The sequence below is a fragment of the Salinibacterium sp. UTAS2018 genome (genome assembly GCF_004118935.1).
In the GTDB taxonomy this organism is placed as follows: Bacteria; Actinomycetota; Actinomycetes; order Actinomycetales; family Microbacteriaceae; genus Rhodoglobus.
In genome coordinates, this window is sequence record NZ_CP035375.1 from 2,405,223 (window position 1) to 2,516,218 (window position 110,996).

The 110,996-nt window shown below is 61.9% G+C and carries 116 protein-coding genes and 3 tRNA genes (2 of these 119 cut by a window edge); 66 read left to right on the forward strand and 53 right to left on the reverse strand.

The window, feature by feature from the left end; all coding sequences use genetic code 11:
• From ESZ53_RS11420 to ESZ53_RS11435, 4 genes are all read left to right on the forward strand, one after another.
• A protein-coding gene (locus ESZ53_RS11420; RefSeq protein ID WP_129072946.1) for an ROK family protein crosses the window boundary here: on the forward strand, positions 1 to 377 show its final stretch. It extends 820 nt beyond the left edge of the window; 377 of the gene's 1,197 nt are visible here — the last part of the coding sequence; its start codon lies beyond the left edge, outside the window; it ends in the stop codon at positions 375 to 377.
• Positions 378 to 486: 109 nt separating this feature from the next.
• A complete protein-coding gene (locus ESZ53_RS11425) occupies positions 487 to 939 on the forward strand; it encodes a PTS sugar transporter subunit IIA (protein WP_010205331.1) in 453 nt (150 codons plus the stop codon).
• 28 nt (positions 940 to 967) lie between these two features.
• Positions 968 to 1,243: a PTS sugar transporter subunit IIB gene (locus tag ESZ53_RS11430; protein ID WP_010205333.1), complete on the forward strand. Its 276-nt coding sequence runs from the start codon at positions 968 to 970 to the stop codon at positions 1,241 to 1,243.
• Between the two features lie 44 nt (positions 1,244 to 1,287).
• Positions 1,288 to 2,820: a PTS ascorbate transporter subunit IIC gene (locus ESZ53_RS11435; RefSeq protein WP_010205334.1), complete on the forward strand. Its 1,533-nt coding sequence runs from the start codon at positions 1,288 to 1,290 to the stop codon at positions 2,818 to 2,820.
• Between the two features lie 103 nt (positions 2,821 to 2,923).
• On the opposite strand, the gene ESZ53_RS11440 is transcribed toward ESZ53_RS11435, so the two are convergent.
• Positions 2,924 to 3,559: a pyridoxamine 5'-phosphate oxidase family protein gene (locus ESZ53_RS11440; RefSeq protein ID WP_168187238.1), complete on the reverse strand. Its 636-nt coding sequence runs from the start codon at positions 3,557 to 3,559 to the stop codon at positions 2,924 to 2,926.
• A gap of 94 nt (positions 3,560 to 3,653) precedes the next feature.
• Here ESZ53_RS11440 and ESZ53_RS11445 point away from each other — a divergent pair, with 94 nt between their 5' ends.
• Positions 3,654 to 3,851, forward strand: coding sequence for a helix-turn-helix transcriptional regulator (locus ESZ53_RS11445; RefSeq protein ID WP_010205337.1), 198 nt, complete (start codon positions 3,654 to 3,656; stop codon positions 3,849 to 3,851).
• A gap of 4 nt (positions 3,852 to 3,855) precedes the next feature.
• Entirely contained in the window at positions 3,856 to 4,236 is a 381-nt protein-coding gene (locus tag ESZ53_RS11450) for a hypothetical protein (protein ID WP_129072947.1), read from the forward strand.
• A gap of 81 nt (positions 4,237 to 4,317) precedes the next feature.
• Here ESZ53_RS11450 and ESZ53_RS11455 read toward each other — a convergent pair whose 3' ends face one another.
• The gene (locus tag ESZ53_RS11455; RefSeq protein WP_010205344.1) at positions 4,318 to 5,103 is read right to left on the reverse strand and encodes a winged helix-turn-helix domain-containing protein; all 786 of its coding nucleotides are present in this window, start codon (positions 5,101 to 5,103) and stop codon (positions 4,318 to 4,320) included.
• A gap of 346 nt (positions 5,104 to 5,449) precedes the next feature.
• On the reverse strand, positions 5,450 to 6,082 hold the full coding sequence (gene upp / locus ESZ53_RS11460; protein ID WP_129072948.1) for a uracil phosphoribosyltransferase: 633 nt from the start codon (positions 6,080 to 6,082) through the stop codon (positions 5,450 to 5,452).
• Positions 6,083 to 6,125: 43 nt separating this feature from the next.
• Here upp and ESZ53_RS11465 point away from each other — a divergent pair, with 43 nt between their 5' ends.
• Positions 6,126 to 6,578: a nucleoside deaminase gene (locus ESZ53_RS11465; RefSeq protein WP_371683534.1), complete on the forward strand. Its 453-nt coding sequence runs from the start codon at positions 6,126 to 6,128 to the stop codon at positions 6,576 to 6,578.
• A gap of 64 nt (positions 6,579 to 6,642) precedes the next feature.
• Here the strand turns inward: ESZ53_RS11465 and ESZ53_RS11470 are convergent, their stop codons facing one another.
• Both ESZ53_RS11470 and ESZ53_RS11475 read right to left on the reverse strand, forming a co-directional pair.
• A complete protein-coding gene (locus ESZ53_RS11470; RefSeq protein WP_129072949.1) occupies positions 6,643 to 7,026 on the reverse strand; it encodes a hypothetical protein in 384 nt (127 codons plus the stop codon).
• 17 nt (positions 7,027 to 7,043) lie between these two features.
• Entirely contained in the window at positions 7,044 to 8,006 is a 963-nt protein-coding gene (locus tag ESZ53_RS11475; protein WP_129072950.1) for a cation diffusion facilitator family transporter, read from the reverse strand.
• Positions 8,007 to 8,029: 23 nt separating this feature from the next.
• Here ESZ53_RS11475 and proC point away from each other — a divergent pair, with 23 nt between their 5' ends.
• On the forward strand, positions 8,030 to 8,857 hold the full coding sequence (gene proC / locus ESZ53_RS11480) for a pyrroline-5-carboxylate reductase (RefSeq protein ID WP_129072951.1): 828 nt from the start codon (positions 8,030 to 8,032) through the stop codon (positions 8,855 to 8,857).
• On the opposite strand, the gene ESZ53_RS11485 is transcribed toward proC, so the two are convergent.
• The 6 genes from ESZ53_RS11485 to ESZ53_RS11510 are packed head-to-tail and all read right to left on the reverse strand — an operon-like array spanning position 8,854 to position 15,365.
• A complete protein-coding gene (locus ESZ53_RS11485; protein WP_129072952.1) occupies positions 8,854 to 10,101 on the reverse strand; it encodes a sugar ABC transporter permease in 1,248 nt (415 codons plus the stop codon). The two genes, proC and ESZ53_RS11485, sit on opposite strands and share 4 nt — an antisense overlap.
• On the reverse strand, positions 10,098 to 10,922 hold the full coding sequence (locus tag ESZ53_RS11490) for an ATP-binding cassette domain-containing protein (protein ID WP_129072953.1): 825 nt from the start codon (positions 10,920 to 10,922) through the stop codon (positions 10,098 to 10,100). Before ESZ53_RS11490 ends, ESZ53_RS11485 begins: the two co-directional genes overlap by 4 nt.
• Positions 10,923 to 10,947: 25 nt before the next feature.
• Complete coding sequence (locus tag ESZ53_RS11495) at positions 10,948 to 12,024, reverse strand: sugar ABC transporter substrate-binding protein (RefSeq protein WP_129072954.1); 1,077 nt, start codon at positions 12,022 to 12,024, stop codon at positions 10,948 to 10,950.
• Positions 12,021 to 13,229 carry an ROK family transcriptional regulator gene (locus ESZ53_RS11500; RefSeq protein ID WP_129072955.1) on the reverse strand — a complete coding sequence of 403 codons (1,209 nt, stop codon included), beginning with the start codon at positions 13,227 to 13,229 and terminating at the stop codon, positions 12,021 to 12,023. The genes ESZ53_RS11495 and ESZ53_RS11500 overlap by 4 nt, the downstream gene beginning before the upstream one ends.
• Before the next feature lie 50 nt (positions 13,230 to 13,279).
• Entirely contained in the window at positions 13,280 to 13,951 is a 672-nt protein-coding gene (locus tag ESZ53_RS11505) for a TrkA family potassium uptake protein (protein WP_129072956.1), read from the reverse strand.
• Positions 13,944 to 15,365, reverse strand: coding sequence for a TrkH family potassium uptake protein (locus ESZ53_RS11510; protein ID WP_371683558.1), 1,422 nt, complete (start codon positions 15,363 to 15,365; stop codon positions 13,944 to 13,946). The genes ESZ53_RS11505 and ESZ53_RS11510 overlap by 8 nt, the downstream gene beginning before the upstream one ends.
• A gap of 82 nt (positions 15,366 to 15,447) precedes the next feature.
• Here ESZ53_RS11510 and ESZ53_RS11515 point away from each other — a divergent pair, with 82 nt between their 5' ends.
• The 3 genes from ESZ53_RS11515 (at position 15,448) to ESZ53_RS11525 (ending at position 16,530) form a co-directional block, all read left to right on the forward strand.
• Positions 15,448 to 15,930, forward strand: a complete 483-nt coding sequence (locus ESZ53_RS11515) for a helix-turn-helix transcriptional regulator (protein WP_129072958.1) — start codon at positions 15,448 to 15,450, stop codon at positions 15,928 to 15,930.
• Between the two features lie 168 nt (positions 15,931 to 16,098).
• Positions 16,099 to 16,293, forward strand: coding sequence for a helix-turn-helix domain-containing protein (locus ESZ53_RS11520; RefSeq protein ID WP_129072959.1), 195 nt, complete (start codon positions 16,099 to 16,101; stop codon positions 16,291 to 16,293).
• 138 nt (positions 16,294 to 16,431) lie between these two features.
• Positions 16,432 to 16,530, forward strand: a complete 99-nt coding sequence (locus ESZ53_RS11525; RefSeq protein ID WP_003792170.1) for a 30S ribosomal protein bS22 — start codon at positions 16,432 to 16,434, stop codon at positions 16,528 to 16,530.
• Positions 16,531 to 16,615: 85 nt separating this feature from the next.
• On the opposite strand, the gene ESZ53_RS11530 is transcribed toward ESZ53_RS11525, so the two are convergent.
• Complete coding sequence (locus tag ESZ53_RS11530) at positions 16,616 to 17,380, reverse strand: HAD family phosphatase (protein ID WP_129072960.1); 765 nt, start codon at positions 17,378 to 17,380, stop codon at positions 16,616 to 16,618.
• An 18-nt stretch (positions 17,381 to 17,398) separates the two neighbouring features.
• Between ESZ53_RS11530 and ESZ53_RS11535 the strand changes: the two genes are divergently transcribed.
• Both ESZ53_RS11535 and ESZ53_RS11540 read left to right on the forward strand, forming a co-directional pair.
• Positions 17,399 to 17,662, forward strand: coding sequence for a glutaredoxin family protein (locus tag ESZ53_RS11535; protein ID WP_129072961.1), 264 nt, complete (start codon positions 17,399 to 17,401; stop codon positions 17,660 to 17,662).
• Positions 17,659 to 17,958 (forward strand): Dabb family protein, encoded by a 300-nt coding sequence (locus ESZ53_RS11540; RefSeq protein WP_129072962.1) that lies wholly within the window; start codon positions 17,659 to 17,661, stop codon positions 17,956 to 17,958. Before ESZ53_RS11535 ends, ESZ53_RS11540 begins: the two co-directional genes overlap by 4 nt.
• 29 nt (positions 17,959 to 17,987) lie before the next feature.
• Here the strand turns inward: ESZ53_RS11540 and ESZ53_RS11545 are convergent, their stop codons facing one another.
• Together ESZ53_RS11545 and aspS are read right to left on the reverse strand one after the other, a co-directional pair.
• Positions 17,988 to 18,278, reverse strand: a complete 291-nt coding sequence (locus tag ESZ53_RS11545) for a hypothetical protein (RefSeq protein WP_129072963.1) — start codon at positions 18,276 to 18,278, stop codon at positions 17,988 to 17,990.
• 85 nt (positions 18,279 to 18,363) lie between these two features.
• Positions 18,364 to 19,692: an aspartate--tRNA(Asn) ligase gene (gene aspS / locus ESZ53_RS11550; RefSeq protein WP_129072964.1), complete on the reverse strand. Its 1,329-nt coding sequence runs from the start codon at positions 19,690 to 19,692 to the stop codon at positions 18,364 to 18,366.
• A 67-nt stretch (positions 19,693 to 19,759) separates the two neighbouring features.
• On the opposite strand from aspS, the gene ESZ53_RS11555 reads away from it, so the two are divergent.
• The 5 genes from ESZ53_RS11555 to ccsB all read left to right on the forward strand — a co-directional run bounded on the left by ESZ53_RS11555 (position 19,760) and on the right by ccsB (position 24,372).
• Positions 19,760 to 20,395, forward strand: coding sequence for a histidine phosphatase family protein (locus tag ESZ53_RS11555; protein WP_129072965.1), 636 nt, complete (start codon positions 19,760 to 19,762; stop codon positions 20,393 to 20,395).
• The gene (locus ESZ53_RS11560) at positions 20,392 to 20,982 is read left to right on the forward strand and encodes a TlpA disulfide reductase family protein (RefSeq protein ID WP_129072966.1); all 591 of its coding nucleotides are present in this window, start codon (positions 20,392 to 20,394) and stop codon (positions 20,980 to 20,982) included. Before ESZ53_RS11555 ends, ESZ53_RS11560 begins: the two co-directional genes overlap by 4 nt.
• Positions 20,983 to 21,726, forward strand: coding sequence for a cytochrome c biogenesis CcdA family protein (locus tag ESZ53_RS11565; RefSeq protein ID WP_129072967.1), 744 nt, complete (start codon positions 20,983 to 20,985; stop codon positions 21,724 to 21,726). It abuts the gene before it with no gap.
• A gap of 70 nt (positions 21,727 to 21,796) precedes the next feature.
• Positions 21,797 to 23,365 (forward strand): cytochrome c biogenesis protein ResB, encoded by a 1,569-nt coding sequence (locus tag ESZ53_RS11570; RefSeq protein ID WP_129073601.1) that lies wholly within the window; start codon positions 21,797 to 21,799, stop codon positions 23,363 to 23,365.
• A 2-nt stretch (positions 23,366 to 23,367) separates the two neighbouring features.
• A complete protein-coding gene (ccsB, locus tag ESZ53_RS11575; RefSeq protein ID WP_246837310.1) occupies positions 23,368 to 24,372 on the forward strand; it encodes a c-type cytochrome biogenesis protein CcsB in 1,005 nt (334 codons plus the stop codon).
• 205 nt (positions 24,373 to 24,577) lie between these two features.
• On the opposite strand, the gene ESZ53_RS11580 is transcribed toward ccsB, so the two are convergent.
• Together ESZ53_RS11580 and ESZ53_RS11585 are read right to left on the reverse strand one after the other, a co-directional pair.
• A complete protein-coding gene (locus tag ESZ53_RS11580; protein WP_129072968.1) occupies positions 24,578 to 25,195 on the reverse strand; it encodes a hypothetical protein in 618 nt (205 codons plus the stop codon).
• 65 nt (positions 25,196 to 25,260) lie between these two features.
• Positions 25,261 to 26,253 (reverse strand): o-succinylbenzoate synthase, encoded by a 993-nt coding sequence (locus tag ESZ53_RS11585; RefSeq protein WP_129072969.1) that lies wholly within the window; start codon positions 26,251 to 26,253, stop codon positions 25,261 to 25,263.
• A 42-nt stretch (positions 26,254 to 26,295) separates the two neighbouring features.
• Between ESZ53_RS11585 and ESZ53_RS11590 the strand changes: the two genes are divergently transcribed.
• From ESZ53_RS11590 to ESZ53_RS11605, 4 genes are all read left to right on the forward strand, one after another.
• A complete protein-coding gene (locus tag ESZ53_RS11590; RefSeq protein ID WP_129072970.1) occupies positions 26,296 to 26,721 on the forward strand; it encodes a 1,4-dihydroxy-6-naphthoate synthase in 426 nt (141 codons plus the stop codon).
• A gap of 125 nt (positions 26,722 to 26,846) precedes the next feature.
• On the forward strand, positions 26,847 to 27,818 hold the full coding sequence (locus ESZ53_RS11595; RefSeq protein WP_129072971.1) for a 1,4-dihydroxy-2-naphthoyl-CoA synthase: 972 nt from the start codon (positions 26,847 to 26,849) through the stop codon (positions 27,816 to 27,818).
• Positions 27,819 to 27,901: 83 nt separating this feature from the next.
• Positions 27,902 to 29,029 (forward strand): AMP-binding protein, encoded by a 1,128-nt coding sequence (locus tag ESZ53_RS11600; RefSeq protein WP_129072972.1) that lies wholly within the window; start codon positions 27,902 to 27,904, stop codon positions 29,027 to 29,029.
• Positions 29,030 to 29,038: 9 nt separating this feature from the next.
• Positions 29,039 to 30,073: a 1,4-dihydroxy-2-naphthoate polyprenyltransferase gene (locus ESZ53_RS11605; protein WP_129072973.1), complete on the forward strand. Its 1,035-nt coding sequence runs from the start codon at positions 29,039 to 29,041 to the stop codon at positions 30,071 to 30,073.
• Here the strand turns inward: ESZ53_RS11605 and ESZ53_RS11610 are convergent.
• The gene (locus ESZ53_RS11610) at positions 30,008 to 30,406 is read right to left on the reverse strand and encodes a DUF4229 domain-containing protein (RefSeq protein ID WP_129072974.1); all 399 of its coding nucleotides are present in this window, start codon (positions 30,404 to 30,406) and stop codon (positions 30,008 to 30,010) included. The genes ESZ53_RS11605 and ESZ53_RS11610 overlap by 66 nt on opposite strands.
• A 54-nt stretch (positions 30,407 to 30,460) precedes the next feature.
• Between ESZ53_RS11610 and ESZ53_RS11615 the strand changes: the two genes are divergently transcribed.
• From ESZ53_RS11615 to ESZ53_RS11625, 3 genes are all read left to right on the forward strand, one after another.
• Entirely contained in the window at positions 30,461 to 30,793 is a 333-nt protein-coding gene (locus ESZ53_RS11615) for a PLD nuclease N-terminal domain-containing protein (protein ID WP_129072975.1), read from the forward strand.
• Positions 30,774 to 32,489, forward strand: coding sequence for a 2-succinyl-5-enolpyruvyl-6-hydroxy-3-cyclohexene-1-carboxylic-acid synthase (gene menD / locus ESZ53_RS11620; protein WP_129072976.1), 1,716 nt, complete (start codon positions 30,774 to 30,776; stop codon positions 32,487 to 32,489). The genes ESZ53_RS11615 and menD overlap by 20 nt, the downstream gene beginning before the upstream one ends.
• Positions 32,490 to 32,559: 70 nt before the next feature.
• A complete protein-coding gene (locus ESZ53_RS11625; RefSeq protein ID WP_129072977.1) occupies positions 32,560 to 33,384 on the forward strand; it encodes a polyphosphate kinase 2 family protein in 825 nt (274 codons plus the stop codon).
• 15 nt (positions 33,385 to 33,399) lie between these two features.
• On the opposite strand, the gene ESZ53_RS11630 is transcribed toward ESZ53_RS11625, so the two are convergent.
• The gene (locus ESZ53_RS11630) at positions 33,400 to 34,653 is read right to left on the reverse strand and encodes an isochorismate synthase MenF (protein ID WP_129072978.1); all 1,254 of its coding nucleotides are present in this window, start codon (positions 34,651 to 34,653) and stop codon (positions 33,400 to 33,402) included.
• Between the two features lie 143 nt (positions 34,654 to 34,796).
• Between ESZ53_RS11630 and ubiE the strand changes: the two genes are divergently transcribed.
• From ubiE to ESZ53_RS11645, 3 genes are read left to right on the forward strand one after another with little or no spacing between them, the layout of a single operon-like run.
• Complete coding sequence (ubiE, locus tag ESZ53_RS11635) at positions 34,797 to 35,582, forward strand: bifunctional demethylmenaquinone methyltransferase/2-methoxy-6-polyprenyl-1,4-benzoquinol methylase UbiE (protein WP_129073602.1); 786 nt, start codon at positions 34,797 to 34,799, stop codon at positions 35,580 to 35,582.
• Positions 35,583 to 35,609: 27 nt separating this feature from the next.
• Positions 35,610 to 36,686 carry a polyprenyl synthetase family protein gene (locus tag ESZ53_RS11640; protein WP_129072979.1) on the forward strand — a complete coding sequence of 359 codons (1,077 nt, stop codon included), beginning with the start codon at positions 35,610 to 35,612 and terminating at the stop codon, positions 36,684 to 36,686.
• A 54-nt stretch (positions 36,687 to 36,740) separates the two neighbouring features.
• Entirely contained in the window at positions 36,741 to 38,099 is a 1,359-nt protein-coding gene (locus ESZ53_RS11645; RefSeq protein ID WP_129072980.1) for an FAD-dependent oxidoreductase, read from the forward strand.
• 13 nt (positions 38,100 to 38,112) lie between these two features.
• Here ESZ53_RS11645 and cls read toward each other — a convergent pair whose 3' ends face one another.
• From cls to ESZ53_RS11660, 3 genes are read right to left on the reverse strand one after another with little or no spacing between them, the layout of a single operon-like run.
• A complete protein-coding gene (gene cls, locus ESZ53_RS11650; RefSeq protein ID WP_129072981.1) occupies positions 38,113 to 39,588 on the reverse strand; it encodes a cardiolipin synthase in 1,476 nt (491 codons plus the stop codon).
• A gap of 59 nt (positions 39,589 to 39,647) precedes the next feature.
• The gene (locus ESZ53_RS11655; protein ID WP_129072982.1) at positions 39,648 to 40,847 is read right to left on the reverse strand and encodes a sodium:proton antiporter; all 1,200 of its coding nucleotides are present in this window, start codon (positions 40,845 to 40,847) and stop codon (positions 39,648 to 39,650) included.
• Positions 40,848 to 40,861: 14 nt separating this feature from the next.
• On the reverse strand, positions 40,862 to 41,350 hold the full coding sequence (locus ESZ53_RS11660) for a YajQ family cyclic di-GMP-binding protein (protein ID WP_129072983.1): 489 nt from the start codon (positions 41,348 to 41,350) through the stop codon (positions 40,862 to 40,864).
• A gap of 134 nt (positions 41,351 to 41,484) precedes the next feature.
• On the opposite strand from ESZ53_RS11660, the gene ESZ53_RS11665 reads away from it, so the two are divergent.
• Positions 41,485 to 41,569: transfer RNA gene (locus ESZ53_RS11665), tRNA-Tyr, on the forward strand.
• A gap of 55 nt (positions 41,570 to 41,624) precedes the next feature.
• Positions 41,625 to 42,758: an ion transporter gene (locus ESZ53_RS11670; protein ID WP_210403793.1), complete on the forward strand. Its 1,134-nt coding sequence runs from the start codon at positions 41,625 to 41,627 to the stop codon at positions 42,756 to 42,758.
• Positions 42,759 to 42,778: 20 nt separating this feature from the next.
• On the opposite strand, the gene ESZ53_RS11675 is transcribed toward ESZ53_RS11670, so the two are convergent.
• A complete protein-coding gene (locus ESZ53_RS11675; RefSeq protein WP_129072985.1) occupies positions 42,779 to 43,696 on the reverse strand; it encodes a family 16 glycosylhydrolase in 918 nt (305 codons plus the stop codon).
• A gap of 564 nt (positions 43,697 to 44,260) precedes the next feature.
• On the opposite strand from ESZ53_RS11675, the gene ESZ53_RS11680 reads away from it, so the two are divergent.
• The 11 genes from ESZ53_RS11680 to heR all read left to right on the forward strand — a co-directional run bounded on the left by ESZ53_RS11680 (position 44,261) and on the right by heR (position 54,421).
• Positions 44,261 to 45,901, forward strand: a complete 1,641-nt coding sequence (locus ESZ53_RS11680; protein ID WP_246837311.1) for a peptidoglycan DD-metalloendopeptidase family protein — start codon at positions 44,261 to 44,263, stop codon at positions 45,899 to 45,901.
• 99 nt (positions 45,902 to 46,000) lie between these two features.
• Positions 46,001 to 46,072: transfer RNA gene (locus ESZ53_RS11685), tRNA-Thr, on the forward strand.
• Positions 46,073 to 46,098: 26 nt separating this feature from the next.
• Positions 46,099 to 46,172 (forward strand) — tRNA-Met (locus ESZ53_RS11690).
• 317 nt (positions 46,173 to 46,489) lie between these two features.
• The gene (locus ESZ53_RS11695; protein ID WP_129072986.1) at positions 46,490 to 47,188 is read left to right on the forward strand and encodes a ThuA domain-containing protein; all 699 of its coding nucleotides are present in this window, start codon (positions 46,490 to 46,492) and stop codon (positions 47,186 to 47,188) included.
• Positions 47,189 to 47,258: 70 nt separating this feature from the next.
• Entirely contained in the window at positions 47,259 to 47,606 is a 348-nt protein-coding gene (locus ESZ53_RS11700) for a LysR family transcriptional regulator (protein ID WP_129072987.1), read from the forward strand.
• A gap of 135 nt (positions 47,607 to 47,741) precedes the next feature.
• Positions 47,742 to 48,305, forward strand: a complete 564-nt coding sequence (locus ESZ53_RS11705) for a GNAT family N-acetyltransferase (protein WP_129072988.1) — start codon at positions 47,742 to 47,744, stop codon at positions 48,303 to 48,305.
• 134 nt (positions 48,306 to 48,439) lie between these two features.
• Positions 48,440 to 49,468: a LacI family DNA-binding transcriptional regulator gene (locus ESZ53_RS11710; RefSeq protein WP_129072989.1), complete on the forward strand. Its 1,029-nt coding sequence runs from the start codon at positions 48,440 to 48,442 to the stop codon at positions 49,466 to 49,468.
• A gap of 127 nt (positions 49,469 to 49,595) precedes the next feature.
• Complete coding sequence (gene araB, locus ESZ53_RS11715) at positions 49,596 to 51,263, forward strand: ribulokinase (RefSeq protein ID WP_129072990.1); 1,668 nt, start codon at positions 49,596 to 49,598, stop codon at positions 51,261 to 51,263.
• Entirely contained in the window at positions 51,260 to 52,003 is a 744-nt protein-coding gene (locus ESZ53_RS11720; RefSeq protein WP_129072991.1) for an L-ribulose-5-phosphate 4-epimerase, read from the forward strand. Before araB ends, ESZ53_RS11720 begins: the two co-directional genes overlap by 4 nt.
• A complete protein-coding gene (gene araA, locus ESZ53_RS11725; protein ID WP_129072992.1) occupies positions 52,000 to 53,523 on the forward strand; it encodes an L-arabinose isomerase in 1,524 nt (507 codons plus the stop codon). Before ESZ53_RS11720 ends, araA begins: the two co-directional genes overlap by 4 nt.
• 94 nt (positions 53,524 to 53,617) lie before the next feature.
• Positions 53,618 to 54,421, forward strand: a complete 804-nt coding sequence (heR, locus tag ESZ53_RS11730; protein WP_129072993.1) for a heliorhodopsin HeR — start codon at positions 53,618 to 53,620, stop codon at positions 54,419 to 54,421.
• 123 nt (positions 54,422 to 54,544) lie between these two features.
• Here heR and ESZ53_RS11735 read toward each other — a convergent pair whose 3' ends face one another.
• Positions 54,545 to 55,549, reverse strand: coding sequence for an NADP-dependent oxidoreductase (locus tag ESZ53_RS11735; protein WP_129072994.1), 1,005 nt, complete (start codon positions 55,547 to 55,549; stop codon positions 54,545 to 54,547).
• A 51-nt stretch (positions 55,550 to 55,600) separates the two neighbouring features.
• The gene (locus ESZ53_RS11740) at positions 55,601 to 56,305 is read right to left on the reverse strand and encodes a type 1 glutamine amidotransferase domain-containing protein (RefSeq protein WP_129072995.1); all 705 of its coding nucleotides are present in this window, start codon (positions 56,303 to 56,305) and stop codon (positions 55,601 to 55,603) included.
• Positions 56,306 to 56,431: 126 nt separating this feature from the next.
• Between ESZ53_RS11740 and ESZ53_RS11745 the strand changes: the two genes are divergently transcribed.
• Complete coding sequence (locus ESZ53_RS11745; protein ID WP_129072996.1) at positions 56,432 to 57,037, forward strand: TetR/AcrR family transcriptional regulator; 606 nt, start codon at positions 56,432 to 56,434, stop codon at positions 57,035 to 57,037.
• 126 nt (positions 57,038 to 57,163) lie between these two features.
• Positions 57,164 to 57,883: a hypothetical protein gene (locus tag ESZ53_RS11750; protein WP_129072997.1), complete on the forward strand. Its 720-nt coding sequence runs from the start codon at positions 57,164 to 57,166 to the stop codon at positions 57,881 to 57,883.
• On the opposite strand, the gene ESZ53_RS11755 is transcribed toward ESZ53_RS11750, so the two are convergent.
• The 3 genes from ESZ53_RS11755 to ESZ53_RS11765 form a co-directional block, all read right to left on the reverse strand.
• Complete coding sequence (locus ESZ53_RS11755) at positions 57,867 to 58,811, reverse strand: ECF transporter S component (RefSeq protein WP_145963174.1); 945 nt, start codon at positions 58,809 to 58,811, stop codon at positions 57,867 to 57,869. The genes ESZ53_RS11750 and ESZ53_RS11755 overlap by 17 nt on opposite strands.
• A gap of 107 nt (positions 58,812 to 58,918) precedes the next feature.
• Positions 58,919 to 59,935, reverse strand: coding sequence for a LacI family DNA-binding transcriptional regulator (locus ESZ53_RS11760; protein ID WP_129072999.1), 1,017 nt, complete (start codon positions 59,933 to 59,935; stop codon positions 58,919 to 58,921).
• Positions 59,936 to 60,063: 128 nt separating this feature from the next.
• Entirely contained in the window at positions 60,064 to 61,752 is a 1,689-nt protein-coding gene (locus tag ESZ53_RS11765; protein WP_129073000.1) for a glycoside hydrolase family 13 protein, read from the reverse strand.
• A gap of 179 nt (positions 61,753 to 61,931) precedes the next feature.
• On the opposite strand from ESZ53_RS11765, the gene ESZ53_RS11770 reads away from it, so the two are divergent.
• The 4 genes from ESZ53_RS11770 to ESZ53_RS11785 all read left to right on the forward strand — a co-directional run bounded on the left by ESZ53_RS11770 (position 61,932) and on the right by ESZ53_RS11785 (position 67,846).
• Positions 61,932 to 63,164 carry a maltose ABC transporter substrate-binding protein gene (locus ESZ53_RS11770; RefSeq protein WP_129073001.1) on the forward strand — a complete coding sequence of 411 codons (1,233 nt, stop codon included), beginning with the start codon at positions 61,932 to 61,934 and terminating at the stop codon, positions 63,162 to 63,164.
• 98 nt (positions 63,165 to 63,262) lie between these two features.
• Entirely contained in the window at positions 63,263 to 64,876 is a 1,614-nt protein-coding gene (locus ESZ53_RS11775; RefSeq protein WP_129073002.1) for an ABC transporter permease subunit, read from the forward strand.
• Position 64,877: 1 nt separating this feature from the next.
• Positions 64,878 to 65,798 (forward strand): sugar ABC transporter permease, encoded by a 921-nt coding sequence (locus ESZ53_RS11780; RefSeq protein WP_129073003.1) that lies wholly within the window; start codon positions 64,878 to 64,880, stop codon positions 65,796 to 65,798.
• On the forward strand, positions 65,798 to 67,846 hold the full coding sequence (locus ESZ53_RS11785) for a glycoside hydrolase family 13 protein (protein ID WP_129073004.1): 2,049 nt from the start codon (positions 65,798 to 65,800) through the stop codon (positions 67,844 to 67,846). Before ESZ53_RS11780 ends, ESZ53_RS11785 begins: the two co-directional genes overlap by 1 nt.
• Before the next feature lie 23 nt (positions 67,847 to 67,869).
• On the opposite strand, the gene ESZ53_RS11790 is transcribed toward ESZ53_RS11785, so the two are convergent.
• The 5 genes from ESZ53_RS11790 to tdh form a co-directional block, all read right to left on the reverse strand.
• Entirely contained in the window at positions 67,870 to 68,832 is a 963-nt protein-coding gene (locus tag ESZ53_RS11790; RefSeq protein WP_129073005.1) for an NAD-dependent epimerase/dehydratase family protein, read from the reverse strand.
• Positions 68,833 to 68,905: 73 nt separating this feature from the next.
• Complete coding sequence (locus ESZ53_RS11795; RefSeq protein WP_129073006.1) at positions 68,906 to 69,934, reverse strand: NADPH:quinone reductase; 1,029 nt, start codon at positions 69,932 to 69,934, stop codon at positions 68,906 to 68,908.
• A 66-nt stretch (positions 69,935 to 70,000) separates the two neighbouring features.
• Entirely contained in the window at positions 70,001 to 70,777 is a 777-nt protein-coding gene (locus ESZ53_RS11800) for a GntR family transcriptional regulator (RefSeq protein WP_129073007.1), read from the reverse strand.
• 8 nt (positions 70,778 to 70,785) lie between these two features.
• Positions 70,786 to 71,967 (reverse strand): glycine C-acetyltransferase, encoded by a 1,182-nt coding sequence (locus ESZ53_RS11805; protein ID WP_129073008.1) that lies wholly within the window; start codon positions 71,965 to 71,967, stop codon positions 70,786 to 70,788.
• 51 nt (positions 71,968 to 72,018) lie between these two features.
• Entirely contained in the window at positions 72,019 to 73,044 is a 1,026-nt protein-coding gene (gene tdh, locus ESZ53_RS11810) for an L-threonine 3-dehydrogenase (RefSeq protein WP_129073009.1), read from the reverse strand.
• 158 nt (positions 73,045 to 73,202) lie between these two features.
• Between tdh and ESZ53_RS11815 the strand changes: the two genes are divergently transcribed.
• From ESZ53_RS11815 to ESZ53_RS11835, 5 genes are all read left to right on the forward strand, one after another.
• Positions 73,203 to 74,435, forward strand: coding sequence for an amidohydrolase family protein (locus ESZ53_RS11815; protein ID WP_168187239.1), 1,233 nt, complete (start codon positions 73,203 to 73,205; stop codon positions 74,433 to 74,435).
• Positions 74,436 to 74,588: 153 nt separating this feature from the next.
• Positions 74,589 to 76,175 (forward strand): ABC transporter substrate-binding protein, encoded by a 1,587-nt coding sequence (locus ESZ53_RS11820; protein WP_129073011.1) that lies wholly within the window; start codon positions 74,589 to 74,591, stop codon positions 76,173 to 76,175.
• Positions 76,176 to 76,216: 41 nt separating this feature from the next.
• Positions 76,217 to 77,212 carry an ABC transporter permease gene (locus tag ESZ53_RS11825; RefSeq protein ID WP_129073012.1) on the forward strand — a complete coding sequence of 332 codons (996 nt, stop codon included), beginning with the start codon at positions 76,217 to 76,219 and terminating at the stop codon, positions 77,210 to 77,212.
• Positions 77,209 to 78,006: an ABC transporter permease gene (locus tag ESZ53_RS11830; RefSeq protein ID WP_129073013.1), complete on the forward strand. Its 798-nt coding sequence runs from the start codon at positions 77,209 to 77,211 to the stop codon at positions 78,004 to 78,006. The genes ESZ53_RS11825 and ESZ53_RS11830 overlap by 4 nt, the downstream gene beginning before the upstream one ends.
• Positions 78,003 to 79,808 (forward strand): ABC transporter ATP-binding protein, encoded by a 1,806-nt coding sequence (locus ESZ53_RS11835; RefSeq protein WP_129073014.1) that lies wholly within the window; start codon positions 78,003 to 78,005, stop codon positions 79,806 to 79,808. The genes ESZ53_RS11830 and ESZ53_RS11835 overlap by 4 nt, the downstream gene beginning before the upstream one ends.
• Positions 79,809 to 79,879: 71 nt before the next feature.
• Here the strand turns inward: ESZ53_RS11835 and ESZ53_RS11840 are convergent, their stop codons facing one another.
• The 3 genes from ESZ53_RS11840 to ESZ53_RS11850 form a co-directional block, all read right to left on the reverse strand.
• On the reverse strand, positions 79,880 to 80,794 hold the full coding sequence (locus ESZ53_RS11840) for a cation diffusion facilitator family transporter (protein WP_129073015.1): 915 nt from the start codon (positions 80,792 to 80,794) through the stop codon (positions 79,880 to 79,882).
• 116 nt (positions 80,795 to 80,910) lie between these two features.
• Entirely contained in the window at positions 80,911 to 81,165 is a 255-nt protein-coding gene (locus ESZ53_RS11845) for a hypothetical protein (protein ID WP_129073016.1), read from the reverse strand.
• 158 nt (positions 81,166 to 81,323) lie between these two features.
• Positions 81,324 to 81,635 carry a PLDc N-terminal domain-containing protein gene (locus ESZ53_RS11850; RefSeq protein ID WP_129073017.1) on the reverse strand — a complete coding sequence of 104 codons (312 nt, stop codon included), beginning with the start codon at positions 81,633 to 81,635 and terminating at the stop codon, positions 81,324 to 81,326.
• Positions 81,636 to 81,926: 291 nt separating this feature from the next.
• Between ESZ53_RS11850 and ESZ53_RS11855 the strand changes: the two genes are divergently transcribed.
• Positions 81,927 to 82,976 carry a low specificity L-threonine aldolase gene (locus tag ESZ53_RS11855; protein ID WP_168187240.1) on the forward strand — a complete coding sequence of 350 codons (1,050 nt, stop codon included), beginning with the start codon at positions 81,927 to 81,929 and terminating at the stop codon, positions 82,974 to 82,976.
• Positions 82,977 to 83,039: 63 nt separating this feature from the next.
• Here ESZ53_RS11855 and ESZ53_RS11860 read toward each other — a convergent pair whose 3' ends face one another.
• Together ESZ53_RS11860 and ESZ53_RS11865 are read right to left on the reverse strand one after the other, a co-directional pair.
• The gene (locus ESZ53_RS11860) at positions 83,040 to 84,707 is read right to left on the reverse strand and encodes an MDR family MFS transporter (RefSeq protein ID WP_129073018.1); all 1,668 of its coding nucleotides are present in this window, start codon (positions 84,705 to 84,707) and stop codon (positions 83,040 to 83,042) included.
• On the reverse strand, positions 84,704 to 85,195 hold the full coding sequence (locus ESZ53_RS11865; protein ID WP_129073019.1) for a MarR family winged helix-turn-helix transcriptional regulator: 492 nt from the start codon (positions 85,193 to 85,195) through the stop codon (positions 84,704 to 84,706). Before ESZ53_RS11865 ends, ESZ53_RS11860 begins: the two co-directional genes overlap by 4 nt.
• A gap of 141 nt (positions 85,196 to 85,336) precedes the next feature.
• On the opposite strand from ESZ53_RS11865, the gene ESZ53_RS11870 reads away from it, so the two are divergent.
• Complete coding sequence (locus ESZ53_RS11870) at positions 85,337 to 85,795, forward strand: DUF1801 domain-containing protein (RefSeq protein ID WP_129073020.1); 459 nt, start codon at positions 85,337 to 85,339, stop codon at positions 85,793 to 85,795.
• Positions 85,796 to 85,819: 24 nt separating this feature from the next.
• A complete protein-coding gene (locus ESZ53_RS11875) occupies positions 85,820 to 86,305 on the forward strand; it encodes a GNAT family N-acetyltransferase (RefSeq protein ID WP_129073021.1) in 486 nt (161 codons plus the stop codon).
• Here the strand turns inward: ESZ53_RS11875 and ESZ53_RS11880 are convergent.
• The gene (locus tag ESZ53_RS11880; protein ID WP_129073022.1) at positions 86,302 to 86,772 is read right to left on the reverse strand and encodes an Lrp/AsnC family transcriptional regulator; all 471 of its coding nucleotides are present in this window, start codon (positions 86,770 to 86,772) and stop codon (positions 86,302 to 86,304) included. The two genes, ESZ53_RS11875 and ESZ53_RS11880, sit on opposite strands and share 4 nt — an antisense overlap.
• A 155-nt stretch (positions 86,773 to 86,927) precedes the next feature.
• Here ESZ53_RS11880 and ald point away from each other — a divergent pair, with 155 nt between their 5' ends.
• Entirely contained in the window at positions 86,928 to 88,016 is a 1,089-nt protein-coding gene (gene ald, locus ESZ53_RS11885) for an alanine dehydrogenase (protein WP_129073023.1), read from the forward strand.
• 42 nt (positions 88,017 to 88,058) lie between these two features.
• Here the strand turns inward: ald and ESZ53_RS11890 are convergent, their stop codons facing one another.
• Positions 88,059 to 88,829, reverse strand: a complete 771-nt coding sequence (locus tag ESZ53_RS11890) for a gamma-glutamyl-gamma-aminobutyrate hydrolase family protein (protein WP_129073024.1) — start codon at positions 88,827 to 88,829, stop codon at positions 88,059 to 88,061.
• Positions 88,830 to 89,113: 284 nt separating this feature from the next.
• Between ESZ53_RS11890 and ESZ53_RS11895 the strand changes: the two genes are divergently transcribed.
• Positions 89,114 to 89,416: a hypothetical protein gene (locus tag ESZ53_RS11895; RefSeq protein WP_129073025.1), complete on the forward strand. Its 303-nt coding sequence runs from the start codon at positions 89,114 to 89,116 to the stop codon at positions 89,414 to 89,416.
• A 133-nt stretch (positions 89,417 to 89,549) separates the two neighbouring features.
• Here the strand turns inward: ESZ53_RS11895 and ESZ53_RS11900 are convergent, their stop codons facing one another.
• Both ESZ53_RS11900 and ESZ53_RS11905 read right to left on the reverse strand, forming a co-directional pair.
• Positions 89,550 to 90,899: a hypothetical protein gene (locus ESZ53_RS11900; RefSeq protein WP_129073026.1), complete on the reverse strand. Its 1,350-nt coding sequence runs from the start codon at positions 90,897 to 90,899 to the stop codon at positions 89,550 to 89,552.
• On the reverse strand, positions 90,896 to 91,288 hold the full coding sequence (locus ESZ53_RS11905) for a PadR family transcriptional regulator (protein ID WP_129073027.1): 393 nt from the start codon (positions 91,286 to 91,288) through the stop codon (positions 90,896 to 90,898). The genes ESZ53_RS11900 and ESZ53_RS11905 overlap by 4 nt, the downstream gene beginning before the upstream one ends.
• A gap of 18 nt (positions 91,289 to 91,306) precedes the next feature.
• On the opposite strand from ESZ53_RS11905, the gene ESZ53_RS14370 reads away from it, so the two are divergent.
• Positions 91,307 to 91,453 (forward strand): hypothetical protein, encoded by a 147-nt coding sequence (locus ESZ53_RS14370; RefSeq protein WP_168187241.1) that lies wholly within the window; start codon positions 91,307 to 91,309, stop codon positions 91,451 to 91,453.
• A 15-nt stretch (positions 91,454 to 91,468) separates the two neighbouring features.
• Here ESZ53_RS14370 and ESZ53_RS11910 read toward each other — a convergent pair whose 3' ends face one another.
• A complete protein-coding gene (locus tag ESZ53_RS11910; protein ID WP_168187242.1) occupies positions 91,469 to 92,179 on the reverse strand; it encodes a GNAT family N-acetyltransferase in 711 nt (236 codons plus the stop codon).
• A 269-nt stretch (positions 92,180 to 92,448) separates the two neighbouring features.
• Between ESZ53_RS11910 and ESZ53_RS11915 the strand changes: the two genes are divergently transcribed.
• From ESZ53_RS11915 to ESZ53_RS11935, 5 genes are all read left to right on the forward strand, one after another.
• A complete protein-coding gene (locus tag ESZ53_RS11915; RefSeq protein ID WP_129073029.1) occupies positions 92,449 to 94,971 on the forward strand; it encodes an FAD-dependent oxidoreductase in 2,523 nt (840 codons plus the stop codon).
• A 44-nt stretch (positions 94,972 to 95,015) separates the two neighbouring features.
• On the forward strand, positions 95,016 to 95,663 hold the full coding sequence (locus tag ESZ53_RS11920; protein ID WP_246837312.1) for a class I SAM-dependent methyltransferase: 648 nt from the start codon (positions 95,016 to 95,018) through the stop codon (positions 95,661 to 95,663).
• A gap of 430 nt (positions 95,664 to 96,093) precedes the next feature.
• Complete coding sequence (locus tag ESZ53_RS11925) at positions 96,094 to 97,320, forward strand: S8 family serine peptidase (RefSeq protein WP_168187243.1); 1,227 nt, start codon at positions 96,094 to 96,096, stop codon at positions 97,318 to 97,320.
• A gap of 61 nt (positions 97,321 to 97,381) precedes the next feature.
• Positions 97,382 to 98,875: an amidase gene (locus ESZ53_RS11930; RefSeq protein WP_129073031.1), complete on the forward strand. Its 1,494-nt coding sequence runs from the start codon at positions 97,382 to 97,384 to the stop codon at positions 98,873 to 98,875.
• Between the two features lie 128 nt (positions 98,876 to 99,003).
• Entirely contained in the window at positions 99,004 to 99,768 is a 765-nt protein-coding gene (locus tag ESZ53_RS11935; protein ID WP_168187244.1) for a FadR/GntR family transcriptional regulator, read from the forward strand.
• Here the strand turns inward: ESZ53_RS11935 and ESZ53_RS11940 are convergent.
• The 9 genes from ESZ53_RS11940 to ESZ53_RS11980 all read right to left on the reverse strand — a co-directional run bounded on the left by ESZ53_RS11940 (position 99,765) and on the right by ESZ53_RS11980 (position 107,692).
• Complete coding sequence (locus ESZ53_RS11940; RefSeq protein WP_129073033.1) at positions 99,765 to 100,583, reverse strand: SDR family NAD(P)-dependent oxidoreductase; 819 nt, start codon at positions 100,581 to 100,583, stop codon at positions 99,765 to 99,767. The genes ESZ53_RS11935 and ESZ53_RS11940 overlap by 4 nt on opposite strands.
• A 72-nt stretch (positions 100,584 to 100,655) precedes the next feature.
• Positions 100,656 to 101,645, reverse strand: a complete 990-nt coding sequence (locus ESZ53_RS11945; protein ID WP_210403794.1) for an alpha-ketoacid dehydrogenase subunit beta — start codon at positions 101,643 to 101,645, stop codon at positions 100,656 to 100,658.
• Complete coding sequence (locus ESZ53_RS11950; RefSeq protein ID WP_129073034.1) at positions 101,642 to 102,625, reverse strand: thiamine pyrophosphate-dependent dehydrogenase E1 component subunit alpha; 984 nt, start codon at positions 102,623 to 102,625, stop codon at positions 101,642 to 101,644. The genes ESZ53_RS11945 and ESZ53_RS11950 overlap by 4 nt, the downstream gene beginning before the upstream one ends.
• Positions 102,626 to 102,634: 9 nt before the next feature.
• On the reverse strand, positions 102,635 to 102,862 hold the full coding sequence (locus ESZ53_RS11955; RefSeq protein ID WP_129073035.1) for a lipoyl domain-containing protein: 228 nt from the start codon (positions 102,860 to 102,862) through the stop codon (positions 102,635 to 102,637).
• A gap of 65 nt (positions 102,863 to 102,927) precedes the next feature.
• The gene (locus tag ESZ53_RS11960; protein WP_129073036.1) at positions 102,928 to 103,812 is read right to left on the reverse strand and encodes a PPC domain-containing DNA-binding protein; all 885 of its coding nucleotides are present in this window, start codon (positions 103,810 to 103,812) and stop codon (positions 102,928 to 102,930) included.
• 119 nt (positions 103,813 to 103,931) lie between these two features.
• Entirely contained in the window at positions 103,932 to 104,699 is a 768-nt protein-coding gene (locus ESZ53_RS11965) for an SDR family NAD(P)-dependent oxidoreductase (protein WP_168187245.1), read from the reverse strand.
• Between the two features lie 16 nt (positions 104,700 to 104,715).
• Positions 104,716 to 106,164, reverse strand: a complete 1,449-nt coding sequence (locus ESZ53_RS11970) for a TRAP transporter large permease (protein ID WP_129073037.1) — start codon at positions 106,162 to 106,164, stop codon at positions 104,716 to 104,718.
• A gap of 4 nt (positions 106,165 to 106,168) precedes the next feature.
• A complete protein-coding gene (locus tag ESZ53_RS11975; RefSeq protein ID WP_129073038.1) occupies positions 106,169 to 106,666 on the reverse strand; it encodes a TRAP transporter small permease in 498 nt (165 codons plus the stop codon).
• Between the two features lie 12 nt (positions 106,667 to 106,678).
• On the reverse strand, positions 106,679 to 107,692 hold the full coding sequence (locus ESZ53_RS11980; protein WP_129073039.1) for a DctP family TRAP transporter solute-binding subunit: 1,014 nt from the start codon (positions 107,690 to 107,692) through the stop codon (positions 106,679 to 106,681).
• Between the two features lie 578 nt (positions 107,693 to 108,270).
• Between ESZ53_RS11980 and ESZ53_RS11990 the strand changes: the two genes are divergently transcribed.
• From ESZ53_RS11990 to ESZ53_RS12000, 3 genes are read left to right on the forward strand one after another with little or no spacing between them, the layout of a single operon-like run.
• On the forward strand, positions 108,271 to 108,717 hold the full coding sequence (locus ESZ53_RS11990) for a MaoC family dehydratase N-terminal domain-containing protein (protein WP_210403795.1): 447 nt from the start codon (positions 108,271 to 108,273) through the stop codon (positions 108,715 to 108,717).
• Entirely contained in the window at positions 108,714 to 109,121 is a 408-nt protein-coding gene (locus tag ESZ53_RS11995) for a MaoC/PaaZ C-terminal domain-containing protein (RefSeq protein WP_129073040.1), read from the forward strand. The genes ESZ53_RS11990 and ESZ53_RS11995 overlap by 4 nt, the downstream gene beginning before the upstream one ends.
• A complete protein-coding gene (locus ESZ53_RS12000) occupies positions 109,118 to 110,251 on the forward strand; it encodes a UDP-N-acetylmuramate dehydrogenase (RefSeq protein WP_129073041.1) in 1,134 nt (377 codons plus the stop codon). Before ESZ53_RS11995 ends, ESZ53_RS12000 begins: the two co-directional genes overlap by 4 nt.
• 30 nt (positions 110,252 to 110,281) lie before the next feature.
• On the opposite strand, the gene ESZ53_RS12005 is transcribed toward ESZ53_RS12000, so the two are convergent.
• Complete coding sequence (locus ESZ53_RS12005; RefSeq protein WP_129073042.1) at positions 110,282 to 110,911, reverse strand: response regulator transcription factor; 630 nt, start codon at positions 110,909 to 110,911, stop codon at positions 110,282 to 110,284.
• A protein-coding gene (locus ESZ53_RS12010; RefSeq protein WP_129073043.1) for a sensor histidine kinase crosses the window boundary here: on the reverse strand, positions 110,908 to 110,996 show its final stretch. It continues 1,066 nt past the right edge of the window; only the last 89 of its 1,155 coding nucleotides appear in the window; its start codon lies off the right edge, out of view; the stop codon is at positions 110,908 to 110,910. The genes ESZ53_RS12005 and ESZ53_RS12010 overlap by 4 nt, the downstream gene beginning before the upstream one ends.

Sequence of the window (110,996 nt, forward strand, 5' to 3'; positions counted from 1 at the left end):
TGCGCACGAGTGCTGACATTGTGGAGCTGGCCTCCAGCGACCATCCGGGAGTTGCCCAAATTTTGGCACATGCTGGAAGCCAAATCGGTGAGGCGCTGCTCGACCCGGTCGCGTTGCTGAACCCTTCTGCTGTGGTCGTGGGCGGCAATATCGCGCACGCGGGAGCAATCTTCCTTGACCCCATCCGCGAGCGACTGCTGCAGGACGCTACCACCTTCTCTCGCCGTGATCTCGTGGTGATTCCCGCCAAGTTGGGGCATCAGGCAGGTGTCATTGGGGCGTCGCTTATTGCGCAGGACGCACTTTTCGAGCCGGATCGCATTAGCCGGTTGACCAGAGAAGACGATGCTTCTTTGGCGAAATACGGCGAGAAATAGCCACTTAGGGATATTCGTAGACATAAGTCCTGTTGGGGGACTAGGCTCACAAGCGCCCAGCGCGCTCATTAAGTGAGTGCGTGAACGACCGGTGAGAGAGCAGGATGCAGTGAGCGACACCTTGGCCGACGAACTCAGCGACGACGCGATCGTCTTGCACGCTGACGCGAGCGACTGGCGTTCCGCCGTTCGCATTGCCGGCGATGCCCTCGTCGCCACCGGTTCAACCACCGACGAATACACCGCCGAAATGATCCGCGCCGTCGAAGAACTCGGGCCATACATCGTTATCGCACCGTCAATCGCACTGGCACATTCGCGACCGTCGCCTGCCGTGCTTAAGACGGGACTCAGCTGGGTCAGTTTGGCGACTCCGGTCGAATTCGGCCACTCGGCTAACGACCCCGTTCGACTCATCGTCGGTCTCGCGGCCGTCGACCACGATTCACACCTCGCCACCATGTCGAATCTCGCCGGAGTGCTCAGCGGCGATCTCGACCGCCTCCTTGAGGCGACCTCCGCAGAACAACTCCGGGAAATCATCCGAGAGAACACGCAGTAAACCACTCTCGAAATCGAAAGGCAAAGACATGAAGATCGTTGCGGTCTGTGGAATGGGTATCGGTACCTCCGTGCTCCTCAAGATGAATGCAGAGAAAGTTCTTCGCACCCTCGGTGTCGACGCCGATGTCGAGGCTGCCGATATCGGTGTGGCTCGCGGTATGGCACGCGACGCACAGATCGTACTGACCTCGGAAGAGTTTGCCGACGAGATCGGCGAGGTTCCTGCGAACGTCATCATTATCGACAACTTCTTCGACCTCGAAGAGATCACAGCAAAGCTCAAGGCAGCGCTGCCCGAATAACGCTTCACCTTTTCGCCTAACCAACAAACTCAAGGGAGAACACAATGGAGTGGCTTGTTGTAGTCCTGAATTTCCTCGGACAACAGATCCTCAACGTTCCGGCCTATCTCGTCGGAATCATTACCGCAGTGGGGCTCATCGCTCTCAAGCGGCCAGCCGGAGCCGTTATCGGCGGTGGCCTTAAGGCCGCGCTCGGCTTCCTGATCTTGGGCGCCGGCGCCGGAGTTGTGGTTGGTTCGCTCAACCCACTCGGTGACCTGATCCTTCGGGTCACGGGAGCGCAGGGCGTCATCCCCACCAACGAGGTCATCACGGCCCTCGCCTCGGTTGAGTACGGTGCAACTAGCGCCTACGTTCTCACCCTTGGCTTCATCGTGATGCTCGCCCTTGCCCGGTTCACGCCGCTCAAGTACGTGTTCCTCACTGGCCACCACATGGTGTTCATGGCGCTGCTGCTCAGCGTTGTGCTCTCCGTTGGTTTCGGCCCCGACCTTAACTGGCTCGTCATCCTGATCGGCGCACTGCTGCTCGGCGTAATCATGGTCGTCATGCCGGCGTTCGCTCATCCGTGGACCAAGAAGATCACGGGTGACGACACCATCGCTATCGGCCACTTCGGTACCCTCGGCTACATTGCCGCCGGTGCTGCTGGTCAGGCAACCGGTCAGAAGAGCCACTCCACGGAGAAGATCAACTTCCCGCAGGGCCTCAAGTTCCTGCGTGACTCGATGGTCGCCACCGCAATCTCGATGGTGCTCATCTACCTGGTCTTCGCCGTCTGGGGCCTCATCGCCCTGCCGCAGCAAGAAGCGTTCGACGTCTTCGGATCAGCGGATGCCGGTGCCTACATCATGGCCGCATTTGCTCAAGCACTGCAGTTCGGTGTTGGTGTCGCGATCATCCTTTACGGTGTGCGCACGATCCTCGGCGAGCTTGTTCCTGCGTTCCAGGGAATCGCCGAAAAGGTTGTTCCTGGTGCCAAGCCGGCCCTCGACATCCCGCTGGTATTCCCCTTCGCCGCTAACGCTGTGCTGATCGGATTCCTCGCATCGTTCCTCGGTGGGCTCATCTCGCTCGCACTCCTGGCAACGTGGCTTGGCCCGGTCTTCGGCCTTGCACTGATCCTGCCCGGCATGGTTCCCCACTTCTTCACGGGAGGTGGTGCTGGCGTTTACGGCAACGCGACCGGTGGACGAATTGGTGCGGTAATCGGTGGTTTCGTCAACGGTGTTCTCATCACGATCCTGCCAGCGATCCTGCTGCTGGTGCTCGGCGAGCTTGGCTTCGCCAACAGCACCTTCGGCGATGCCGACTTCGGTTGGTTCGGAACCCTCATCGGTGTCAGCCTGCTGAGCGGCGTGCCGGCAGTGGGAGTGGTTCTGACCATTCTTATTGCGGTCGTGCTCGTTGTTGTGGCATCCATCTTCCAGATCCGTGTCGTCAACACGGGTTGGGTGCCGGGAGCCAAGCGTGATGCGTGGCTCGCTGTCGAGGCTGAGAAAGCTGAAGCAGAGAAGGCAGCTGAGAAAGCGGCGGCAAAGGCTGCTGCTGAGCCTGCTGCAGAAACAAAAGCTTAACCGCAGAGTCGAGCCATTCGGGTAGCTCGGCTGGGCGCCATTCCTTCGGGGGTGGCGCCCTTTTCTGTTGGCCGCCTATTTTCTGCAACTCGCCTGTTGTCGGTCAGCCGCGGTCGTGCAGCGCTCGAACCGACTCTGGTGCGTGGATGCCGGAGCGCAGGTCAGGCGCGTCAACGACGGTCGCAGCTCTTGTTCCCCATCGCACCTGTCCGGCCCACGCATCATCGGCGATATCGTCGTCGGTGTCTTCCGGCCAGCCATCGGAGACGCGGAGAGACCACTCGTCAATGGGAAGGGCGAGCACGAGTGTTGCTGCGAGCTCTTTCTTATTGTTCGGGCGAACTTCGCGCAGGCGCCCCGGGATCAACTTCTCGGTCAGTGCATCGAGCGCGGCGGACTTCTCGTCTCCGTGGAGTACCTGAAACGACCCGAACAGCACGGCGCTGCTATAGATCAGCGACGACTCAAATGCCGATCGGGCGACAACGATCCCGCCGAGCGAGGTGACGGACACTGCCGCTGGGACTCCGGAGACGAGGCGCATCCACCGCGAGCCGGTCGATCCGTGCACGATGAGCGAATCACCAAGCCGGGCAACTGCTGTTGGCAGTAGCCCTGGGCTGCCGTCGTCATTGACGTAGGCGACGTTCCCGACGATCTCCGAATCGAGCAGCGCGTCTAACGCTTCGCGCTCGTGTGACATCAGTTCGGGCATTCGGGTGGCGTTCGTTCTGCTCATTCGATCAGTGTGACAGGCAAGCCCGCGTAAGCCCAGAGGCGCATAATGACAAGCCCGCTTGACACCGGCCGGGTGTGTAAAGCATGCTTGTCACATGGAATCTGAGATTAGAGATAGGCGCCAGGCTGCTGGGCTTTCGCAGGCAGCTCTAGGCGAAGCGCTCGGCGTTTCTCGCCAGACCATAAATGCCATTGAGACAGGGCGTTACGACCCATCCCTGATTCTCGCTGTTCGGCTTGCCCGGTTCTTTGGGTCGACGATTGAGGAAGTGTTTCACATTGAAGACAATTAGTCGTTTGAAGATTTCAGCCATCAACGTGGTGTTGCTGGGCGTTCTCGTTGCCGCAGCAGTCGTCACAGGAGTCACCGGCAACTGGTTCGAAATGACCCTCCTGCTCCTCGCGGCGGTATTCATCTTCGCCAGTGCCGTGTACGCGCGAGGCCAGAAAGCCAGCGATGTCCTCCGGCTTAATGCGATCGAATACCGCGACGAACGCGACCGACTCCTCGCGAAGAGCGGGTTCGCCGTTGTTGGTATCGTCGCGCTCATTCTCGCGATCGCCGAGTTCATTCTCGCCGCAGTGTTTCAGGAACTGCTCGCTCTTGCCTCAGCGCAAGTACTTGTGCTGAGCGCGGTGTGGGGTATCGCCAATTCCGTTGCAGCCAAGCGCGGTTAGGCGCGGCTAAGCGACCGCCGTTCGCTCGTGCATCCGATTTCTCGAAAGACGCGCAGCGAGGCGAGCGGTTGCAGCTGCGCCCTAGATGAAGTCAGGGCTGGGCGTCGAGGCGAAGCGCACCGAGACATCCGGATGACGGTCGTAGCGGTAGCCGATGCCGCGAACCGTACGAACAACATCTTCGTACGCGCCAAGCTTGGAGCGCAGGCGACGGATGTGGACGTCGATGGTGCGCTCGTTGGGCGCTTCGTCGTCTTCGGCAGACCAGAGGGTCGAGATCAGCTGAGCCCGGTCGATGGTTTGTGATTCGCGCAGGATGAGGAACTGCAGCAACTCGAATTCTTTGTAGGTGAGAGCTGCGGGCTCGTCGTCGATGAGTACGCGCTTGCGGGAGAGGTCAACGACGACGCCGCTGGCTGGTTTCTCGACTGGCTCTTCGGCTTGGCGGTGCTTGGCAAGGGCTGAGGGGTCTTGAAGGGCGAGGCGGACAACATCCACATCGCGTCCTCCGGCACCTACTGGAGCGAGGGCGACGGCGGCGTGGGTTTCGGAGCCGGGCACGAGCTGCTGCGTGAGCAGTTTGAGCTGCTCAACAATGGCGCTCAGGTCGGTGCCAGCAGCTGCTGCCTTGAGTTCGTCGATGCCGACGTACAGCACAAAGCCGCGGGCTTCAGTTCCCTGAGGCACGGCGCGAAGGCGAGGCGCCTCGGCTGCGGGAACGGCGGGAGCCGTAACAGCAGCGGGGCGCGTGTCGCGCGCTGGCTGGACGGCAAGTGACAACTCACGAGCTACATGAGTTGGCGCAAGGGCGGGAGCCGCCGGAGCGAAAGAGGTGCGAGGGGTACGTTCGATGGTTGCAAGTGACATGGGTCCAGAAATCCTTGGAGAAGGGGTGAAGGGCCTCTGATGATGAGGGTGTGATCCTTCGGGAAAAAACAAATGTGACAAGTGAGATAGTCGCCGTTATGAGGACGAAAATCTGGGGGCGCTAATTCTGGTGAGAACGCCCGGCGCTGGTTGGCCGACTAGGCACACATTCGACAACACGAAGCTGCACTTACAAGCGCAGTGCCCGCCACCGCAGTGCTCGTAAGCATCGCGCTAGCGGTCCTGGAAGCCACGAGGGCGGTCAGGTCGCGAGTTTGTACAGTCATGGTTGCAATGATGTTTCATGCAGCGCGCCTCTGTCAAGTTGCGCGCGAAAATTGTGCGGCTAGACGAGTCCGTATAGTCGGTCGCCGGCGTCGCCGAGGCCGGGCACGATGTAGCCGTTTTCGTTGAGGCGTTCGTCGAGGGCGCCGAGCACGATCGTGACGTCGCGGCCTTCCATCGCTTTCTCAACAGCGGCGAGACCTTCAGGGGCTCCGAGAATACAGACGGCCGTGACATCCGTAGCACCACGGTCGAGGAGGTACTGGATAGCCGCGATGAGCGATCCACCGGTGGCCAGCATGGGGTCGAGCACGAAGCACTGGCGGTTCGACAGGTCGTCGGGCAGGCGCTCGGCGTAGGTGTCGGGTTGCAGGGTTTCTTCGTTGCGCACCATGCCCAAGAAGCCGACCTCAGCGGTCGGGACAAGCTTGACCATGCCCTCGAGCATTCCGAGCCCGGCACGCAATATGGGTACGACGAGAGGCTTGGGCGAGCTGATAGCGACCCCCATAGTCTTCGTGACCGGAGTCTCAATCTCGACCGCTTCGACCCGCACAGAGCGAGTGGCCTCATAGGCCAGCAGGGTCACCAGCTCTTCCGTCAGCGCCCGAAAAGTGGGGGCCGCGGTGTTCTTGTCGCGCAGCACGGTGAGCTTGTGCGTGATGAGCGGGTGGTCGGCAACGTGAACTCGCATAGGCTAAATCTACTTGAGGTCTGGACCGATAGGAGAACCGATCGTGACAAAGTTCGATCAGTGGATGACGCGGGCCATCGCCGAGGCGAAGCTCACGGCCGATTCTGTCGACGTTCCGGTCGCCGCTCTCGTCTTCGATCAGAACGACAATCTCGTCTCGATCGGGCGCAATGAGCGGGAGCTCACGGGCGACCCCACGGCGCACGCCGAGGTAGTGGCGATCCGGGCAGCGGCCGCGGCCACCGGTTCGTGGCGCCTCGACGAGATGACGCTCGTGGTCACTCTGGAGCCGTGCACGATGTGCGCTGGCGCAATTCTGCAGGCCCGCATCCCGCGTGTGGTGTTTGGGGCGTGGGACGAAAAAGCCGGCGCATCAGGCAGTGTGAATGATCTACTGCGTGACCGCCGGCTTCCGCACAAGGTCGAGGTGGTGGCGGGCATCCAAGAGGCTGAATGCGCTGCGCTGCTGACGGACTTCTTCGAAGCCCGACGCTAGCGCCCGACTGGTCGAACTAACCCCGCAACATTTGTCACGCGCGGGGCCAGCTCGCGGTGCGCGCCTAGTGCCAGAGCACCGCAACGAACACGTTGATGAGCGCGCCCATGCCCGCGAGGTGCAAGAACGGCAAGGTTGCTTTCTTCTCGCTCGTGCCGGCGGAGAGCGCCTTCGCCTGACGCGCACGCGCGACTAGGACTGCAACGAGCACAACGACAGCGAAGATCAGCTTCACGGCGATCTTGGCGTTGTTGACGTCTTCGTCGTTCATAGTCACGAGACCGACCAGGATGAGGCCAGTGACGAGCTGGGTAATGGCACCGATCAGCATGGTGCCGAGCTCGAAGCCTTCTTTGCGGCGCAGCTGAAGCGCAAAGGATCCGATAATCAGCGCAAGCCCCAGGATGTGCAGCGCGAGTACGGTGTGAATGATTGGTTCGAAGTCCATGATTTCGGGTGCTTTCTCTAGTCGTTACCCACGATGACGATAGTGTCAGTGGGCGGTGCAGCTTCGGGCGGGCGACGGTACACGTCAGGTTCGATGTAGATAACGCGGGCCATCGGCTCGGCTTCGCGGATTTCTTTCTCCACGCTATCGATGCTGGCAGCGACATCCACCAGGCGGGTCTGAGCGCCGAAGTCGACCTTGGCGGCGACCATGAGCTCTTCGGGGCCGAGGTAGAGCGTCTTCATGTGGATGAGCGAGCGCACGTCAGGGTGCGCGTTGATGGCGTCGCGGATGGTGTTGCGTTGCTTGACCGTGGCACCTTCACCCACAAGCAAGCTCTTGGTTTCGATGCCGAGGATGATCGCGACGATGATCAGCAGAACACCGATGGCGATTGTGCCGATGGCATCCCAGAGCGAGTCGCCCGTAATAATCGTCAGCCCAACGCCGAAGAGGGCGAGTACCAGACCGAGCAGGGCGGCAACGTCTTCGAGCAGCACGACGGGAAGCTCGGGCGCCTTGGCGTGACGCACGAACGCCACCCAACCTTGTTTACCGCGCACGAGGTTCGATTCCCGCACGGCAGTGCGCAGGGAGAAGCCTTCGAGCACGATCGCGATGAGCAGTACGGTGATAGGCAACCACGCTTGCTCAAGCGGGTGCGGATCTTGCAGCTTGCTCACACCCTCGTAAAGCGAGAACACGCCACCGACCGAGAACAGGATGATCGACACGACGAAGGCGTACACGTAGCGCTCGCGGCCGTAACCGAACGGATGCTCGGCATCCGCATGCTTCTTCGCCTTCCTGCCGCCGAGTAGCAGCAGCGCCTGGTTGCTCGTGTCTGCTACGGAGTGCACGCTCTCCGCGAGCATCGAGCTCGACCCCGAGATCAGAAAGGCAATGAATTTGGTGACAGCGATTCCGCCGTTCGCCACCATTGCCGCGATGATTGCTTTGGTCCCGCCTGACGCGCTCATACGATCGATTCTAGGATGTTCCCGTGACTACTTCTCTTCCTAGCATTGCAATTGTCGGCGCCGGATCAATGGGAGGTGCCATCCTGTCGGGTTTACTTGATCCCTCAGTGACCGTGAGCGGGGGCATCCGCGTCACGAATCGCACGGAAGCCAAGGCGGCTGCCGTGCGCTCAGAGGGCGTCGAATCGTTCGCCTTGGAGGACACTCCGGATGGCAATGCTCGCGCCGTCAAGGGCGCCAAGGTGGTCATGCTGGGCGTCAAACCCGCGATGATCCCCGACACCCTTGCCGACCTCAAGCCCTTCCTTGAGCCCGACGCGATTGTCATCAGCGTTGCTGCGGGCGTCACGACGGCCCGGATGGAAGCCATCGTCGACAACGTCGTGTTGCGGGCCATGCCCAACACTCCCGCGATCGTGGGCAAGGCCGTCACTGGCCTTAGCGCCGGATCGCGCGCCACCGATGAGGATCTCGCCATTGGCCGCGCTGTCTTCGAGACAGTGGGCACCGTTATCGAAACTCCCGAATCGCAGATTGATGCGCTCAGCACGATCTCCGGATCGGGCCCGGCCTACGTGTTCTTGATTCTCGAAGAGTTCGCGCGCACCGCCGAAGACATGGGGTTCACCCCCGAGCAGGCGCTGACCCTGGTGGCGGGAACGTTCGAAGGATCGCTCGCCCTGCTGGCGTCATCCGATAGCTCTCCGGCGCAACTGCGTAAGCAGGTTACAAGCCCCAAGGGAACGACCGAGCGTGCCGTGGAGCAGCTGCAGGCCGCCGATTTCAAGGCAATCTTCGACCGGGCTACCGCGGCGGCGCTGGCGCGCGCGAAGGAACTCGCTGCCGGCTAGAAGCGGCCGTGCAGGGCGCGAGAGCGTCGTGACATGGAGTCGATGATCACCGCGAGCAGCAGCACCGCTCCCGTGACCATGTAGCGCACCGACGAGTCGAGGCTCAGCAGTGTGAGGCCGCTCGAGATTGACTGAATCACCACAATGCCGAGCAGGGCAGACCAGGCACTTCCGCGACCGCCGAAGAGGCTTGCGCCGCCGATGACGGCTGCCGCGATGGCGGTGAGGTTGGTGTCGCCACCACCACTGCTCTGGTTCGCTGCAGCCAATCGCGATGCTGCCAAAATGCCGCCGAGTGCGGCGAGGGTCGCGCTGACCATAAATACCGAAATGTAGACCCGATCAACGCGGATGCCGGCACGCCGGGCTGCTTCAACGTTGCCGCCGACCGCATAGATCGAGCGCCCCCAGCGCGTGCGCTTGAGCGCGAAGTCGACCGCGACCACAAGCACGATGAAGAGCAAGAACATCAGGCCGATGCCGCGGTCGGTGTTGAGGTACCACGCGCCGAACAGCAGGGCGACGATCATGAGGGCGCCGCGCAGCAAAATCGCAGTGCGTGATTCGGGAAGGAGGCCAGCGCGGCTGCGGCGGTTGGCGTGGGAGAGGTGGGCGCCAACGTAGACGAGCGTCGCTACTCCGGCCAGCACGTACGAGAGCCAGGCGGGCAAGAACATCAGCTGGGCGAACTGCACGATCCATGAATCGAACGGGATGTTGATCGAGCCGAGCTTGCCGAGCACCCACAGTTGCAGGCCGAGTACTCCGAGGAGGCCGGCGAGAGTGATGACGAAACTCGGCACGCCGAAGCGCGTCAGCAAGAACCCGTAGAACAGCCCGAAGAGGGCGCCCGCAGCGAGGGCCGCAGCGATGGCGGCGATGAGCGGCCAGCCCAGTTGGGTGAAGGTGACGGCGAGAATCGCGGCGGCCAAGCCCGAGAGCGAACCGACCGAGAGGTCGATCTGGGCGAGCAATAGAACGAGCACTACACCGAGCGCGATCGTGCCGAGGGCAGCCGATTGCATCGCAAGGTTCACGAGGTTGGCGCTCGACAAGAAAGTGGGGTTCAGAATCTGGAAGATCGTCCAGATGAGGGCGAGGCCGACAACGACAGGAATTGCGCCAAGGTCGCCACCGCGTACCCGCGAGCGAAACGCTGCCCAGGATTCGGCGATGCCCGTGGCGGGCGGCAGGTCAACGGCCGGCGTGCTGTTGTTCGGGGTGCGGTTGTCAGAAGTGCTCATGAGCTGAGTCCCTCCTTGGCGCGCGTAAACGTCGCTCCGGTCATCCCGGCTCGGCGGCTCACGGCGTTGTCAGTAGCGCCCGTGATCGCCGCAATGATGTCTTCGTAGGTCACATCGGCGACGGCGAAGTCACCGTTGTTGCGACCGAGCCGCAACACAACAACGCGGTCGGCGACGGCCTGCACATCGGCCATGTTGTGGCTCACGAGAACTACCCCGTGACCGCGCTCGCGGAGATGTTCAATAAGGTTCAGCACCTCAGCGGTCTGCGCGACGCCCAGGGCGGCGGTGGGCTCATCCAACACCACAATCGAGGGGTTGCCGATGAGCGAGCGCGCAATGGCAACGGTCTGCCGCTGCCCGCCCGAGAGGCCCGCTACCGGAGTGCGCACCGACGGAATCTTGGCGGACAGCTGACGCAGCAGCGCCCAGGTCTGCTGTTCCATCTCGACTTCATCGAGCGCACTGCGGCCGAGTTCTCGCCCTAAGAACAGGTTGGAAACAACGTCAAGGTTGTCGCAGAGCGCTAAGTCTTGGAACACCGTGGCGATGCCGAGATCGCGGGCATCGGTCGGGTTCGTGAGCGCCACCTCATCGCCGCGATAAGCGATCGTGCCCGCGCTGGCCGGATGCACGCCCGCAAGTACCTTCACGAGCGTCGACTTTCCCGCACCGTTGTCGCCCACGATCGCTACGACCTCGCCGGGGTAAACGTCGAGCGACACCTCGCTCAGTGCGTTGATGGCGCCAAACTGCTTGCTGATTCCTCGCAGCGACAAGATCGGTTCATCGTCTGAAGGGGCAGGGGTGACCGCGGTCATACGATGCTCTCTTCCTCGGGGCTCATCATTGAATCCCCGCTGCCACGCACGCATCGGCGTACTCTTCGGTGCAAATCTGCTCGACCGTGTAGAGACCATCGGCAACGACGGTCTCCATAATGTTGTCGATCGTCACGATGACGGGCGTCAACAGCGTGGTCGGGATGCCGTCGGTCTCGGGGCTCTGCCCGATCAACTGTTCGCCGTCGAGCAGGGCGACCGCGTGTGTCGCCGCGATCTCGGCTTCGCGCTTGAAATCTTTGTAAATGGTCATGTATTGGTCGCCACTCACGATGCGCTGGATGGCCGTGAGCTCGGCATCCTGACCGGTGACGGGAGGTAGGGGGCTGACTCCGCCGGCTTTGAGCGCGGCGATCGCTCCGCCGGCGGTCGCATCGTTGGCGGCGTACACGCCTACAAGGCTGTCGCCGTACTGGGTGACTTGGCTCGCCATCCACTCTTGAGCTTTATCGGGGCTCCAGTCGGGGGTGTCGAACTCCTCAACCACTGTGAAGGCACTGCCGTCGATCACGTTGTGGGCGCCGCGCTTGAAGAGACGCGAGTTGTTGTCGGTGGCGGAGCCATTGATCATCACAATGTTGCCAGCGGAGAGCCCCTGATCGGCAAGACGCTCAACGAGCGCTTTGCCCTGAAGAGCGCCCACTTTCTCGTTGTCGAAAGAAATCCAGAAGGCAAGTTCGGGGCTGCCGATCAGACGGTCGTACGAAATCACGGGAACTTTGTAGGACTGTGCCGTCGCGACTATGGTCACTGCCGCAGATGAATCCACGGGGTCGAGCACAAGTACGCTGATGCCCTGGGCGAAAGCCGATTCGGCCTGTTGTTGTTGTTTGGCAGGGTCTTGGTCGGCGTTGGCGTAGATGACGTCGCACTCAGGGCACAGCTCGGCAACTTTGGCTTCAAAGAAGGGGCGATCGTAGGCCTCGTACCGCGCCGTCTTTGATTCGGGCAGCAGCAGAGCAATCGTGCGTGCGCCATCCGTGGCATTGCCCGGCATGATCAGAGAACAACCGCCCAGCGCGAGTACAACGAGCACGGCAGAAGCAATCACGCGCAGCAGGCGTGAACGGGTCGCGCTCATGAGGCGTCCGCGTCCGCTGGTTCTGTGGACAAGCCGGTGCCGGAGCCGATGGAGAGTTGGTCGATCGCAAACGCAATCGCGCCAAGCAATTCGCTGCGCGGCCCGAGCTGGCTCTGCACGAGATCGGCGGCCTGCCCCGAACCCACAATCACCGAGCGTTCCATTGCGTGCCGCATGGGGCCAAGCAAGAGCTCGCCAGCCTGCGAAAGCTCGCCGCCAACCGCAATACGTTCGGGGTCGAAGATGTTGCTGAGGTTGCCGGCCGCGATGCCGAGGTGACGACCCGCATCGGCAATGGCTCGAATGCAGGCGTCATCGCCGCCGATCGCCCGCACGATAACGTCGTGAAGCTTGAGGCCGCGGCGGCCCGTACGCACCGATTCGACGATGGCGCGGCCGCCGGCCAGGGTTTCGAGACATCCGCGATTTCCGCAGCGGCAGAGAGCACCGTCTTCATCGAGAACCATGTGCCCGAACTCGCCCGCGGCTCCGTGATGCCCGCGGAACACCGCGCCGTTCAGGATGAGGCCAGCGCCGATGCCATCATCGATGCTCACATAGAGCGAGTTTGGCTTGCCGCGCAAAGCACCCGAGCGGTACTCGGCCAGACCACCGAGGTTGGCATTGTTGTCGACGTACACGGGGCTATTGAGGCGGATGCTGAGCGATTCTGCAACGGGAACACCGTCCCAGCCGCGCATGATTCCGGTGCGCGAAATGATGCCGGTTGCGGCATTCATGGGCGCGGGCATAGCGAGCCCCACTGCCAGAATTTCGTCGTGCGTTGCGTCGACAGACTCGAGCATGTCGGTGATGAGCTGAGCGGCGCGATTCAGTTCATTGTCGGCGCGGTGGTCTTTCGCGAGCGGCATGTGATGTTCCGCAACGACAGTATGCGCGACATCCGAGAGCGCGACGCGCATATGACGCTCGGAGAAATGCACGCCGACCACAAGGCCGAGGGCGCGGGCGAGAGTGATCTGATGGGCGCGGCGACCGCTGCGAGTGCTCATGGTGGTCGCGAGCACACCCGCAATGACGAGCTCTTTGACGATGTTGGAGACTGTGGCGGGGGAGAGGCCGGTAACTCCGGCTAGTTCGATCTGCGTGAGGCCGCCATGATGCTTCACCGCGTCGATGATGCGAGCGCGGTTAGCTTCGCGGAGCGAAGTCTGCGACCCCGGGGTCGCCCGTTTTTTGCTCACGGAATCAAGATACAGGTAGCGAGAGGTCGCAGATCAGTCCACGAACGGGGCTACGTCGCGAGAGTCGCAAACTTTTCGATGTCTTCAGAATTTCCGCTGACGATGATGAGGTCGTGATTGGAGATCACGGTCTCGGGGGTCGCATAGGTGAATTCCTTGCCCGGAGACTTCACTCCGACCACGGTGATGCCGTACTTGCGACGCACTTGCGATTCGCTGAGCGGTATACCGCGAATGGGCTTCGGGGGATACATCTTCACGATGGCGAAGTCGTCATCGAACTCGATGAAGTCGATCATCCGACCCGACACCAAGTGGGCAACGCGCTCGCCGGCTTCAGCTTCGGGATAGATGACGTGGTTGGCGCCGATGCGGTTCAAGATCTTGCCGTGAGAACGGCTAATGGCCTTCGCCCAGATCTGCGGGATCTTGAGGTCAACGAGGTTGGCGGTGATGAGCACGCTCGCCTCGATGGAGGAGCCAACAGCGACGACGGCGATGGAGAAGTCTCCCGCGCCGATCTGCTGGAGGGCGTCAAGGCTGCGGGCGTCAGTCTGCACGGCGTGCGTGACGCGCTCCGACCACTTCTGAACAAGGCTGAGATCGGCATCGATGGCGAGAACCTCGCGGTCGAGGCGCTGAAGTTGACCGGCGGTAGCCGCGCCGAAGCGGCCGAGACCGATCACTAGGACCGGCGCATTGTGCGGAATCTTGTCAACCAACGATGGGCCTCTCTTCTGCTCTCGTGAACAATTGACGACGCTGGCTGGCTGCCAAGGCTGCCGCCAGAGTAACTGTTCCTACTCGCCCGGCCCACATCGTGGCAGCGAGGATGTACTTTCCGCCATCGGGCAGCGTCTCTGTCAACCCCGTAGAGAGACCACAGGTGGCGAAGGCCGAAATGACGTCGAAGAGCACCCTATCGAGTGGCTCCTTGGTGATTTGAAGAATAGCGACGGTGGAGATCGCGACAATCGTTGCTCCCCAGAGCGTCACGCTGACGGCCAGGCGAAGAACGTCAGTGGGGATGCGGCGCTCGAACGCGTGCATGTCGTTGTCACCGCGAGCCTCGGCAAGGGCCGCTAAGAACAGCACGGCCAAAGTGGTGACTTTGATGCCACCCGCCGTGGAAGCGGAGCCGCCGCCCACAAACATCAGCATGTCGAAGACGAGCAGAGTGGACCCGTTGAGTTCATTGATATCGATGGTGGAGAACCCACCCGAGCGCGTCATGGTCGATAAGAAGGTGGAGGTGAGAGGCCGAGAGATCAGGCTTTGTCCACCGATGGTGTTGGTGTTGTTCCACTCCAAGATGAGCACAGCGAGTGCCCCCAGAAAGATCAACAGCACCGTCGTGGTGAGGGTCAGGCGCGCGTGCACTGACAGGCGAGCGCCGTCCTTGAGGTTGCGGACCACGGCGAAGATCACCGGAAAGCCGAGGCTGCCGAGGAAGACGCCGGTACCGATTGCTCCGAGCATCCACGGGTCTTGAGCGAAGGCTTCCATGCCGCTGGCGGCTGGAACGAAGCCGGTGTTGGTGAAGGCGGATGCCGCGAAGTAGAAACCCTGCCAAATAGCGGGCCACACGTCGTAGCCCTCCACGAGCAGGCGCGGGGTGATGACGAGGGCGAGAACGATCTCGATGGCCAGTGCGCTGATGGCGACAGTCGCGAGGAGCCCGCCAATTTCGCCAAGTCGGATCGCTTGCGATTCAGACACGGGCCCGACATGGATCCGCGAGGGGTTCGAGTCACTGGCCGCGATGAGTCGTTGGCGTAGGCCGAGCCTGCGTGACACCACGAGGCCGAGCATGCTGGCGAGCGTGAGCACTCCGATTCCGCCAACCTGCAGACCGATCAGAATCGCGGTGTTGCCGAAAGCCGACCAGTGCGTTGCCATGTCGAGAGTGGTCAAGCCGGTAACGCAAATGGCGGAGACGGCCGTGAACAGAGCGTCTACGAGCGGAGTAGCTTGCCCGTCTCGCGCCGAAATGGGCAGAACTAGCAGGGTGGTCAGTACTACGACGAGAGCGGAGAAGATGGCGATCGCAAAGCGCGCAGGAGTAGCGGCAGCGAAACGATCGATCACATCGCGAATACGAGCGAAGAGGCTGCGTTCGCGAGGGTGCGCACGCATGGGTGCCCAAGAACTCATCTAATTATCTCCCCACGCACAGGAGGCCATGGTACTCCCCAGCAAGCCCCGGTAGCCTTATCTCATGGCCGACATCTTTGACGTAGTAGCCGATTCAACCCGGCGTAGCCTTTTGGCAGTGCTGCTGGAGCAGTACATCGCCTCCGAATCTCCCAGCGGCGAGCTCAGCGTGAGCGAGATTGTCGAGAAGCTCGATCTGAGCCAGCCGACAGTTTCCAAGCACCTCAAGGTGCTGCGCGATCACGGGTTGGTGTCGGTGCGCGAAGACGGCCAACACCGCTATTACCGCCTCGACTCGTCGCCTCTCGAAGCGGTCGAAGACTGGCTGATCCCGTTCTTGAGCGCAGACTTTCATGACGACTTCGACGATGAACTTCGCGAATCCACCGGCGCCTTTGCGGCGTGGTCGGGAGCGGATGTCGGAGACAACTTCGGTCGTCGCGTCGCCGAACGCACACACCAGGCGCGTTCAGCACTGCACGATGCCACAGAAGCCGCAAAGCAGCTCCCTGGCGCGGTTCGCTCTCGCATCTTTGGCAAGGATTAGACCGAAGGCGCGCCGTACTGGTGCGATCAGGGCTTTACAGCGAGTCACAGCAGCCTCTATTCTTACCGATTAGCACTCCAGTCACATTCTGGGTGCGTCGTGTAGTTATCGAGGGCACTGCGTAGTCGATTCACATCGCGCAGTAGCCAAACCAAAGGGGCTGGTCCGATGTCGCGGGATCTTTCTGAGATGCGCTTTCTTACCGTCGCCGAGGTGGCGGACATGATGCGTGTTTCGAACATGACCGTGTATCGACTCGTTCACTCTGGTGAGCTACCCGCCGTGCGCTTTGGCCGCTCATTCCGCATCCCGGAATCGGCCGTAGCGAGTGCTGTCGCACCCCCGATCTCTGAGGTCGGATAGCGCCAAAAGTTCGCTCAGGGTTGGTTCCCAGTTCAGTGAGACTTTAAAACCCGCCCGGTGCGGTAAACTCTTCCGGTATGTCTTTCCGCGGTTCTGAATCGGACCGGGTCGGTTCGTTCAGAAATCAGTGAGGTCCCTATGGGTTCAGTCATCAAGAAGCGTCGCAAGCGTATGGCAAAGAAGAAGCACCGCAAGCTGCTTCGTAAGACTCGCCACCAGCGTCGCAACAAGAAGTAACTAGTTCCAACGACTAGGTAGTCGTCGTTCTCGACGGCCACATCTCAACACCCGAACGTTCTTCTGAACGGTCGGGTGTTCGAGGTTAACGAGAGTTTTTTCGAACTCTTTTGGCTTGCCGCTTCACGCGTTTGCGTGCCTCTTTGAGGCCGGCGCGGTTGAGCGGCATGATTTGCCACCCCATTTTTTGGGCGTGATGGGTGAGCTTCTCATCCGCGTTCACGGCGACACGATTGCCGACGGCACTCAGCAGGGGGATGTCGTTGCTGGAGTCGGAATAGGCCCAGCACTCCGCGAGGTCGGCTCCGACGCGCTCAGCGAGCTCTGTGGCCACAGCAGCTTTTTCTGGACCATGAAGCACGTGGCCGTCGAGTTCTCCCGTGAGAACGCCGTCTTCGGCTCGTACCCGCGTTCCAAGAGCGCCGGTGAGCCCGAGGCGTTCGGCGATCACTTGAGCCACAAACTGCGGTGTCGCTGTAATCAGCCACACTTCGTGCCCCTTCGCGAGGTGCTCCTTCGCGAGATCAACCGTCTCTGGCCACAGGTTCGGCAGAATGTCCCGCTCGTAAATTGTTTCAGCGAGCTCTACGAGGGTCTGCATCGAGTGGCCGCCCACGATTTCGAGCGCTCGTTCGCGCGCGCTAAGCATGTGCTTATGGTTTTCGCCGACCGCGACGAACCGAAATTGATGCCAGGCGAAACGAGCAATATCGCGCCAGCCCACGATTCCCCGCCGCCACGCTTCCTTGCTGAGGTAGTAAGCGCTCGCGCCGCGCATCAGTGTGTTGTCCACGTCAAAGAAAGCCACAACCGCGTTATGGCTCGATAGGGGCGCCGTTACCTCGTGCATTCGCATTATTCTAGGACTGTGCCCACGAAACGTCTCACTTTAATTGGAAAACCGGGCTGTCACCTGTGTGACGATGCGCGCGAAACGATTAAGGCGGTCATCGCTGCGCTGCCGACGGAGCTCTCAGCCGAACTCACTGAACAGTCGATTCTGGATGACGAAGCTCTGCACGCCCGGTACTGGGACGAGATCCCCGTGGTGCTCATCAACAATCGTGTGCACACCATCTGGCGTGTCGAACCCGAGCGCCTGCGCTCCGCCCTTCTGGAGGAAACCGAATGATCCGTCACATCGTGATGTGGAAGCTCAACGCAGAGGATGCCGCCGGCCAGAAAGTGGCAGTGGAGGCCATGGCTGCCGCGCTCGAACCACTCGTCGGCCAGATCGAGGGCTTGGAATCGCTCACCGTGCGAGCGGATGCCGCAGCGGTCGCATCGAACTGGGACGTCATCCTCGTGTCAGACCATTCTTCGCCCGAAGCCTTGCTGTCGTACGGTACTCACCCGCTGCACGTGGAAGCGGGAGCTGTCGTGAAGGCGAACACTCGCGAGCGCGCCTGTATCGACTTCGAAATCTAGAGCCGCGCTCGCGCGCCGCGCCCTAGCGCCTACTTGTTGACTTCGATCGGCCCGGTCATATGATTCTTGATCGAGTCCCGTTCAGCGGCCAGCGACGCGAGCGTTCCGCTGTCGAGACCAGGCTGAAGCATGTCGTCGAACGGGTTTCCCATGCCACTCTTGGAGTGCACAACTTCGGCGTAGGCGGTTGCGGCCGCGGCCACTTTCGCGCTTGCTCGCTGCGCCTTCTTGAGGGAGACAGCTGAGCTGCCCACCACCTCGGCGTGCTTGTTGAGTGCCTTTTTTAGATCCTTGAGTGCAGCATCAATTTTCTTTGACATGACGTCATCCTGCCTTAGTGAGCTATGCGCTGGCTATGGGTTCGGTGTGTCGAACTGTGAGGCCCTCGCGAGCCCCACAGGGCGGCTACGGAGTGAGGCGGGTTGGTCCGCGGAACAGGTAGGTTGCTTCGCGCAAGTTCGGTAGTCCGAGCAGCAGCATCAGCACGCGACCGAGGCCCATGCCGAATCCACCGTGCGGCGGAACGCCGTAGCGGAAGAAGTCGAGGTAGAAGTCGAGCTCCTCCGGGTCCATGCCCTTGTCGCGAATCTGCGCCTCCAACACGTCAACGCGGTGCTCGCGCTGGGCGCCAGTGGAGATCTCGACGCCGTTGAACACGAGGTCGTAGCTGTTCGTGAGGCCTGCATCATCCGCGTGACGCATGTGGTAAAACGGGCGGATGCTGGCGGCGTAGTCGGTCAAGAACACGAAGTCGTGGTCGTATGTTTCTTTCACGTAGGCGGCGATCTGGCGCTCGCCCTCCGGGTCCATGTCGGCGTCGGCGCGGGGCACGGTGTAGCCACGGTCGCTGACGATTTGCTTAGCCTCAGCCAGCGGGATGCGGGGGAACGGGCGAGTCGGCACGGTCATTTCGATGCCGAACAGCTTCTCGATCTCGTCGCCGTGCTTGTCTTTGACCGCCTGGAAGCCAGCAACCATGAGCTCTTCGTGCAAGTTCATGACGTCTTCGTGGCTGGAAATCCAGCTGATCTCGCTGTCAACCATCGTGAACTCGGTGGCGTGACGCGACGTGAAGCTGGGGTCGGCACGGAAGCTCGGGGCGATCTCGAAGATCTTGCCGAAGCCAGCGGACTGAGCCATCTGCTTGAAGAATTGGGGGCTCTGCGCCAAGTACGCCTTGGTGTCGAAGTAGTCGACCTCGAACAGCTCAGCCTTCGACTCGCTCGCGCTGGCCATGAGCTTAGGGGTGTGAACCTCGATGAAGTCGTTCTCAACCCAGTAGGTGCGCCAGGCGTGCTCGAGCGTGGTCTGGATGCGGAAGATGAGGTTGTTGCGCGGCACGCGAAGGTCGAGGAAGCGCCAGTCCATGCGCTTGTCGACGCTGGTGTCTTCGGCAATCGGAGTCTCGGGAATCGCGGCTGCGGCGATCTCGATGTCGGCGAGCTTGATCTCCACGCCGCCAAGCTTCACGCGCTCGTCGTGCTTGAGCTCACCGGTTGCGGTGAGGAAGGTGCCCTGAGCGAGCCCCGAGATGATCTCGGCGAGGGGATCCTCGGCCGGGGTGCCGTCTTCGTTGAACGAGCGGGGGTGAACAAGCTGCACCGCACCCGACTCATCGCGCAGTACGACGAACTGCACCTTCTTTTGATCTCGAACAGTGTCGACCCACCCCGAAACGGAAGTCTCTCCATCGCTTGCGGCGGCCAAGTTCTTAATAAGGGTGCGTGTAGTCACAGCGCCGAGTTTACAAGGGATAACGCGAGAGAAAGTGCGGCAGGGCTGCCAACGTAGACTGAATACCGTGCCAGCAGACCTCATCCATCTCGTCCGCCATGGTGAAGTGCACAATCCCGACCGCATTCTCTATGGCCGTCTTCCCGGGTATCACCTCAGTGAACTCGGCCATCAGATGGCCGACCTCGCCGCTGCTAGCCTCGAACAACGGCCCCTCCGGGCGCTCTACGCGAGCCCGCTGCTGCGTGCCCAAGAGTCGGCGCACCCCTGGTCACAGCGCTCCGGACTCGCGGTGACGCCCGAAGAACGCATCATCGAGCCCCACAACTGGTTCGAGGGCGGTCGCTTGCAATTTCCTCAGGTGCTCGCGCAACCCAAGGCCTGGCCACACCTCATCAACCCATTCAAGCCCAGTTGGGGTGAGGCCTACGTCAGCATTGAAGCGCGGATGCTCGCCGCGATTGACGACGCGTGGGCCGCCGCCGATGGTGGCGAAGTTGTAATGGTGAGCCACCAATTGCCGATCGTGATGGTCGCTCGCTCCGTCAAAAAAATGCGCCTCGCGCACGACCCCCGCAACCGTCGCTGCACGCTGTCGAGCATCACGACGCTCGCTCGCGAGGGCGACCATTTCGTCGAGGTTGACTATCAGGAACCTGCGGGAGAATTGCTCGCAGCATCCATCGATTTAGGAGCAGTGTGAACCGCCGTCTCATCGCCATTGTTGTGGCGTTCGCCGCACTCGCCACGGTTTCGTGTTCCAGCCCGAACGAGTCTCTGGCCCAGCAGTACGAGAACGGTTCGGATGAGGGCTACATTTCGGGCGATGGTTCGACCGTCGAAATCCCGGCGAGCAACCGCGATGAACCCATCGCGTACGACGCCACGCTTGACACCGGCGAAACAGTCGCAAGCAGCGACTTCGCGGGCTCGGTTTACGTGGTCAACTTCTGGTATTCCAGTTGCCCGCCGTGCCGCCTCGAAGCTCCTGACCTTGCTGAACTGAGCGAGCAATACACCGAAGTGCCATTCCTCGGCGTCAACGTGGCAGATACCGCTGAGACTTCGCGTACTTTCGCCGACGAATTCAGCATTCCCTACGCCTCTGTTGTGGATGCCACGACCGCGGGCGTTCAACTCGCGTTCGCCGGCTCCGTGCCTCCCAACGCGGTGCCGACCACTCTCGTGGTCGACCGTGAAGGTAGAGTCGCCGCGCGCATCAGTGGTCTGGTGCGTGACCCGAGCATCCTCGCAGCGATGATCGATTCCGTCGTCGCCGAGGAACAGTAAGTGTCTAACCCTGTCGGCGAGCTCATCCTCGACGGCAACCTTCTTATCGCGATCCCGATCGCGCTTCTCGCGGGCCTCGTCTCGTTCGCATCGCCCTGTGTTCTGCCTCTCGTGCCGGGTTACCTCGGCTACATCGGTGGGTTCACGAGCGCAGAGGAGAAGGGCAGTACGAAGCGTCTTGTTCTCGGCGTTGGCCTGTTCATCCTCGGTTTCACGGTCGTGTTCGTCGCGTTCACGGTGCTGTTCGGCACGGCGGGCCTTCTGCTGCGACCGTGGCTCGACCTGATCACGCGCATCGCCGGTGCTCTCGTGATCGTGATGGGTGTCGTGTTCATCGGGCAGGTCACCTTCGCGCAGCGCACGATCAAACCCAAGTTCAAGGTCGCAACCGGCCTCGCTGGGGCGCCGCTATTGGGCGTGGTCTTCGCCCTCGGCTGGACCCCGTGCGTTGGCCCGACTCTTATCGCCGTCGGCAGCATGGTCTTGGATGGCGGCGATCCGGGCCGCGCCGCTATCGTCGGCATCGCCTACAGTCTCGGTCTCGGCATCCCGTTCCTCTTGGTGGCTCTCGGCCTCAACTGGGCGACCGGATCGGTGGCGTGGATGCGCCGCCACATCCGACTTATTAACCTGATTGGTGGAGCACTGCTCGTGCTGATCGGCGTACTCATGGTCACCGGCGTGTGGCGTGCAATCGTGACAAGTTTGGGGGCGGTGATCGGTGGTTTCGACACACTCCTCTGATTCGGCGAACGGCGACGCAGCCGGAGACAACTTCGTGCCTGAGGGCGACGCGACGCGTCCCAGCGACCACATGGATGCTCCGGCGCCCGCGCGGGACAGCAAGATTCAGCAGCCGCGGCTCGGCTTCGTTGGCTACGCGCGGTTCTTCTGGCGTCAGCTCACGAGTATGCGCACCGCGCTGTTCTTGCTGCTGCTTCTCGCGGTGGCGGCCATCCCCGGCTCGCTCGTTCCGCAGATCACGTCTGACCCCAACGGTGTCATCGCCTACCGCAACAACTATCCCGATACTGCCGCGGTGCTCGACTTCTTCCAAGTCTTCAACACCTACAGCTCGGTGTGGTTCTCGTCGATCTACCTGCTGCTCTTCATTTCCTTGATCGGCTGCGTGCTTCCGCGCACCAAGCATCACTTCGACGCGTTGCGCGCGAGCCCGCCCAAAACGCCGGCCCGCCTTTCGCGGTTGCAAGGCTTCACCACGCGCACGACCGAAGCGGATGTTGACAGCACCATCGACTCCGCGCGCCGCCTGCTGCGCTCGCAGCGTTATCGCACCGAGCTTTACGGAGACTCGGTCAGCGCCGAGCGTGGCTACCTGCGCGAAACCGGAAACCTCGTATTCCATGCCGCGCTCGTGGGCGTGCTCGTCACGGTTGGCCTTGGCGGGGGCTTCGGCTACACGGGTCAGCGCGTCATCGTTGAGGGTTATGCGTTCAGCAACTCTCTTGCCAGTTACGACTCGTTCAACCCGGGCCGCTTCTTCACGGATGATGCGCTCGATCCGTACACCGTCGCTCTCGACTCCTTCGAGCCGGTCTACGAGCAAACCAACCGCCAGGCCATTGGGCAAGCGATCGACTTCACCGCCAACGTCACCACGACTGTGCGCGGCGAGCAACCGCAGCAGTCGCAAATCAAGGTCAACGAACCCCTGAGTCTCAGCGGAACAAACCTGTACCTCCTCGGTAACGGCTACGCCCCCGTTCTCACCGTGCGCGACGCCGATGACAAGGTCGTGTGGTCGCAGCCAACGCCGTGCCTCCCGTTCGACGCCAACCTCGGCAGCACGTGCGTCATCAAGATTCCGGATGGCCTCAATCAGCAGATCGGAATGCTCGGCTTTCTCTATCCGACCACCGGCACGCTCGGTTCTGGCGCTCTCGCTTCGGTCTATCCCGACCTCATCTCGCCCACGCTCACGTTGGAGGTGTACGAGGGCGACCTCGGCCTCGACAATGGCCAGGGCGCTAATGCCTACGCGCTGAACACTGACTCCCTCGAGCAAGTCGCGGGGCGCAACTCTGAGGCCGAAACGCTGCGGTTGACGCCCGGTGACCGCCTCGAGCTGCCCAACGGTCTCGGCAGTGTCGAGTTGGCGAGCATCCCGCGCTTCGTGTCGCTGGATGTGCACCACGACCCCTCACAGCTGCCCGTGCTGATTTTCGCCATTCTCGTGATCAGCGGGCTCGTGACGAGTCTGTTCGTTCCGCGACGCCGCATGTGGGTCGCCGCGCGCGCTGATGGTGCGGGAACAACAACAATTGAGTACGCGGCACTGGCCCGCGGTGACGACCCCACGCTGGAGGCCGCCGTCACTGATTTCGCCGACAAACATTCCCAGCAACTGAGAGTTAGGGTGTAGTCGTGACTGAGACCTTCGTGTCGTATTCGCTGATTGCGGTTTATTCAGCGATGGCGATCTATACCTTCGCGTTCATTCTGTTCGCCGTCGACTTGGCGCGCCGCTCGGCAGAGTCGAGCGATGCGTCCGCAGCGAGTGCGACCGGCCTAGCTTCGGCATCCGCCCAGCAAGCTAGCGTGATGGCCCAGAGTTCCGCCGCTGGTGGTACAAGCACGCTCACTGCGACGGCTGGCCCTGACGCCGAGCCTCGCGCCCCGCGGTCTCCCATTTCGCTCAAGCTCGCCATGGCCATGACGGTTCTCGCGTGGGCGCTTCACGTCAGCGCTGTGATCTTCCGCGGTGTTGCGGCCGGCCGCGTGCCGTGGGCCAACATGTTCGAATTCACGCTCACCGCCACCGCCCTCATCGTCGGTGTCTTTCTCGCCGTTCAGTTCTGGCAAGATCTTCGCTTCCTCGGCTCGTTCATTACGGGCTTCGCGCTGCTCGCGCTCGGCATCGGAACGTCGAGTTTTTATGTGGATGTCGTACCCCTGCCGCCGGCGCTGCAGTCGGCCTGGTTGGTCATCCACGTCTTCGTCGCTAGCCTCAGCACCGGGTTCTTTGCTCTCGCCGCCGGGCTCTCCATCGTGCAGCTTATGCAGGCCCGTCGCGAGGCAGGCAAGGCGCTCAAGCTTCGCTTCCTCGACACTCTGCCCGCTGCTGACCGACTCGAAACCTTGGCCTACCGCCTCACAGTGGTCGGCTTCGTCATGTGGACCTTCACGCTTATCGCCGGCGCTGTCTGGGCTGAGCGCGCCTGGGGTCGCTACTGGGGTTGGGACACCAAGGAAGTCTGGACCTTCATCATCTGGACCTTGTATGCCGGGTATATTCACGCCCGAGCAACGCGCGGTTGGCGCGGCTCGCGTTCGGCGTGGCTGGCGATCGTCGGGTTCCTCGCCATCGTCTTCAACTTCACGATTGTGAACCTCTTCTTCAAAGGACTTCACGCCTACTCAGGCCTCTAATCACTCAAGCCTGTAACTACTCAGGCCTGTAATCACTCAGGCCTGTAAGCACCGGCCGCGGCGACCAGCCGTGCGATGAGGGATGCGTCTACCGACGGCATCCGACGCGGGGTGCCGGGCTAAAAAGAAACGCTGGGGCCGCACCGAGCGACACCCCAGCGCTTGCTTGGGGAGAGCCGACCATAGCGGCTCAGGGGTGACGAGTTTAGCTGGCCGGAGTCAGCTGCATGGCCACCGTCGGGTTGCCGTCGCCGGTCGCGAATTGAATGATCGGACCGTCGGCGCCGCACTCGTAGGGCGCCGAGTTGATCGGGGCGCTATTGATGAAGCCCTCGCTGAGATCGGTACCGTCAACGCTGATGCCGCCCACGGAGACCGTCACGGCAATATCGCTCTCTTCGTGAGAGGTCGTGATAGTCGTCTCGGTGGCTTCGTAGTCGCCACTGATCGCGCCGGTGATAGCTCCCACGCCTTCGCTGCCCGCCACTTCAAGAAGGATCGTGAAATCGGGCGTGTAGGTGTAGGTGGTGTCGCTAAATGAGAGCCCCGTTCCGCCCTCCACGCTGATGTCGAGCCCTTCGTTGGAACCGCTGACGGCGCTGTAGAAGCCCTGCATTTGGTCTTCAGCGATGTACCACTCGCCGATCAGGCACTCCGGGCCGCTGACCATCTCTTCTTCGGGCTCAGCAGGAGCTGCGGCATCCGTTTCAATGCTCGTGGTGTCGTCAGGTTCCGCTGCGGGCGGGGTGCACGCGGTGAGTACGCCCACGCTGAGCAGGCTTACGGCGGTTAGTGCTCGCAGGCGGCGCAGCTCAGTAGACATTGTTGCTCCTTGACGGCGATCACCCTCGGTAGCGATCGACGAATCTAGCCTACTGAGCGGCCTCGCTACTGCGGTGAGTAATTTTTACCTAGTTCATGACAGCGCGTCAGGCGGTCGAGCCACCACTGGGTGCGTTCCGGGCTGGCAGCCCATCGTGTCAGCAGCGCTTCGTCGGCCTCGACGCGGCGCACTTCAAGTTGGCCGTCACGAGCGCGCAGGGGAGCAGGGGTGACGTCGGCGGCGAGCAGGGATGCTGTGGCGAGCCCACAGTCGTAATCGAGCGGGTCGATCGCAGCCGCCAAGTGCGCCCCCATTGCAAGCCCCACCGAAGTCTCCAAGGCGCTCGAAACGACGACGGGAAGGCCAGCGTCATTCACGATCGCCAGGGCCCGAGAGATGCCACCCAGGGGCTGTGCCTTAATCACCAGCAGATCGGCGGCACCTGCGCGCGCCACTGCGAGCGGATCAGCGGCCTTGCGCACGCTCTCGTCTGCTGCGACCGGGATACCCATGTACTTGATGCGGGTGCGCAACTCGCCCAGCTCTTCCACCGTGGCACAGGGCTGTTCAACGTACTCGAGGTCGTATTCGGCGAAGGCATGAACGGCACGCTCCGCCTCATCCACGTTCCAGGCGCCGTTGGCGTCGACGCGAATGCGACCGGTCGGCCCCATCACGCGACGCACCTCGGCGACGCGAGCAACGTCATCCGCCAAGGTCTGACCGGGTTCGGCCACCTTTACTTTGGCGGTGCGGCAGCCGTGAAAGCGCTCGAGAACCGCCTCGACGAGGTCGGCAGGCACTGCGGGCACGGTGGCATTGACCCAGACATGATCGCGCACGAGGGGCGGCTGCTCGTTGTAGGCGTAGTCGATGGCAGCGAGTAGCCACGGCGTTGCTTCGACATCGTCGTACTCGACGAAGGGCGAAAACTCGCTCCACCCTTGCGGGCCGCGGAACAACAGCGCTTCACGTTGATCGATGCCACGAAAGCGTGACGTCATGGGCAGGGACACCACGTGAGCGGTGTCGAGAATTTCGTTCACTGAAGGGAACATGTTCCCAGTCTGACAAGTTCCACTGTCAGTTAGGGTAATTGCGTGACTAATCCGGGGGATATCGAGCGCGTAGCGACCAAGATCGTGCCGTATTACGTCGTCGGCGTTGTGGATGACGAAGAAACTGATGCGCCCGCCGACGGTGAATCAGAAGAGACCGTCGAACCGGAGGAGACTCCAGTGGCACGTCGCCCCCGGCCCCGCTGGGTCGGTTTCATCGCCGCAGCGCTCGGCGTTGCGACCCTCGTGCTCTTGATCATCGCCATGATCGTGTCTGCCGGCGGCGATTACCCCACGGGCACACTCCTCGCTCAAGTCACCATCGTGGTGTCGATTTCGGCGGCCGTCACTGCTGCGCTCTGCCTTGTCTTCGGCCTGCAACGTCGGTGGGCGGCATTCGGCCTTGCGGTCGCGATTCTTGCCAATCCGCTGGTTGTGCTGAACGTCTTCCGGTTCTTCGAGAGCTAAACGTCGGTTCTTCGCGAACCGAGTGTCGGTTCTTTGAGAACCGAAAGTCGGTTGGGGCGAACCGAAGCGCAGCATCCTCGGTTCGGCATCAGCCCGCGCTGCACGCGGGTGGATATGGTGGACCCATGGCGCCTGTTTCTGAAATTTTTGATGAGAAGTTGTGGCGATCAGTCGCCGGTTTTGACGATCTCACCGACATCACCTATCACCACGATGTGACGGGAACGATTGCGCGCATCGCGTTCGATCGCCCCGAAGTGCGTAACGCCTTTCGGCCGCACACCGTCGACGAGCTTTACCAAACCCTGGATGACGTGCGCCAGAACCCGCGCATCGGTGTCGTTCTCCTCACCGGCAACGGCCCGAGCGAGAAAGATGGCGGCTGGGCGTTCTGCTCCGGCGGCGACCAGCGCATCCGTGGCCGTGCAGGTTATGAGTACGAAGGCCAAGAGGGCGCGACGAACCCGACAGCCACTGCCGGGCTTACCGAAGCTGAGGTCGAGGCCGAAGCCGCTGCTGCCGCAGGAAAGCGTCGTGCCGCGGCTGGGCGCCTGCACATTCTTGAAGTACAGCGCCTCATCCGCTTTATGCCCAAGGTCGTTATTGCCGTGGTGCCCGGCTGGGCTGCCGGGGGAGGGCACTCACTACACGTGGTCTGTGACCTCACGATTGCCAGCGCCGAGCACGCCCGCTTCAAGCAGACGGATGTCGACGTCGGGTCGTTCGACGCCGGTTACGGCAGCGCCTACTTCGCTCGCCAGGTCGGCCAAAAGTTTGCCCGTGAAGTGTTCTTCCTTGCCCGCGAGTACGACGCGCAGCGTGCCCTCGACGCGGGAGCGATCAACGCCTCCGTGCCGCATGCCGAGCTCGAGGCCACCGCCTACGACTGGGCGACCACGATCATGACCAAGTCGCCGACCGCGATCCGCATGGTCAAGTTCGCCCTCAATGCCGTCGACGACGGACTGGTCGGCCAGCAGGTCTTTGCGGGCGAAGCCACCCGGCTGGCGTACGGCACTGACGAAGCCGTCGAAGGCCGGGACTCGTTCTTGCAGAAGCGTGAACCTGACTGGTCGCCCTTCCCGTGGCAGTACTGACGCCCTAAAAGGGTAGACGCCCCGGCGGTACTGAGGCTCCGCCGTTCTAACGTTCCGACAGTTCACCGCAGAGAGGTTTACCCGTGACCGCTGAAAACACTCCGACTCGAGAACTCTGGTCCGTCGACGCCCGTGACCCCCGCAAGGTGTGGGCGGCGCTGAAGCCGGCACTCGATGGTTCGGGGGCCGCGATTCTGCCGCACCCGGCCTCCCCCTCTGGCCTGCCAGAGACCGTTGCCGCGAACGTGGCTGTCGTCGTTGAAACGAGCGGATCGACGGGCCGACCCAAGCGCGTGATGCTCAGTGCGGCTGCGTTGAAGGCGAGTGCTGCGGCATCCGATGAACTTCTGGGCGGGCCGGGGCAATGGCTGCTGGCCGTTCCGGCGCACTACATCGCGGGCATCAATGTACTCGCCCGCTCGTATTTTGCGGGTACCGAGCCGGTCATGATGGCGCCTCAGGGGTTTACGGCCGATGCCTTCGTGGCGGCCGTGGCCGAGCTCACCGCCGAGCGCCGTTTCGTGTCTCTCGTACCCGTGCAGCTCGCGCGACTGCTTGAGTCAGAAGAGGCTGTCGCGGCCCTCGCCACGTTCACACGGATCTTGGTGGGTGGGCAATCGTCTCCGGGCGCCCTCCTCGCCGCAGCTCGCGCTCGCGGCCTCGCGGTCTCGACCACCTACGGGTCGAGTGAGACCAGTGGCGGCGCTGTATGGGATGGCACGCCATTGCCCGGGGTCAGCGTGCGACTTGTGGATGACCGCATCGAACTTTCGGGGCCGATGCTCGCCGAGGGCTACCTCGACGACCCACGTCGCAGCGCCTTCTCGTTTCGGCTGAGTGACGGCGTGCGGTGGTACCGCACCGACGATGTCGGCGACATTGTCGATGGAGTGCTGCGGGTTCGCGGCCGCGCCGACGACATGATTATTTCGGGCGGAGTGAAGGTTTCGCTCACCGAGGTGGAGACCGCTGTTCGCTCGCTTCCCGGCCAGAGCGCGGCTGTCGTGGTGGCCGCACCTCACCCGGAATGGGGCGAAGCCCCCGTCATGATCACGACCGTGGCGATTGAACTGGATGCGCTGCGAGAGACAATCGTCGCTCAACTGTCAGCGGCAGCGGCGCCCGCTCGCGTCATCCTCGTCAATGAGATTCCTATGCTTTCGACGGGAAAACCCGACAAACTCGCCTTAGCGTCAGTCGTGCTTAAGTAGAATCCCTCCGTGGCCTCTCCCAAACAGCAACGCATCGATCCGAAGACCGTCTCGCCGAAAGCGGGCTCGAAGTCGAGTCCACCCGCGGGTAAGAACAACGGCAAGAGCGCGAGTGGCCGCCCGGGTGGGCGTCCGCCGAAAGCACCCAAGATCGCCAAAGCGACGGCTCGCGATTGGATCAGCGGCGCTCGCATCCAGACGCTGCCGCTCGCTTTTGCCCCCGTGGCTCTGGGCACCGCCGCCGCGTTCGTGCTCCCGCACAACGTTGAAGGTGATGGCTGGCACTGGGTGCGTGCGCTGCTCTGCCTCGTGGTTGCTGTCTCGCTGCAGATCGGGGTGAACTTCGCCAACGACTATTCCGACGGAGTGCGCGGCACGGATGATCACCGCGTTGGTCCTCGTCGCCTCACCGCTTCTGGTGCCGCTCGCCCGCGCACCGTCATCACGGTCGCCTTCGTGTGGTTCGGCATCGCTGCCGTTGCCGGGCTCATCATTGTGGTGCGCAGCGAACATTGGTGGCTGCTGGCGGTCGGAGCGGCAGCGATCGTCGCCGCGTACTTCTACACCGGCGGTAAGCGCCCCTACGGCTACCTCGGCCTTGGTGAGGTTTTCGTCTTCATCTTCTTCGGCCTCGTCGCCACGGCGGGAACCACCTACGTGCTCGCGGATTCCGTGAACCTTGAGTCGTGGCTGGCCGCTGTCGCCGTGGGGCTGTTCGCGGTCGCGACGCTCATGGTCAACAACATCCGAGACATCGCTCAAGACAAGGTTGCGGGCAAGCGAACGCTGGCTGTGCGGATGGGTAACCTGCCGTCGCGCATCTTCTACGTCGTTGCGATGCTCGTACCGTTCGGCATTCTCGGCATCTACTCGCTGCTGTACTTCAACGCGTACCTGGTGTACTTCGTGCTTCTCGCTGCACTGCCCGCGTGTGTCATCGTGCTCACCGGTAAGACGCCGGCCGAGCTGATCTTGGCGCTAAAGCTGACGGGGCTCACTGCTCTGTTGTTCGGTATCGGTCTCGCTCTGGCGATCGCCTTCTAGCGAGGCAGCGCGCGGAAACGCGTCGGGGCGGGTCGCGCCCTCGGCGGTGGTTGCGGAGTCGGCAGCAGTCTCGGGGTCGGCAGCAGTCTCGAGGTCGGCCTCAGCGTCTTCAGCTTCGCGGTCGGGGTCGTGGCTTGGGCCTTCGCGGCGGGCGGCGAAGTCAAGAGCAACGGCATCCCGAAGTTTGCCGAAAAAGACATAAGAGATGGCGAAACCGAGCACTGTCGCAATAACGGCGGCGAGCCACGGCTCAGTGCCCGCAATCATGAGAACGGTGAACGCCGCAGCGAACACTCCGAGGCGGAGCAGCGAGTAGGCGATCCAAGGTTTCACGGCATCAGTCTAGGCTCGCATCCCGCGTGCAGCCTGCGAGCGTAGACTGGTGGCATGCCTCGCCTATTGGTCGTTCTCGCTTTCGCGCTTGTGGCGGTTGACGTGTTCTCCATCGTGGACGTGGTCCTTACTGATCGCAGCCGCGTGCGCGCTCTGCCGAAGTTTCTCTGGATTCTCGTGATCGTGCTCTTGCCTGTTATCGGCGTAGTGCTCTGGTTCATGCTCGGTAAGGCACGTAGTTCTAACTCGGGTCGCACGCGCACTGTTGCGCCCGACGACGACCCCGATTTCTTGCGCAACATGCGCGCCAAAGAAGAACAAGATGAGCGCATTCGCCGCCTCGAACAGGAACTAGCAGATCTCGACGATGACGATAAGACCAACTAACTCTCCCGCCACCAATTTCTCGGTAGCCCTTCTCGAAGAGTTCGTTCGTCTCGGCGTTCGAGACATTGTGGTGAGTCCGGGCTCGCGCTCGCAGGCGATCGCGCTTGCTGCTGCCGAGTTCGAGAAGCACGGCCTGCTGCGTTTGCGCGTGCGTATCGATGAGCGCGTCGGAGCCTTTTTGGCGCTCGGCCTCGCGGTTGAAACGAAGTCGCCGGTGCTGGTCGTCACAACCTCTGGCACCGCGGTGGCCAACCTTCACCCGGCCGTGCTCGAAGCGCATCACTCGGCTGTTCCGCTCATCATTATCAGTGCCGACCGCCCGGATTCCTTGCGCGGCATTGGCTCGAACCAGACCACCCAGCAGCCCGGCATTTTCGGCACCGCCGTACACCAGACCTGGGATGTCGAGGCGCCAACGGGTGCTGCCGGCGAGATGGATGCCGCAGCGCAACTGGCGCGCGATGCCGTCGCCGCGGTCAGCGGTCCCGTTCACCTCAACCTGTCTTTCGATGAGCCTCTGTCTGCGCCCTTCGAGTGGCAGCCCACCGAGGATGCCGTAGCCCCCGAACCGGCAGCTCACCGCGAGCCCGTGTTCCCCGATCTCTTTAGCGATCTCGACCCCGTGGTCGAGAACACCACGCACCAGTCACCCGGCGCTCCGACGACGCTCGCTCTCAGCCCATCTCCCGCCACGGTGGTGGTGGCGGGCACCGGCGCTGGCCCCCGCGCCGAGCAGGTCGCTCGCGAGCTGGGCGCACCGCTCATCGCCGAGGTCTCCAGCGGGGCCCACTTTGGGCCGAACCTCGTCGTGGCCTATCGCGAGCTGTTGAACGCGGCCAACTTTGGCGACCGCGTCGCGCGCGTGATCGTGTTCGGGCATCCCACGTTGAGCCGCGAGATTCCGGCACTCATCCAGCGTCGCGGCGTGGAAACCGTCGTGGTGCGGCATCCGTCGGCCGACGACTACAACCCCGGCCGCTGCGTGCGGCTCTTCGTCGATGAAGTGTCGGTCTCGGGCGAAGCCACCGACCGCGCCTGGTTGGGCCGCTGGGTCACCACGAGCCGTCAGCTGCTCGAAACCGCCAGCATCGCACCCGATATTGAGGCGGATGCCGGAACCCACGCCAAAGCTGAACTTGCGATCGTGCGCACTCCTGTCGACCGGCGGATGCTCGCCGACGCGGTCTGGCGCGCAACCTGGCCCCACGATCGCCTCGTGCTCGGAGCCTCACGCTTGATCCGCGAGGTCGACCGCGTTGTTCCCGGCAAGAAGATTTCGGTTCACGCCAACCGCGGACTCGCGGGCATCGATGGCACGATCTCGACGGGCCTCGGAATTGCTCTCGCGAGCCAGGCCGAGAAGGGCAACGAGGGGGTCACTCGCGTGCTCCTCGGTGACCTCGCGATCTTCCACGACGTCGGCGCTCTCATGTTCGGCGTGGGAGAACCTCGCCCGCGCATCCAAGTCATCGTTGGCAACGACGGTGGTGGCACCATTTTTGACGTTCTCGAGGTGGCAAGCCAGGCGGGCGAAAGCTTTGACCGCGTACTGCTCACTCAGCAGAGTGCCTCCATCGAAGCTCTCGCCACGGCCTACGGCTGGCGCTACCTTCGGGCGTCCACGCGAGGCGAGCTCGATCAGGCGCTGTCTGCTCACCCTGAACCCACCATCATCGAGGTCCCGCTCGGACGCTAACCGGCGGTTGCATTGTCGTACGTTGCTCCGCAGCGATAGCGCTAAGAGGCCTGCCGAGTAGCCTTGAGGCATGAGCACACTCACGCCTGTCACCGCCGACTTCGAGCTTGCGAGCATCGACCCGTCATCAACTCCTGAGTTCGATGGCGACAAGAAAGATGCCGAAAAGGCCCTCGAGAAGAACGGCGAAAAGCTCGCCGCGCTTCAAGAGCGACTCTTTGCCGAGAGTAAGTTCGGCGGCGAGCGTCGCGTTCTTCTCGTACTGCAGGCTATGGATACGGCGGGCAAGGGCGGCATCCTGCGTCACGTTATCGGCGGTGTAGACCCCCAGGGCGTGCAGATTCACGCGTTCAAGGCGCCCACCGACGAAGAGAAGTCGCATGACTTTCTCTGGCGCATTCGCAAAGAGCTGCCCGAGGCGGGGTTCATCGGTGTCTTCGACCGTTCGCACTACGAGGATGTTCTGATTCACCGCGTGCGCGGTTTCTCGACGCCGGAAACCGTCGAAGAGCGTTACGGCATCATCCAGAAGTTCGAAGAAGAGCTTGTGGCTAACGGAACGGTCATCATCAAGGTGATGCTGCACATCAGTGCCGATGAGCAAAAAGAGCGTCTGCAGGAGCGACTTGACCGGCCTGAAAAGCACTGGAAGTACAACCCCGGAGATGTGGATGAGCGCCTGCTCTGGGCCGAATACCAAGAGGCCTACGAGATTGCCCTGCGCCGCACGACAACCGAAAGTGCGCCCTGGTACGTGATTCCGGCCAACCACAAGTGGTACGCCCGCTGGGCTGTTCAGCAGCTTCTGCTTGATGCTCTCGAGGGAATCGACCCGCAGTGGCCGAGTGCTGATTACGACGTTGAGGCCGAAAAGGTGCGCCTCGCTAACAGCTAACGACGCAGAGGCTCGCTAGCCGAACGCTTCGACAATGGGGCGGAATTTGAGCTCCGTCTCCGCAAGCTCTTTTTTGGCGTCGGAGCCGGCCACAATTCCCGCGCCGGCGTAGGCGGTGATGCGCGCGCCGCTGACCTGGGCACAGCGCAACGCCACGGCCCATTCACCGTTGCCGTTGGCATCCACCCAGCCGACGGGCCCGGCGTAGCGGCCACGGTCGAAGCCCTCAAGTTCGTCAATGAGGCGGATGGCGTCGGGCGTTGGCGTGCCGGCAACGGCAGCCGTGGGGTGCAAGATTCCGATCAGGTCGAGCCCGCTGGAACGCTGGCTCAGTTGCCCCTCAATGTCAGTCGCGAGGTGCCACAGGTTGGGCAACTGCAGCGTGAATGGGGCGGATGCCGCGTTCAGTTCGCTGCAGAGTGGTGCGAGGGCATCCATCACGCTCGCGAGCGCGAGCGCATGTTCTTTCTGATCTTTGGGCGAGTTCATGAGCGTTCCGGCGGCTCGCCCGTCGGAGATGCGGTCGTCGCCGCGCGCGGCACTGCCCGCGAGCACGCGAGCGCTGACGGCGCCATTCTGCACGCGAACGAGCGTCTCGGGGCTCGAGCCGATGAGGCCGTCGACGGCGAACGTGAAGGTGTCCGGGTAGCGGCTGGCGAGTGCGGTGATGGGTAGGCGTAGATCGGCGTCGACCGAAAGTTCGGCGCTCTGATCGCGCGCGATCACGATTTTGGCTGCAGCCCCGCGCGATATTTCGCGCAGCGCGGCCTTCACCGTCTTGGTGAAGTTCTTGGTGCTCATCTCGCCGGGCAGGAAGTCGACGTGCACGAGATCGCCAGCGGGCTCGTGCGGGCCAGTGGGCAGGCCGTCTGAGGTGCCAGGCAATCCGTTTGTTTCTCCGACGGTGATGGTAGTGACCCACTGAATGCCATCGCGGCTGCCGACGACAACGCGCGGAACGATGAGAACGCTCACGGCATCGGAGGAGTCGGCGAACGCAAAGCTGCCAAGTGCCACGAGCCCGGTGCCTGCTCGCTTAACGCTGTCGTGCACAATCGCGGTGCGAGCCAGCTCTGCCCATGCCGCAGCGGCAGCAGTGAAGCGATCTGGGCCGCGGAACTCGAGGCGCAGAAGCTCGCCGATGCCCACGAGGCCTTCTCCATCGCGCACGAAGGCGAGGGGATGCTGCGGAGTGATCCAGTCGAGCAGGCGGTCAACCGACGCTGTGGGGCGCGTGACAACGCTGAGAATCTCGTGGGTGCTAGCCATCGCTCTGTCTCCGATTCTGCCCGTGAACGGACCGCTCTCTAGCCCCTTTGTGCCCCACAAGTATCAGAGTACCTGTCAGTTGCGGCGAAGAAAGTGAGCATCGGCTCTGAGCGCCCTAGACTAAAGGGGTGGGTAAGGCTGACATGAACAAGCGACCGGAAGACGTAGCCGGAATGTTCGACGGTGTCGCAAAACATTACGACCGTACGAACAACGTGCTCTCCGCGGGAAACGCCGTGCTCTGGCGGGCTGCCACGGTGCGTGCTGTAGCTCCGGCAGCGGGGGAGCGCATCCTCGATATCGCCGCGGGCACGGGCACAAGCTCGGCTGCTCTTCACCGTAATGGTGCGCGCGTTGTTGGTCTCGATTTCTCCACCGGCATGGTGGAGCAAGCGCGTAAGCGCCACAAGAAGATCGAGTTCATTCAGGGCGATGCTCAGCAGCTGCCCTTCGGCGATAACGAGTTCGACGCCGTCACGATCAGTTTTGGTCTGCGCAACATTAACGATCCCCGCGCTGCTCTCTCTGAGATGTACCGCGTGCTCAAGCCCGGTGGGCGTCTCGTCATTACTGAATTTTCGAAGCCTCCGGTCGCGATCGTTCGCGCCGGCTACTTCACCTACCTCAACCGCGTGATGCCGATCATCGCTGATCGCTCAAGCTCCAACCCCGAGGCGTACACCTACCTCGCGGAGTCGATTCGTGAGTGGCCTGATCAGGGCGAACTCAGCCAGTGGATCCGGGCTGCCGGCTTCACCCGCGTTGCGTACCGCAACCTCACCGCCGGCATCGTGGCGATGCACCGTGGGCACAAGCCCGCTGACGCCACCGTGCTCGCCTCGGTTGCCAAGCGCAAAGGCAATGCCACTCGTCCGATCAAGACGATCACCAAGGCAAAAACCAACTCAGACACCACACCGAAGCCGTAGCGCTTCGCAAAAGAAACCGGTTGATCAGTGAACCCGAGTGTTCCGCCTGCTCGTCGCAGCAACACCCTGAGCTCTTCGTTGGGGCTGGGAGAAAAGCTCTTTGCCTCGAGCGATGAGCGTCGTTTCGCGACGGCGATTGAAAAGGGCCTCGACGAGGTCGAAGCTGGCTTGCTTTCGCACATGGCCTTTGCCGATGAAATCGCGGATGCCACGAGCCGCTACCTGCTCGAAGCCGGTGGCAAACGCGTGCGGCCCGTACTCGCGCTGCTCACCGCTCAGCTCGGTGACGGCAACAACGCCGATGTGGTTATTGCCGCGCAAGCAATTGAGATCACGCACTTGGCCTCGCTCTACCATGACGACGTGATGGATGAGGCGCAATTGCGTCGCGGTGTCCCGAGCGCTCAAAATGTCTGGGGCAACTCGGTTGCGATCCTCACGGGCGACCTTCTTTTTGCGCGCGCGAGCAAGCTCGTTGCCGGGCTCGGCGAAGAAGCGCTTATGCTGCAGGCCAACACTTTTGAGCGGCTCTGCCTCGGACAATTGCACGAAACTCTCGGCCCGAAGCCGGACGAGAACCCCGTCGAGCATTACCTTCAGGTTTTGGCCGACAAGACGGGTTCGCTGATTGCGACCGCGGCAGAAATTGGAGTGATGTTCTCCAACGCCCCCGCCGAGTACACCAAGCCGGTTCGCGAGTTCGGTGAAAAAGTTGGGGTGGCGTTTCAGCTCATCGACGACGTCATTGACCTCTCAGCCGAGACCGGCAAGACCGGCAAGAAAGCCGGAACGGATCTGCGCAGTGGCGTTGCCACGTTGCCGCTCTTGTACCTGCGTGAACTTGCTCTCGTTGACAGCGACGCGGCCGAGCTGCTGACGCGCATCGAGCGCGACGTCAACGCCAACTTCTACGGCGAAGGCGACGAAGCAGCCATCGATGCTGCCGTTACCGAGCTGCGCGAACATGCCGTGACGAAGAAGACACTAGACGAAGCCCGCCGCTGGGGCCGCGAAGCTGTTGAAGCCCTCGCGCCGCTGCCCAATGGCCCCGTCAAGAAAGCTCTCACGCGTTTCGCTGAAGGCATCGTCGAACGCTCTAACTAGTACGCCCACTCGCCCGCGCCCCGGGCGCACCGAGATGAACGGAAAACACAACCGATGAGCAAGCTACGACTCGCCATTGTTGGTGCCGGCCCCGCCGGAATCTACGCCGCAGACATCCTGCTGAAGGCTGAACGCCAATTCGACGTCTCGATCGACCTCTTCGAGCAGCTTCCCGCGCCGTATGGTCTCGTACGTTACGGCGTTGCCCCCGATCATCCGCGTATCAAGGGCATCGTCAACGCCCTGCGAGACGTGCTCGACACCGGCAACATCCGCCTCTTCGGCAACGTGACGTACGGGCGCGACATCACGCTCGACGACCTCAAGAAGCACTACAACGCGGTCATCTTCTCGACCGGTTCAGTGCGGGATGCTCCGCTTCCGATCCCCGGCATCGACCTGCCCGGCAGCCACGGTGCCGCCGACTTCGTCAGCTGGTACGACGGCCACCCCGACTTTCCGCGCGAGTGGACTCTTGACGCGAAAGAGACCGCCGTCATCGGCAACGGAAACGTCGCGCTCGACGTCGCCAGAATGCTCGCTAAACATGCGGATGACCTGCTGCCGACCGAGATTCCCGCCAACGTCTACGAGGGCCTCAAATCGAGCCCTGTGACCGACGTGCACGTCTTCGGTCGTCGTGGCCCCATGCAGGTGAAGTTCACGCCTCTCGAGCTTCGCGAACTTGGCGAGCTTGACGACGTTGACCTGGTTGTCTACGAAGAAGACTTTGACTACGACGACGCCTCCAAGGCCGCCATCGAGTCGAACAAACAGATCATGGTTCTCGACCGCATCTTCACGAAGTGGCGCGGCCAAGAAAAGGGCACCGCATCACGTCGCCTGCACCTGCACTTCTACGCCGGCCCCGTCGAGGTGCTCGGTACTGATCGTGTTGAGGGCTTCCGTTATGAGCGCACCACGCCAGACGGCCAGGGCGGAGTCGTCGGCACCGGCGAGTTCCGCGAGGTCGAGGTGCAGAGCCTGTATCGCGCTGTTGGCTACTTCGGTTCGCCGCTCGACGGCATCCCGTTCGACGACCACCGCGGTGTCATTCCTAACCGCGAAGGTCAGGTCATCGACGACAACGACGAGCAGGTTCACGGCGTGTACGCGACCGGCTGGATCAAGCGCGGCCCCGTTGGCCTTATCGGCCACACCAAATCTGACGCGATGGAAACCATCAAGCACGTCATGAACGACCAGGCCAACTGGTGGAGCCCCGAGAACCCCGACGAACAGGCCATCGTCGACCTGCTGAAGAGCCGCGACGTGGAGTACACGAACCTGCAGGGGTGGCAGTCGCTGGATGCCCACGAGATCGCTCTTGGCGAGCCGGAAGGCCGTGCGCGTATCAAGCTCGTTGACCGCGACGAGATGATCGCGGCCTCCAAGAGCACCGACTCGGAATAGGGATAGACCGCCGCTACTGAACGGCGGCGGTGAGGCGCGCGAGGTTGTCGAGAACCTTTGAGCGTCGTGGGCGCTTCATCCACTCCTCAAGGGTGAGCTCGCGACTGACGGCCCGGTACTCCGATTCGAGCTCACGCATGTCGGCGATGAATTCGGCACCGCGCACCATCACGGAGATTTCTAGGTTGAGACTGAACGAGCGCATGTCCATGTTGCTCGAGCCGATGACGGCGACCTGGTCATCGATCGTGAAGTGCTTGGCGTGCAGCACGGTGGGTTCGGGGAAGAGCCAGATCTTTACGCCGGCTCGCAGGAGCGTCTCGTAGTAGCTGCGCTGGGCGTGATAGACCAGAGCCTGATCTGCGACCTCCGAGACGAAGAGTTGCACGTCGAGTCCGCTTTGAGCCGCGGTAGTGATGGCGTAGAGCATCGAGTCATCCGGCACAAAATACGGGCTGGTGATGATGACGCGTTGCTGAGCGGCGTAGAGCAGAGAGTTGAACAGCCGAAGGTTGTTCTCGCCCTCGAAACCGGGACCACTCGGTACGACTTGGGCGTCGAGACTCGCGCTGGAGTTGGTCGCCGGCGCGAGCGACCCCTCTCGGACGAGCAACTCGTCGGTTTCGCTGTACCAGTCGGTGATGAAAAGGGCGTTGATTCCGGCAACGATCGGGCCCTCGAAACGAACCATGAGGTCTTTCCACCGAAGCCCGCGCTTGAGGTTGGCGCGTTTGTTGTACGAGGAGTCGACCATGTTCTGCGATCCCGTAAAAGCGACGTTTCCGTCGATGATGAGGATCTTGCGGTGGTTACGCAGGTCGGGGCGCTGGAACTTCCACTTCAGCGGTTGAACCGGCAACATGACGTGCCAGTCGACACCGATTTTTTTCAAATGACGGATCGTGGCGAAATAGCCCGGTGACCGCAGAGACGCGATGTGGTCGAGGAGCACCCGCACCCTCACCCCGCGCTGCACTGCACGCTCGAGGGCATCGAAAAAGGGCCGTGTGGTGGAGTCAACGCTGAGAATGTAGAACTCGACGTGCACAAAACTGGAGGCGTTGTTGACCTCGGCGATCATGGCATCCAACGACTCTTCGTATTCTGAGTGCAGCGTCGCGGTGTTGCCGCCAACCAGAGGCATTGCACCAAGGGTGCGGTTGAGTTCGACGACAGGCTTGAGCCATGTGGGCCACGGTTCATCTTGTGCGACCTGATCCATGCCCTCAGTCGATTCGATGATGAACTGATTGATCTCAGCCTGCTTCTCGCGGCGACGCTTGGGGAGTTTGCGGCTGCCAAATATGAGGAACAGGATGATGCCGAAGTAGGGGATGAAGAAGATAGCGAGCAACCAGGCCATGGCGGTCTGCGGTCGGTGATTGCGCGGAACGTAGATGATCGAGAGCACTCGAATCATAAAGTCGATGACGACAAGAACAGCAGCGAGAACCGCTGTAAAACTGAAGTCAATGCTGCCCAAGTCCATGGGCGAAGTCTAGCGAGTTCACGAGCGATAAGAGCCGTGACGACCACGCTGGCGAACGACTACCAGCGTGGAGGCGGCCCCTGCCATGCCGGGGTCTCTTGGGCTTCGCTGAACGATCGAGCGACCACGACATCCGTGGAGGAATGAGCGATGATCGACAGCGCGATAGTGAGAGCCACAATGTGGAAGATGAGGTCGCCAGCGGGGATACCCGCGGAGACGACCACGAGAACGTATACGACCGAAGCGAAACCCTTCGGGCCGAACCACATCGCGGCGACCTGTTCTCGCATCGAGAGCCCGGAACCGAGGAACGAGACGTAGAGCGCGATAGGGCGCGCGGCGATGAGAGCGAGGATGGCGAAGGCCCAGCCGGTCCAGGCGATTTCGCCCAAAAACTTGAAGGACAGAAGCGCGCCGAAGATCATGAGCGCCAAAAGTTTGAGCAGCTCGGAGACGATTTCGCCGAACTCTTCGAAGGCCTCGCGCTCTTTCTGGCCCACCGTGGCGACGGTCACTCCGGCGGCAAATGCGGCGAGGAAGAGATTGGCGTGGGTGTAGCTCGACAGCGCGAATACGAGCAGGCCAATCGCGATCGGAACGATGGGCTCAAAGACTCCGGCTGCCGCGAAGAGCCGCGTATGAAGCGCCTTGATCACGATCCACGGCACTGCGATGCCGATAGCGGTACCGGCCAGCAGCTCAAGGCCCAGCTCGCCGAGATGCAGCTCTTCTGATCCTGAACTGACCGCTAAGAAGACCACCACGAACGGTAACGCCAAACCGTCGTTGACGCCTGACTCCACGTTGAGCAATTGGCGCAACCGCTCCGGAACTCGCTTGTTGCCCACGAGTGCCGCAGCAAAAACCGGGTCTGTTGGCGCCAAGATGGCGCCGATCAGCAGCGACTCCGCCCAGCCGAGGCCTAAGAGGAAGTGCGCGAGCACCGCAGTAATAGCAAGAGTGAGCGGTAAGCCCCACCCGAGCGCGCGACCAGGAAGACGCCAGGCCTTGCGTAAGTCAGCCCAGCCCATTTTCATGCCGTCGGTGAACAGTACGACGAAGAGAGCAATCTCGGCGATCGTTGAAACCTCGGTTGACGAGGAATCGAACTGCAGGATGCCCGTGGTCTCCGAGCCGATCACGAAACCGACCACCAAGAACAACACGGCGGCCGACAACACCGTGCGCCCCGCGAGAGCGGAGAACAAGACAGCGACCAATAGGGTCGCTGCAAAAATCAGCAGGAAGAGATCCATGCTGGGGGGAGTTGTTAGCGGAAGTTCACGAACTGGAGAGCGACTTCGATGTCTTTGCCCTTCAGCAGTGCCATCGTGGCCTGAAGGTCATCGCGGCTCTTGGACTGCACACGCAGCTCGTCGCCCTGAATCTGCGACTTCACGCCCTTCGGCGCCTCATCACGGATGATCTTAGAAATCTTTTTCGCGTCTTCAGAGGAGATGCCGTTCTTCAGGCTGATCTCGATGCGGTATTCCTTGCCGCTGGGGAAGGGCTCGCCGGCGTCGAGGCTGCGCAGCGAGATGCCACGCTTGATGAACTTGGCTTCAAGCACCTCGAGAACGGCTTTGACCCGCTCTTCGGCGCTCGCCTTAAGGAGGAGGCTCTCGCCGGTCCACTCGACCGAGGCGCCAACGCCCTTGAAGTCGTAGCGCTGAGCAAGCTCCTTTTGCGCCTGGTTGACGGCGTTTTCCGCCTCCATTTGGTCAACTTTGCTCACAATGTCAAACGAAGAATCAGCCATAATCCCATGTTACCCGGGCAGAGCCCAGAACTCCCACAGACGAGTTTCGGGGAAGTGGTCACGCGTGGCTCGGTTTCCTTGTATTCTGGTTCAGCGCGTTCGGTCAGATGAATACATGTGGCCGAAGGCGTCTTGGCGAGTTACCCAAGTGGCCAAAGGGATCTGACTGTAAATCAGACTGCATCGCATTCGAGGGTTCGAATCCCCCACTCGCCACCACTTATTCGAAAGGCCCTGTGCGCACAGCACGGGGCCTTTCGTGAATAATGGGCGCGTGAATCTAACCGCTTCTCCCGAGAGCCCATCGTTTCGTCGTCGACTAACCCAGTTTGTTGACTCATCACTCGTTCAGAACTTCGTTCTCGCCGTCATCGTGGTCAATGCCGTCATCATCGCTCTGATGACCGCGGCAGAAGAGGGCACGACGACCTACGAGGTTCTCCACTCTCTCGACTCGATTGCCCTCGTGGTCTTCGTCATTGAGCTCGTTCTCAAGCTTGTTGCCTACGGCCCCAAGCGTTTCTTCACCGATGGGTGGTCTGTTTTTGACCTCATCGTTGTGGGGATTGCGCTTGTGCCCAGTGCTGGACCACTTTCGGTTCTTCGTGCGCTCCGAGTGCTGCGTATTTTGAGAGTCATCAAGTTCATGCCGCAGGTGCGGATGGTTGTTGAGGCGCTCATCCGCTCGTTCCCGGGCATCGGTGCAATCGCCCTGCTGATGTCTCTCGTCTTCTTCGTGGCATCCGTTATGTCGACCGAACTCTTCGGCGATCAGTTTCCGGAGTGGTTCGGCAGCATCGGAAAGTCGACGTATTCGCTGTTTCAGATCATGACCCTCGAGAGTTGGTCGATGGGGATCGTGCGCCCGATCATGGAAGTGATGCCGTTGGCGTGGCTGTTCTTCGTGCCGTTCATCCTGATCGCCGCGTTCATCACCCTGAACCTGTTTATTGCCGTCATCGTGGACACGATGTCGTCGCTGCGCGTCGAGCGCGAAGAGGCAGATCACGCGGAACAGGAACGACTCGCTCCTTCAGTGCAGCTCGAACTGAGCGACGACGAGCAATCGCTGCTCTCCGTTGGGCTCAGTCGACTACTCGCGCCAGCAGCGGCCCAACCAGACCTGCTGCGGATGTGGGGCGTCGACACTGCCGACGCATTGCACGATGATATTCAGCGCCTTCAGATCGCCCTTGCCGCTGGCGGTGAGCACTCCCCGGCGGATTGGGCTCGCATTGTGTTCGCGGCAGACTTAGCGCTGATGCGGAGCCAACCCGGCGGTGCGACTAGCGACGAGCTGGCTTCGAGCGACGCGAAAGCCCTAGCGATCTCACGCTCCCTTCGGGCGCGACTCGATGCGCATGAGGGAATGTCCGCCGGCGCAGCCGTCGTCACCGTTGAGGCGTGATCTCTCCCGCGGTGAAAGCCTCAGGCTGAGAGTTCGTACGCCCGGATGTAATCGAGACGGTATTCCTGCGGCTGCGTGATGTCGTCGGAGAGGTCGCCTCCAAAGTCCCCTCCGACTGCAAGATTGACGAGGAGGAAGAAGGGCTGATCGAAGACCCAGGAGTTTGGTGCCACGTCAGCCGGCACAGCCTCGTGGTAGACGGTGCCATCGACTTCCCACACGATTCGCCCGGGGGACCACTCCACCGCGACCTCGTGCCACTCGTCGGCAACCGGGGTGCCGAGGCCGAGGACGCCACCGAACGACTGTTCGCCGGAATAACCGGGGCCATGAATCGTGCCGAAAATCTGGGTCGGTGAATTTCCCACGAACTCCATCACGTCGATCTCGCCCGCCTCTGGCCAATCGACCTCGGAGAGGTCTTCGCCGAGCATCCAGAACGCCGGCCACACACCGCCTGCTCCAGGAACCTGGATGCGCGCTTCCACCCGCCCGAACTCCACCGTCACCTTGTCGGCCGAGATGAGACGAGCCGAGGTGAAGGAGCACGGTCCGTACCAGCACGACTGGTCTGACGCGAGCGGATCGAGAGCCCGAGCGGTGATCACGAGATTGCCCGTTCCATCGAGCGCGGCATTCGCTACGCCCTCCGTGTAGAACTGCAACTCATTGTTGCCCCAGCCTTCGCCTCCGACCTCGTTAGTCCAGTTGTCGGGGTTGGGCGCCGAACCTGCCGGTCCATCAAACTCGTCACTCCACACTAGGGAGCGACCCGGTAGCTGGGGATCGGGCGGCGGCGACGCGAGGTCATTGGGCTCGTCACTTGCTACGGGTGGCCCGCTGGCAGAATCGCCAATCTGGGAAACCAGCAGCACGCTGAGAAGCAACGCGACGGCGAGCAGTGTGATGGCGAGCGGGGTGACTCGTTTTCTGTTCATCTTGCACCTTTAGTGGCGACCACATCCAGATCGAGCGACGTGTGTACCGGCCGGAGAGGCCGGGGCCCTGTTCTCCCCACCGAAGCGACCTCGAATGGAGTGCCATCGTACAGGCGCGGGCGGAACGTGGCGCGAGCGAACTGACCGGAGTTGAGGGTGAACCAGAGTCCACCTCAATAAACAGTCGCTGCCGGTTGCGCACGAAGTAGACCTCTCCGGAGCGCTCATCGCCACGGGATTCGCCTCCCTGCAGGGATTGCGCGTAGATGCGGCAAAAGAAAAGGACTTTATCCTCGCTGCGGAACCAGCCGTTGCCCAGAAACTTGAGGCAGTGTTGAAGCAGTTGCTAGCCTGAGTAGACCACTTTATAAAGGTCTGGCAACTAGACCACTTGCGCGCTAGCCTTTATGAATCTGTTACCCGCGCGCAACCCGTACGTGCGTGGGTCAATTACCCGAGTTTTGCATTCACACCTAGCAGGTGAATCGCGTGGAGGAGAAGAATGTCGCTGATGAGCGCGCATGCCCCAGTGGCCTTCTCTTCCCGCCACCACGAGCTCGTTCTATGAGCCGGGACGCCGCGCCCTCCCACAACCCGGGAACCGAAGCGAATCCGCCGCTGACGCGCAAAGAAATGCGCGAGCGTGAACGCGAAGCTCAACAATCAGCTAACCAGCGAAGCAGCGCGAAGCGCCCGGCGAAGACGCCAGTGGTTCCCGTGCTCGCTGATTTGTTCAGTCCGCACTCGCAGCCTGCTCCCGAAGAGCAGCAGCGGCAGCCCGCAGCAGTCGAACCGCGACCAGTAGTCGCTGTCGTTCTGCCCTCAGCTGTCGAGACGGCCCCCGAGAGTGTCGAATCTCAGGCGGCAGCGGCAGCGTCCGAGCCATTTGCGGTGGCGGTTCCGGAAATCGTGACAGCGACAGTGGATCGCCCCGTTTCGGTTGAGAGCGCGGTCGCATTGCCGAGCCGTCGTTCGATGCGCACCAAGGCTGCTGCTGTGGCCTCCGTGCCCGCAATTCCCACGCCGGCTTTTCCGGCGCCCGCCAGCAGCGTTGTCGTGAGCCCGGCGCCTGTCTCGGTCGCACCGCCGGTGGTGGCGCCTGGCGCGCCGACGGTATCTGAGCGACTGTTCACTGCTCCGATCTCTACCGTGCACGCCCCGGCCGCAGCGACAGCCGCCGTCGACCCAGCACCTTCCGAGCCTCAGAGCATTGGGGCTGACGCGCCTTTCGACATCTTTGGCTTGACGCCCAGCACGGTTACTTCGACATCCGACGCCTCCGTGGAGACTCTAGAGTCGAACGCGGCGCTCGCGGTGGCCCCGACAAGCCGCAAGCGTTCGCGGCCGGCCAAGGCAGCCCAGAGTGGTCGTGCACCGAAGCAGGCGACCGCGGCTACTGCACCTCGCTCACGCAAGGCGACAAACTCCGCGGTCAAATCGAAGCGTGTGTGGGTTTCCCGCAAGGCATTAGCGCCGAGCAACACCTCCGGTTCGAGCAGCAAGCGTTCGGCGTCGAAGGCGCTCTCATTTGTCGCGATGCTGTTCGCATTCCCGATTCTCGTCGGTGTCTCGGTGCCGTCAAACATATTCATGGATGCGGATTCAGCCACGATCGCCGCCGGCGCCCCGGTCGCTGACGTTGCGGCCCTCAGCGCGAACGCGCGTGCCAGCCAGTCCCTGGCGGTCTCCGACGATGTTGCGGGTGAGGTCGCTGCGCATGACGACATCAAGGTGATCTCGTACGCAGAAGTACTGGCGCTCAAATATGCCGGAATCGATTACGAGTACAGCGCGACGAGCGGCGATGTTCGCTGGCCGTTCCCCTACTCCGTACCGATCACCGATGGTTTCGGCGACCGCGTCGGTGGCTTCCACAAGGGAACTGACTTCGCGGCAGCATCCGGAACACCGATCTACGCGATCGCTGACGGCACCGTAGATCTCATTCAGGCGGACTGGTCGGGCTACGGATATCACGCCGTCATTAGCCACACGATCAACGGCCAGCAGGTCACGAGCCTCTACGCTCACATGATCACGGACTCCAGCCCCGTCGTCGTAGGGCAGCAAGTTAAGGCGGGTGACTTCCTCGGTCTCGTCGGCGAAACCGGCATCGCCTATGGTGCCCATCTGCACTTTGAAGTGCACCTCGATGACGTTCCCGTCGACCCCTACGCCTGGCTTACAGCAAATGCTGTTGACTAATCTTTGCCAACGGCCATTTTTGGGCCAAAAGCGTAAGGAGAGGCCCCCAGCGGGTGCTATTCTCTTACGGTGCCAATCGCGCGTTTAGCGCTTTTGTGTGCCCCCTTAGCTCATTGGTAGAGCACTTCCTTGGTAAGGAAGAGGTAATGGGTCCGATTCCCATAGGGGGCTCGCTCATCCGAATTTTTGGATGATGTGGCTGAGTAGCTCAGTTGGTGAGAGCGCACGACTCATAATCGTGAGGTCGCGGGTTCGAATCCCGCCTCAGCTACCGTTTGTTGTTCCCGGGATCTATGAGTCCCCTTGTTGTTTCCAGCGTTCGCTTCCGCGAGTTGTGACCGTCGCGCATCGCCTTCGCCTTCGCCTTCGCCTTCGCTCAGCGCCGGGCGGGTTCTTCGATGTCGGGCACCGCGAAAGCGAAAATACTTCTCTTATGATGGGTGGTGGCGCCACCACCACCACAGTTCCGGGCGTATTCGCGACAGTCGTGGGGGTAAAAATCGCCGTTGATCTTCATCACACCAACGTTCGGTCGCTCCGATTTGGGGTCGCTGGCGCTGACGACGCGCAGTTCCCAAGGAGTTTCCGATGAGCAACCCGAAGAATGCACTCGTGGTGCGCGGGGGATGGCCCGGGCATCACCCCGTCGCCACCACCGACGCATTCATCCCCTTCCTTGAATCGCAGGGATTTGCCGTGCGCGTCGAAGAATCGTCTGCGATCTACGCCGACGAAGCCGCGATGAGTGATATCGACCTCATCGTTCAGTGTGTGTCGATGGCGACAATCGAACGTGAAGAATTCGACGGATTAGATGCTGCTGTTCGGCGCGGAGTTGGGCTTGCCGGCTGGCACGGGGGAATCGTCGATTCGTATCGCAATACACCGGAGTATCCGCAACTTATTGGGGGATACTTCGCCACGCATCCGCCGAAGCCGCACCATGACCGCATGGGGGATGGCAGCGACTATATGGTTCCCCACCGCATAGAGGTCACTCCCGCGGGAAAGGAGCATCCCATCACCAGCGGTATCGGTGCGTTCGATCTCGACACTGAGCAGTATTGGGTGCTTACGGACAACTACAACACTGTGCTCGCTACGACGACGCATGCGAGTAAACCGGGAGATCCTTGGGGTTCGCCGGTGACATGCCCCGCGGTGTGGACGCGGCAGTGGGGCAAGGGGCGCGTGTTTGTCGCGACGCCAGGCCACGACCCCGACGTCTTGGCGATGTCGCCCGTGCGCACCATGGTCGAGCGGGGCCTGCTGTGGGCCAGCCGTTAGACGCCATTGGTAGGGGCCACGCGCTGCCCTCGCGAGAAATTGCGCACGCTCATCGCCTACGCTGAAGCCAATGGACCATTTGCTGCTCAAACAGTTTGTCGCCGCCGGGCACCAACTGCATTTCGCCCACGCGGCACGCTCGTTGGGGGTTCCGCGGTCGAACCTTGTTGCGGCGATCAGGTCACTCGAAGAGCAACTGGGTTACCCGCTGTTCGATACCTCCGCGACGACGACGCAGCTAACCCCTGAGGGCGAAGCGTTTCTGATCGACGCCGACCGTCAACTTGATAAGTCTGCGAAGGCCGCCGCCGCATCCGTGGCAAAGCCGGGCGGAAAAGCCAAAGCCTCGAAAGGTAAGGGGCGCGCGCCTTCGGTCAAAGGAAAGTCGAAGCCGGGCTTTCGACGCCAAGCGCGTTAGGCACCAGTGCCGGCGTAATTAACCTGCTTTTTACAAGGCTGGAATCTCAGGACCCCCACCGTGTCAGTGGCTCTGCCAAGCTTCAATGAACACGACGAGTAAGGCGCTCGCCGCACGCCCCGATTCGGCAGGTTCATGTCCACGGTTGATCGCAGAGCAACGCTCGAATCGCCCCTGCGGGTGCCGGTCATCCGGACCCCGCGCGTATCGCTTCGACCGCACCGGATGTCGGATGCTGCGCGATGGCACGAGATTCAGTCCAGCCCGCAGGTGAGTCAGTACACGGCGTGGCCGCAGCGCAGCCGCCGGTCCTCGCTGCGACAACTGACGCGTCGAACACGGCAGACTTCTATCCGTCGAGTGGACGACGTGCTGGCGCTGGCCATCGAATTCGAGGGTGAGCTGGTCGGAGAAATCAGCCTGCAGTTACGATCCTTGACCGCCTCAACTCGTTGCCTCGAAGTGAGTTGGATCGTGCATCCGCAATTCCAAGGTCAAGGAATCGCGTACGAAGCGATGCGGCCGCTTTTCGCCTACGTGCGGGCGAACATTGAAGCTCTGTTGTTGGTCGCCGTCGTACACCCGGAGAATGCGGCGTCAGTAAAGCTGGCGCACAAACTGAAGTTGCACCCGCTGCCGGGTACCGCCGATCGCACCGTTTTCGTGGGGCGGAATGGGCCGCTGGCAGCGTTGTTCTGACGGAGGAACGGCGCCGGCTGCAGGTGGCTTAGGCGTGCTTGAACACGTAGCGGGGCTGGTCGACGGTGCCGCACGGTTCGTGGCTGCGGGGCATAATGGGGGCAGCGCTCAGTGGTTGCGCGCGGATGGCGGTCATGGAATCAGGTAGCGGGGTGCAATCGGCGAAGCTTCGTGCTCCGAACATACGAGACGTCGCTCGCCGCGCTGGAGTGTCGTACCAGACGGTCTCGCGGGTGCTTAATGACAGCCCCAACATCCGCGATTCCACACGGGATCGTGTGCGCGAGGCCATAAATGAACTGGGCTACCGCCCCAATCAGGCGGCGCGCACTCTGGTCACCAGCCGCACGCGCACCATCGGTGTGCTCGCGCAGCAGTCGAGCCACTTCGGCCCGGCGACTACGATTCAGGCGATCGAGCTCGCAGCACGGGAGGCGAGTTATCGCCTCAGCATCACCAATGTTGCATCTAATGACCGCCACGCGATCAAGGCTGGCCTCGACTATTTGATGAGTCAGTCGGTCGAAGCGATCGTCTTCGTGACGCCGCAAGGGCGAGCGTTGGATGCGGTGCGCGAGTTGTCAGTCTCGGTGCCGTTCGTGGCGCTACACGCCAATCAAGTCGACCAGAGTCGGCACAGCATGTCGGTCGACCAGCAGGCGGGCGCTCGCCTCGCCACGCGACACCTGATCGATCTCGGTCACACCGAGATCATGCACTTGTCCGGGCCCCGGGACTGGCTCGAGGCAGAAGCGCGCGTGCAGGGATTTCTCGACGAAATTAATGAAGCCGGGCTCAAGGCGCGGGCGCCCGTTCTGGGCGACTGGAGTTCCAGCTTCGGGTATTACGCGGGCCTCGAACTGCTGCGATCGCGCGACTTCACGGCGCTGTTCGCCAGCAATGACCAAATGGCGTTGGGCTTCATGCACGCCTGTCGTGAGCTGGGGCTGAGTATCCCCGACGATATGAGCGTCGTGGGCTTCGATGACATCCCCGAAGCGGCCCACTTCTTTCCGCCGCTGACCACAGTGCGGCAGAACCTTCCGGAAATCGGCCGTCGCGCCATCTCCGTACTGTTGGCGGGCCTGCGCGGTGAAAATCCTGGTGACGACGGCATTGTTCTTCCGGAGTTAATCGTGCGCGAATCGACCGCGACGCTCTAGTCCGCGGCGTGGCTGTCGGATGATGATCTGCTGCCCTTGACGGATGTGACCGTTTCGCATGTAACATAGTGACCACAATGTGAACGGTCACATTCACTGAACTGCACCCTAGACAACGGAGTCCGACGTGAGTTTTTCCCCGAGCGACCAATTCGTGATTGGTGTCGACTTCGGCACGCTGTCGGGTCGTGCCGTCGTAGTCCGCGTTTCCGATGGAGCCGAACTCGGCGCGGGCGTTCATGACTACTCCCACGCGGTTATGGACTCCACCTTGGCCAGTTCAGGCCAAGCGCTGCCGCCGGAGTGGGCGCTGCAGGTGCCTTCAGACTATGTGGACGTACTCAAACATGCCGTTCCCGCGGCGCTCACAGCATCCGGCGTCGACCCAGCGCAGGTCATCGGAATTGCAACAGATTTCACCGCCTGCACCATGATCCCGACTCTGGCAGACGGTACTCCGCTCAATGAGCTTCTCGAGTTTGTGGACCGCCCCCACGCCTACGTCAAACTGTGGAAGCACCATGCCGCGCAGCCGCACGCTGACCGCATCAACGAGCTTGCGGCCGCACGGAATGAACCGTGGTTGTCTCGCTACGGTGGGCTCATCTCGAGCGAGTGGGAATTCGCTAAAGGACTGCAACTGCTCGAAGAGGATCCCGAACTGTACGAACTCATGGACCACTGGGTCGAAGCCGCCGACTGGATCGTCTGGCAGCTCTCCGGCCGCTACGTTCGTAACGCCTGCACCGCCGGGTATAAGGGCATCCTCCAGGACGGCGAGTACCCCAGTCGGGAATTCCTTGCCGCATTGAATCCCGCCTTCGCAAGCTTCGCTGATGACAAAGTGAGTCACGCTCTTGGCCAGTTAGGTGATGCTGCGGGCACGCTCACGGCGCAAGCAGCGTCTTGGACGGGACTGCCCGAGGGAATCGCCGTCGCTGTGGGAAACGTCGACGCGCACGTGACCGCTCCTGCTGCTGGGGCGACGCGACCGGGTCAGATGGTCGCGATTATGGGCACCTCCACGTGCCACGTCATGAACTCGGATGTTTTGACCGACGTTCCAGGGATGTGTGGAGTCGTCGAGGGCGGTATCGTCTCGGGCCTGTATGGCTACGAAGCAGGACAGTCGGGGGTGGGCGATATCTTCGCCTGGTACGTCGAGAATCAGGTGCCATCTCGCTACTTCGACGCCGCCGCTGAGGTTGGCGTGAGCATCCACGAACACCTCACCAGCCTGATCGCCGGTCAACCGGTTGGCGGCCACGGATTGGTAGCGCTCGACTGGCACGGCGGCAACCGCTCGGTGCTTGTCGACGCGGAGCTCAGCGGCGTAGTGTTTGGCGCCACCCTCGCGACCCGCGCCGAAGAGGTGTACCGCGCATTGTTCGAAGCGACGGCGTTCGGCACCCGCACGATTGTCGAAACCTTTAACGCACACGGCGTACCAGTGACCGATTTCATCGTCGCCGGAGGGCTGTTGCGCAACCCCGTGCTCATGCAAATCTACAGCGACGTGCTGCGAATGCCCATCTCCACGATCGCGAGTGAGCAAGGTCCGGCGCTCGGCTCCGCGATTCACGCAGCCGTGGCTGCCGGGGCCTACGACACCGTCGTGGCCGCGGGCGAAGCCATGGGCAAAGTTCAGAAGGCGACGTATGTGCCGGATGCGGCATCCGCTGACGCCTACGACGCACTTTTCGCAGAGTACCGCACTCTGCACGACTACTTTGGCCGCGGCGGCAATGATGTCATGCGCCGGCTCAAAAACATTCGTCGGGAGGCCCTCGCATGATCGCATACAGCCCAGAAGTTCAGGTCGCCATTGCGCGTATTCGCGATGAAGTTGCCGCACTTCACGCCGAACTTACCCGTTACGGTCTTGTCGTGTGGACCGGCGGTAACGTCTCAGCACGTGTGCCTGGAGCTGACCTGTTCGTGATCAAGCCGAGCGGGGTCTCGTACGACGACCTAGCGCCAGAGAACATGATTCTGTGCGATCTCGACGGTGCGGTGATCCGAGATACTCCGGGATCAGATCGTGCTCCCTCGAGCGACACAGCGGCCCACGCCTACATCTATCGCGCCATGCCCGAGGTCGGGGGAGTCGTGCACACCCACTCCACCTATGCCACCGCATGGGCGGCACGAGGCGAAGCTATCCCTTGCGTTATCACGGCGATGGCGGATGAATTCGGTGGTGAAATTCCTATCGGTCCTTTCGCGATAATCGGTGACGATTCGATCGGCCGCGGAGTTGTCGAGACGCTCACCGGCCACCGTTCGCGAGCTGTTCTGATGCAAAACCATGGCCCTTTCTCGATCGGTAAGAATGCTCGCGATGCTGTGAAGGCCGCAGCGATGGTCGAGGATGTCGCGCGCACCGTTCACATCGCGCGACAGGGCGGAGCTCTGGTGCCGATTGCTCAAAGCGCTATCGACTCGCTCTTCGACCGCTATCAGAACGTGTACGGACAAGCTCCCCAAGGAGCACTAGTCGACAGCACCTCCGACGGAAAGGCACCCTCACTGTGAGCAACCGCAGCATCACCCCCAACCTTGCGAGCTACGAAGTGTGGTTTCTCACGGGAAGCCAAGAGCTGTATGGCGAAGAGACTCTTCAGCAGGTCGCCGAGCAGAGCCGCGCTGTGGCCGATGCCTTGAGTGCCGCCGCGAACGTACCCGTTACGATCGTGTGGAAGCCGGTCTTGAAGGGCTCGGACGCCATCCGCCGCACCGCTCTTGAGATCAATGCTGCCGATAACGTGATTGGCGTTATCGCGTGGATGCATACCTTCAGCCCCGCCAAGATGTGGATCGCGGGCCTCGACGCGCTGCGCAAGCCGCTGCTGCACCTTCACACTCAAGCCAATGTCGAGCTACCCTGGGCCGATATTGATTTCGACTTCATGAACCTCAACCAAGCGGCGCACGGCGATCGCGAGTTTGGCTACATCCAGTCGCGTCTCGGCGTCGCGCGCAAAACCGTTGTGGGCCACGTCTCCAATCCGGCGGTGCTTGCCAGCATTGCGACCTGGTCGCGCGCCGCGGCAGGTTGGGCCGCCAGCCGTTCGCTCAAGCTCGCACGCTTCGGAGACAACATGCGTTTTGTCGCCGTAACGGAGGGTGACAAGACCGAGGCAGAATTGCGCTTCGGTGTGCAGGTCAACACCTGGGGCGTCAATGAACTCGCGGATGCCGTTGCTGCAGTAGCGGAAGCAGACATCGACGATCTCGTCGCGGAATACGAAGCGAGCTACGAGGTGGCGGCTGAACTGCGTGTTTCTGGCGAACGCCATCAGTCGCTGCGCGACGGTGCAGCGATCGAACTCGGTCTGCGCTCCTTCCTCGAAGCTGGCGGATTCTCGGCCTTCACCACTAGTTTCGAAGATCTTGGCCAGCTCAAGCAACTGCCCGGGCTCGCGGTACAGCGTTTGATGGCGGATGGTTATGGGTTCGGCGCCGAGGGCGATTGGAAAACTGCCATCCTCGTGCGCGTCGCCAATGTCATGGGCGCAGGGCTCCCCGGCGGCGCGAGCCTCATGGAGGACTACACCTATCACCTCACTCCGGGCGAAGAGAAAGTTCTCGGTGCTCACATGCTCGAAGTCAGTCCGAGTCTCACTACTTCCAAGCCGAGTCTCGAAATTCACCCGCTCGGAATCGGCGGCAAAGACGACCCCGTTCGTCTTGTATTCACGGCTGACAGTGGCCCCGCCGTGGTAGTTGCACTCAGCGACATGCGCGATCGTTTCCGTCTCGTCGCGAACGTCGTGGAAAACGTTCCGCTGGATGCCCCCATGCCGAACCTTCCGGTCGGTAGGGCCGTGTGGAAGCCTGCGCCCGACTTTGCAACCTCGGCGGCGGCCTGGCTGATTGCGGGCGCTGCACATCACACAGTGATGTCCACAGCGGTTGACATCGAGGTTTTCCGCGACTGGGCCGAAATGTCGGGAACGGAGCTTCTCGTCATTGATGAAAGCACGACGATCCGCGAGTTCCAGAAAGAAGTTCGCTGGAATGCGGCCTACTACCGGCTGGCACAGGGGCTGTAAGTCGACGTAGCTAAACCGATCTGGATAAGCACGATGCTTCGCCGCGCAGGGGCGTAGGTGCTAGCGTGACAACCACCGTCGAAGGGAATATCCCGTGTCAAAGAAGACCTATTCTCCGGAGCAGCAAGTTGATCGTCTGCGCATCTACAACATTGTGGCGGGCAGCCTGCATCTCCTGCAGGCCATCGGCTTTGCCATCGTTCTCACGATGCTCAGTACTCAAGTGCTGTTCGCCGTCACGGCGGACTACCTAGCGGGCCCTCCCGGAGCGCCGATACCGCCCGAGCGTGTGACCGTCTTCGAGATCAACATCGGGATCGGCGTCGTCGTCTTCCTCGCGCTGAGCGCGGTATTCCACTTTGCGGTGTCGAGCCCGTGGTTCTTTGGGCGCTACAAGACGGGCCTGCTGGAGAGCCGCAACTACTTCCGTTGGACCGAATACTCGCTCAGTTCATCCATCATGATCTGGCTGATTCTCGCGATCAATGGAGTGACGGATATCGCGGCACTCTTCGCAGTATTCACCGTGAACGCCGCCATGATTCTGTTCGGTGCGGTGCAAGAGAAGTACGAGAAGCCCGGATCGGGCGGGATGCTGCCCTTCATCTTCGGCTCGATGGTCGGTGTTGTGCCGTGGATTCTTATCCTCATCTACTTCTTGCGCCCCGGCAGCTCCAACGAAGCCGCTGCTCCCGGTTTTGTCGTCGGCATTGTGATCTCGCTCTTCCTGTTCTTCAACACCTTCGCCCTCAACCAGTGGTTGCAATACAAGCAAGTGGGCAAGTGGAAGAGCTACCTGCAGGGCGAACGCACCTACATCACGCTCAGCCTGGTCGCGAAGACCGCGCTCGCGTGGCAAGTGTTCTCCGGCGCGATCGTTCCGGCGCTCACCAGTTGACGACGTAGCGCGAACTCGCCATACCTCACAACAGAAATGCCCCGCAGCTGATGCTGCGGGGCATTTCTTTGCCGCACCGAAGTGCGGGGAGTGTGCGCCGTTCGGGTCGGCAGCCACACGGGACTAGATACGAACGAGCGCCTTGCCGATGTTGGCGCCGCTCATCATGCCGTTGAAAGCATCGAGAGCGTTATCAATGCCGTCGGTGATGGTTTCATCGAAGACGATCTTGCCTTCGCCGAGCCAGCCCTGCATTGCGGCGCCGAACTCGGGGGCGAGGTGGAAGTAGCTGCCCATCGTGAAGCCCTTGATGGTGAGACCACGGGTGACGATGTTGGAGCTGTTCTTGATGCCCTCATCCTTGCCGTTGATCAATGACATAACGCCGCAGACTGCTACGCGGCCGCCGTCCTTGAATGCACCGAGTGCTGCCGAGAGGTGCTCGCCACCCACGTTGTCGAAATAGACATCGATTCCGTCGGGTGCTGCGGCATCCAGCTGACCGGCGATGTCGCCGTTCTTGTAGTTGAAGGCGGCGTCGTAGCCGTACTTGCTTGTGAGGAGTGCGACCTTCTCGTCGGTGCCGGCGCTGCCGACAACGCGTGCTGCACCGAGGATGCGAGCGATTTGGCCCACCATCGTGCCGACTCCACCAGCGGCACCGGAAACGAAGACGGTGTCGCCCTCCTTGATGTGGGCGATCTGAGTGAGGCCGGTCCAGGCGGTGATTCCGGTGATGCCGAGAACGCTGAGGAACAGCGAGGGCGAGATACCGGGAACGTCGGGGAGCGCCGTGAACTGACCAGCGGGAGCCTGCGCGATGTCGCGCCAGCCGAGCTGGTGCTGCACGAGGGTGCCGACGGGCAGCGATGCATCCTTCGACTCGATGACTTCACCAACCGCAGCCCCGACCATTGTCTCGTTGAGGTTGAACGGTGCGATGTACGAGCGGCCCTCGTTCATGCGACCGCGCATGTACGGGTCAACCGAGAGGAACGTGTTGCGTACGCGAACGTCGCCGTCAGCGAGCTCGGGCAGGTCGACCTGAATCTTGACCACGTTCTCGGTGGTAGGTACGCCGGTGGGGCGTGAGGCGAGTTGCCATTGGGTGCTGGTGCTTGTTGTCATGAAAATCTCCTTGAGCTTATTGCCGAGTGAAAAGTGGGAAGTGTGCGGTCGTTAGGACTTGTCGGCGACGATGCGCTCGGCAACGGCGACGGATGATGCGGGGTTCTGACCGGTGTACAGCGAGCCATCAACGACCACGTAGGGCGCGAAGGGCTCCGGTGCCTTGGAGTAGTCGGCACCCAGTTCAACGAGACGGGTCTCGACGAGCCACTTGACCTTGTCGGCGAGGCCGGCGATCTCTTCTTCGCTGTTGGCGAAGCCGGTCATCTTGCGGCCCTTGAGAACCCATTCGCCGGTCGCCTTGTCGTTCGCGGCGAGCAGTGCAGCGGGGGCGTGGCAGAGGACACCGAGGGTGGTGTTCGACTTAACGGCCTCGACGATGAGCTGGCCGGAGTCGTCGTCGGTCGCGAGGTCTTCCATGGGGCCGTGGCCGCCGGGGTAGAAGATGACGTCATAGTCGCTGGCGTTGACGGCATCCAAGCGGAGGGGATTCTGGAGGATGCTCTGCATTGCGGCAATTCGAGCCTCGAAGTCAGCGAGGCGTTCGGCGGAACCGACACCACCCTCGCTGAGGCTGGAAGCGTCAAAAGTGGGGGCGACGCCGGCGGGGCTGGCGAGCTGAACCTTCCAGCCGGCCTCGGTGAAGATGCGGTACGGCTCGAGAAGCTCTTCTGCCCAGACACCCGTGGGGTGCTCTGAACCATCGGCGAGCGTCAAGTGTGATGCTGCGGACAAGACCATCAATACGTTTGTCATACGAACTCCTTACAAAGCTGGGTGGCTCGGTGACGAGCCAATTGATTGTTTACCAAACCAATTGGTTCGACAGTACGTCTGCGTGTAAGGTAAGTCAAACCAACCGGTTCGATTTGGAGGTGTTTGGTGGTTTCGACAGAAATGCCGCGTGATCAACTCCGTGGCCGCGAAACAAAACAGCGCGTGCTCGAGGCAGCAGCGGCTGAATTCGCCGAGTACGGCGTTGCTGGCGCGCGCATCAACCGCATCGCGGAAACCGCGAAAGCTAGCAAGGAACGTATTTATGCGTGGTTCGGCGACAAGGAAGCGCTGTTCGATCACGTGATGCAGTCCGGGCTCGATCGGCTCGCTCACGCGGTCCCGATCGATGCCGACCTCGTGGAATATGCGGTGCGACTGCACAACTACTTCGTCAACGACCCCTCCTTGGAACGCGTTGCGATGTGGGCGTGGTTGCACGATGCCGCCACCCTGGGCTCGTTTTCCGAGGGGCGCGTTGAGGGCTACCAGCACAAGCTCGACGTAATCGCCGATGCTCAAGAGCGTGGCGTCGTCGACGCGTCGTGGAAGCCTGAAGAGCTACTGGCGCTGCTTCTTTCCGTCGCGAGCAACTGGGAACGTGCTCCGGCAGAGCTGCGCTCCATCGGATGCGCTGAGTTTGCCGACAGCGAAAAGGCCCGTTGCGACTCCGTGCGCGAAGCCGCCCGCCGCCTCGTCGAACCCCGCTCTTAGAGCCGTGGCAACGGCATCCGCGGGTGTCCGGATTCGTTCGGGATCACCGAAATCGCACGGGGGCAGTGACCACAGGGGTTGTACTAGACGCTGACGATTAGACCCGTGAGTACCGACAGGGGCGGCATGAAACTACAAACCAGCGACGACAAACGAGCTATTTCCGCCATCCTCAGCGAAACGATGATGCAGGTGGATAGCCGGCTCGTTACCGCGTCGTGCGTGGCGCCCGACCTGGTCGTGACCATCGAAAGCACCGATGTCTCTCGCCTCCAGGGAATCAGCAAATTGGAGTTCGCGGCCGTCACCTCCGAACTGCGCCGGGCTCTCACGACCTATAACGCGGACCATGACGCGATCGCACTCGAGGTCGCTGAAAAAGCGCGACACCTGACAAATGAAGATCGTGGGCGGATGCTCGCCCAGAGCCTGCTCGTCATTCTCGCGGTGGGCGGATTCTTTGTTGTCCCGGGTGCCGTCGTTTTCTCGCTCCTCGTTCTTGTCGGAACGTTTATCGCGCGGTCGCTCTGGATTGCTCGGCTCGAAGAACGCGCCGAAGCGCTATCCGAAGCTTTCGAAGGTCCGGCGGCAGTGCTGCGGGAGAAGTTGGGCACGACTCCCGCTCAGGCGCGACAGGCGATGTGGTCGAGTGCGACAGGCCTCTGTGCGCGCGCTGACGCTCTCTACCTTGAGTCGCTCGAACCAGCGCAGCGAACGTTGGAACTTGCGACGCGTCATCAGGACGCGCAGCGCTGGGCCGATCAACGGTTCGCGCAGCACTTCGCCAGCGAGCAGTCGTCTGACGAAAGATCAGGGACCGCTGCGGGGCTCACCGTCGCGTGTTGAGCGGCCCATCTCTGCGCCGAATGATCTCGGAGAATCCGAGCCTGCCGAGCAAGTGAATGATGGCGAGCGCCGTGTAGCCGGTGATGAGTTTGTCGGCGAGTGAGATCGAGATGTTCACCGTGAACACCGAGGTCCAGAGGCCGTCGCCGATCGCCCTTAAGGTGGAAATGAAGTCGTCACCGGCGTGACCGGCGACCCCGCCAAAGACGAGCACCGTGATCGGAACAGCGGTGATCGTGCAGGCGAGAGCAACTAAGACATTGAGCAGCAAGAAACGTAGCCGGGTCTTATCGAGGTGCCAAAGTCGCACCCCGTAACCCCAGACGAGCGCCCCCACTACGTTGACGATCGCGTAGGCCAGCGTTGCGGGAACCGTGGAGAAAACTCCGACGACATTGGTTGAGAGCCCGACGAGAGCCCCATGCCAGGGCCCGAGCATGATCGCGACGACCGCGGTGCCGATCATGTCCAGAAAGATGGGCAGCTCAAACCGTGAGACCACGCTGCCGCCGAAGAGGTTGAGGCCGACAGCAGCAACCATCAGCACCACGACAATAGCGAGCCGTGAATCGTGATTCGGGGCCGGTGTTAGCGGAGCGTGGGCAGTCTGCGCTTTCATTGTCGTGCGAACGGCAAGACAGCGAGCCCGCCAGGCTTCAGCGTCGACGTCGTCGTGGCCGAGGGCGACGACAATTTCGGCCACGAGCTCGGCATTGATGCGAGTTCTTCCGGTGCGGAAGATGTCGAAGACTGTTGAACGGGCAACCCGCGCGGCGGCGGGGCTCATGCCGTTTTCTTGGCGACGATGCGCGATGCGCGAGGCAAGCTCGGAGTATGACACTTCTCCGGCGGCGATCCTCAGCCGTTGCAGATCATCCGCAATCTGGTCGAGGGAGTCGGCAGGCAACGACGAGCGATCGCTCTCCATGCTCACGTCTGCCCCCAGACTCTCGACGCCCGCACAAGGCCGGTTCGATTCCGATTGTGCCACAGCGAAACCAGAGAACAGTGCGAGGTAACCCGAACTGGGTGGGGCTACTGGGGTGGTCGACTTGTGCTCGAACGCACGACCAAGTCGTAGCCGATCGGCGTGTTTTCGGGGATCTCGGGATGCTTTCCCGGCACCAACAGATTCATCAGAATCTCGACCGCGTGCTCGCCCTGAGCCTGCGGGTATTGGGCAACGGTTGTGAGCCCAAAGAAATCGGAGAGCTCGTGGCCGTCGATTCCGATGATGGAAATGTCTCGCGGAACGACAAGACCGAGGTCGCGCGCGGCCAGAATGCAGCCGATCGCCATCTCGTCAGACGACGCAAAGATCGCCGTCGGCCGCTGGAGGGGATTACCCAGCAGCTGCTTGGCAGCGTGGTAGCCACCCTGGATGGTGAAATCGGCGGTCGCAAAAAACTCTGGTTGTGGTTCGATTCCGGCGGCGCGCAACGCCGCTTCGTAGCCACGGCGGCGATTCGTCGGAATGTGGAACTCGAGATCGTAGTCTTCCGAACCACCGATATGAGCGATCCGAGTATGCCCCAACGACAACAGGTGACTCGTTGCCAGATTCGACACCGCATCATCATCGAGAGTGAGGGTGCGCACGCCATCAATGGGACCACCCACTCCCACGACCGGCTTATCCAACGCTTGCAGCCGTTCGACCTCAGAGGGGGAAAGTTTCAACGAGACCGTGACGATCCCATCAATTCTCTTGCGCTGCAGAAAGACATCGAACACTGCTTCGCGCTCTTCAACGCTGCCCGCCAAGTTGTACAGCGTCACGTCGTAGCCGTGGCGCATCAGAGACTGCTGGGCGCCCTCGACCACCGAGGTGAAGAACCACCGGGCCAAATACGGCACCATGAGGCCAACATTTTTGGTGCGACCGGAGGCGAGGCTCGATGCGCTCGACGAGACGACGTAGTCAAGCGCGGCAGCGGCATCCGCCACCTTCTCGCGAGAGGCCGCCGAAACGGGGCCATTGCCGCTCAGGGCGCGCGAGACCGTGGCAGTCGAGACGCCAGCGCGACGGGCAACATCTTCGATGCTCGCCATCGGTAACCCCTCGTCGGATGCTTGTCGTAGTGCGCCACTGGGGCGAATGGATGCCGACCCACAGTCAGCATGCTGCTGCCGATTCTAGCGACCGGCATCCGCTCGCTGCTATTCGGTACGCCGGTGGACTAGCCGCGCAGCCACACCGTGGTGTCGGCGGGCAGCTGGTTCTCGCCGAGGGGACCGCTCGCCAGCAGCACCTCGCCGGCGGGCAAAGGCACAGCGCTGTCTCCCGTGTTGGCGTACACGCGAACGTCGCCGTTGCGGAGCGCAAGCACGGCGTCGGCGCCGCTGTCGAGCCACTCGAGTTCGCCGGTCGCCAACTCGTGGGCCCGGCGAAGGGCGAGAGCGTGGCGGTACAGCGAGAGCGTCGAGTTGTCGTCGTGGCGCTGCACATCGCGAGCGAGAGTCGCCCACTCTGCGGGCTGCGGCAACCACGCGGCATCCGAGGGGCCAAAGCCGTATGAGGGCGAATTGGCTTCCCACGGGATGGGCACGCGGCAGCCATCGCGGCCGTAACGCTCACCGTTGGTGCGGAACCACGTCGGGTCTTGGCGAGCCTCATCGGGCAGATCGATGACCTCGGGCAGGCCGAGTTCTTCACCCTGATAGAGGTAGGTGCTGCCGGGAAGCGCGAGCATGAGGGCGGTTGCCGCTCGCGCCCGGCTCAGGCCGAGCTCGGGGATGGGCAAGCCAGCAGACTTCGGGCCGATGCCGGCGCCCTGCGGATTCTCGGCGGTAAGGGCGAGACGCGACGCGTGACGCACAACATCGTGATTCGAGAGCACCCACGTGCTGGGCGCTTCGACGGCGGAGAAGGCGCTGATCGAGGCGTCGATTACGGCGCGCAACGGTGCAGCGGCCCACGGCGTTTCGAGGTACGGAAAATTGAAGGCCTGATGCATCTCGTCGGGGCGTACCCACTTGGCCATGTCGGTCAGCGGGTCTACCCAGGCTTCAGCGGCAAGAATGCGCTCGCCGTCGTAGCTGTTGAGAATCGTGCGCCATTCGCGGTAGATCTCGTGCACGCCGTCTTGCGCCCAGAACGGTGCGCGGGATGCCGCGGGGTCGGCAGCCGTTGCGTCGCCGCCCTCTGGAGTGCCTGCTCCGCCCATGCTGCCGCCCGCGAGCGGGGGAGTCCAGTCGGGAAGGCCCTCGGCTTTGATCATGCCGTGGGCGACATCAACGCGGAAGCCGTCGACGCCACGATCGAGCCAGAACCTAAGCACGTCTTCGAACTGGCGGCGCACCCAAGGATTGTGCCAGTTGAAGTCGGGTTGGGTGCTGTCGAAGAGGTGCAGGTACCACTGGCCAGGGGTGCCGTCGGGGTTCTCGGTGCGGGTCCACGCGCGACCGCCGAAGACTGACTCCCAATTATTGGGGGGCAACTCGCCATTCTGGCCAAGACCGTCCCGGAACATATAGCGATCGCGTTCGGCGCTACCGGGAGCGGCCGCCAGTGCTTCTTGGAACCAGCGGTGATCGCTCGAAGAATGATTGGGCACAAGATCGACGATCAGGCGCAGCCCGAGTTCGTGGGCGCGACTCGTCATCGAGTCGAAGTCGTCGAGGGTGCCGAAGAGGGGGTCGACGTCGCAGTAGTCGGCGACATCGTAGCCTGCATCGCGTTGCGGCGAGGTGTAAAAGGGCGAGAGCCACACGGCGTCGATGCCGAGTTCGGCAAGTTCAGGAAGCCGGTCGCGGATGCCGAGCAAGTCGCCCATGCCATCGCCGTTGGAGTCGGCGAAAGACCGCGGGTAGATCTGGTAAATCACTGCGGAGCGCCACCACTCGGTGCGCGGAAGAACGGAAGTCATGCCTGACACCGTATCGCTAATCGACGTAAAAACTAAGCGCTTGCATAAACCCGGCCCTCAATTTCTCGAGCAAATCGGCGACGGCCTGAAAACTCGCGCTTGCCCAATCGCCCTGATGCAAGGTATACATGGAAGCGCTTGCAGTTTGCAATGCTTTCACTGACGAAAGGCAGCCACCAATGAAGGTGACCAAGAGAGGACTGTGGGCCGTAGGCGCGCTCACTGTTACTGCATCCCTCGTTCTGACCGGATGCACAGCAGCATCCGATGACGCAGACAACGCCGCTGGTACCGGCGAAGCACTGACCGTCTGGGTCGATGCCGATCGCGCAGCCGTGCTGAAAGACGCCGCCGCTGACTTCACCGCCGAGACCGGCGTCGAGGTCAAGCTCGTTCAAAAAGAGTTCGGTGACATTCGCGACCAGTTCGTCGCCCAGGTACCCACCGGTAAGGGGCCTGACGTTGTCATTGGAGCCCACGACTGGCTCGGCACCTTTGTCACCAACGGCGTCGTTGCTCCCGTTGAACTCGGCGACAAAGCGGACGACTTCCAAGCTGTGGGCGTGACCGCCATGAGCTACGAAGGCCAGGTGTACGGCGTTCCCTACTCGATCGAGAACATCGCCCTCGTGCGCAACACTGCACTCGCGCCCAGCACGCCCGCGACCTTCGATGAGATGGTCACGATGGGTGAAGCTGCCGGCACTGAGTACCCGTTCCTCGTCGGCCTCGACCCCGAAGCCGCCGACCCGTACCACCTGTACCCGTTCCAGACCTCGTTCGGTGCGCCCGTCTTCGGCACCGATGCCGATGGAAGCTACGACTCGGACGCCCTCGAAATCGGCAACGCTGGTGGCGACGAGTTCGCTGCCTGGCTTGCCGAGCAGGGAGCTGCTGGAGTTCTCAACACGAACATCACCGGCGACCTCGCCAAAGAGAAGTTCGTGGCCGGCGAAGCACCCTTCTACCTGACCGGACCGTGGAACGTTCCCGCCGCCGTCGAAGCAGGCATCGACGTCGCGATCGACCCGATCCCCTCCGCTGGTGGAGAAGACGCTCAGCCGTTCGTGGGTGTTCAGGGCTTCTTCGTCAGTGCGAAGAGCGAGAATGCGCTCGCTGCGAACGAGTTCATCGTGAACTACATGGGCAGCGAAGAAGTGCAGACCGCTCTGTTCGAAGTGGGCGGACGAGCCCCCGCGCTCACCGCATCCTTCGACGCCGCCAGCGCCGACCCGATCGTTGCCGGCTTCGGCACCGTCGGTGAAAACGCTGTACCGATGCCCTCGATTCCTGCCATGGGAGCCGTGTGGGAGTTCTGGGGTGTAACCGAAGCCGCCATCATCAACGGTGGTGACCCCGCTTCGCTCTGGCAGAAGATGTCGGGCGACATTCAGACCGCTATCGCTGGATAGCGCACGGTGGCCGTCCGCCTGCAAGCGGGCGGCCACTTCCTTCCCCTTTTTCTTTCTCGCTCTTAGAGCGAACCGCACGTCTTCAACGGAGAACCCTCGTGACGACCTCCCCCCAGACTGACCCCGGCCCCCTGCGGCAGTCAGCCCGCGCCAAGCGGGCAACCAGAATCGCGGATGCCGCCTCCGGAGGCTGGAAAGTCGTCGCCGCGAAAATTCTGGGTCTCGGTGTCGTCGACGCGATCGCGATCTACGCGCTCTTCGTACTCGTGCGCAGCGAATCGTGGCTCGTCGCCGGGCTTGTCGTGTTTGTGACGTTGCTCGTCAACTGGATCTACTTCTCGCGTGGCAAGCTGCCCGCGAAGTACCTCGCACCAGGGCTCATTTTCCTCGCGATCTTCCAGATCTTTGTGCTGCTCTATTCGGGCTACATCGCGTTCACGAACTACGGCACCGGCCACAACTCCACGAAGGCTGACGCGGTCAACGCGTTGCTGCTCTCGTCGCAAAACCGGGTGGCCGATTCGCCCAGCTACAAGCTCACCGTTCTCGAGCAGCTCGGCGAGCTCTCCTTTCTCGTCACTGAGCCCGATGGCAGCGTGAGCATCGGTGGCAATGAGCGTCCGCTCGAAGACGTGTCGAACGCCCGAGTCGAAGGCGGCGTTGCTGTCGGCCTCGACGGTTACACGTCGCTGGGCTTCTCCGACATTCTCGGCAAGCAAACCCAGATTGCCGCGATCAGCGTTCCCCTCTCCGACGACCCCAACGACGGAATGCTGCGCACCCCCGACGGGTCGAGCGCCTTCCTCTACACGTCGTCGCTGGAGTATGACGAGGCCGCCGGTACGATGCGCGACACGAACTCTGGCACCGTGTACTCCGACATCGGAACGGGAGCGTTCACCTCGGATGCCGGCCAAGAGCTGCTGCCGGGGTGGAAAATCGATGTCGGCTTCGACAACTTCATTCGTGCGTTCAGTGAGGACTCCATCCGGGGCCCGCTGATTAGCGTCACGATCTGGACCTTCGCCTTCGCCTTCCTTTCGGTGTTCACCACCTTCGCGCTCGGCCTCTTCCTGGCGATCGTGTTCAACGACAAGCGGATGAAGAGCCGCAAGTATTACCGGATCATCATGATCTTGCCGTACGCCTTCCCCGGCTTTCTCTCGGCGCTGGTCTGGGCCGGCATGATGAATCAGGAGTTTGGTTTCATCAACGTGGTGCTGCTCGGCGGGGCCGAAGTTCCGTGGCTCACGAATGAGTGGCTAGCCAAGGGCTCGGTGCTGTTCGTGAACCTGTGGCTGGGCTTCCCGTACATGTTCTTGGTCACGACGGGCGCGCTGCAGGCGATCCCCGAAGAGCTCACCGAAGCCGCAACGGTGGATGGTGCCAAACCGTGGGCGATCTTCCGGTTCGTGAAACTGCCGCTGCTGCTCGTCTCGGTTGCCCCGCTGTTGATCTCGTCGTTCGCATTCAACTTCAACAACTTCAACCTCATCTACATGCTCACCAACGGTGGGCCACGCGATGTTTCTGCGGGGGTGAATGTGGGCGCCACGGACATCCTAATTTCGATGGTCTACAAGGTCGCCTTCGTGGGAGCCAACCGAGATTACGGTCTCGCGAGTGCCTTCGCGATCATCATCTTCCTTCTGGTGGCGGGTATTTCGATCATCAGTTTCCGTCGTACCAAGGCCCTTGAGGAGCTGAACTGAGATGACTGCAACAACTCAGGATGCGGATGCCGCAGTGCGCTCGCACGTCGCCGTCGGCCACCCGAAGCGGCCTTTCAAGCGCTACTTCCGCGAAACCGGCTGGCGCCACCTCATCGGAATCGTCATGTCGATCTTTGCGGCTTTCCCGCTGCTGTACGTGTTTAGCGCTTCGCTGAACCCGGGCGGCACTCTCGTGACGGCGAACTCGCTGTTCTCCAACTTCAGCTTTCAAAGCTACGTCGATCTCTTCAACCGCCCCCAGCAGCCGTACGCCGCGTGGTTTGGCAACACGCTGTTGATCGGCGGTATCTCGTCGCTCGGCACTGTGTTCCTCGGCGCGCTTGCGGCATATGCGTTTTCGCGCATGCGCTTCCTCGGTCGTAGGGTCGGGCTGCTGACGCTGCTGCTCGTGCAGATGTTTCCCCAGCTGCTCGCGGTCGTCGCGATCTTCTTGCTGCTCTCGGGCATTTCCGAAATCTTCCCGGCGATCGGGCTCAACAGCCAGATCGGCCTCATCATGGTCTACCTCGGCGGCGCACTCGGAGTGAACACCTACCTGATGTACGGGTTCTTCAATACGGTTCCGTCATCCATTGACGAAGCGGCGAAAATCGATGGCGCAGGCCATGCGCGCATCTTCTTCACGATCATCCTGCGCCTCGTTGCACCGATCTTGGCGGTCGTTGGTCTGCTGTCGTTCGTCGGCACCACCAGCGAGTTCGTGATTGCGAGCATCGTGCTCATCGATCCCGACAAGCAGACCCTCGCGGTTGGTCTCTACCAGTTCGTCTCTCAAGAGTTCTCGCGCAACTGGAGCATCTTCGCCGCCGGTGCCGTGCTCGCCGCCATCCCCGTAATGACCCTGTTCTTGTTCCTGCAGAAATACATCGTCGGCGGTCTCACGGCAGGAAGTGTGAAGTAATGGATGCCCTTCTCCCGCACCACGATGGCTCGGCCTTGCACGTCTCGACTCAGACGCCCGCGCTCGGCGACACCGTCACTCTGCGTCTTCGCGTGCCCGTTGGTTATGGCCCGCTGAAGGCAGTGCGGGTGCGCGAGAATCCCGATCACGAACCGCGCTGGACGGATGCCCGCCTCACCGGCACCGCCGCCGGCTGGGATTGGTGGCAGGCCGAAGTGGTTGTCGAGAACCCACGGCACGGCTATCGGTGGTTACTCGTGCACGAGGATGCTGCTGCCGCTGACGGTCCTGCCGCTGCCGGCGCTGCTGCGACGTCAGGCCAAGGCACCGCTGCTGGAACCACCGCGCCAGCGGGTCGCAGCAACGCTGGCCGCATCGAATGGCTCAACCAGAGCGGACTGCACTCGGTCGAAACACTCGACGCCGAAGACTTTGCCTTGCTCGCGACCCCGGCTGCACCGGAGTGGTTGGCGGAGACGGTGATGTACCAGGTGTTCCCCGATCGCTTTGCCCGCTCATCCGCCGCCGACTCTCATGACAAGCCCGAGTGGGCCATCGCCGCGCGCTGGGATGAGCCGGTTGACCCTGTGTTGCCCGGCCGCTCGAAGCAGTTTTACGGGGGAGACCTCGACGGCATCACCGAGCACCTCGATCACCTGACCGACCTCGGCGTGACCATGCTGTACCTGACGCCGATCTTTCCGGCGCGCTCGAATCATCGCTACGACGCGTCGAGCTTCGTGGATGTCGATGAGCTGTTGGGTGGACGCGAGGCGCTGATCCGTCTGGTGGGCGAGGCTCACGCTCGCGGCCTCAAGGTCATTGGCGATCTCACGACGAATCACTCGGGCGATGGGCACGAATGGTTCCAGGCCGCGCTCGGAAAGCCGGATGCCCCCGAGGGCGACTTCTACTACTTCACGAATGACGAGCACACCGAGTACGTGGGCTGGTTGGGTACGCCAAGCCTGCCGAAGTTCAACTGGAACTCGACCGAGCTGCGTCGCCGCTTCATTGAGGGCCCGGATTCGGTGGTTGCCCACTGGCTCAAGGAGCCCTACAACTTCGACGGTTGGCGCGTGGATGTCGCGAACATGACCGGCCGGATGGGTGCCGAGGACCTCAACGAGGAAGTGCGGCAGATCACGCGCCGCACGATGGAAGCCGTGAATCCGGACACGGTGCTGCTGGCCGAATCGACGAACGATGCCGCCAGCGATCTGCAGGGTGATGCCTGGCACGGCGCGATGACGTATCCGTCATTCACGCGCCCGGTGTGGGGGTGGCTCACCGAACCCGGAGACACCTCCCATGTGACCGCCGATGGCTCGATCGATCCGGAGGCGTGGTTCTTCGGGCAGCCCATCGGTGGCATCCCGAACTACAGCGCCCGCGACTTTGCGGAGATGACGGTACGGTTCACGGCGAGCATCCCATGGCGCATCCGGCTCGGCAATATGAACCCCCTCGACACTCACGACACCGCGCGGTTTCGCACGCATGCGCCCGCCGACAACGTTCCGCTCGCTCTCGCTCTCTCGGTAACGCTGCCCGGAGTGCCCGTCGTCTTCGCGGGTGACGAGTTCGGCCTCAGCGGCGACGACGGCGAAATGTCGCGCACGCCCATTCCGTGGGGAACCGAAACTGACCCCGCCGTGGCGCCCACGCTCGACGTCTATCGCCAGCTAATCGCCCTGCGGCGCGAGCTGCCCACGCTCTCGCACGGCGGTCTGCGCTGGTTGCACGTTGCGGATGACGCGCTCGTTTTCGTGCGCGAGGATGCCGACGCGACCGTTCTCGTTGTTGTCGCGCGCTCGCCATTGACGGTGACGCTGCCCGCAAACGCGCTCGGTGTCGAGTTGGCCGCTACGGCCGCCTCCGATGGAGCTGCCTCCGGGCACGCTTCAGGTGGGGCGGATGCCGCGAGCCCCGCGTTCCTCTCCGGCGATGCGACTCTGGCATCCGCCGCCGCCGGGCTCACGCTCTCCGCGGCCGCCCGCACCTGCGCGATCTGGATTCTGCCCGGCGTCGAGTACCCAGTCGATTAGTGAAGGCGAGAGGCGTTCTGAAATTAGTGGTCAGCGTTGAGCACCAGCGCTTCGTCGTGCGCGTTCAACCCTGAGGTGCGCGGGCGATCTCGGCCTCGCGCGAGTTCATCGTTCAGAGTGCGCGTAATAGTTTCGCGAAACGGCCGAAGCGTGCCGCCCGCGGCGCGATAGCGGGCGTTGTTCCGCTGCAGGAAGCCGGCGTCGGTCGCGGGAATCCAGAGGGGGAGTGAACGCGGTCCCGCCCAATAGCTGATCTCGTGGCCGGTGAGCCACTCGTCATCGCGCTGCTCGAAGCCCTCGGTGAAGCCCGCAATGCCAGCGGTGAGTTCGAGGAATTCTTCGAGCGGGAGCGCGTCTCCGACTGCATTGATCGTCCCGGTAATGCCCGCTCGCCCGGCATGCACGATCCATGCGGCAAGGTCGTCGACGTCGATCACTTGCACCCAGCGACCGGCAAAAGTGGGTGCTAATACTTCGCCACCGCGGTGGAGTCGTGCCGGCCAGTAGCCGAAGCGGTCGGTGGGATCACCGGGACCGACGATGAGTCCTGGGCGCGCGATGAGCACGCGCTCGCCACGATGGCGGGTGCTCGCTCTCTCGGCGGCGACCTTGGCGTGGGCGTAATCGTCCAGATCGACGGGCTCGACAACGGCAGCGCTTTCGTCGGCATCCGGCTGATCGTTAAGTTCGTAGACGGACACGGTCGAGACGAACGTCCAGTGCCCCGCACGTGAGCTCAGCGCCTGCAGCGCTGACTCCACTTGCTCGGGATCTCGCGACACCTCGATAACAGCATCCCAGTCACCCGTCACCTCGTCGTATGCTCCGGGGTGGGTGCGATCGGCGCGGATGAGGTGAGCGCCCTCGGGTACCGTGCCAGATTCTCCGCGTGCCAAGCACGTAACGTCAGCCCCGCCCTGAACGGCGGCCTGCGCGATCGCTCGGCCCAGCCATCCGGTTCCGCCAAGGACTAATACTCGTCGCATGGCTCCATGCAACAGTACTCGCCGCGACTCCGCCTCCCTGTTCGCTGGCGGCGGATGTTGAGCCCGGCGAGCTTTACGCGACCGTAACGTCGATCAGCACCTTGCCGACGGCTCCGCTCTCGACGAGAGCATGGGCATCCGCAGTTTGCTCGAGCGAGAAACGGTGCAGCGGCAGACCGGTCTCTTCGCCGATGCCGAGCGCGCCATCCTCGATCGCGATGTTAATCGTGTCGCCCGCGGCACGAATAGCGTCGATGCCGACGGTGTAGAGCAGCACGAATTGGTAGCGAACGTTGAGCGTGATGTTGCGGCGCACATCCAGAGTTAGCTCGGGGCTGTTGTTGGCGTAGATCGAGATCGAACCTCGGTTGCGGATGACCGCGAGGTTGAGGTCCGCGTTCTGGGAAGGGGCCACCTCAACAATCTGGTCGATACCCTCGGGAGCGATCGCGCGGATCTGCTCCACGATGTTGGCGTCGGTGTAGGTGAGCGCATGGTGGGCACCAGCCGCGGTGGCGAGGGCCGCTTTCGCTGGCCCACTTACGGTCGTGATGACGGTCGCGCCCGCCCAGCGCGCAAGCTGAATGGCGGCGTGACCCACGGCACCGGCTCCACCGGCAACGAGTACGATTTTGCCGCTGAGAGCGGTCGGATGCAGTTCGTCTGGTCCGTCTTCGGCAACCGTGAGGGCGCGGTAGGCCGTGATCGCGGGCACGCCTAGGCTCGCACCCTGATCGAAGCTCGCGCTCGCGGGCAGCGCAAAGACGCGCTCGGCAGGCAGCACAGCCTGCTCTTGGCTGGAGCCACTGTTCGACCGCTGGTAGGCAGCGAGGGCCAGCCACACGCGGTCGCCGACGCTGACATGCTGCACGTCAGAGCCGATCGCTTCCACGATGCCGGCACCGTCTTGCCCGGGAACTACCTCGTCAAACGGCAAGGCCTGAACGGATGCCGCACCGCGGCGCGACTTCCAATCGGTCGGGTTCACTCCGCTGACCACAATGCGCACGCGCACTTCGTCGGGCCCGGGTTCGGTCACGGGCCTCTCGACTAGCTGAAGTACGGAGGGGTCGCCGGTCTCGGTGTAAACAATTGCTTTCATACCAACTCCAACGTTGTCGTGATGCGGAACAATTCCCGGTCGCCCGACGCGGCAGCCCGAGAAAAGCTAGTGCCCGGGGATCGCACTCCACGGTGCCCGCATCGTGCGCACGAAGGAGTACATGACGAGCGTGGGGTGGTGGTGTTCGAGGGCGTAGAAGATGCGCTCGCCGCTGAGGGTGACGCCGATGGTCTCCCACATTTTGGCTTCGGTGCCCTTATCGAGCTGCAGCAGGTCGGCGTAGTTGTCGTCGAGGAGGGCAACGCCGGCGGTCACGATTTCCCACGCGATGCCTTCGCCCCAGAGGTTCTTGGCCGACTCGTAGACCGGGTCGGTGGGGTTGATCGGGTCGTGCTCGCCAGCGGGCAACGGAATCGTGTATTCGGCGACCATCGCGGCCTGGTCATCGGCGTACCAGCGCAGCACAATCTTCACGGCGCGGGTGGTGCTGAGCGGCGACAGCAGGGGAGCGAGATCGGCGGGAAGTTCGATCGTTTCGGCCGTCAGGATCTCGACCGAGGGCGTGTACCCCATGCGCGCGAGCACCTCACCGTAGGAAACGCTCGCTTCGAAGCGAGCACTCAAGCGCAGGGCGACCGGGTCGACGACGGTGGCGGCTCCCTGACTGCGAATCACAATCCCTTGACGCTCCAACTGCGCGAGCGCCACCCGAACCTGCGGGCGACTGCAGTTCAACCACTCGGCAAGCTTGAGCTCACCGGGCAGTAGAAAGTTGGAGTCGCGGGCCGCTTCACGCACATGGCGAAGCACGCCACTGAGAATTCGCTCGTCTTCGGTGAGCGATCCAGTAACGATGCGGCCTTCGGGGACCGTTATTTCCATGTGCGCTCCTATGCGGCGATCGACTCTCGGGCGGCCACAAAAGCCTCAACGCAACGGCTGATGTCCTCGCTTGAGTGTCCAGCCGACAACTGTACGCGAATACGAGCTTTGCCCAACGGCACGACAGGGAACGAGAAAGCGATCACGTAGACGCCGAGCGTGAGCAGGGCATCCGCCATGGCAACAGCTTCGTGCTCGTCGGCAAACATGACCGGAATGATCGGATGCTCGCCCGGCAGTAGCGTGAACCCGGCCTCGGCCATTCCGCTGCGGAACTGCTCTGCATTCGCCTTCAACTGGGCACGGCTCTTGGCTCCTTCGGCCACAAGATTGAGCGCTTCGATCGAGCCGGCAACCACCGAGGGGGCAACGGCATTCGAGAACAGGTACGGGCGGGCGCGCTGGCGCAGCAACTCCACAATCTCGGAGTGGGCGCTGATGTAGCCTCCGGATGCTCCGCCCAGGGCCTTGCCGAGCGTGCCCGAGATGATGTCGACACGGTCGGAGACGCCGCAGTGTTCGGGGGTTCCGGCTCCAGTCTCGCCGACGAATCCGACAGCGTGCGAGTCATCGACCATGACCATCGCGTCGTACTGTTCGGCCAGGTCGCAGATCGCTTCGAGCGGGGCGAGGTAGCCGTCCATCGAGAAGACACCGTCGGTGACGATGAGGCGGCGGCGGGCATCCTTCGCGGCAATCAACTGCGCTTCGAGGTCAGCCATGTCGCGGTTCTTGTAGCGGTAGCGCGCAGCCTTTGAGAGGCGGATGCCGTCGATGATCGAGGCATGGTTCAACTCATCCGAAATCACCGCATCCTCGGCACTCAGCAGCACCTCGAAGATGCCACCGTTCGCGTCGTAGCAGGAGGGGAACAGGATGGTCGCCTCCATGCTCAGTAGTGCAGAAAGCCGGTTCTCGAGCTCAACGTGCTGGGTTTGGGTGCCGCAGATAAAGCGCACGCTCGCCATCCCGAAGCCCCACTCGTCGAGGGCATCCTTCGCGGCAGCGACGAGGCGCGGGTGGTTGGCCAGACCGAGGTAGTTGTTGGCGCAGAAGTTGAGCACCGGCTTCCCGCCCGATTCAACGTGGGCAGCTTGCGCAGTGTCGAGTTGGCGTTCGGTCTTGTAGAGGCCAGCGGAGCGGATCTCGCTCAGGGTCTCGGTGAGTTGCTCGCGAACTGTTCCGTACATGGTGTTCTCCTAAAAAATGTGGGGTGGGGCCGGAAGCGAGAGCGACAGGCGCTACGACCAGTCGATGATGACCTTGCCGCCATTTCCGCGGCGTGCAGTCGCGAAGGCTTCTTCCCACTGTTCGGCGGGGAAGCGGTCGGTGACGACGGCGGAGACATCCAAACCGGTGTGCACCATGGCGTTCATGGCGTACCAGGTCTCGAACATTTCGCGACCGTAGATGCCCTTGATGGTGATCATGTGGGTCACGACGGTGGCCCAGTCGATGCCGATGGGTTCGGCGGGCAGGCCGAGCATCGCAATGCGACCGCCCTGGTTCATGTTGCTGATCATCTCGGGCAGGGCGGTGGGGTGACCGCTCATTTCGAGCCCGATGTCGAAGCCCTCTTTCATGCCGAGCAGCTCTTGGGCTTCAGCGATGCGCGTTGTCGACACGTTGATCGCGAGGTTCACGCCCATCTCGCGGGCGAGTTGCAGCCGCTGTTCGTTCACGTCGGTCATCACAATGTTGCGGGCGCCGATGTGACGCGCAACTTTGGCGGCCATGAGTCCGATCGGCCCAGCGCCGGTGATGAGCACGTCTTCGCCGACCATCGGGAACGACAGTGCGGTGTGCACGGCGTTGCCGAGGGGGTCAAAGATGGCGGCAAGTTCGGGGTCGATATCGGTGGGATGCGCCCAGACGTTCTGTTCGGGAATGACGACAAATTCGGCAAAGGCACCGTCGCGGTTTACACCAATGCTTGAAGTGAATTTGCAGAGATGGCGGCGGCCGGCACGGCAGTTGCGGCAATGGCCGCACACGACATGACCTTCGCCGGAGACGAGGGCGCCAACCTCGACCGAAGTGACTCCTTCGCCGAGCTCCACGACGTGCCCAGAGAATTCGTGGCCAGGAATGAGGGGAGCGTTGATGGCGCCGGCGGCCCAGGCATCCCACGACTCAATATGCAGGTCAGTGCCGCAAATTCCGGTGCGGGCAACCCTGATTTTTACCTCACCGCGACCAGGGGTCGGCTCGGGGCGTTCGGCCAATATGAGGCCTGGTCCGGCCTTGTCCTTATAGAGGGCTTTCATCGTTGATTCCTCTCAGGCGGCGCGACAGGGCGCGTGGTGTGCGCTTGTGGCGCACCTCATTCGACGTGTCCGCTGCTGTGTTTCAGGGTACCGCCACTTGTTTACAAGTGCGACTCTTCTGCTAGCGTCATACAAATCATAAGTTGAAGGAGCCATTCGTGACCGAAATATCCCAGCGCATCGAGGGAATATCGCTATGGGATGGTACGGCCGCGCACGGCATTGGTTCCCTCAGCTGGACAGGTGACCGGATCGACGCGGTAGAAACCGTGAACGACGCCACGGCCACCGACTCGGATGCCGCAACCACGGCATCCGAATACAGCGTGATTCCGGGCCTCATTGACACCCACGTTCACCTCGGCGGCTATGCCGGACCGGACAAGGTCGACTGGGTTTCGTGGCCGCTTCTGACGCCGTGGGAAGAGCAGGTCTTCCACATCGCGGCGAACGCCCACCAGGCAGCCCGCAACGGCGTGACCACGCTGCGCGATCTGGCCGGCGACGGACGTCAACTGGCCGTCAAGCGCGCCTTCGATCAGGGCATCCAGCAGGGGCCGCGCATTCTTGTGCACGGCCCCGTCGGTATGACGGCGGGCCACGGTGATCTCTTCATCCCGCCGCACTACTCGCACCGCACGCCCACCGCCGACAGCCCAGACGAGTGCCGCAAGCTCGTGCGCGAATACGCTCGCGCCGGTGTTGACGGCATCAAGATCTTCACGAGTGGCGGCGTTCTTTCGACCGGCGACAAGGTCGGCTGGCGTAACCAGACCACCGCCGAAATCGAGACAACCCTCGATGAAGCCCACGCTCTCGGCCTCAAGGTTGCCGCGCACAGTCACTCCACCGAGGGCAACCAGATTGCTCTGGATGCCGGAGTCGACTCCCTCGAACACGGCACTGGGATTACCGAAGAGCAATGGCCAACGCTGCTCGAGCGCAACATCTCGGTTGCTCCCACGCTCATGATCAACGACGTGATCGCGGAAGCTCGCATCCCTGTCTCGGCCGAAGCGCAAGAAAAAGCGCAGGCCGTTGTGCTCGAGCGCAACACCAACTTTGCTGCAGCAGGTCGCGCCGGGGTGCGCTTCGTGCTCGGCACCGATGCCAATGGCATCTTCGTGAAATTCGGCGATCAGATGGAAGAAGTGCGTCTGATGGCCGAGATGTTTGGATGGAGCGCCGAACGTGCGCTGCAGTCCGCGACCTCGGATGCCGCCGACGCGATCGGCCTGGCACACAAGGTAGGAACCCTCGCGACCGGATGGGGCGCTGACTTTGTCGTGCTCAAGGGTCGTCCGTGGGAAGACATCACTCAACTTCGAACCGAAAACATCGTCGCGGTTGTCTCGCGCGGTGTTGTCGTGTTCGGAGAACTCCCGCAGTAATCGCGTCACCAGCACCACCCGCGTTACCAGTACGACTACCTCCAGTAGTAAGTGCAGCACCAGTACCAGCACCACTCGCAGCATCCGCATCACATTCCGCAGTACCACCGCAACGCTCACCACGTTGCGTAGACAGCACTGAAAGGACCGAGTATGAACTCCCCGAAAAACCGAGTACTTCGCTGGGGCATTGCCCCGGTCGGAGCACTTGCCGCACTGGGCCTGTTGGCCTCTTGCGCGGCAGGGCCAGCCGCTTCGCCCAAGACGGATATCACGATGGCAGTCACGGGCGACCCCGTGTGCCTCGACCCTCAGCAGGTCACCCTCACCACCGCGCTCAACATTGGCCGCCAGGTTGTTGACTCGCTTATTGATCAGGATGCTGAAACCGGTGAACTCGTGCCGTGGCTCGCAGAGAGCTGGGAAACCAACGATGACCTCACCGAGTTCACTTTCGAACTGCGCGATGACGTCACCTTCAGCGATGAGACCGCACTGACGGCAGACACCGTGGTCAAGAACCTCGATGCTCTCTTCGAAATGGGTTCCACCGCATCCCTCGCTTCGCAGTACCTCGCCGGTTACGAAGGCAGCACCGCTGTTGACGAGAACACGGTGACCGTGAACTTCGAGTCGTCGAACGCCCAGTTCTTGCAGGGCGCAAGCACCATCACGCTCGGCCTCGTCTCTGACGCCACCACCGAACTCAGCGCTGAAGACCGCTGCCAGACTGTTGTCGGCACCGGCCCGTTCACGATCGACTCTTACGTGGCTAACGACTCCGTCGTGATCGCCAAGCGTGTCGGCTATGACTGGGCATCCGAACTTCGCGGCCACAGCGGTGAAGCACTCGTTGACACCGTCACGTTCCCGATCACGCCTGAGGCAGGCGTGCGCACCGGTGGACTCCAGACCGGCGAATTCGACATCATCCAGGACCTTCCTGCCGTAGACGAGACCCGCTTCGACACCGCGGACTACAACATCTACGCTCGCGGAAACCCCGGAATGCCCACGAGCCTCGTGCCCAACACCACACGTCCCGTCGTCAGCGACGAGATCGTGCGTAAGGCAATGCTGCTCGCCACCGACCGTGCCGAAATCACCGCACTCACTGGTTCGTCGCAGTCGCAGCCCGCATCGAGCGCACTCAGCTCCGCGACTCCCGGCTACAGCAGCCAGGAAGACGCGATGGCCTACGACCTCGATGCAGCCACCGCGTTGCTCGACGATAACGGTTGGGTAGTCGGTTCTGACGGCATCCGCGAGAAGGACGGCCAGCGTCTCACCATGAGCGTTACCGCCTTCTACGGCCAGGATGTTCTTGAGGCAACTCAGATTCAGCTCGCTAAGGCTGGCATCGACCTGCAGCTCAACATCGTGACCGCCGGCGACTTCTTCGGAGCCATCGCGACCGGTGACTACGACTTCTTGAGCGCCAGCCTCACGCGCACTGACCCCGACGTTTTGCGGGTCACGTTCTCGAAGGATGCCGTCTCGAAGTGGGCCATCATCGATGACGCTGAACTGGAGTCGCTCCTCACCGAGCAGGCCACTACGGCAGACACCACCGAGCGCACGGCACTCATCGCCGAAATTCAGGAGATGATTATTGACCGTGCGTACCTGATCCCGCTTCTCGAAGTTGCTCAGGTGCACGCCTCAACCGCTAACGTTTCTGGTCTGACCTTCGACTCGTCGTCGCGCCTGATCATGTACGACGTCAGCGTTTCGGAATAACTCTCACGGGGTGATGTGACCAGCATGAATGAGCTTCAGTCATGACACAGGTGAAAGCCTGGGCCAGCTACCTGCTGCCCAAAATCGGACAGTTCCTGTTCGTTGTCGTGGCTACCTACACGCTCGTTTTCGTGCTGGTCCACTTCCTGCCCGGTGACCCGTTGATCGCCGCCCTTGCAGCAAAGGGCGGCGCATCAACGGTCATCGATCCGGCCGAGCTCGACGCCCTGCGCGTGCAGTACGGGCTCGACGGAACACTCTGGCAGCAGTACTTCGGCCACCTCGTTGCGGCGGCTCAGGGAGACCTCGGTGTCTCCATCTCCACCGGAGTTCCCGTGACCGAGATGATCGCCCGGGCCTTCCCGTTCAGCGTGCAGATCGCCTCCCTCGCTCTGCTCTTCGGCGTGACATCCGCCGTTCTCATCACTTTCTTGGCCTACGCAGCACCGTGGCCGTGGCTGCGCCAACTGCTGCTGCAGATTCCGCCATTCGGGATCGCGGTGCCCGCCTTCTTGAGCGGTCTGCTGCTGATCAGCGTCTTCGCTTTCGCTCTCGGCTGGTTGCCCTCCGCCGGCGCTCGCAGCTTCGACGCGGCCATCCTGCCCGCGATCACGCTCGCCCTGCCCGTTGGCGCCCTCTTCTTCCAGGTCTTCTCGTCTGCCGTGCTCGAAGCCCAGAACAGTCCCTACGTCTTTACCGCCGTGGCCAAGGGTGTGCCGCCGCGCCGCATCTTTACGAAGCACCTGCTGCGCAACGCCCTGCTGCCCTCCATCACCATCCTCGGCTTGCTCATCGGCTACTTGGCAGGCGGAACCGCCGTCGTCGAAACCGTCTTCTCGCGCGACGGAATCGGCCGCATGACCGTTAATGCCGTGCTCGCTCGCGACATCAATGTCATCCAAGGCGTCGTGTTGGTGGTGGGCGCGATCTATGCGCTCGTCAACCTGCTCGTGGATGTCGCCTACGGCTTCATCGACCCGCGCACCAGAATCGGTGGCGGCGTTCCCTCGCGCGCTCGACTGGGGGCGAAGAAGTGACCAATCTGCGCAAGCCCGGCTTCATTCTCGGGCTCCTCATTATCGCGGTGGCGATCGTGGCCTCTCTGGCTCCCCAGCTGCTCGCGACTCACGATCCCTTCGAATCGGTCGCGACCGACCGCCTGCTGCCGCCGAGCGCTCAGTACCTGTTCGGCACCGACAACCTGGGCCGCGACCTCTACTCTCGCGTCATCTATGGAGCCGCTCTCTCGCTGCTCTCGGCATCCCTCGCCGTCGTCGTCGGCGTTGTTGTGGGTGCCGTTGTCGGGCTCATCTCGGGCTTCGCTGGCGGCCGCACTGACTTCATCGTCATGCGCTTCGTGGATGTGCTGATTGCCGTTCCCGGAGTTCTTCTCGCTCTGATCGTCGTCGCCAGCCTCGGCTTCGGGCCGGTTGCGCTCGCCCTCGGCGTTGGACTCGGAGCCGCCGGCAGCTTTGCTCGCGTCATGCGTTCGCAAGTGCTGCGCATCCGTAGCGAAGAGTACGTCGAAGCGGCGCGCACGCTTGGAGTTCGGGCGCCCGCGATTCTGGTGCAGCACGTTCTGCCGAACGCGGCCCGCCCCGTGATCGCGATGGCGGCGCTCGAGCTGGGCACGGCCATCCTCTCGGTCTCGGCCCTCACCTTCTTGGGCTTCGGTGCTCCGCCGCCCGCTCCCGAGTGGGGTGCGCTCGTCTCGGCCGGCCGCGACTACGTCGCAACCAACCCCGGCCTCAGTATCATTCCGGGTGCCGTAATTCTTGTGGTCGTGCTTGCCGTAAACCGGGTAGCGCGAGCGATCGGAGGCGACGAATGATCGAACATGGTTCTGGTGCGAGAGCAGAGTCTGGTGCGAACTCGGTTGCCGGCGACGGTGCCTCAGCTGACGACAATATTCTCGTCGTGCATGATCTGCACGTCTCGTACGCCACTCGCTCCGGCTCCGTGGCGGCGGTGCGCGGCATCAGCTTCGTCGTTCCGCGCGGCAAGATCGTCGCGATTGTCGGCGAATCGGGCTCGGGCAAAAGCACGACCTCGCAGGCGCTGATTCGGCGGCTGGCATCCGGTGGTCGCATCGACAGCGGCTCGATCGAGTTTGAAGGGCGCGATCTCGGCCCGATGTCGGAGCGCGAACTGCGCTCCATTCGCGGCGGTCGCATCGGCTTCGTGCCGCAAGACCCCAGCAAGTCGCTCAACCCGCTCATGCGCGTCGGCGACCAGATCGCCGAAGCCCTGCGACTGCACCTCAAGCTCGACAAGGCTGCCGCGGCTGCCGAAGCCGTGCGCATTCTTGACGAGGTCGGATTGCCCGATCCGGATGCTCGCGCCACCCAGTTTCCGCACGAACTCTCGGGCGGCATGCGCCAACGCGTGCTCATCGGAATCGCGTGGGCCTGCAATCCCCAACTCGTCATTGCGGACGAGCCGACGAGTGCCCTCGACGTGACCGTGCAACGCCACGTGCTCGACAACATCGACGAACTCGTGCGCCGCCACAACACCTCCGTCGTTCTCGTTACCCACGACCTTGCCGTCGCCGCCGACCGCGCCGACTACGTCGCCGTCATGAGCAATGGCGAAATTGTCGAGCAAGGTACGACCGAACAGGTGCTGTCGGCGCCCACCCACGAATACACGAAGAAACTCGTGGAATCCGCTCCGGGGTTGGCGAGCAGACGCCTCACCCCGTCGGTCACGGCTCTCGGCGAGCACCAGCAATCAAGCGCGGGAAAGCTCTTCGCCCACACCCGCCCGGCGCAGCCTGCGGGCCTGGCCGCGGCATCCGGAACGGCCACTGTCGCCGCCGACAGCGGGGCGGATGCCGCACCCGCTGACAACATTCTTGAGGTCTCGAACCTGGTCAAGACCTTCGCTCTCCGGCGCCAGGGTGAAGGCTCGCAAGTGTTGCGCGCCGTGGACGATGTCTCGTTCGTGGTTCCGCGAGGATCGACGTTCTCGATAGTGGGGGAGTCGGGCTCGGGCAAGACCACCACCGCTCGCATCGCGGCGCGCATTGCGTCGGCCGATTCAGGCACTGTGAGCTTCGACGGCACCGATGTCACTTCGCTCTCAGGCGAAGCCTTGCGCCAACTGCGCCGCCGCGTGCAGGTCGTTTACCAAAACCCGTTCGGTTCGCTCGACCCCAAGATGTCGATCGAGAAGATCATCGCCGAGCCGCTTCGCGCGTTCCGGGTGGGCGACCGCGCTCACCGCGCCGAGGTTGCTCGCGAGCTGCTCGAGCACGTGAGCCTCAGCCCGTCGCTCGCGCAGCGTCGCCCCACTGAGCTGTCGGGCGGTCAGCGCCAGCGCGTTGCCATCGCACGTTCGCTCGCCATCGGCCCCGAGTTGATCGTGCTCGACGAGCCGGTCTCTGCCCTGGATGTCTCGGTTCAAGAGCAAATTCTGCAACTGTTGGTCGATCTGCAGGTGCAGTTCGGGCTCAGCTACCTCTTTATCTCGCACGACCTCGGCGTTATCCGTCAGATCTCGGACCACATTGCCGTGATGCGCTTCGGAAAGGTGCTCGAAACGGGAACCGCCGCTGACGTGATGTCGAACCCGCAGCACGAGTACACGCGCGAACTACTCGAGGCGATTCCGGGCCAGCGCGCTCAGTAGCCGTGGTGCGGCACTGCTCAGAGGCGGCGTGCTGCTCAGTGGCGCTGTACTGCTCAGTGGTGCGACACTGCTCAGTGGTGGTGCACGTGCTCGTCGTCGACGTTGCTCTCGGGCTCGATCTGGAACGTTGAGTGTTCGATGCTGAGCTCGAAGTGTTCGGCGACGCACTTTTGCAGCGCGGGCAGCATCTCAGCGGCGTGCCCGTCACGGAAACACGCGTCGCCCACGATGACGTGAGCGGTGAGCACGGGCAGGTCTGAAGAGATGCGCGTGATGTGAAGGTCGTGCACGGCGGTGACATGATCCATCGCGAGGATGTGGGCGCGCACCGCTTCGGGGTCGATTCCCTTCGGGGTGGACTCCAGGAGCACGCCAACGCTGGCTTTCAGCAGGATGATGGTGCGGGGCACGATCAGCAGGGCGATCAGAATGCCGACAACGGCATCCGCTTGGTACCAGCCGAAGAGGGCGATCACGATCGCGCTGATGATGACGCCAACAGAGCCGAGGGCGTCGTTCACGACTTCGAGGAACGCGGCCTTCATGTTGAGGTTGGAGTTGCGCCCGCCGGTGAGCACGATCATGGCGGCGAGGTTGGCGACGAGCCCGATGATTCCGAAGATCAGCAATCCGGTGGGTTGAATCTCGGGCGGATCGAAGAGGCGGCGCACGCCTTCGACGAGAGCGTAGATGCCCACAGCAAAGAGCAGCGTCGATTGTGCCATCGCGCTCAACACTTCGGTGCGCTTGAGCCCCCACGAGTGTTTGCTGGTGGCGGGGCGCTGCATGAGCCCGGCGGCGATGAGAGCCATGAACAGGCCAGCAGAGTCCGTAAGCATGTGGGCGGTATCGACGAGCAGCGCGAGGCTGCCGGTAATTATCGCGCCGATGGCCTGAGCAATAACAACGCCGACGGTGATGATGAAGGCGATCAGTAGCCGATTGCGGTTATCGGTGCCCGCGGCGTGATCATGCCCGGCGCCCACTAGTGCACTCCTGTGGCGCGCGCAGAAGCGAATCGATGCATGGCGCTGATTCTAGTTGGCCTCGTTGCGTATTCGACTAGAACAGCTGAGCGATCGAGGACCTGGGCGGTGGTGGGTCAGCGGCCGGCGTTCGCCAGGGTGAATTGCCGCTGGTGGCGTGCTTTGGCCTTATCGAGGGTGGTGCAGGTGCCAAGCGGCTTGGCGCGGTGGTCGGTGATAAAGAATTCACCGGAAGAGCTTCGTTCGATCATGCCAGCGAATTCGCCAGCGGCATTGCCCACCCACAATCCCGCTTGGATGGTCGTCCAAGCGACGGTGGGTCGTGCTCGGTCTGTTGAACTTTCGGTCGGCCGGGGCGCGGCAATCGTCATAGTTTTTTACTCCTTCGAGTTCACACTATTGAAGACCTCAGACACTGCAGGAGGGCGACCCGCTGGTGTGCGGGTGGTGCTCACTACGATTCAACTCCTTAGGAGCGAGTCTGTCGAGGCCTCATTCGAGCAATTTAGTTGTTCCTTACATTCGTTGCTCAGGCGGGGGTGGACTGCTCGTGTGCGCGCTCATCATCGAGCATCTTGCGCCGGCCGATAAAGAACCAGCAGAGCGGGCCGGCAATGGTGACGACCAAGGAAATCCCTACCCACACGGCAAGTTCGATTGCCCGCAGCTTGTCACGATTGCGATAGAGGGATACGAGAGCAAGCACTGAGACTGCGAGCGACACGAGCCCCATAAGCACGAAGAATCCGATGTAGGCGAACCAAAAGACCATCATGAAGACGGCCGCGATCGCTGCGGCCCCATCGGGTCCGGTGTTGCCAATTGCTGCAAGAATGCTCATGTTTTAAGGGTACCGGTCACGAGCGTTGCGTCATAGCCCTAGAAAGGGCGTCGTGTCGTTGCGTTTGGCGCAAAAAAGCTGCCCGTACTGAGTGCAGCACCGGGGCCTCTATCCGGCGCCGCTCAGCGGGCGTTATCATCGACTAAGAGTGGCTCGGAGCAGTGCTGATCGTTGCCGAACACTCGACTGTTGCGCTTTCTGCGGTGGCGAAACGGTCTAGTAGCGCCCGGTGGCTCAAGGCCCGAAGGAGCATCGATTGGCATTCCCTATTTCTCGTTTCAGAAAGCTGCCATGACCCCGAACGATTCCATCCTGCGTGGCTACTTGAGTGACAACGCTGCCGGTGCGTCACCGCAGATTCTCGATGCCGTTGTTGCGGCATCCGCGGGCCCAGCGGCCCCCTACGGGAACGATGCGCTCACGGCTCAGATGCGCGCCAAGATGGCGGCCGCGTTCGAGTGCGAGCTTGATGTCTTTGCGGTCGGAACCGGATCGGCGGCGAATGGCATCGGGCTTGCGGCCCTGACGCGCCCGTGGGGCAGCATTCTCGCGCACCGCGATGCGCACATTCAGAACGATGAAGCCGGTGCCCCTGAGTTCTTTACTGACGGCTCCAAGATTGTGCTGCTCGGTGGTGAGCACTCCAAGATCGACCCCGACGAATTGCGCGTCGCGGTAAAGGCTGGCGTGGGCGATGTGCACAGCGTTCAGGCCTCCGTGCTCAGTATTACGCAGGTAACCGAGACGGGCAGCGTCTACACGATTGACGAATTGCGCGTGCTGACGAGCATTGCGCGCGAGGCCGGCCTGCGCATCCACATGGATGGTGCCCGCTTCGCCAACGCTCTCGTTGCCCTTGACGTGAGCCCGGCCGAAATGACGTGGAAGCTCGGCGTCGACATGCTTTCGTTCGGCGCCACCAAGAATGGTGCGCTGACGGCGGATGCGATTGTCTGCTTCGACCCGAGCCTCGCTACTGAACTGGCGTTCCGTCACAAGCGCGGCGGGCAGCTGACCTCCAAGATGCGTTTTCAGGCCGCCCAACTCGACGCCTATCTGACCGACGATTTGTGGTTCGATAATGCACGTCAGGCCAACGCTATGGCGGCTCGCCTGCGCGCGGGAATCGCGGATGTCGCGGGCGTGACTGTCACGAGTGAGCCCGGTAGCAACATCCTGTTCGCCGTCTTCCCCGATGAACTGACCACCGCACTCCACGACCGCGGTTTCGGTTTCTACGCCAACCGCTGGGAGCCTGGCGTCGTGCGAATCGTGGTGTCGTTCGCGCACCAGGCCGAAGACATCGACGCGTTCGTGGCGGCGATTCGCGAGCTCGCTTAGCGCTGAGCGTTGTGCTCGCTGAGCGCTAGGCACTGTGCTCGCGGCTAGCCGCCACGAGCTCGCTCAGTCTTGTGTGGTGGCGCTGGTGTCGGAGGGCCGTTCGTCGTTCTCGTTCTCCGCGGCTGATTCCGCTTCTGCGTCGGCGGTTTCGCCGGTAGCGTCCGCTTCGGCGGTGGGAGACATGCCGATCGTGGTGCGCAGCAGCGAGCCGCGTGCTACCGCGATCGCGATAACGGACGTTGCCGTCACGAACGCGGCGATCATGAAGACGGAACCAAAGGCATCCGCGTAGGCATGGTGGAACGCCGTCTGGATGACCTCGGGGAGTCCGGTGATGTCGAGGCTAGTTTCGCCTGAACCGTTCGAGAGGGCGCTGGGGTCAACGCCGATCTCGGCCAGATCGTCAACGATGTTGCTGCTCACGTGGTTGGTGAGCACCGCGCCGAGGATCGTCACGCCGACAGCGCCGCCGAGGGAGCGGAAGAAGGCGACGGCAGCAGAGACCGAGCCGACGTCTTTCACATCAACGGTGTTCTGCACGGCGAGCACGACGTTCTGCACGAGGCCACCGATGCCGATGCCCATGAGCACCATGTAGATCGAGACGGTCCAGTAAGGGGTGTCGTGGGTCACGGTGCCGAGGCCCGTGAGGCCGGCGAGAAGCAGGATGCTGCCGACCATCATGACGGGCTTCCAGCGACCGATGCGGCTCACGATGAGCCCACCGATCGTGGCGGAAAGTAGCTGCGAGATGATCATCGGAATGGTCATGAGGCCGGCCTGCGTGGGAGTGGCTCCCGTGCCGAGTTGGAAGTACTGCGTCAAGAAGATGCCGGAGCCGAACATGCCGACACCGATGCCCACGCTGGCGACGATCATCCAGATGGTGGTGGAGTTGCCGAGCAAGCGCAACGGAATCATGGGGACGGGAGCGCGCAGTTCAACCACAACGGCAAAGAAGCCGACGATGAGGAAGGCGGCGAGGAAGACGCCTGACTGCCACGAGATCCAGTCGTAGTCGTTACCCGCAAAGGTAACCCAGAGCATCGGAAGCGCTGCCGAAATGGAGACGAGTACCGCTCCAAGGTAGTCGAGTCGTGTTTTGCCGCGGGTGTTCGCGGGAAGGTGGAGCTTGAGCTGCAGCACGATGAGGGCGATGACGGCCAGCGGCAGGCTTACGAAGAAGCACCAACGCCATCCGAGCGAGTCGGTGATAATGCCACCGAGCAGCGGGCCGGAGACGGTAGCGACCGCCATGACGGCACCCATGTAGCCGGCGTAACGTCCGCGCTCTCGAGGCGCGATGATCGAGCCCATGATGGACTGCACGAGAGCGGTGAGGCCACCCATCGCGATGCCCTGCAGGGCACGGGCGATCATGAGAACGCCGATAGATCCGGCGAAACCGGCGGCGATGGAGCCGACCAAGAAGAAGACGATGGAGAGCTGGGTTAGCAGCTTCTTGTCGTAGAGGTCAGAGAGCTTGCCCCAGATCGGGGTCGTGATGGTCATCGCGAGCAGGCTCGAGGTGATGACCCAGGTGTACTGGCGCTGGGTTCCATCGAGCTCGGCAATGATCGTCGGCAGGGCGGTCGACACGATCGTGGTGGAGATCATGGCGGTGAAGAGCGCGGCGAGAAGGCCGGTCATCACCTGCAGAATTTCGCGGTGGGTGTAGGCGGCGCCGGGCTGATCGGGGGATGGCGTGGTGGCGCGGGTGGGTGCGGTCATTCGTTGTTCTCGTCTTCGTCTTCGTGTGTTTTTGTGTCGATAGGGGTATCGGTGGGCTGCAGAACCTCTGCAAGCCGGTCATTCAGAACAGCAAGCAGGGCGACGGCGCGCTCGGCTTCCTCGGGGGTCCAGTCGTCAAGAGCTGCAGCAAATTTGCGGATGATGCGGCTGTCGCCCTCGGCCAGTGCGGTGCGTCCCTGCTCGGTGATGGAGATGAGAACCGCACGGGCGTCAGCGGGGTCGGGGCGACGTTCGACGAGGGCATCGGCTTCGAGTGCTTCCACTGCGCGGGAGGCAACGGGAGCCGATACAACCAGTTGGTGGGCGAGTTCACCCAGGCGCGCATCGCCCTCGAGTAGATGTCGCAGAAAGCCGTACTTGGTTCCGGCGAGACTGCGCTCGCGGCTGCGCTGGGCAGACTTGCGGAAGGTGCGGCTGATCGTCACCATTCCCGTGAGGATGGCGGTGGCATCCGTGTTGTCTAACAAGTCTCGACTCCTTTAAGTACTTAGCGAGGGTAACTATATTGCTTACCTTAAGCAACTAACTGAGTGAATGCGTTTTTTGCGGTGGTCTCGCGTTCCCTGTTTCCCTATGTTGGTCGGGTGGATGGGGAGTAGCGTCGAGCAATGACCGAAATCGCGAGGACGATTGCAAAAGCTGGGGAAGGCGACAATCGTGCGGCGATGCCGCCCGAGGTCGCGGCGACCTTCGGCGACTACCCGGAACCAATGCGCAGCGAGCTACTCGCGCTTCGTGAGCTGGTTCTGGCTACGGCATCCGAAACCGAGGGCGTTGGCGCGATCACCGAAACGCTCAAGTGGGGTGAGCCCGCGTATCTCACCAAGGAGACGCGCAGCGGCAGCACGATTCGCATTGCGCCGACGAACGCGAAATCAGCGCACGACTACGCGATGTTCTTCATCTGCAGCACCAACCTCGTGAACGACTTTCGCGCCCAGTTCGGCGACACGTTCGCCTACGAGGGCGAGCGCGCGGTGCTGTTCACCGTCGGCGACACCGTGCCGGTCGATGAGTTGCGCGAGTGCGTGCGGCAGGCGCTGACCTATCATCTGGCGCGCAGCTAACTGCCACAATAAAAGGGGGTCCCGATGACCGAGTCCAATGACGCGTCGCCCTCAGTTAAAGCGTGGTTGCCGCCCGGCTGGCAGCATCCGACCCACGTCGCTCTGCCGACGGGCCACCACCTCCGCCCGATCCGCGCCTCCGATACCGAGCTCGATATGGAAGCGGTGATGGGGTCGCGGGAACGACTGTGGTCGATCTATGGCGAGGCCTGGGGTTGGCCGCCGGTGTCAATGACTGCCAAGCAGGATCGCGCCGATCTGCAGCGGCATGCCGACGAGATGGCAACTAACAAGTCGTTCAACTTCGCGCTCTTCGACGCGGACGAGACCAAGCTCATCGGCTGTGTCTACATTGACCCCGCCGAAACACCGGAGGCGGATGCGGAGATCTCGTGGTGGGTGCGTGACGAGTATGTCGGCACCGAACTTGAAGCCGCGCTCGATGGATTCGTGCCACTGAGGATCGCGCGCGATTGGCCGCTCAGCAGCCCGCGCTACGGCCTGCGCTAGGCGAAGTCCGTAGCAACCGCGTTGCGGTGATATTCGAAGATCATGCTCGTGTTGGTGGAGGCAACGCTGTGGCGGGCCGACAAGTGATCGACGACGAACAGTCGAACCTTTGACGAGTTCTCGACCGCGATGTGCACGAGAAAGTCATCCCCACCACCCACGAAGAACAGCTGAATCACTTCGGGCAGCCGACGAATTTCCTCCGTAAAGGCTTGGATGCTCTCTTGGCGCGCGCCCGGGCGCAGTGAGACTCCGATGATGGCTTGAAGGCCTCGGCCGAGCTTCTCGTGGTTCAGCGCGGCGTGGAATCCTGTGATGAGGCCGCGGTCGAAGAGTGACTTGATGCGAGTGTGGGCAGTGGATGCTGCGATACCCACGGTGCTGGCGACGGCCGCGTTGCTGATCCGGGCGTCCCGGGAGAGAAGCGCGAGGATTTTCGTGTCGATCGGGTCAAGTTCGTCAGTCACTCGAAGATCCTTCGGCTAGAGGAGCGAATAAACGTAATTCTGGCATGCAATCAAGCTGCAACGAACTAATTTCCGATCAAAATTCTGACTTTTCCACAAAAGACAGAATTTCTGACAGGGTTGAGCAACTCCACTCCGCTGCGAAAGGTAAGCCGATGCGCATTTCTGTACCTGCTGAAATCAAAAACAACGAAAATCGTGTCGCGATAACCCCGGCGGGTGTGGACACACTGGTGGCTGGCGGGCACACTGTCACCATTCAGGCTGGCGCCGGCATCGGTAGTGGTTTCACCGATGAGCTGTACGCGGCAGCAGGCGCACAGATCGTTGCTGACGCGGCCGAGGTGTGGGCATCCGCCGAGCTCGTCGTGAAGGTCAAAGAGCCGATCGCTTCGGAGTACGGCTACTTTCGCAAAGACCTCGTTCTCTTTACGTACTTGCACCTCGCCGCAGACCGCGCGCTGACCGAAGCGCTCGTCACGTCGGGAACGACGGCGGTTGCTTACGAGACCGTTCAGGGCGACGACCGTTCGCTTCCCCTTCTTGCCCCGATGAGCGAGGTCGCTGGTCGACTCTCGATCGTTGCTGGCGCCCACGCTTTGCTCAAGGCTGAGGGTGGCAGCGGCCAGCTGCTCGGCGGAGTTGCCGGAACCCCCAAGGCCAAGGTTGTTGTCATCGGTGGCGGTGTTGCCGGTGAGCACGCTGCCGCCAACGCGCTCGGTCTCGGCGCCAGCGTGACGATCATCGACATTTCGCTGCCGCGTCTCCGCGCGCTCGAAGTTCGCTTCAACGGTGAAGTTCAGACCCGCGTTTCGACGCGCTACGAAATCGCCGAGCAGCTGCTCGAGGCCGACCTCGTGATCGGTTCGGTGCTGATCCCCGGCGCTGCAGCACCCAAGCTCGTCACCGACGAAATGGTCGCGTCGATGAAGCCCGGTTCGGTGCTCGTCGACATTGCGGTCGACCAGGGCGGATGCTTCGAAGGCACCCACGCTACGACTTACGACGACCCCACTTTCACCGTGCACAACTCGCTGTACTACTGCGTCGCCAACATGCCCGGCGCTGTTCCGCGCACCTCGACCCGCGCGCTCAGCAATGCCACGTTGCCGTTTGTTGTCGCGATCGCGAACCACGGTTGGGATGCTGCCGCAGCCGCATCGCCGGCTCTTGCTCGCGGGTTGAATGTCGCCGGTGGCGAAATCGTCAACGAAGGCGTTCGCGCAGCAATGGCGGTTCGCTAGTAACTTTCGCTAGTTTCGGGGTGGGGTACGAGCCATCGTTCGCTAAACCGCGACCTCGCTCTGGCGTGCGTGAAACTCGCGCGCCTGCGCGGTGAGCCAGCCGAAGAGCAGTTCTCGGTCACGCTCGTTCGCCGCGCCGTCTTCCGGATGCCATTGCACCGCAATAAGGGGAGAGGTCGGGTCGGTGCTTTCCACCGCTTCGACCACGCCGTCGGCGGCACGACCAGTTGCGGTGAGACCGGCGCCCACGACATCCACCGCTTGGTGATGGCCAGAGCGGATCGTCATCGTGCCCTCGCCGTACAGCTCGGAGAGCTGCGAAGCCGGGTCGAGGGTCACGTCGTGATCGACCATGGCGTCGACTCCGCCGCCACTGTGCACGACCGCGCTCGGCTCGAGGTGTTGGACGAGCGTGCCACCCCGCGCCACGTTCACGATGTGCATCCCGCGGCAGATCGCGAGCACAGGCAGGCGACGTTCGGTGGCCTGGTTCACGAGCTCGATGTCGACGCGGTCAGTCGTGCGGTCGATGTTGTAAAGCTTCGGATGACGCTCGGCCGCCCCGTACTCGTCGGGGTCAACGTCACCACCGCCGAGCAGCACGACGCCGTCCGCCTGGCTGAGCGCAGCATCCACGTCCGCTTCGGTGAACCCATCAACACTGATGACGCGAGCACCCGTGGCTTCAATGGCCGATTTCATGAATGCTTCGAGCCCATGAATCAGCGCCGTGAGCTCCGGCTTTTCGTGTGCACCACCCGCGGAAGCCTTCGACAGAACGATGGTCGGAACGTACTCAGGGGTGGTCGTCATGGGCGAAATCCTCTTGCCGGTATTCGGTCGCTCAGACCGCTGCGTTCAGCCTAAATGACGAGGGGTTCTCTGGGGTGCAGCGCCGAGTGCAACGAGCCGCCAACGGAATCCGCGACGGCAAAATTGCCGTCGTAGATCTTGACGGCAATAAGACCGTCGATGGGGGCAGCCGTGGCAGCGCGAGGAGAAGTGAAAGTGCGGGGGTGTTTGGCAGCATGCTGCGCTGTGCATGAAATGATCTAGGCTCAGCTATTGAGTTTCACTGACGCGGCAAGGAGTGCAGCATGATGGAGCAGGATCGCGCGGCCGATCACCTTGAGGTTCGCATTGAGAAGCGTCGCGGTCATCCGGTGCGTCAGGCGGCGCTGTTTGCGGCCGAACTCGTCGGAAGTGTGCTGATGGGCGACGCCAGCCCGAGAGGGCCAGGGACCGACCTCGTCGTGGTGCGCCGCTCGACCGGTGCGGAGATCATCCGCACTTCTGTAGATTCTGTCGAAGAAGCAGATCAGCTGCTGCGGGTGGTGCGGCGGGATCTCGAGGAGAAGTCGGTGCACGAATTCACTGCCGAATGGCACGACGTTTCTTAGCTAGGCCCATGAATTCTAGGGATCGAGTTCTTAGCACAGCGTTCATTCGGAGTGCGCGCAGCGCATCCATTCCGCTGGAGGATGCCATGAGCATGCTTCGCGCTGACTGGGATTCGGCAGCGCGAATCTTGCCCTAGCTGGCGTTGACGGGCGCGAGATCGGGCGCCAGACGGGCCGAGCGCGGCCGCCGAGCCATCATCACAGCGAGCACGATGGCGACCACCGGCGAGATGAACGTGGCCATCATTATTCCCTGCATGCCTATAGTCGTGCCGATCGCCGCACCAATGCCCACCACGAGCAATGTTTGAAGCCACCAGCGCCGCGGCAGCAGGGGGATCAAGAGAATCCCGCCCGCGAGCCCGGTCGCGATGCCGGCGAAAACGAGCAGGGTCCACCCGGCGGGGGCGTCATCGTGCAACGTGTAACTGAGCGCCACCAAGAGGAGGGCTCCGATCAACGCGGCCGCGGCTCCCACAATCGGCAGTCCGACGCGCGCGTAGAGCGCGACTGCGCTCGCGGCGACGGTGATTGTCGATGCTACTGATCCGAAGAGGATCCCGATCCGCATGGTGTCAGTCGCATCGAGAGCGCCGATGCCCCACAGGCTTCCGGTGAGCGCGAAGGCGACGCAGCCGAGCCCGATGATCGCGGATGCTGCGGCCACGACCGCAAGCTGGCGGCGGCGGCCGGGGGAGAGCGGTCTGCGCGCGGCACGTTGATTCGGTCGAATTCGCTCGGTGCGCTGAGTCGAACGGATCCGCCGGCTTGCAATAAAGAGTGCCAAGCCTGACATCAGTACTGCTCCGGACGGAAGTATGCCCATGAGGCCGAGAGCGAGCGCGCCGGCGGCGGCGATGCCAACCCCGAAGGTCCACACTACGGCGCCCGATCCTGCGTGACGCAGTGCTGCCAGAGTAAAGGGAAGGAGGGCAAGGATTCCGAAGATCCACGCGAGACCGGAGAATGCTAACGAAGCGCTGCCGAACCATGACAGGCCGGTTCCGGCATCCGCTTCGTCGAATCCGACACTCCAAGACGCTGCCATGAGCGCGCCGAAGGCCCAGGCGGGAACGGCGGCGGCTGCCGCGAAGAGAGCCTGCTCGGCGGGGATGATTCCTGTGCGCAACAGCAGGGCTCCGGCGGCGAGTGAGGCGGCAAGAGCGCCTCCGTACTGGGTGCCGAATGTGAGTGCGAGCGACCAGGGTGATGAGTCGAAACTGCCGGTCCACAATGCCCCGATGGGCACCGTGCTGAGGGCGAGGGCAAGTCCGGCGACCACTGCGATGGCGGCGGGAGTCGCGCGTTCGACGAGACCGTGAGCGCGGATCGACCACGCTTCGCGGAGTGAGGGCAGGGTGCGGTCGTGGGCATCCGCTGCCTGCTCGAGAGTGTCGAGCATCAGCTGGCCATTGGCGCGCCGCCACGCTGCGGGGTACCACCGCAGTAGTCGTTGGTAGCGACTGCGGCGACGTGCGGTCATGCTGGAACCGCCGCGCTCGGGGTGGGGGAGAACACTGTGCCTGGCCTAGTCGCGGGGCGCGCTGCTGCCGGGCGAGCGGGGGTGGCTTGTGCCGCGATCCGCGCTTGGGCAACGGCCGCGCGTTGAGCGAGGCGCTCGGCTTCGGCCTCCAGCTGGGCTCGACCATCGTCGGTGATCTCGTAGTAGCGACGGGCGCGGCCGTCGACGATCTCGTCGCCGGTGACCCGAACGTGAGACTGGCGTTCGAGTCTTTCAAGCGACGCGTAGAGGGTCGTCACTCGTAGTTTCATCGCGCCGTCGCTGAGCTCGGCCACCTCATTCAGGATGGCGTAGCCGTGGCGCGCTCCGGCCGAGAGGGCGGTGAGAATCCAAAACGAAGTTTCAGTCATATTGGCAATATACCCATAGTGGGAATGTTGGTCAAGGGCTGGGTCGGAGTGATGAAGCATTTCGTTGTAGTCGTGCAAGGAATGGAAGAACTCAGCCCATCGGCAGCAGATAACGTGCGCACGATGGCGCTGTGCGACAGGATTCTGGCCGCGATCGCTTCCTGACGCGAGTGACTCAATTCAGTCGTTGAGCGGCACGACATCCCACTCGCCGAACAGCGTGAAGCCGGCCGCGAGAGCGACGGCCGACGACCCGTCATTGTCGAGCTGGCAGCGATACTGCGGTTCATAGCCGTCCGCGAGAGCACGCGCGCTGATCGCACGAACGGTCTGGGTCGCGAAGCCGCGACCACGGTATCCCGGCAGCGTGATGATGCCGAGGTCGGCCAGCTGCGAGCCGCGCCACGGATACATGCTCGAGGCAGCCACGAGCCGATCATCCGCAAAGGTGCCATAGACGAGCCAGTGATCGAGTTCCACAAATGCTTCGTCAAGTTCGCTGTCGGGGATCGCCGCCGTGAACTTCTCGAATTCTGCGGCATCCGCCTCGGTCAGCTGGCGGGTTGTCTTAGGTGTGACCTCAGCGCGCAGGGCGTCCTGTGCCTGCCGCGGGAGGTAGAAGAGTCGATCGGCACCGTTGAGAGCAACTCCGGCCGCGTCGAGTTCAGAGCTCAACTGTTCGCTGCTGATTCGTTGCCCGTCGGTGAAATCGAGGCGCTCGGCGAACGACGTCACCAGGCTGACGATGCTCGGCCCGACGGCAACATCCAGCAGGGTGACGGCAGTGTTGGTGGGCAACGATTCGGCGACCCGAACCACGTAGAGGGCGTCGAAGGCGGGCTCGCGCTCATACGTAGGCAACCAGTAGTCGAAGACGATCGGTGAATACATTCGAACCCTCTCGGATGCCGGTGCGAGACTGCAGCGATGCCTCAGAGGCATCGCCCCAACGGCAGAGTGGCAGACTAGCAAACCGGCCTATGGATGCCGCAATCCGGCTTCGGAAAATCGAGCAGTATTCACTCTCGAACAGTGCCTCCCGACAGGCCACAACACTCCCGCACGGAGGGGCCTACAGGAGTAGCGTGGGATATATAGCGGTGCATCGATGGACTGTGAAAAGCACAGCTCAGAGGTCGCCGCAGAAGGCATGGCATCCCATGAAGTTGGTCGTTGTTGGAGGAGTTGCTGGAGGCGCATCTGTCGCAGCCCGCGCGCGCAGGCTCGACGAAAGTGCAGACATTGTCGTGCTGGAGCGCGGCCATCATGTTTCCTTCGCGAACTGCGGTTTGCCGTACCACATCGGTGAAGTGATCACCGAGAGAGACCGGTTGCTGCTGCAGACGCCCGAGAGCCTGCGCGAGTCTCTCAACATTGAGGTACGGATCGCCCATGAGGTCACCGCGATCGACCGCGTGGCTAAGACCGTCTCGGTGCGTGAAGTCGATACCGGGCGTGAATATGTCGAGAGTTACGACAACCTCGCCCTGTGCACCGGTGCGGAAGCCATCCGTCCGCCACTGCCCGGCATCGACCTTCCCGCGGTGCATGTCCTCCGTCGCATCGGCGACATGGATGCCATCAAAGCAGAACTCGATGCCGACCTCGAGAAGGCGGCAAGTGGCGCGCGCGGGCCGGTGCGTTGCGTCGTGATCGGTGCCGGCTACATCGGCCTTGAGATGGCCGAAAACCTGAAGCACCGTGGTGCGCTCGTGGATGTCGTAGAACTGAGCGACCAAATTCTTCCCCCTCTCGACCATGAGATGTCGGTTCCCGTCGAGCACCATCTACGCAGCCGCGGGATCTCCCTCCACCTCTCGACGGGGGCAGCCGCTTTCGCGCCGCGCACCGGTGGCGGTGTGACGGTGGAGCTCACGAATTCGACGACTCTCGAAGCGGATCTCGTCATTCTCTCGGTCGGAGTCCGCCCGAGCGTTGGACTTGCGAAGGACGCCGGTCTCGACCTGGGCGAGCATGGCGGTCTCGCCGTCGATACCCACATGCGCACCTCTGACCCCCACATTTGGGCGGCGGGTGACTCGGTCGAAACCCCGAATGCGGTGTTGCCGGGTTCCTGGCTCGCGCCGCTGGCAGGGCCCGCTAACCGCGAAGCCCGCGTTGCTGCGGAAAACATCTGTGGGCGCGACACCGAGTACAAGTCCACGCAGGGCACCTCGATTGTGAAGATCTTCGAGATGGTCGCGGGTGGCACCGGCGCGACCGAACGTCAGTTGCTGGCAGCGGGCGTCACGTATCGGGCCGTGCACGTGCATCCATCCGGCCACGCTGGTTACTACCCGGGCACCGCGATGATGCACATCAAGCTGCTCTTCACGCCCGACTCGGGAAAGGTGCTCGGCGCTCAAGTCACTGGTTTTGATGGCGTCGATAAGCGTCTCGATGTCTTCGCTACCGCGCTGCGTGCCGGGCTCACGGTCTGGGATCTCGAAGAACTCGAGCTCGCCTACGCTCCGCCGTTCGGCTCAGCCAAGGACCCGGTCAACATGGCCGGCTTCGTCGCCAGCAACGTCCTGCTCGGCGATCTGAATCTCTGGTACGCGCAGGACTACCCACACGCCACCGACGGTGCGCGCATTATTGACGTGCGCACGCCAGAAGAGTTCTCCATCTTCCACCTGCCCGGCGCCGAGAACGTGCCGCTTGCGACCCTCCGCACTGACACGGGCGACTGGGACCGCTCGCGCGGCCTGCGCCTCTACTGCTCGGTCGGTTTTCGCAGCTATCTCGCGTATCGCATCCTCGTGCAGCTGGGATTCACGGATGTCGCCACGCTGTCGGGCGGTTCCGAAACGTTCCGCGCGTGGCATGAGGTCGAGCCAGACACCGACGGACCAATCGAACCAGAAACCTCGTACGCCGAAGCGGCTGAAACCCTCAACTCGGCACGGGTTGCTGCTCATGTCGCAAATGGCACGGGCGTCTCGGTGAACCTCGACTGCACGGGCCTCGCCTGCCCTGGGCCCATCATGAAGCTCGCAACGGAAATGAAGGGGCTCAACGTCGGCGACGAGATCGTGGTGCACGTCTCTGATCCCGGCTTCGCGAGCGATGCCCCCGCGTGGGTGCGCCGCAACGGCCACGAATTGTTGGCTATCGAACCGGAGGGGCCCGGCTACGTCGCCACCATCCGCAAGGCTGGCCCGGAAGCGCTCGCACTCGTGGGTGGGGGTGCGATGGTTACTGCCCCCGCAAAACCCAAGGTGTCGTTTGTGGTGTTCTCGGGCGACCTCGACAAGGTGATCGCGGCCTTCATCATCGCTAACGGGGCGATCTCGATGGGTGAAGAAGTCTCCATGTTCTTCACCTTCTGGGGTCTGAACGCGCTTCGCCAACAGAAGCCGCCGAAGCGTCAGCGTAAGGCGATGGACAAGCTCTTCGCCGGCATGATGCCCGCCGGCGCCGATAAGCTCACGCTCTCCCAGATGCACATGATGGGGGCGGGCACCGCGATGATCAAGAAGACGATGAAGAAGAACGGCGTGCACTCCCTGCCCGAGCTCATGGAGTCCGCGATGGCGGGTGGCGCTCGCATCATCGGCTGCACCATGACGATGGATCTGCTCGGCATCGCCGAATCCGACCTCATCGATGGTGTCGAGCTCGGTGGTGTCGCCACCTTCCTTGGCGAGGCAGCTGAATCCACGACGACGCTGTTCATCTAACACCGTGCTGACTCTCGGCTTGCTCTCACTCGCGGGTTCTCCTCGTGAGTGAGGGCGGCTGGCGCGAGCGGTTCTTTCGCCGCGGCTTCGTTTCCTTGTCGCCGACGATGGATGCCCGGGGCGGCGACGCTCATCGTTCCGCGCTGTTTCGCGCCATCTCCGGCACCGTGGTCGAGGTCGGTGCCGGAACCGGCACGACCTTTCAGCACTACGGTTCGGCGGTGGATTCTGTTCACGCCGTCGAACCGGATGCCGAATTGCGGTCACTCGCTGAAGCGGCAGCGCTGAAGGTGAGTGTTCCGATCACCGTCAGCGACGGCACCGCCGAAGAGATCCCCGTCGCCACCAATAGCTGCGATTGGGTTGTGTGCAGCCTGGTGCTCTGCACGGTCCCCGATCAGCAGGCGGCGCTCGCCGAATTCACGCGCGTGCTGAAGCCGGGCGGCCACCTCGCGTTTTATGAGCATGTTCGCTCGAGCAATCGGATCGTGGCGACCGTAGAAGATCTCCTCACTCCGGCGTGGGCCGCGATAGCCGGCGGATGCCGCCCCAACCGTGACACTCTCGCCGCGATCGAGACCGCGGGCTTCGAAATCGACACCGTGGACCGGTTCGGATTCTCGCCGCATCCGGTGTCACCGCGGGTCGCGCACATTTCAGGCACTGCGCACGTGCCGTCGGCCATCGGTTGATCTCTGGAGTCGCCAGAGGGACCGCACTACGGTTCGTCTACCGAACGGGTTTTTCGATGGACTGGCTGTTCACTGGGCTTATCCACCTTGTGCTTGCGCTGTGCTCGGTTAGCCTCGGAAGCCGCTGCGGATGCCCGGCGTGGTTGCGCAACCAGTATCCGCAATAGACTGAAACATATCGAAGCAAGTTCGGCTCACTTTGTTGCCAGCGGGATGGCGAGGCTCAGGCCTCTTCCGGCCTGCAAAGTGCACGTGAGACGTGCTGACGTTGTTCATATTTTCCGCCCCAGACAGGAGCCACTCTCATGATGACAACAGGCAAGGGCGCAGCCTGCGACGCCGACCAGAATCGCAAGTTCCAATGAGCCGGGCAACGGCTATTGCCTTTCGGTGCACCGCAATTGCTGCGGTTTCATTCGTCGCCGTTGGGATGTTAAGCCTTCCGGCGAGCGCCTCCATCGTCGATGATGGCGAGTGGTACATAAGCGGCTATGAGATCCCGGAGTTGCACGACCAGGGCATCGACGGCTCGGGTGTGACCATCGCGGTGTTCGACGATGCGATCAATACCGAAGTCCCCGCTTTGCAAGACGCGAGCGTAGAGGTCATGCCTGATTCTCTGTGCGCGGATAGCGACGGAAACCTTCAACCGGTGGACACGGACGACCTGGATCTTGCCTCCCACGGCACCAACAACGTGCTCAAGATTTCAGGCACCGGCAAAGGCTATTCGGGTCAAGACGGCATCACGGGCGTCGCGCCCGGCGCTACCGTGCTGTTCTACGGATTAGGTATGCCCATCGAGGATCCCTGTTTCGCCCCCGGTGACGGAGCAGTCACCTACGTGGACGCGGTGGTGCCGCCTGCCATTGTGGACGCGGTAGACCGCGGCGCCCGCATTCTTTCGTTCTCGAACTCACTCGGGGGTAGCCCGCAGTTAGACGAGGCACTCACCTACGCCATCCGCAACCAGGTAATTGTGCTGGCGGCCACGCCGAATGATTCCACTGTCCTCGGCAGCGAAGCGCTAAACCTTTTTAACGGAGTAATGGGAGTGGGGTCTTTTGACCGCGATGGCGTGGCGGGCCTCGACTCCAATGGCGATCCGAATAGATCAACGTATATTGACGTGGTCGCACCGGGTCAGGACGTCGCGCTTCAGGGCGCAGACGGCAAATGGAACCGCCAGCGCATCGGAAGCGGCACGTCGTACGCGACACCCATCACAGCAGGCAACCTGGCCCTCGCCATGCAGAAGTTCCCCGACGTCACCGGCAACCAGATTCTGCAGCTGTTGCTCCACAACACGGATGTGGATGCCCCGCACGAGATTTATTTCGACTCTACGTTCCTTCATGGTTACGGCAGCGTCGACACGATCAACCTGCTGGCAGGTGACCCGTCGCTATATCCCGACACCAACCCGCTGCTCGAAGAAGATGGCATTCCCTCGCCGGCCGAACTGACCGTCGCTGCGTCGCCCTCACCGAGCGCTAGCCCAACAACCACACCGCCAGCGTCCGGTGCAACGTCAGAGTCAGGATCATCGGCCCTAGCCGGATGGGTCTGGCCCCTGATCATCGTCGCTGTGGCATTCTTCATCGTGGTCGGCATCTTCGTCACCCTCGTCATAGTTAGACGCAACCGACGAAAATAGTCGGTAGCACGCCAGAAATTAGTCCAGAACCAGCACCCTGAGGGTGTGGAAGGATTCAGGCATGACCATCAGCACTCCTTCCCAGATTCCCGATTTATCAGCGACGGAGATGGCGCGGCTTATTCGTGACGGGGAGCTGTCGGCGCGGGATGCCGTGCGGGCGCATTTTGATCAGATTGATCTGATCAACCCGTCAATCAATGCCATCATCCTGCAGGATCGCGAAGGGGCATTTCGTCGTGCGGCGCGCGCAGACGAACTGACCGCATCCGGTGCCAAACTGCCTCCGCTGCATGGTGTGCCGATGACGCACAAGGACACCAACAATACGAAGGGGATGCGAACCACTCAAGGCTCGGTTGCTCTGAAAGATTTTGTGCCCGACGAAGATGACCTGATTATTGCGAGGCTCACGCAGGGCGGGGTAATCAGCACGGGAAAGTCGAATGTTCCCGAGTTCGCGGCGGGGGCGCACACTTTCAATGATCTCCTTGGCACAACAACGAACCCATATGATCCGACGCTGAGCGCGGGCGGCAGCAGTGGGGGAGTCGCCGCGGCGCTTGCCGCACGCATCCAGAACCTCGGCGACGGTTCGGACATCGGTGGTTCGTTGCGGATACCGGCATCCTTCTGCAATGTTGTTGGCTTGCGCCCATCGCGCGGTCGTATCCCTCACGTCGGCCTAAATTCGTGGTCCTGGCTTGGCCGAACCGGACCAATGGCGCGCGAGGTCAGTGACATTGCTCTGGCAATGAGCGTGCTGGCTGGCCCTGACTCTCGGGCTCCGCTCTCAATTCACGAAGACGGACAACTGTTTACCCAACCGCTGCACCGTGATCTTCGCGGGTTGCGCATTGGATGGTCGCGAGACTTTGGGTTGGGCGTTCCTGTGGAACCAGAAGTGATTGCCGTGCTGGAACGGGCAATGGCGGTGTTCGAGCATTTGGGAGCGATCGTCGAAGAAGCCGAGCCGGATCTCAGCGACGCTGACGAAGTCTTCAGCACCACGCGAGCGTTCGACTTTGCCATGCTCTTGAGCGACTTTGTCGAAGAGCACCGCGATCTCGTCAAGCCAGAGTTGCAGTGGAATGTCGAGCTCGGCGCCTCCCTGACCGCCGCTGATCTCACGTCAGTCGCTCTCGCTCGAACGCGCTTGGAACGCAAAATATCCACCTTCCACGAACGCTTCGATGTCTTCGCCTCGCCAACAGCTCAGCTCGTGCCGTTCGATGCCACCCAGCGCTTTCCGACCTCCATCAACGATGTCTCCTTCGACAACTACCTCGGCTGGCTACGGTCAGTGACTCTGATGTCTGCTGCGGATGTTCCGGCGCTATCGGCGCCAGCAGGATTCAGCGAAGCGGGGCTCCCGATTGGGCTCCAGCTCACGATGCCGCACGGTAAAGATTTCGAGCTTCTGCAAGTGGCGTTCGCGTTTGAACAAGCGACTCAGTATGCGCGAACGCTTCCGGCGGTGCTCACTTCGCAATCTGTGGCAAAAAAGGGAATACGCTTCCAAGAGTCGCTAGAGGTCGGTACCTCGTCCCGCTAGCTTTGAGCTGGTGAGCGGTAAGTTAGCTTGCCGCTTCATCCTGACGTCGAGGATCGGCGTATGATCTTAAGTGGTTGGTGTTACCAGTCGAAATAGTGGTCCGATGGTGGGCAGAGAGGATGAGCCGGATGAGCGGGCAGCCTCTCGAAACTGAACCATCGGATTTTTCGCAACACCGTTTCCTGACCAACTTGCTCGAGGACAAGGCTCTCGGCGAACTCGTCACTCTGCTGCTGGCCAAAGAACCCGGCCAGCAAATTCCGAGTGAACGTGAGCTCGCAGAGACGTTGGGCATTAGCAGAACCGCCTTGCGCGACCGCATCAGCCGACTGGTCGCGCTGGGCATTCTTCAGCGTCGTGAGCGTGAGGGCACGTTTCTCACGGGCATCCAACCTGACAGCATCAGCGACACGCTGATCCTCAGCCTTATGTCGTCGCAGCTCACGATTGACTCGTTGATTTCGGTTCGCTTTGCACTCGAACGTCATGCCGGCATGGTGGCGTGCGATCTGCGTGACGAGCAAGCGTTGGAAGACCTAGCGAAGGCCGTCCAGCGCATGCGCGATTCCGACGACGGTCGCGAACTCTTTGAGGCAGACAACGACTTTCACCGCGCCCTTTTTAGAGCATCCGGATCAGAGGGCCTCATCTTCTTCTCGCAAATGTTGCACTCAGTTCTGCGGGGCACCGTGCGCTATATCGCCCTCGAACACGACAGGGAAATGCTGCGCAAGGTGCACGGAGACGTGCTTGAGGCCGTGCAGAATCAAGACCGTGAGGCCGCTGCGGCAGCGATCGATAGTCACTTTGCGTGGCTAGAAACCCTCAGGGCGAGCGATACCGGTGGCGCTACTGAGGGCTGGCTTCCGAAGGCGATGGACCCGCGAGACTAAATGCTAGGCGCAGACTGCTGGCTGAGCCCGCCGTCAACCGGCAAACAGACACCATTCACATACTTGGCCTCGTCAGAAGCGAGGAAGAGTGACGCGTAGGCAACATCGAAACAGTCGCCCATTTTTCCCGTGGGAGAAAGCGCATTTCGTGCCTCCACCATTTCTTCGACCGAATTAAAGTTGCCGCTGATTTGCTTGTACATCATCGGAGATTCGATGTAGCCGGGAGCGACGCAGTTTGCGCGGATGCCGTTGCGTGCATATTGAAGGGCAAGGTTGGTCGTGAACTGGATCATCGCCCCCTTGGTCGCCGAGTAGCTGGGGTAGTTGTAGCCGATGTAGCGCATGCCGCCGATGGATGAGACGTTCACTATCGAACCTGATCCCTGTTCCAACATGTGGGGTAGTACGAATTTGCACGTGAGGAATGCGCTCGTGAGGTTGATCCTCATCACGAATTCCCACTCGTCGAGGCTCATCTCGATCGGGCCGCCCATGCGGGCAATTCCTACATTGTTATGGAGAATGTCAATGCGACCGTAGTGTGCGATGACCTGCTCAACTACTGAGGCGACAGACTCTTCGGAGGTGACATCCCCAACGAATCCAGTTCCTTCGAAAGGAACGCCTGCAATGTCGCACTCAGCTTGCAGACGAGCGATCCCACTCGTGACGGCTTCTTCGTTGACGTCAACAATGACGACCTTCGCGCCGGCTTGAGCGTAGACGATGCTCGTAGCGAGGCCGTTGTTGATTTCGCCACCTGCTGAGCCGCCGCCAAAAACGAGAGCTACTTTATTGCTGAGTCGAGCCATGACAGTCACACTTTCTTGGTCGTGCAGGGAGGGGCATCCCGGGGGGATGCCCCTCCCTAATGGTTAAACGAGTTATGCGAGGGTGCGTCGCACTGCAGCGACGATCTTGTCGACCGTGGGGATAACCGCAGCCTCAAGTTCTTCGCTATAGGGAATCGGGGTTCGTGCAGCACCGAGTCGAACTGGCGCGGCATCGAGCTTGTCCCACGAGTTCTCGACGACTTCTGCCACGAACTCTGCGCCCCAGCCGTAGTCCCGCACAGCTTCGTGGCCAACCACGAGGTGTCGGGTCTTAGCTACCGATGCGTAAACCGTGTCCATGTCGAACGGGAATAGGGTCCGGGGGTCGATGACCTCGGCGCTAATCCCATCAGCCTCAAGGATTTCGGCTGCCACGAGTGCACGGGCAAGAATCTGCTGGGTAGCAACGATTGTTACGTCGGTTCCGACCCGCGCAATACGCGCCTGTCCGAACGGAAGCGGCTCGAAGTCGACGAGTCCCTTGTCGTAATACTGATTCTTGTGCTCGAGGAAGATCGTGGGGTTGTTGGTTGTGACCGCGTGACGGAGCAGCCCGTAGGCGTCTCCTGGCGTGCCTGGTACAACAACCTCAAGACCGGGGATGTGAGCAAAAAGGGTCTCGAGCGACTGCGAGTGCTGAGCAGCCTTGCCGATACCGGAACCACCGTTTGTGCGAATCACCAGCGGGACATCGAACTGTCCACCAAACATGTACCGCGATTTTGCGGCCTGATTGATGATGCCGTCGAAGCCGAGAAAGCTGAAGTCCGAATACATGATCTCGAGAATGGGTCGCGTGCCACGTGCTGCAGCTGCCGTCACGGCAGAGATCAACACTTCCTCGCTGATCGGTGTGTCCATTACGCGATTCTTGCCATAAACGTCAGCAAGCTTGCGGGTGACTCCGTAGATGCCACCACCGGTTCCCCAAGTCGTAATGTCCTCACCGAGGACGAACGATTCTGGGGTGTCGGCGAGGATGTCGTGCAGTGCGGCGTTGAGGGCACGCCATGTGCTCATGCTCTTGGGTGTTTTACTCATCGCGAGACCTCTTCCTTGTCATATACATCCGTGAACGCGGTCGAAACGTCCGGGAATGGCGATTTGCGAGCAAAGTCTTCTGCTGCTTGCACTTCGCTGGTGAGTTCGGCTTGCATTGCTGTCCAGCGTGCGTCGTCGAGAGCACCTGCCTCGATGAGGTTGGATGCCAGGAAGGCAATCGGATCTTTGTCGTGCCACTGCTTTACTTCGTCGGCATCCCGATAAATCTCGGTGTCGCCGGCCATGTGTCCGAGGTAACGGTAGGTGTCGGCAACGATCAGCGTTGGGCCGTCTCCCGCCCGTGCCTTGTCGACAGCTTCGCGAGCGGCAAGGTAGACGTCGCGCATGTCCATGCCGTTTACGGCGACTGATTTCACGCCATACGCTTCGCCACGCTTGGTGAAGTCTGGCTGAGCCACCATTTCTTCGATGGATGCCGACTGCGCATAGTGGTTGTTTTCCAGCACGAAGATGACCGGAAGATTCCAGATCGCTGCGAGGTTGAAGGCTTCCGCGAGTACACCCTGGTTCGAGGCACCGTCGCCGAAGTAGGCGACCGCGACGCTTCCGTCTCCGCTGACCTTGGCGGCCAATGCCGAACCGGTCGCGATGCCGATTCCGGCGCCCACGATTCCGTTTGTGCCGAGCACGCCGATTTCCTTGACGCCGATGTGCATCGAGCCGCCTTTGCCGCCGCAGTATCCGTCGGCGCGGCCGAGGATCTCTGCCATGGTGCGGCCGAAGTCGGCGCCTTTAGCGAGGGTGTGCGCGTGACCGCGGTGGTTGCTGGCAACAGCATCTCCGGTTTCGAGAGCCAGTGAGACTCCAACCGCGACAGCTTCCATGCCCACCGAGGGGTGCGTCGAACCACGGATGAGTCCCTCTTCGGAGAGCAGCGGCATCCGGCGTTCGAACTCGCGGATTTTTGCCATGAGGCGCAATCCGGTGATTCCTTGTTTTTCGTTATCAAAGTCAGGCATGAGCCGCTCCTATTCGATAGTGGCGATGACGTCGTCAACAGAGACAACGTCGCCAACTTCAACCTTGAAAGTGATGACGCCCGCTGCGGGAGCCTCGAAGTCGTTGACCAGTTTCGAGGTCTCGACCTGGGCGATGGGGGCGCCCTTCGCTACGGTTGCTCCGTCGGCCACTAGCCATTCCACGAGGTCTGCTTCGTCTTCTTCGCCGAGAAAGTCTTTTCCGAGTGTTACGTCCATGAGTGCTCCTTGTGTGTGTGGTTAAACAGGTGAGTTATGCAGTGAGTGGTTAAACAGGTGAGTGGTTATGAGATTTTCTGGATGACGAGTTCGAACGTCACGGCGACGGCGTTCTCGCCCGGTACGAGTTCTCCGGCATGAACGACACCGTGACGATCTACGAGGGTGCAACTGATCGTCGTTTCGTAGTGACCATCGACGAGTGTTACGCCACCGGTGATTGAGATCACCTCGGTACCGGGACCATCAACGTGCTTAACGCCTCCGTTGACACGGTCATAAAAAGTGCCACCGACGAGGCTGCCAAGCCCGCCACGCAGCACGGCCGATGTGAAGCCGTTCTCGCGGCACACTGTCTCGATGGCCGCGGTCAGCTCTTCATTGGGGCGGATTCTCGCGACAACCGTTTCGAGGTAGCCGGTCGCATCTGTCTGGTTGAGCATGGGGTCCCTCTCATCGATGGATGGCGTGAATACGGGCATCCGTGTTTCTGGATCGTCGGCGCTGGTCCACCGTGCGCCGTAAATTCCGTAGATGGCGGCGCGCGGCGCGGGATCGCCAGAGACCGTCTCTGGCCACAGGTGGCCGCCGAGTAGTTGCTGCGTCTCATCGATCCACAGACAGTGGCTGTGGATGTACGGCTTGCTGTCCCGTAGGCCAACAGTGACGGCGCCATAGACCAGTTCGGCTCGCGCTACAGTGCGCGGCTCAGAGAAGCTCATAGCTCGTTCGGAATCCGCACCGGCGGGGATGCAATAGTCGACCGGGTTATAGCTCCCGGAGAAGAGCTCTACGTAACCACTGTCGGTACCCATCTCGCGCAGCTTCTCGGTCAGTTCTTCGAGAACATTTCGCCCGGGAGTCAGGGTGGTGAGCACTCCGCGCGAGCGGGTGGGAACTGAGATGATGCGAGGGCCTAGCGCTTCGCCGTGGTGCTTGAGTACTTTCATTGATGCCGCCTTGTCAGCTTGTGGCTTCGGTGTCTCCGTTTCCTGGGTGAGGACAGGGGACACTCTTTGGTAATACCAGCAGTTGTCCTGCTGGTTTCCGTGACTTTTTAGTTGTGTGATTAGCCGATTGCAGTTCCGCCGTCGACCTTCAGGGTGTCCCCTGTGACGAAGCCGGAGTGAGGTGATGCAAGGAAGGCAACCGCCGTAGCAATGTCTTCAGAGGTGCCCATGCGTTTTATCGCGTGGGTGTCGAGTGAGTAATTCATGTTCTCGGTCATCGGGGTAGCTATCGGCCCAGGGGCAACTGTGTTGCTCGTAATTCCGTACACCCCAACCTCTTTGGCTACCCACTTCGTGAAGGCGATTATTCCGCCCTTAGAAGCGGCGTAGGCCGGGCCGGATCGGCTCGCTCCGTCACCAGTGGCGAAAGGGCCGCCCATGATCCCGGAGATCGAGCTGATGTTGATAATTCGACCAAATCCCTGTTGTTTCATAAAGGGGTAGATTGCGGCCTGAGTGAAGAGGAAGGTGCCGCGCAGGTTCGTTGCGATGTCACACTCCCACGTTTCGTCATCCATCGACTCGAGATCAATGCGGCCGCACGTGCCAGCATTGTTGACCAGAATGTCGAGCGACCCGAACTCTTCAACAACAGCATTAACGCACGCTCGAACTTGCGCTCGGTCTCGAACGTCCACAATGGAGCTCGCAATCCGAACCGTGCCATCAACGGCAGCGGAGATCTCTTCCACTGCCTCGGCCCCGTCGATCACATCGACCAGCATCACGTGTGAGCCGCGTTCGGCGAGCGTCTGCGCAATCGCTCGACCAATACCGCGGGCGGCACCAGTGACGAGGCTTACGCGACCTTCTAGATCTTTGATCATCTGTCGTGGCCTCTCGTTACAGACCCATGAGGTCAGGTAGACCGGTGCTGAGCACCGGTATGAACGTCAGCAGCATGAGAACAGTCAGGCTCGCGACCAAGAAAGGCCAGATACCCTTCACGGCTTCACCGAACGGAACCTGCGCGATTCCGGCGGCAACGAAGAGGTCGATGCCCACCGGTGGTGTGACAAGCCCGATTGCCAGGTTGATTGTCATGACGACACCAATGGTGGTGATGTCCATTCCGAGTTCCAGCATGACCGGAACGAACAGCGGGATAAAGAGATAGAACGCGGAGACAGCATCGAGGAACATTCCCGCGATGAGCAACATGATGTTGATCAACAGGATGATGATCACCACATTGTCTGTGAGGGAAAGCAGTGCGTCTGTTACCTGGCTGGCGATCTGATTACGCGTGATCACGTAGGCGAAAATTGTTGCCGCCGAGATGATCAACATAATGCGGCCCGCTTGGATGCCAGCGGTGGTGAACACTCGGAAGATCCCGCTGAAGTTGAGCTTTCGGGTAACAAAAATCCCAACCAAGAGGGCATAGACAGAGGCAACAGCGGCGGATTCCGTGGGCGTGAAGATTCCGCCGTAGATTCCACCCAGGATGATAACGGGAACGAGAAGGCCCGGAATGGCCCGAACGAACGCACGACCGATGACCGGCCACGATGCTCGCGTTCGGCGTTGCCCCACCTGTACATCGTCGGGATCAACATCAGCGGTCATGAGTACCGTTGGATTGGCCGTCGTGTAGGTAGTGGCGCCCGTTGCGGTGAGCAAGAGCTTCTTGTTCTTGCGTCCGAGAGCTTTATCGATGTGGTTCTTGGCGTTTGCTTTCGCCATTTCTGTCTCGACGGGGAGAAGGCGCGCCACGATGTAGAACGCGATCGCCATGAGAATTCCGGGCACGATACCCGCGAGGAAAAGACGCCCGATCGAGATGCGTTCGTAGTCACTCGCCACCACGGCGAAGACGATGAACGCGATGCTGGGAGGAATGACGATTCCCATTTCGCCTGCGCTGGCAACCAACGCTGCTGCGTGACGTTTCTTGTAGCCGTGCTTCGCGAGCGCCGGAATCAAGATCGCTCCGAGCGCCGCCACGGTGGCGGGGCCCGAGCCCGAAATGGCCGAGAACAAGAGTGCCGCGAGGATGGTGGTGAGTGCGAGCCCACCCTTTTGGTGCCCCACCATCGCGTCGGCAAGTTCGATGAGCCTGCCTGAGATGCCGGTGATCTCCATGATCACGCCGGCGAGGATAAAGAACGGAATCGCCAGAAGTGTCTCGGACGATAGAGAGGCGTACATGATTCCCGCGGTGGGGAACAGTGCGTTGACGCCGTCGGCAATAACGATCGTTAGGAAGGCTGAGCCTCCCATTGCGAAGGCAACGGGGACGCCGAGGAGCAGGAGAACTAAGAATGAGCCAAAGAGTACGAATTCAACCATGGGGTCAGACTCCCTTGAGTTCGAGTGGCGCTTCGGTCTGTTTGTTGAGAAGCTCGCGCATGACAACCTGAACGGTCCGTAGCGCGCCGAGGGCAGCGCCGAATGGCAGCGACATCGAGAAGATCCATTGTGGAACCCCGAGCGCGAACGTGAGTCGACCAGATTCCAGCTGCTTCATTGCCATGTCAAAGCCCAACCAGAGCAGCAATAGATAGAACGCCAGCATTGCCAGCGCAATGATCACAATGACCACCTTGCGCGGGATGCCGTGGGTTGAGTCCTTGAGGAGCGTGAAACCCGGGTGGGTGCCGAGACGCACTGCTGCGGCGGCCCCCACCAGGGTGAGCAGAACGGCCAGGTTCACGACCAGCTCTGCTGTGTACGCGATCGATGCGTGCAGCAAATAGCGGCTGACTACATTGAAAAACGCGAGGAGGGTGATGGCTGAGAACGCGACCGCAATGATCGTGTTCTCAGCCCCCGTGAGGATTTTGTCGAACATGAGTGGAAGGAACTATTCCGGGCGAACCGCAGCGAGCAGTTCGGGAGTCCACGCATCTGTGAATTCGTCGTAGACCGGAGCCATTGCGTCCGTGAAGACGGCGAGCTGCGAGGCGGAGAGTTCCGAAACCGTCATGATTTCAGACATTTCAGCAAGCTGCTCGGCTTCGCGGGCACGGTTTTCGCTCTTCTGAACTTCGTTTGCCTCGGCAGCAGCCATTTCGACCAGCGCCTTGTCGTCGTCGCTCAAAGCGTCGTACATGTCCTTGTTCATACCGAGCATGAGCGGGTCGTAGATGTAGTTCCACACTGACATGTAGTCCTGAACCTCGGTGAGGCCGTTGGAGTAGATGACGTCGTAGGGGTTCTCTTGACCATCGATCGTTCCGGTCTGCAGCGAGGTGAATACCTCGCTGAAGTTCATGGAGACGGGGTCGGCGCCGAGTTCCTTGAAGATGCTGAGGAAGAGGCTTGAGCCGGGCACGCGGAACTTCAGGCCGTCAAGGTCGTCGGGAGCGAGGATCTCGTGCTTGCTGTTGGTGATCTGGCGGAAGCCGGATTCACCAAAACCGAGCAGCTGCACGTTGAACTCTGCAGAAAGCTCCTTATACGCGTCGAGGGCACCGGCTTCGATCGCGGCATCTGCAGTTTCGTAGCTGTCGTAAAGGAAGGGAGCGTTGATCGTGCCGAAGCGAGGGTCAATTCCCGAGTAGATGATCGTGGAGTTGTAGGAGAACGCCTTGTCGCCGTTCATGAGCTGTTCGACGCCGGCCGCAGAATCTCCACCCGAAAGTTGTTCGTTGGTGAAGATGTTGACCTTGATGCGTCCGTCGCTCTCCTCGTCGAGGACTTCGGCGAAACGTTCGGCGCCGGCATTCCAGCTGGACTTGTCGCTGACGGTGATGGTGAAGTCCCAGTCGTACGACGGCAAACCTGAGTCGCTGCCCGAGTCAGACGACCCGGTGCTGCAGCCGGTAAGAACCAGGGCTAGCCCCAGTGTCGAAGCGGCGATTTTGACAAACTTCATTTCTCCTCCTTGAGTGTTGAAGCCAACCTGACCGACCTCACTTTTGAGGAGGGCCCGTGGTGGGGCGCCCGCTATTCATCAGTTCGATGGTTTCCGGTGCGCTGCGAACCATTATGCACGAATCTGGTAATACCAGTGACATCCGACCTAAAAAATCTCCACCGTAATACCAACGGGGGCCGGGCAAGTCTCCTCGTTGCGGGGGCGGATCGGGGCCTGCCGTTCGAAGAAATGTCGGGGGTCACGAGTAGATTTAAATAAAGTTGGCCGACACGCCGCGACACTACATCTGGGGTAATGACATGGGTGTCATTACCCATATATAGTGAAATCTCCGACAAACCGCCGGTAAACTTCGAGAAGACTTTAAGGAGGTTCGAATGGATAACGAAAACGACACTGTTGGCGGATACGCAATTCCCGTCGACCCAATGGATCTTCTGCAGTGCGACAGCTGCCAGTAAAAATTTACTGAGCTAACGCCTCACAGAACTCCTGAAGCCCCGGCAGACCTTACGGTCTCCCGGGGCTTCACTCTTTAACGTGCAGAACGCTCAACACTGCCTAAACTGGTACCCGTGCCAGTGAATAAAGAACTAGAAGGTCGGGTCTTCCCGCCCACCACGCCATATCTTGTCGGGCGCGAAAAAGTACGCGAGTTTGCTCGTGCAGTTTTCGCCCAAAGCCCCCTCAATCACGATCCTGAGGCGGCCAAAGCAGCAGGTTATGCGGATGTCGTCGCACCGCCCACCTTCGCCGTCGTCATCCAAGAAGCAGGCCTTGCCCTCATGCTGGCCGCCCCCGACACCGGCATCGACTTCTCCCGCATCGTGCACGGAGAACAGAAATTTCGCTACACGCGGCCGATCGTCGCCGGTGACGAGCTCACCGCCATCCTCACTGTCACGAGCATCAAATCGCTCGGTGGCAACGACATGATCACCGCCGACACCGCCATTAGTGATGCCGAAGGCAACCACGTCGTCACCGCAACCTCCGTACTCGTCATGAGAGGCACAGAATGAGCGACCTCACCGTCGGGCAAGAACTCATCACCGGCAAAGTCACCCTCACCCGCTTCTCGCTCGTGCGCTACGCGGGAGCATCCGGAGACTTCAACCCCATCCACTACCGTGACGACGTCGCGAAGTCAGTCGGTCTGCCCGGCGTCCTCGCCCACGGCATGCTCACGATGGGTCTCGCCGTTCAGCCCGTCATCGATTGGATGGATGGCCGCGGCGAAGTTGTCGAATACGGTGTGCGCTTCACGCGCCCCGTCGTCGTTGACGGCAACGGTGGAATCACTGTCAGCGTCACCGCCAAAGTCGGCGCCATCGAAGACGATGTAACTCGCATCGATCTCACCGTCAGTGCCGCCAACCAGACCGTGCTCGGAAAATCACAAGTGAGGGTCAAACTCAACAAATGACCGAAACCGCCCCCAGCGAAAGCACCGCGCCGCAGTACAACGTGTCGCTCGCCGACCTCACTACCATCAAGGTAGGAGGGCCGGCGCACACGTTGCTTCGTCCCGCCTCCGAGAAAGAGTTGCTCGCGACTATGCGAGACGTGTGGGCCCGAGGTGACGAATGGCTGCTCATTGGGGGCGGCTCCAACTTGGTCATTAGCGATGAAGGATTCGATGGCACCGTCATTCACATCGCTACCCGCGGCATCCAGCTCGTCTCCCAGACCGAGACCTCGCTCACCCTTCGCGTGCAAGCCGGAGAGCCGTGGGACGGCCTGGTCGCGCGCCTCGTTTCGCGTGGCTGGGCAGGACTCGAAGCGCTCAGTGGCATTCCCGGATCGGTGGGCGCTGCGCCCATCCAGAACATCGGCGCCTACGGCCAAGAAGTTGCCAGTGTGCTCGACGGCATCGACTTTCTCGACTACGACAACAGCGAATTCGTTCACCTCTCGACCACCGAACTCGAGCTGGGGTACCGCAACTCAGTGATCAAAGAGGGGCGCGCCGGGGTCGTCCTCGCCGTGTATCTGACCCTCACGGCCTCGCCCGAAAGCACCGTGCAGTATCAACAGCTCGCCACCGCGCTCGGCGTGAACGTCGGCGACCGCGTACCCGTGCAACAGGTGCGCGACACCGTGCTCGCCCTCCGAGCCTCCAAAGCCATGGTGCTCGACCCCAACGAGCCAGACTCAGCCAGTTGTGGTTCGTTCTTCACCAACCCGATCGTGCCCGAACATATCGCCCGTGCTCTTCCGGCGGATGCCCCCCGCTGGGTCATCGACGATGATCCGGTTACCGACGTTGTGGTTCCGCTCGGCCAAGAACCAGCACCGCCGCCCGCGCCCAAGCCGCGCCTCGTCAAACTCAGCGCAGCTTGGCTCATCGAGAATGCTGGCGTCAAGAAGGGCTTCAGATTGCCCGGCTCACGCGCGGCCGTCTCCACTAAGCACAGCTTGGCGATCGTCAACCGCACCGGTGCCGACGCCGCAGAGGTAGCAGAGCTCGCCCGCTACATCGGGGCGTGCGTGCTTAGCCGCTACGGCATCCACTTGCAGCCCGAGCCGGTCGCTGTTGGAGTTGAGCTGGCCTAGCGGTCACATTGGTCCAGCGGCCACATTGCCCTAGTGGGTGCGGGGCAGCAGCCCCAACTCCATCGCCTTCGTCACCGCCCGCGTGCGATCTTTCACGTCGAGCTTCTCGAACACGTGGATGAGGTGGGTCTTCACGGTCGCCTCGCTCACGAACAAAGCGGCGGCGACCTTTCGGTTGCTATTGCCCGCTGCCACGAGAGCGAGCACTTGAGTTTCACGATCGCTCAGCGACACCTTCGCGGGTTCGCGCATGCGGTTCACGAGCAGCGCCGCAATAGAGGGGGCGAGCGCAACCTCGCCGCGGGCGACTGAACGCAGCCCCGCCAAAATCTCGTCCTCGGGTGCCGCCTTCAGCAGGTAGCCACTCGCGCCCGCCTCAATCGCAGTGAGAATGTTCTCGTCTGATTCGTAGGTCGTGAGAATGAGCACGCGCACGTCGGGGCGTGCGGCGACGAGCTGCGCGGTTGCCTCGGCGCCTCCGAGGCCGGGCATGCGCAAATCCATGAGCACGACGTCGGGGGAGAGCTGCGTGGCCAAGGTGACCGCCTGGGTGCCGTCGCTGGCTTCGCCGACGACTTCGATGTCATCCGCTGAGCTCAGTAGCCCAACGATTCCACTGCGAACGATGGGATGATCGTCGGCCACCACAACACGGATCATGCGAAAACTTCCTTCGGGATGGTGGCGTGCACGGTGGTGCCGGCGGGCGAACTATTAACGTCAAGACGGCCGTTCACGAGTGCCA

Coding starts and splice junctions, on each gene's coding strand:
- ESZ53_RS11430 (WP_010205333.1), top strand. CDS start 968: ATGAAGATCGTTGCGGTCTGTGGAATGGGTATCGGTACCTCCGTGCTC.
- ESZ53_RS11435 (WP_010205334.1), top strand. CDS start 1,288: ATGGAGTGGCTTGTTGTAGTCCTGAATTTCCTCGGACAACAGATCCTC.
- ESZ53_RS11440 (WP_168187238.1), bottom strand. CDS start 3,559: ATGAGCAGAACGAACGCCACCCGAATGCCCGAACTGATGTCACACGAG.
- ESZ53_RS11445 (WP_010205337.1), top strand. CDS start 3,654: ATGGAATCTGAGATTAGAGATAGGCGCCAGGCTGCTGGGCTTTCGCAG.
- ESZ53_RS11455 (WP_010205344.1), bottom strand. CDS start 5,103: ATGTCACTTGCAACCATCGAACGTACCCCTCGCACCTCTTTCGCTCCG.
- upp (WP_129072948.1), bottom strand. CDS start 6,082: ATGCGAGTTCACGTTGCCGACCACCCGCTCATCACGCACAAGCTCACC.
- ESZ53_RS11470 (WP_129072949.1), bottom strand. CDS start 7,026: ATGGACTTCGAACCAATCATTCACACCGTACTCGCGCTGCACATCCTG.
- ESZ53_RS11475 (WP_129072950.1), bottom strand. CDS start 8,006: ATGAGCGCGTCAGGCGGGACCAAAGCAATCATCGCGGCAATGGTGGCG.
- ESZ53_RS11485 (WP_129072952.1), bottom strand. CDS start 10,101: ATGAGCACTTCTGACAACCGCACCCCGAACAACAGCACGCCGGCCGTT.
- ESZ53_RS11490 (WP_129072953.1), bottom strand. CDS start 10,922: ATGACCGCGGTCACCCCTGCCCCTTCAGACGATGAACCGATCTTGTCG.
- ESZ53_RS11495 (WP_129072954.1), bottom strand. CDS start 12,024: ATGAGCGCGACCCGTTCACGCCTGCTGCGCGTGATTGCTTCTGCCGTG.
- ESZ53_RS11510 (WP_371683558.1), bottom strand. CDS start 15,365: ATGCGTGCGCACCCTCGCGAACGCAGCCTCTTCGCTCGTATTCGCGAT.
- ESZ53_RS11515 (WP_129072958.1), top strand. CDS start 15,448: ATGGCCGACATCTTTGACGTAGTAGCCGATTCAACCCGGCGTAGCCTT.
- ESZ53_RS11520 (WP_129072959.1), top strand. CDS start 16,099: ATGTCGCGGGATCTTTCTGAGATGCGCTTTCTTACCGTCGCCGAGGTG.
- ESZ53_RS11525 (WP_003792170.1), top strand. CDS start 16,432: ATGGGTTCAGTCATCAAGAAGCGTCGCAAGCGTATGGCAAAGAAGAAG.
- ESZ53_RS11530 (WP_129072960.1), bottom strand. CDS start 17,380: ATGCACGAGGTAACGGCGCCCCTATCGAGCCATAACGCGGTTGTGGCT.
- ESZ53_RS11540 (WP_129072962.1), top strand. CDS start 17,659: ATGATCCGTCACATCGTGATGTGGAAGCTCAACGCAGAGGATGCCGCC.
- ESZ53_RS11545 (WP_129072963.1), bottom strand. CDS start 18,278: ATGTCAAAGAAAATTGATGCTGCACTCAAGGATCTAAAAAAGGCACTC.
- ESZ53_RS11570 (WP_129073601.1), top strand. CDS start 21,797: ATGGATGCTCCGGCGCCCGCGCGGGACAGCAAGATTCAGCAGCCGCGG.
- ESZ53_RS11580 (WP_129072968.1), bottom strand. CDS start 25,195: ATGTCTACTGAGCTGCGCCGCCTGCGAGCACTAACCGCCGTAAGCCTG.
- ESZ53_RS11585 (WP_129072969.1), bottom strand. CDS start 26,253: ATGTTCCCTTCAGTGAACGAAATTCTCGACACCGCTCACGTGGTGTCC.
- ESZ53_RS11595 (WP_129072971.1), top strand. CDS start 26,847: ATGGCGCCTGTTTCTGAAATTTTTGATGAGAAGTTGTGGCGATCAGTC.
- ESZ53_RS11615 (WP_129072975.1), top strand. CDS start 30,461: ATGCCTCGCCTATTGGTCGTTCTCGCTTTCGCGCTTGTGGCGGTTGAC.
- menD (WP_129072976.1), top strand. CDS start 30,774: ATGACGATAAGACCAACTAACTCTCCCGCCACCAATTTCTCGGTAGCC.
- ESZ53_RS11625 (WP_129072977.1), top strand. CDS start 32,560: ATGAGCACACTCACGCCTGTCACCGCCGACTTCGAGCTTGCGAGCATC.
- ESZ53_RS11630 (WP_129072978.1), bottom strand. CDS start 34,653: ATGGCTAGCACCCACGAGATTCTCAGCGTTGTCACGCGCCCCACAGCG.
- ubiE (WP_129073602.1), top strand. CDS start 34,797: ATGAACAAGCGACCGGAAGACGTAGCCGGAATGTTCGACGGTGTCGCA.
- ESZ53_RS11645 (WP_129072980.1), top strand. CDS start 36,741: ATGAGCAAGCTACGACTCGCCATTGTTGGTGCCGGCCCCGCCGGAATC.
- cls (WP_129072981.1), bottom strand. CDS start 39,588: ATGGACTTGGGCAGCATTGACTTCAGTTTTACAGCGGTTCTCGCTGCT.
- ESZ53_RS11655 (WP_129072982.1), bottom strand. CDS start 40,847: ATGGATCTCTTCCTGCTGATTTTTGCAGCGACCCTATTGGTCGCTGTC.
- ESZ53_RS11660 (WP_129072983.1), bottom strand. CDS start 41,350: ATGGCTGATTCTTCGTTTGACATTGTGAGCAAAGTTGACCAAATGGAG.
- ESZ53_RS11675 (WP_129072985.1), bottom strand. CDS start 43,696: ATGAACAGAAAACGAGTCACCCCGCTCGCCATCACACTGCTCGCCGTC.
- ESZ53_RS11680 (WP_246837311.1), top strand. CDS start 44,261: ATGAGCCGGGACGCCGCGCCCTCCCACAACCCGGGAACCGAAGCGAAT.
- ESZ53_RS11695 (WP_129072986.1), top strand. CDS start 46,490: ATGAGCAACCCGAAGAATGCACTCGTGGTGCGCGGGGGATGGCCCGGG.
- ESZ53_RS11700 (WP_129072987.1), top strand. CDS start 47,259: ATGGACCATTTGCTGCTCAAACAGTTTGTCGCCGCCGGGCACCAACTG.
- ESZ53_RS11705 (WP_129072988.1), top strand. CDS start 47,742: ATGTCCACGGTTGATCGCAGAGCAACGCTCGAATCGCCCCTGCGGGTG.
- ESZ53_RS11710 (WP_129072989.1), top strand. CDS start 48,440: ATGGAATCAGGTAGCGGGGTGCAATCGGCGAAGCTTCGTGCTCCGAAC.
- ESZ53_RS11720 (WP_129072991.1), top strand. CDS start 51,260: ATGATCGCATACAGCCCAGAAGTTCAGGTCGCCATTGCGCGTATTCGC.
- ESZ53_RS11735 (WP_129072994.1), bottom strand. CDS start 55,549: ATGACAACAAGCACCAGCACCCAATGGCAACTCGCCTCACGCCCCACC.
- ESZ53_RS11740 (WP_129072995.1), bottom strand. CDS start 56,305: ATGACAAACGTATTGATGGTCTTGTCCGCAGCATCACACTTGACGCTC.
- ESZ53_RS11750 (WP_129072997.1), top strand. CDS start 57,164: ATGAAACTACAAACCAGCGACGACAAACGAGCTATTTCCGCCATCCTC.
- ESZ53_RS11755 (WP_145963174.1), bottom strand. CDS start 58,811: ATGGAGAGCGATCGCTCGTCGTTGCCTGCCGACTCCCTCGACCAGATT.
- ESZ53_RS11760 (WP_129072999.1), bottom strand. CDS start 59,935: ATGGCGAGCATCGAAGATGTTGCCCGTCGCGCTGGCGTCTCGACTGCC.
- ESZ53_RS11765 (WP_129073000.1), bottom strand. CDS start 61,752: ATGACTTCCGTTCTTCCGCGCACCGAGTGGTGGCGCTCCGCAGTGATT.
- ESZ53_RS11770 (WP_129073001.1), top strand. CDS start 61,932: ATGAAGGTGACCAAGAGAGGACTGTGGGCCGTAGGCGCGCTCACTGTT.
- ESZ53_RS11780 (WP_129073003.1), top strand. CDS start 64,878: ATGACTGCAACAACTCAGGATGCGGATGCCGCAGTGCGCTCGCACGTC.
- ESZ53_RS11785 (WP_129073004.1), top strand. CDS start 65,798: ATGGATGCCCTTCTCCCGCACCACGATGGCTCGGCCTTGCACGTCTCG.
- ESZ53_RS11790 (WP_129073005.1), bottom strand. CDS start 68,832: ATGCGACGAGTATTAGTCCTTGGCGGAACCGGATGGCTGGGCCGAGCG.
- ESZ53_RS11795 (WP_129073006.1), bottom strand. CDS start 69,934: ATGAAAGCAATTGTTTACACCGAGACCGGCGACCCCTCCGTACTTCAG.
- ESZ53_RS11800 (WP_129073007.1), bottom strand. CDS start 70,777: ATGGAAATAACGGTCCCCGAAGGCCGCATCGTTACTGGATCGCTCACC.
- ESZ53_RS11805 (WP_129073008.1), bottom strand. CDS start 71,967: ATGTACGGAACAGTTCGCGAGCAACTCACCGAGACCCTGAGCGAGATC.
- tdh (WP_129073009.1), bottom strand. CDS start 73,044: ATGAAAGCCCTCTATAAGGACAAGGCCGGACCAGGCCTCATATTGGCC.
- ESZ53_RS11820 (WP_129073011.1), top strand. CDS start 74,589: ATGAACTCCCCGAAAAACCGAGTACTTCGCTGGGGCATTGCCCCGGTC.
- ESZ53_RS11825 (WP_129073012.1), top strand. CDS start 76,217: ATGACACAGGTGAAAGCCTGGGCCAGCTACCTGCTGCCCAAAATCGGA.
- ESZ53_RS11835 (WP_129073014.1), top strand. CDS start 78,003: ATGATCGAACATGGTTCTGGTGCGAGAGCAGAGTCTGGTGCGAACTCG.
- ESZ53_RS11845 (WP_129073016.1), bottom strand. CDS start 81,165: ATGACGATTGCCGCGCCCCGGCCGACCGAAAGTTCAACAGACCGAGCA.
- ESZ53_RS11850 (WP_129073017.1), bottom strand. CDS start 81,635: ATGAGCATTCTTGCAGCAATTGGCAACACCGGACCCGATGGGGCCGCA.
- ESZ53_RS11855 (WP_168187240.1), top strand. CDS start 81,927: ATGACCCCGAACGATTCCATCCTGCGTGGCTACTTGAGTGACAACGCT.
- ESZ53_RS11860 (WP_129073018.1), bottom strand. CDS start 84,707: ATGACCGCACCCACCCGCGCCACCACGCCATCCCCCGATCAGCCCGGC.
- ESZ53_RS11870 (WP_129073020.1), top strand. CDS start 85,337: ATGACCGAAATCGCGAGGACGATTGCAAAAGCTGGGGAAGGCGACAAT.
- ESZ53_RS11875 (WP_129073021.1), top strand. CDS start 85,820: ATGACCGAGTCCAATGACGCGTCGCCCTCAGTTAAAGCGTGGTTGCCG.
- ald (WP_129073023.1), top strand. CDS start 86,928: ATGCGCATTTCTGTACCTGCTGAAATCAAAAACAACGAAAATCGTGTC.
- ESZ53_RS11890 (WP_129073024.1), bottom strand. CDS start 88,829: ATGACGACCACCCCTGAGTACGTTCCGACCATCGTTCTGTCGAAGGCT.
- ESZ53_RS11895 (WP_129073025.1), top strand. CDS start 89,114: ATGATGGAGCAGGATCGCGCGGCCGATCACCTTGAGGTTCGCATTGAG.
- ESZ53_RS11900 (WP_129073026.1), bottom strand. CDS start 90,899: ATGACCGCACGTCGCCGCAGTCGCTACCAACGACTACTGCGGTGGTAC.
- ESZ53_RS11905 (WP_129073027.1), bottom strand. CDS start 91,288: ATGACTGAAACTTCGTTTTGGATTCTCACCGCCCTCTCGGCCGGAGCG.
- ESZ53_RS11910 (WP_168187242.1), bottom strand. CDS start 92,179: ATGTATTCACCGATCGTCTTCGACTACTGGTTGCCTACGTATGAGCGC.
- ESZ53_RS11915 (WP_129073029.1), top strand. CDS start 92,449: ATGAAGTTGGTCGTTGTTGGAGGAGTTGCTGGAGGCGCATCTGTCGCA.
- ESZ53_RS11925 (WP_168187243.1), top strand. CDS start 96,094: ATGTTAAGCCTTCCGGCGAGCGCCTCCATCGTCGATGATGGCGAGTGG.
- ESZ53_RS11930 (WP_129073031.1), top strand. CDS start 97,382: ATGACCATCAGCACTCCTTCCCAGATTCCCGATTTATCAGCGACGGAG.
- ESZ53_RS11935 (WP_168187244.1), top strand. CDS start 99,004: ATGAGCGGGCAGCCTCTCGAAACTGAACCATCGGATTTTTCGCAACAC.
- ESZ53_RS11940 (WP_129073033.1), bottom strand. CDS start 100,583: ATGGCTCGACTCAGCAATAAAGTAGCTCTCGTTTTTGGCGGCGGCTCA.
- ESZ53_RS11945 (WP_210403794.1), bottom strand. CDS start 101,645: ATGAGTAAAACACCCAAGAGCATGAGCACATGGCGTGCCCTCAACGCC.
- ESZ53_RS11950 (WP_129073034.1), bottom strand. CDS start 102,625: ATGCCTGACTTTGATAACGAAAAACAAGGAATCACCGGATTGCGCCTC.
- ESZ53_RS11955 (WP_129073035.1), bottom strand. CDS start 102,862: ATGGACGTAACACTCGGAAAAGACTTTCTCGGCGAAGAAGACGAAGCA.
- ESZ53_RS11960 (WP_129073036.1), bottom strand. CDS start 103,812: ATGAAAGTACTCAAGCACCACGGCGAAGCGCTAGGCCCTCGCATCATC.
- ESZ53_RS11965 (WP_168187245.1), bottom strand. CDS start 104,699: ATGATCAAAGATCTAGAAGGTCGCGTAAGCCTCGTCACTGGTGCCGCC.
- ESZ53_RS11970 (WP_129073037.1), bottom strand. CDS start 106,164: ATGGTTGAATTCGTACTCTTTGGCTCATTCTTAGTTCTCCTGCTCCTC.
- ESZ53_RS11975 (WP_129073038.1), bottom strand. CDS start 106,666: ATGTTCGACAAAATCCTCACGGGGGCTGAGAACACGATCATTGCGGTC.
- ESZ53_RS11980 (WP_129073039.1), bottom strand. CDS start 107,692: ATGAAGTTTGTCAAAATCGCCGCTTCGACACTGGGGCTAGCCCTGGTT.
- ESZ53_RS11995 (WP_129073040.1), top strand. CDS start 108,714: ATGAGCGACCTCACCGTCGGGCAAGAACTCATCACCGGCAAAGTCACC.
- ESZ53_RS12000 (WP_129073041.1), top strand. CDS start 109,118: ATGACCGAAACCGCCCCCAGCGAAAGCACCGCGCCGCAGTACAACGTG.
- ESZ53_RS12005 (WP_129073042.1), bottom strand. CDS start 110,911: ATGATCCGTGTTGTGGTGGCCGACGATCATCCCATCGTTCGCAGTGGA.